Raw genomic sequence first — 112,910 nt, 5'->3', positions numbered from 1 at the left:
GGCGCATACATCGCATCGGCAATCCCGAATTCACCGAACAGGAACGGTCCGCCCGATGCCTCGATGCATGCGCCCCACAGCGCGTCGATGCGCGCGACGTCGGCAAGCGCATCGGGCGTCGCGCCGCGCCCCGGCATCGACGCGCGCACGTTCATCCCCATCTGCGTGCGCAGCGCGGCGAAGCCCGAGTGCATCTCGGCCGAGATGCAGCGCGCATGCACGCGATCGAGCGGATCGGCCGGCCACATCGGGAACTGCGGATAGCGCTCGGCGAGCGTCTCGGCGATCGCGAGCGAATCCCAGATCGCGACGCCGTGGTCGTCGATCAGGCACGGCACCTTGCCGGTCGGCGAATACTCGCGGATGCGCGCGGCCGTGTCGTCGCGGCGCAGCTCGATGGCGATCTCGTCGAACGGGATGCCGAAATGCGCGAGCAGCAGCCACGGCCGCATCGACCACGACGAGTAATTCTTGTCTCCAATGATGAGTTTCATGGCGAGGTTCCGAAAAGCGCGAAAGTGAATGACGGAAGCGACGGCCCGCGACGCCTAGCGGCGCGAGCGGAACCAGTCGAAGCGGGAGCGCCGCGCGGCATGGCCGAGATACGCGGGCGCGATGCTCTCGAGACTCGCGGGCGCGATCCCGAGTTCGGGCGCGAGCGGCCCGGACAGCACGTTCGGCACCGACATCGACGCGAGATTGTCGCGCGTGATCACCGGCTCGCCGGGCAGGCATTCGAACACGCTCGCCTGCAGCCGCGCGAGCGCGTCGGGCAGGCGCACGATGCGTGCCTGACGGCCGACCAGCGTGCCGCAATAGCGCACCAGTTGCTCGAGCGTGTAGACGGTGGGGCCGCCGAGTTCGTAGGTCTTGCCGTGCGCGGCCGCGAGATCGAGCGTGTTGACGAACGCGCGCACGACGTCGCCGACGAACACCGGCTGGAAGCGCGCGTCGGGCATCGCGAGCGGCAGCACCGGCAGCGTGCGCTGCAGGTTCGCGAACGTGTTCAGGAACGCGTCGCCGGGGCCGAACACGACCGACGGGCGGAAGATCGTCAGCGCGAGCGAATCGGTCGCCGCGACCGCATGCAGCGCGGCCTCGCCGTCGCCCTTCGAGCGCTGGTACATGCTCGGGCCGTGCGAATCGGCGCCGAGCGCGCTCATGTGCAGCACGCGCCGCACGCCGACTTCGACGCACGCGGCGGCCAGCGCGGCCGGCAGCGCGACGTGCGCGCGCTCGAACCCGGGCCCGTACGGCGTGCCGCGGCCGCCGTGCAGCACGCCGACGAGGTTGACGGCCGCATGCGCGCCGGCAACGAACCGCGCCAGCGTGCGCGTATCGAGATCGTCGAGCTCGACGATCTCGACCGGCAGCATCTGCAGGTGGCGTGCATGCTCGCGCCGCCGCGTGCCGATCCGTACCTGCTTGCCGGCGTCGATCAGCGCATTGACGAGCCGGCTGCCGATGAAGCCGGTGCCACCCAACAGCGCGACGGTCTGACGATCCATGATGGTGACCTCAAAAGCACACTGCCGCGTCTCGCGCGGCAGTGTGAAGATGGCGGATCAGGGCGAGATCATGCCTAGGCGTTTCTTCAACGACTGCGGTTTGCCCTCGAAGAGCGCCGCGTAGTAGACGGTATTCGACAGCACGTTCTTCACGTAGTCGCGCGTCTCGTTGAATGGAATCGTCTCCGCGAAGATCGCGCCTTCGACCGGCTGCGTCAACACCTGGCGCCACTGGCGCGGCCGGCCCGGGCCCGCGTTGTAGCCGGCCGTCGCCAGCACCGGCGAGCTGTCGAAGTTGTTGTAGATGTCCGACAGGTACCAGGTGCCGAGCTGGATGTTCGTATCGATGTCATGCATCTGCGCACGCGTGATCGTGCCCATCCCGAGCTTCTTCGCGACGATCTGCGCGGTGGCCGGCATCAGCTGCATCAGCCCGCCCGCGCCGACCGACGAACGCGCGTTCGTGATGAAGCGCGATTCCTGGCGGATCAGCCCGTACGCCCATTCGACGTCGAGGCCGGTCGACTGCGCGTAGCGCTCGACGATGTCTCGGTACGGCGACGGGTAGCGCAGCGTGAAATCGTGCTCGGCCTTCGTGCGGTCGGCCGTGTTGACCGTGCGGTCGAGCAGGTCGATGCGCTTGCCGTATTCGGCGGCCGCGAGCAGCTGGCGATCAGTCATCCCGCGCAGCGGCCAGTTCCATTCGCGGTTGCCTTCGAGGCGCAGGTTCAGCCCATAGAAGCGTTGCGCGAGCGCGAAGCCCGGGATCTTGCTCATCGCGTCGACGTCGGCGTCGCTCACCTTCGTGCGCGGCGGGATCGACGTGCGCTGGCCGAGCTCCTCGCCGGCGAGCTGTCCGTAGAAGTTGAACTGGCCCGCGACCTGCTCGAATTCCTGGTTCGCCTGCAGCGTGTCGCCGCTCTGCTTGAGCGCGCGTGCATGCCAGTAGATCCACGCCGGATCGCTGCGCAGCGACGGCGGCATCTGTTCGATCGACCAGCGCACCATCGGCCAGTTGCCGACGAGCAACGCGGCGCGCGTGCGCCATTCGTAACCCGGGTTCGACAGCGGCGCGTTCGCGGATTTCGCATACCAGACCGATGCGAGCGCCGAGCGCTTGATCGCCCCCTGGTAGCCGATCGCACCCCATGCGATCGCCTGCTCCTGCTTCGTCAGCGAGCCGGCGATCGACGTCAGCATTCCCGCCGCGGCGTCCGGATCGTTGCGCGCCATGCGGCCGAGCGCGATCAGCGCGAGCTGGTGCGATGCCGCGTCGGGGCCGACGCCGCGCGCGAGGTACAGCGGCGGCGCGCTGGTTGCCTGGTCGAAGCCGACCGGCCGCGGGCCGAGCGCGTCGACGATCTTCCCGCCGAGTGTCGTGTAGTTCTGCTCGTACGCGAGGCGTGCCTGCAGCCACACGTCGTCGCTCGTGAACTGCTGGTTGACGGTGAGCGCCGTAATCAGGTCGACACAGGCGTCGCCGTAGTATTTCGGCTCGACGAGCAGCGCGCGCGCCGCCTCGGCGACGTTCTCGCCGCGCGCCGCGCGCGATTCGAGCGCGTAGCACTTGACCTGCGTGTCGTCGTCGAGCACGAAGCGCTTGTACTGGTCGTCGAAGCTGCGCCAGTCGTGGCGCGCGCCGAGCACGAGCAGGTAGTCGTTGCGCAGGCGGTCGGCGATTGCCTGGCCGTCGTAGCGCTGCAGGAACGACTGCACGGGGGCGTCGGGGGCGTCGACACGTGCGCGGCCCGTCGAATCGAACAGTTGCGGCTTGATCTGGAAATACTCGACGTAGGACGGGACCGGATAGTTCGGAATCATCGCCGCGAGCTGCGCGGCCTTCGCGGCGTCGTTGCGGCGCGCGGCTTCGCGCAGCTGCACGAAGATCTGGTCGTCCCCGGCGAGCGTGTCGTCGTTCGGTGCGGCGCACGCGGCCGTGCCCGCGACGAGCGCGGCGGCCGAAAGCGCGAACGCGACCGCGCGATATACTCGGAAAAGGCTGTTCGACATCGTTTTGAATGGAGCACGAAGTGAGCGAAAGCATAGCATGCAACCCTGTGCCGAACCCGAAGGTTGCACTGCGCAAAGCGCTGTCCGGCGCGCGTCGCGACGCCGCGTCGCAGCCCGCCGCGAATGCCGCGCTCGACGCGCGGCTGCGCCTGTTGCTCGAACGGCTCGCACCGCGCACGGTCGGCTTCTACTGGCCGCTGCCGGGCGAATTCGACGCACGCGATGCGGTGCTCGCGTGGTCCGCGGCAGGCTCAGGTCGCCGCGCCGCGCTGCCGGTGATCGGCGAGAAGCACACGCCGCTCGCGTTCCATGCGTGGGATGCGCACACGCCGATGCGCGAAGGGCATCACCGGATTCCGGAGCCGGCGTCCGGGGTCGTCGTCGTGCCCGATCTGTTGCTGATTCCGTGTGTGGGATTCGATCTGCAGCGCTACCGGCTCGGCTATGGCGGCGGCTATTACGACCGCACGCTCGCGGTATGGCCGGGCGAGACGCTGCCGGTGACGGTCGGCATTGCGTATGAAGCGTGCCGCGTGGATGCGCTGCCGGCCGAAGCGCACGATCTCGCGATGCGCTGGATCGTGACCGACGGCGCGCTTTACCCGGCCGCCGGATGACGGGGCGCGCGACGCGGCGTCTGCGGCATGCCGCGCGTCACCGCGTCGACCGTCCTGTCCGCAATCGTTTACAGCGACGCCGCCGCGCGCGCGGCGGTGTCGTAGAGGCCCGATGCGTGGCGCAGCAGCTGCGCCGCGTCGCCGATCTGCTCGTTGGTGAGGCCGCTGTCCTTCAGCGTCTCGATCAGGCAATGCTCGCGCACCTCCCGATACTTCATGCACAGCTCGCGGCCCGCGTCGGTCGCGAAGAAGAACACTTCCTTGCCGCTCTTCTCGCTTTTCACATAGCCGCGCGCGATCAGTTTTTTCAGCGCATAGGTCGCGACGTGCGTATCCTCGATATTGAGCACGAAGCAGATGTCGGCGAGCTTCTTCTTGCGTTCGCGATGGCTGACGTGATGCAGCAGCGACACCTCGACCGCCGTCATGTCCTTCGCACCCGCGGCCGACATGCAGCGCACCATCCAGCGGTTGAAGGCATTGCCGGCCATGATGAGCCCGTATTCGAGTTCCGACAGCTCCGCGCTCGAATCGGAAACGAGGTGTTCGGATGACACGATCTTGGTCGGGGGACGCTTCATGGAAAGGCGGCGCAAGCAGGATGTCAGGGTGTGCCGAGTGTACGTCAGAAGCCCGGGTATACGGGCTAGGCGAAAACGCTTATTGGTAAGTTATCGATATGTTATTGACAATGTGCGCTAACATTGCCGTCCGAACCGTGCCAGTCCGATGACGCAACCCCGCATTTATCCGCTCGGCGATGCCGCCCTCGTCTGCGAGGTGCCGCCGCCCGCCACGCTCGATTGCCAGCGCCGCGTCTGGGCCGTCGCCGAGATCGCGCGCGCATGGCCCGACGTGATCGACGTCGTGCCGGGCATGAACAACCTGACGATCGTGTTCGACGCGCTCGCCGCGACGGCCGAGTCGCTCACGCCCGCGCTGCGCGACGCATGGGAAACCGCCGGCGTCGAGCATGCGGACGGCCGCGAGATCGAGATCCCGGTCGAATACGGCGGTGCGGCCGGCCCCGACCTGGCGGCCGTCGCCGCGCATACCGGGCTGCCGGCCGACGAAGTCGTCGCGCGACACGCAGCCGGCGAATACGTCGTGTTCTTCGTCGGCTTCCAGCCGGGCTTCGCCTATCTCGGCGGCCTCGATGCGTCGCTGCACACGCCGCGCCGCGCGGCGCCGCGCCTGGAAGTGCCGGCCGGCTCGGTCGGCATCGGCGGTGCGCAGACGGGCATCTACCCGGCCACGTCGCCCGGCGGCTGGCAGCTGATCGGCCGCACGTCGCACGTGCTGTTCGACCCGGTGCGGCCGCAGCCGACGCTGCTGCTGCCCGGCGACCGCGTGCGCTTCACCATTGCCGGAGTCGACCCGACATGAGCCAGAACACCGCACCGGGCACGATCGAGGTGGTCCGCGCCGGCCCGCTGTCGACCGTGCAGGATCTCGGCCGCCGCGGCATGCGCCATCTCGGCGTTGCGCAGGGCGGCGCGCTCGACGGCCTCGCGCTCGAAGTCGGCAACCGGCTGGTCGGCAATCGCCCCGACGCGGCGGCCGTCGAAATCACGATCGGCCCGGCCGCGTTCCGCTTCACGCGCGCGACGCGCATCGCGATCACCGGCACCGAATTCGGCGCGACGCTCGACGGCAAGCCCGTGTATTCGTGGTGGAGCCTGCCGGTCGACGCCGGGCAGACGCTCGTGCTGCCGGCCGCGAAACGCGGGATGCGCGGCTACCTGTGCATCGCGGGCGGCATCGACGTGCTGCCGATGCTCGGCTCGCGCAGCACCGATCTCGCATCGCGCTTCGGCGGCCTCGGCGGCCGCGCGCTGCGCGATGGCGATCGGCTTCCGGTCGGTGTGCCGCCGGCCGGCGCCGGCTGCCTCGCAGCCGATGCGCCCGAATTCGGCGTGAAGGCGCCTGCGTGGTGCGCGTTCGTGCGCGTCGACGAACCGCCGCGCCGCCACCGGCCCGCGCATGCGCCGTGGGCGATGCCCGTGCGCGTGCTGCCGGGCCCCGACTACGCGTCGTTCGCGGCCGATTCGCAGCAGGCGTTCTGGGACGAGGAATGGCTCGTCACCGCGAACAGCAACCGGATGGGCTATCGTCTCGCCGGCGCCGAGCTGGTGCGCGAGCGGCCGGTCGAGCTGCTGTCGCATGCGGTGCTGCCCGGCACGATCCAGGTGCCGCCGAACGGCCAGCCGATCGTGCTGATGCACGACGCGCAGACCACCGGCGGCTATCCGAAGATCGGCACGGTGATCCGCGCGGATCTCTGGAAACTCGCGCAGGCGCGGCTCAACCTGCCGATCCGCTTCGTGCGCACGACACCCGACGCCGCGCGCGCCGCCCTGACCGCGGAACGCGCCTATCTCCGGCAGATCGACGTCGCGATCGAGATGCGCGAGGAAACCCGCCGCCGCGTTCAATCGCGCGCGGCGTGACAATGGCGGAAGCAGGACGAAGGACGCGCCACGCCATCAGTGGACGAGGAACATCATGGAAATCGATCTGAATGCCGATCTCGGCGAAGGATGCGGATCGGACGAGGCGCTGCTCGACCTCGTCACGTCGGCGAACATCGCGTGCGGCTGGCATGCAGGCGGCGCCAATGCGATGCGCGACTGCGTGCGCTGGGCCGTGCAGAAAGGCGTGTCGATCGGCGCGCACCCGAGCTTTCACGACCCGGAGAATTTCGGCCGCAAGGAGATGCAACTGCCGGCCGGCGACATCTACGCCGGCGTGCTGTACCAGCTCGGCGCGCTGTCGGCGATCGCACAGGCCGAGGGCGGCCGCATCGCGCACGTGAAGCCGCACGGCGCGCTGTACAACCAGGCCGCGCGCGACCCGATGATCGCCGACGCGGTGGTCTCCGCGATCCACGACTTCGATCCGTCGCTTGCCGTGTTCGGGCTGGCGAACAGCGTGTTCGTCGCGGCCGCGCGGCATGCGGGGCTCGCCGCGGTGGAGGAAGTGTTCGCCGATCGCGGCTACCGCGCGGACGGCTCGCTCGTGCCGCGCAGTCAGCCCGGCGCGCTGATCGATGACGAGGAAGCGGTGCTCGCGCGCACGCTCGACATGGTGCGCGATCGGCAGGTGCAGTCGGTGAGCGGCGAGTGGGTGCCGCTCAATGCGCAGACCGTCTGCCTGCACGGCGACGGCCCGCATGCGCTCGCGTTCGCGAAGCGGATCCGCGCGGCGCTCGAAGCGGCCGGTATCGATGTCGTCGCCCCGGGCGCGCTGGAGGCCGACGAAGGCGCCTGACCGGCGCGCAAGCCGCGCTGCCGCCAGATGAAAAACCGCCGCACCAAAGAAAAAAGCGCCCTCGTGGCGCTTTTCTGTTGGCGCAATCGCCGCGGACTTCGCCGTCTGTCGATTCGCCCCCCGAAACCGTCTTTCGACGGTGACCGGAAAAATGCTCCGGAATAAAAAAACGTCCGCCGCCACCCGATTGCTGCTTCCCCCGGTCGGACGACGGAACGTCGCTTATCCGCAAGTCTGTCGCATGCATTTGTTGTACCGACGATGTTTGGCCCCGCCGTGCATGCAGACACTACGCGGCCGGCACGACATCACGTGCCGGCTACGCTAACCCCGCGCATTGTTTTCTGCTACCCCGTAGAACTTTTTCTATTCTTTTCATTTTTTCAACTTGTGGGATGAAGAATAGAGATCGGCAGAACCGGATGTCAATCGTTTTAAACGCTATTTTCTGAGGATTCAAGGGTTTTCCTTATCGAATCGAGCGGCGGCACGGGCACCCGCCGGCACCTCGCAGCGCGTGCGTGTCGTCGATCAAGCAGGGGAGGATCGGTGCACGGCGCCCGGCGCGATCAGTTCGCGTCGACCTGATACCCTTGCTGGCGCAACAATTCGAGCACCCCGCGCGGGCCGCCCAGATGCAGCGCGCCGATGGCGACGAATACCGGCCGGTTCGGCGCGGCGATTGCCGTCATCCGTGCAACGAAGCGCCGGTTGCGTTCGTACAGGATCTTGTTGTCGATCGACGCCGACAGCGCCTTCGAACGGGCCAGCCGCTCGCTCTTCGCGACCGCCCACGCCGAGATCGCATCGGCGTCGCCAATTTGCCACAGCCGGTGCAGCGCCTTGATGTCGTCGGCGTTCTGCGCCGGCGTCTGCACCATGTCCTGCGCGAGCATCTCGCGCTGCTCGGCGAGCGTCAGCCCGGTGAACGCACGCATCTGCTCGGCGAGCGTCTCGAGCCCGATCACGCGGCCGCCCTTCTTCTTCAGGAACACGTTCTGCAGTTGCGCCTCGGTGCCGTACTCGGTCTGCAGGCCGGCCGACAGCGAGTCGTAGGTTTCGACGACGAGCGCCGCGAGCCACGGCCGCATCTTGCGGATCTCGGCAAGCGCCGCCGGATTGCCGCGCAGGCGCCCCGCGAGGCGCTGCCACAGCGGATCGGGCAACAGGCGCTGCAGGCACGGGTAGCGGCACACGCCGTACTTCGACACGTCGTCCTGCGATTCGAGCAGATCGTCCGGCGACAGTTCGAGCGCGAGCGTCGGCGACGCCGCGAGCGCCCCGAGGATGCGCGGCCGGAACGGCTGCGCGGGCGGATAGTCGGACGGGTCGCCCGTATGCAGCGTGCCGAGCACGTACAGCGTGACCCTGCCCCTGGTCGCAACGTAGAACGGCATGCGCGCGGGCTGCACGCGCACGGTGCCGCGCGACACCGTGCCGTCCGACACGGCGGGCGCGTGGAAGCCCGGCAGGCTCATGCCGGGCGGCGGGACTTGCGACGGATGGATCGGTGAAGTGGCCGGCGCGCGCCCTTCGGCGCGCGCGGATTCGACGGGAACAGCAACGCTGGCCGCCACGCACGCGCCGGCCAGCGCCGCGCCCGTGACGGTACGCACGCTCCAGCGCCGCGCGTAGCGGTACGCGCGCATCACGCGCGCGCTGCTTGCCCCCGCACGGCGCACGCCGGACGCGCGCGCCGCCAACGCTTCAGGCATTCGCCTCCCCTACCTCCTCGGCCCGATGGCAGGCTACACGCCGGCCGTCCACTTCGCGCAGTTGCGGCTCCTCGACGCGGCAGCGCTCGACCGCGTACGGGCAGCGCTGGTGGAACGCGCAGCCCGACGGCGGATTGAGCGGCGACGGCAGCTCGCCCTGCAGCTTGATCTGCACACGGCGGTCTTCCTCGAAGATCGCCGGCGTCGCCGACATCAGCGCGCGCGTGTACGGATGGCGCGGCCGCGCGTAGATCGTCGCCTTGTCGCCGAGCTCGGCGACGCTGCCGAAGTACATCACCATCACGTCGTCGGCGACGTGCTCGACCACCGACAGGTTGTGCGAGATGAACACGTAGCTCGTCTTGAACTGCTCCTGCAGATCCATGAACAGGTTCAGGATCTGCGCCTGGATCGACACGTCGAGCGCGGACACCGGCTCGTCGGCGACGACGATCCGCGGATCGAGGATCATCGCGCGCGCGATCGCGACCCGCTGGCGCTGGCCGCCCGAGAACATGTGCGGATAGCGCTTCGCGTGCTCGGGCCGCAGGCCGACCGTGCGCATGATCTGCGCGATGCGCGACGCGCGCTCGGCGGCCGTCAGGTTCGCGTTGATCTCGAGCGGCTCGGAAAGCGTCTGCTCGACGGTCTTGCGCGGGTTCAGCGATGCGAACGGGTTCTGGAACACCATCTGCACGCGGCGGCGCAGCTCGGCGACCCGGTGGCGGTCGGCGCCCGCGACGTCCTTGCCGTCGATCGACAGATGGCCGGACGTCGGCGTCTCGATCATTGTCAGCTGCCGCGCGAGCGTCGACTTCCCGCAACCGGATTCGCCGACGACGGCGAGCGTCTTGCCGCGCTTGAGCGAAAACGACACGCCGTTCAGCGCCTTCACCGTGCCCTGGCCGAACATGCCGCGCTTCACCGTGTAGTGTTTCGCGAGCTGGTCGGCGACCAGCACGACGTCGTCATCGTGCGGCGCACGCGTTTCGTGGACTGCATTCATCGTGCGCCTCCCGTCAGGTCGAGGTTGGAAACATTAAGTGGCTTGATGCAGCGCGCACGCATCGCGTCGTTGGCCGGCACCAATGTGTCGAGCGCCGGCCGCGCCTTGCGGCAGTCGTCGACGACGTATTTGCAGCGCGGCGCGAACAGGCACCCGGACGGGCGATCATCGCGGCCCGGCACCATGCCCGGCAATGCGGCAAGGCGACGCGCCCCCTGATTGTGCTCGGGAATCGCCGCGAGCAGCGCTTCGGTGTACGGATGATGCGGCGCACGGAAGATGTCCGGCACGCGGTTGGTCTCGATGACCTCGCCCGCATACATCACCGCGACGCGCTGCGCGACCTCCGACACCACGGCCAGATCGTGCGAGATCAGCACGAGCGCCATCCCGCGCTCCTTCTGCAGCTTCACGAGCAGGTCCATGATCTGCGCCTGGATCGTCACGTCGAGCGCGGTGGTCGGCTCGTCGGCGATCAGCAGCTTCGGGTTGCACGCCACCGCCATCGCGATCATCACGCGCTGGTTCATCCCGCCCGACATCTGGTGCGGGAACGCCGTGATGCGGTTCTTCGCATCGGGAATGCCGACCTGGTCGAGCAGTTCGAGCGCGCGCCGATGCAGCGCGTCGCCGCGCAGGCCCTCGTGCAGCTTCAGCACTTCCTTGATCTGGTAGCCGACCGTGTAGCTCGGATTCAGGCTCGACAGCGCGTCCTGGAACACCATCGCGATGTCCTTGCCGACGATCTTGCGGCGCGCCTTCGGCGACGCCTTCAGCAGGTCCACGCCGTTGAACGTGACTTCATCCGCCGTCACCTTGCCCGGCGCGTCGATCAGGCCCATCAGCGCCATCATCGTCACGCTCTTGCCCGAGCCCGATTCGCCGACGACGCCCACCACCTCGCCCGGCGCGATCGACAGGTTGATCCGGTCGACGGCGGGCAGGCCGTTGAAGTTCACCGCGAGATTGCGGATGGTCAGAAGATCTTGGCTCATGTTCACGCCATCCGTTTCAGTTTGGGATCGAGCGCGTCGCGCAGCCCGTCGCCGAGCAGGTTGATCGCGAGCACCGAAATCAGGATCGACAGGCCCGGCATCGTCACGATCCACCATGCGTTGTCGATGTAGTCGCGCGCGGAGGCCAGCATCGCGCCCCACTCGGCGGTCGGCGGTTGCACGCCGAGGCCGAGGAAGCCGAGCGCGGCCGCGTCGAGAATGGCCGACGAGAAGCCGAGCGTCGCCTGCACGATCAGCGGCGCCGTGCAGTTCGGCAGCACCTGCGAGAACATCAGGCGCAGCGTGCCGGCACCGGCCACGCGCGACGCCGTCACGTACTCCTTCTGCAACTCGCCGAGCGCCGACGCGCGCGTGAGACGCACATAGGCCGGCAGCGCGACGATCGCGATCGCGAACATCGTGTTGGTGAGGCCCGGGCCGATGATCGCGACGACCGCGACCGCGAGCAGCAGGGACGGCAGCGCGAGCAGCACGTCCATGATGCGCATCACGGGCGTGTCGGCCCACTTCTGGAAGAACGCGGCGACGAGCCCGAGCACGATGCCGGGGATCAGCGCGAGCACGACCGACACGAAGCCGATCCAGAACGACATGCGCGCGCCGAACATCAGGCGCGAAAGAATGTCGCGGCCCGCTTCGTCGGTGCCGAGGATGAACTGCCAGTTGCCGCCCGCGAGCCATGCGGGCGGGATCTTCACGTAGTCGCGGTATTGCTCGACCGGGCTGTGCGGGGCGATCAGCGGCGCAAGGAGCGCGACCAGGATCAGCACGAGCACGACGATGCCGGCGCCGACGGCGCCGCGGTTGCGCGAGAAGTTGGCCCAGAACTCGCGCAGCGCGAGCGCACGGCCGCCGGCCGGCGCGGATTCGCTCGGCAGGGTGTTTTGCAGATTGCTCATGGAATTACCTCGTGTGGCGGATGCGCGGATTCAGCACGCCGTACAGCAGGTCGACGACCAGGTTCACGACGATCACGAGCGTCGCGATCAGCAGGATGCCGCCCTGGACGACCGGATAGTCGCGGCGGCCGATCGCATCGATCAGCCACTTGCCGACACCGGGCCACGAGAAGAGCGTCTCGGTCAGCACGGCGCCCGCGAGCAGCGTGCCGATCTGCAGGCCGATCACGGTGACGACCGGGATCAGCGCATTGCGCAGCGCATGCACGACGACCACGCGCGCGGGCGACAGCCCCTTCGCGCGTGCGGTGCGGATGTAGTCCTCGCGCAGCACTTCGAGCATCGACGAGCGCGTCATCCGCGCGATCACCGCAAGCGGGATCGTGCCGAGCACGATCGCGGGCAGGATCAGGTGGCTGACCGCCGACTTGAACGAGCCTTCATCCGGCGCGAGCAGCGCATCGATCAGCATGAAGCCCGTCGGATGCGGGAAGTCGTATTCGACGGCGATGCGCCCCGACACGGGCGTCCAGCCGAGGTACGACGAAAACACCATGATGAGGATCAGCCCCCACCAGAAGATCGGCATCGAGTAGCCGGTGAGCGCGGTGCCCATCACGCCGTGGTCGACGACGGAGCCGCGCCGCAGCGCGGCAATCACGCCGGCCGGCAGCCCGACCGCGAGCGCGAACACGAGTGCGCACAGCGACAGCTCGACGGTCGCCGGGAAGCGCGCGAAGAATTCGCCCGCGACGCTGGTGTTGGTGATGATCGACGTGCCGAGGTCGCCATGCAGCGCCCGGCCGATGTAGTGGATGTACTGCAGGGGCAGCGGCTGGTCGAGCCCGAGGCGTTTCATCGCCTCCGCATGCATCGCGGGATCGACGCCGCGCTCGCCCATCATCACTTCGATGGGGTCGCCCGGTATCAGGTGAATCAGCGCAAACGCCAGGATGGTGATGCCGATGAAGGTCGGGATCACCATCCCCACGCGGCGCAACACGAATGTGAACATGATGCGTCTCGTATTTTCTTGTGGGAAATGTGCGACCGGCGACGGGAAGCTTTTGGCCTCCCGCCGCCGGATGAATTACCGGTCTCGGTCTTCGGGGACAGCTTACGCCGGTCGTATTACTTCACGCCGACACCGTCGAAGCGTGCGTAGCCGAGCGGCTCGATGCGCATGTCGACCACGTTCTTGCGTACCGGCTGGTAGACCGTCGAGTTCGCGATCGGCGAGAACGGCAGCTGCTGCGCGAAGATCTGCTGGGCCTGCGTGTAGATCTTCGTGCGCGCATCCTGGCCCGTCGTCGTGCGGCCCTTCTGGACCAGCTCGTCGAACGGCTTGTAGCACCAGTGCGAGAAGTTGTTGCCCTTGATCGCCTCGCAGCCGAGCAGCGTGCCGAGCCAGTTGTCGGGGTCGCCGTTGTCGCCCGTCCAGCCGATCAGCATCGTGTCCTGCTCGCCCGTGTGTGCGCGCTTGATGTACTCGCCCCACTCGTACGTGACGATCTTCGCCTTCACGCCGATCTTTGCCCAGTCGGCCTGGATCATCTCGGCCATCAGGCGGGCATTCGGGTTGTACGCGCGCTGCACCGGCATCGCCCACAGCGTGATCTCGAAACCGTTCGGATAGCCTGCCTTCGCGAGCAGCGCCTTCGCCTTCGCGGTGTCGTTCGGCGCCATCTTCAGGTTCTTGTCGTACGACCATTGGGTCGGCGGCATCGGCGCGGTCGCGGCCTGGCCAGCGCCCTGGTACACGGACTCGAGGATCGCCTTCTTGTTGATCGCCATGTCGAGTGCCTGACGCACTTCGAGCTTGTCGACCGGCTTGTGCTCGACGTTGTACGCCAGGTAGCCGAGGTTGAAGCCCGGCTGCGACGGCATGTCGATGCCCGAGTCGGCCTTCAGCGTCGCGATGTCGGCCGGACGCGGATAGCTCATCACCTGGCATTCGTTGCGCTTGATCTTCTGCACGCGCACGCCCGGGTCCGGCGTGATCGAGAAGATCAGCTTCGAGATCTTCACCGCGCCCTTCTTCCAGTAATCAGGATTGCCGTCGAAACGGATCGTCGCGTCCTTCGTGTAGCTGCGGAAGATGAACGGGCCCGTGCCGACCGGCTTCTGGTTGATGTCGGCGGCCTTGCCTGCCTTCATCAGCTGATCGCCGTATTCGGCCGACAGGATCGACGCGAATTCCATCGCCATGTTCTGGATGAACGGCGCGTTCGGCTCGGCCAGCGTGAACTTTACGGTGTACGGATCGACCTTCTCGACCTTCGTGATCAGCTTGTCGAGGCCCATGTCGGTGAAGTACGGGAACGACACCGGGTAGGCCTTGCGGAACGCCTGGTTCGGATCGAGCATGCGTTCGAACGAGAACACGACGTCGTCCGCGTTGAATTCACGCGTCGGCTTGAAGAAGTCGGTCGTGTGGAACTTCACGCCATGGCGCAGGTGGAAGGTGTACACCTTGCCGTCGGACGATACGTCCCACTTCTCGGCGAGGCCCGGCTCGACCTTGGTGCCGCCGCGCTCGAATTCGACGAGGCGGTTGTAGACGGTGAATGTGGCGGCGGTGAAATCGACGCCGGTCGTGAATTGCGCGGAATCGAAACCCGCCGGGCTGCCTTCTGAGCAGTAGACGAGCGTTTTGTTCGGGATCTGTGCGAATGCAGAACCCGCGACGCCGAGCGATGCCGCTGCCACGCCTGCAATGGCGGTAACACGCAGGGTGTGCAACAGACGGTTGTATTCCATGTTTCCTCCAGGTCTCCAGATCGGAACCGGTCCCCCCAGGGGCCGGGTACGCGGATATTACTTGAGCTAGCGATTTTGCAACAAGCTGGAGAAAAAACTCTTCTAGACGCATTCACGCGGGTTTTTGCGGATGTCTCGCGCACGCGAAAAGTGCGTCCGCGCGCACGGGCGACGAATTCGTTCATCCCGCGCGTGTTTCCTTCGACAACTAAACAATTCGTTCGCGGACGCGAACGATCGTTGCACCGATTTCGGGGCCGAGGTCCGCATCGTTGCGGATTTCGAAACGATGATCGCGCTGCAGTGCAGCCGTCAGGCCGGCGCGTCGAGATCCGCGCTGCGCGCGGGCACGAACGCGACCGCGACGATCGACAGCGCGAGCCCGGCCATCACATAGTAGGTCGGCGCCAGCGGCGAACCCGTCGCCTTGATCAGCCACGTGACGATGAACTGCCCGAAACCGCCGAACAGCATCACCGCGACGTTGTACGCGATCGACAGCCCCGTCGAGCGCACGTTGGCCGGGAACAGCTCGGCGATCATCGCGCCGAACGGCCCGTAGTAGCCGGCGAGCGTCACCGACAGCACGGCCTGCACCGCGATCAGCCGCCCGATGCTCGGGGCCGCGTCGAGCCACGCGAACAACGGATACATCAGCGCGAGCGTCAGCACGAGCGACCACAGCGACAGCCCCTTGCGGCCGATGCGATCGGACCACGCGCCCGCGACCGGCGACAGCACCATCAACAGCAGGTTGCCGACGATCACCGCATAGAACGATTCCGCGTACGGCAGCTTCAGCTGCTTCACCGCGAAGGTCGGCAGATAGCTGATCAGCACGTAGATCGTCACCGTCAGCGCGATCACCGAGCCGAGCCCGCACAGCACCTCGCGCGGGTGGCGCGTGAACACTTCGCCGAGCGTCGCGCGGCGTGCGCTTTGCTGCGCATGCAGGAAGGCTTCGGAATCCGCGAGATGGCGGCGGATGTAGAAGCCGATCGGGCCGATCACGAGCCCGAGGATGAACGGCACGCGCCAGCCCCAGTTGCGCAGCGCATCGGGCGACAGCCCGCGCGTGACGGCCGCGCCGACGAGCGCGCCGATCAGCAGCGCGGCCGCCTGGCTCGCCATCTGCCAGCTGCCGTAGAAACCGCGCTTCGAGAATGGCGCGGCTTCGATCAAGAGCGCGGTCGCGCTGCCGAATTCGCCGCCTGCCGAGAAACCCTGCAGCAGGCGGCCAAGCACGATCAGGAGCGGGCCGCCGATGCCGATCGCCGCATAGGGCGGTGCGATCGCGAGCAGGAAGATGCCGCCCGTCATCAGCAGGATCACGAGCGACAGCGCGGCCTTGCGGCCCGCGCGGTCGGCGTACAGGCCGAACACGATGCCGCCGATCGGGCGCATGAAGAACGCGACGCCGAACGTCGCGGTGGTCAGCAGCAGCGACGAGTATTCGCTGGAGGTCGGGAAGAACAGCTCGGCGATCACGACCGTCATGAAGCCGAACACCGTGAAGTCGTACCACTCGAGCGCGTTGCCGATCACGGCCGCCACGACCGCGCGCCGGTTCAGCGCACGCTCGGGCCGGATCGTTTTCGTTGAATTCGCAATCGTCGCCATGCGTGCCTCATCCTCGTGAATTCGCCGTGTCGGGCGACGCGGAGCAATGTGCCGCGGCGCGCTGGTTTGCAGCGAGTGTAGAAAGCGACGGAACCGTTTTCAAGCAATAAAAACGCCCGCCATCTTTCGACGGCGGGCGTTTTGCGGTTTTCGCCACATTGCGGCATCGCACGATGCCGCCACGGACGTCAGCCCATCTTCGTGAATGCGCTGCACCAGCCCTTCGCCGACACCTGCTTGCCGGGGAAGGCGCCGCACGGGCCCGAAGCCGAACCCTTCTTGCCCTGGTACAGCATGCAGGCCGCGCAATCCTGGCCCGCCGCGTATTTCGGATACTTCGCCTTGTCGACCTTCGTGGCATCGGCCTTGTAGCCGAGCGCCACCGCGGCCGGATCGGTTTCCGACAGCATCGGCGCATCGGCCAGCGCTTCACGCGAAAGCGCCAGCGCGGACACGGCACCAATGCTCGTAATCAGGAAACTCCGACGGGATGTTTTCATGGGGGACTCGCTCCAACGTTATCGGTTTGAAAGCTGTTCTGGCGACAGCCGTTCGACAGAATAACGCTCAAGCGAATGAATGTGCGCGCCGAAATGCCGGAGATAAGGGATTTCACACGGGAGCTCACACGGAATTCACACGGCTGGTCCGCACGAATGCGGGCCGCGTGCGTCACCCATGCGACGTCATGTCGCCGACGCGCTGCGCGAGCGCGAGCGACGCGGTCAGCCCCGGCGACTCGATGCCGAACAGGTTCACGAGCCCGCGCACGCCGTGCTGCGCCGCGCCCTGCACGATGAAGTCGGCCGGCGGCTCGCCGGGCCCCGCGAGCTTCGGCCGGATCCCCGCATAGGCCGGCTGCAGCGCATCGTCGGGTAGCCCTGGCCAGTATGTGCGGATCGACGCGTAGAACGCCGGTGCGCGCGCCGGATCGACTTCGTAGCGCAACGCATCGACCCACTCGACGTCCGGGCCGAAACGGGCCTGCCCGGCCAGGTCGAGCGTAAGATGCACGCCGAGCCCGGCGCGGTCGGGCATCGGATAGACGAGGTGCGAGAACGGCGCGCGCCCGGACAGGCTGAAGTAGTTGCCGCGCGCGAGATAGAGCGGCGGCACCCAGCGCGGGTCGAGCCCGCGCGTGCGGCGCGCGAGCGCCTGCGCGCCGAGGCCCGCGCTGTTGATCACGCACGCGGCCTCGATTTCGGTCGGCGCGTCGCCGCCGGTACGCACCACGAAGCGGCCGCCGCGCAGCACGTCGATCGATTCGACCGGGGATTTCACCGCGCACATCGCGCCGTCGCGCTCGGCGTCGCCGAGCAGCGCCAGCATCAGCTGGTGGCTGTCCACGATACCTGTGCTCGGCGAGAACAGCGCCTCCGCGCATTCGAGCGCGGGCTCGAGCGTCTGCGCCTCGGCACGCGTGAGCGGCATCAGATCGAGCACGCCGTTTTCCGCCGCGCGCGCGGCGATCGCCTTCAACTGCTTCACCTGCGCGGCGCTCGTCGCGACGAGCAGCTTGCCCACACGCCGGTGCGGCACGTGGCGTGTCTCGCAGAACTCGTACAACAGGTCGCGCCCGTGCACGCACGACAGCGCCTTCAGCGAACCGCGCGGGTAATAGAGCCCCGCATGAATCACCTCGCTGTTGCGCGAGCTCGTGCCCGTGCCGATCGCGTCGGCCGCCTCGAGCACGATGGTTTCGTGCCCGCGCGCGGCCAGTTCCCGCGCAATCGCAAGGCCGACGACACCCGCGCCGATCACCACACAGTCCGTCTGCTCCATGGCGTTTCGCGCCGCTTGCGCATCGAGGGGAGAGAAGGGAATTGTACGTCCCGGTCCGCCCGCTTGCCGAACGTCTCCGTATCGGCCTGCACGCGCCACGCGGCGAGGCGCGCGCGGCCGGCTCAGAATCCGATCGGCCGGCGCTTCGTCGCGCCCTCGTCGGCGCGGATGTCGGACGGCGCGATCACGTCGCGGCCGCCGAGCCGCGCGGCGCCGAACGCATGCAGCAGCGCACGGCGCATCGTGCGCGGCGGCGTCGCGGCCAGCACGTCGAGCGCGTCGTCGTCGAGCGTGTCGGGGAAGCGCCGCCCCCACGCGTGCGACGTGCGGATCTCGTCGTAGATCGTCTGCGCGATACGGCGCGCGCCGGCCGCGTCCGGCGGCGCGATCTCGTACACGTTCATCCGGTTCAGCAGCGGCTCCGGAATCGCCTGCGCATCGTTCGCGGTCGCGACCCAGATCACGTTGCCCGCATTGATCGGCACTTCGGCGAATTCGTCGACGAACGCGCGCGCGGTGTCGTGCTCGAGCAACGCGTACAGCGCGCCGAGCGGATCGTATTGCGCGTCGCTGCCGGCCTTGTCGATCTCGTCGACCGCGATCACCGGGTTCGCATAGCTGCCGTTGACGAGCGCCTCGAACACCTTGCCGGGCTTCGCGTTCTTCCATTGCGACGATGCGCCCGACAGGATCCAGCCGGCCGTCAGCGAACTCATCGGCACGTAGTGATACGCGGTGCCGAGCAGTTGCGCGAGCGCCTTCGCGAAATGCGTCTTGCCGATGCCGGGCGGCCCGAGCAGCAGGATCGGCATCAGTTCGAGCCGGTCGTCCGTCTCGAGGCACAGCGCGACCTGCTTGCGCACGTCGTCGAGCGGCTCGGTGAAATTGGGCAGCGCGCCGCCGAGTTCGTCGAATGACGGCATCCGGTTCGGCTTCACGCAAAAGCGCAGATTGCCGGTCTTGAGCATCCGCTCGTAGGTGGCGCGCAGTGCGTCGCTCGCGCTCTCGTTCAAGTCGTTCAACGCGGTCTCGACCTGCTCGAGGTCGTACACCGTGCTCAAGGACGCTACCGCCAGTTCCTGTTTCACCATCGCCGTCGTCATACCAACCTCGCTACCGCTACCGTCACACGATCATCAGACCCTTACGATTTCAGTGTAGCGATCCCGCACCGGCGTGCAAGCAAGCAGCCGCCCCGGTCTGCTGCTAACACCACGCGCACACTGCAGCGCCGCGCGGTGCGGCGTATGATCGATGATTCACCGGCCGCCGCGCCGGCCATGCCACGGTGCCCGCGCGGCGCCGTGCGCTTCGTTTCGAAGGTATGCCGATGTCCATCCCTGCTGCCGTCCCGCGCGCCGACACCGATGCGATCGACGCCGTCGACTCCGCGCTCAAGTCGCGCCGCGCGATTCGCGCGTTCCTGCCGACGCCCGTGCCGCGCGACACGCTCGAGGCGATCCTCGAAGCCGCGAGCCGCGCGCCGTCGGGCACCAACATCCAGCCGTGGCGCGTGTACGTCGCGACCGGCGCGACCCGCGACGCACTCGCCGCGGCCCTGAGCGCCGCGTACGACGATCCGGCGCGCGACGAGAAATACGTCGCCGAGTACGACTACTATCCGCGCGAATGGGTGTCGCCGTATATCGACCGGCGCCGCAAGGTCGGCTGGGACCTGTATGGTCTGTTGAACATCGGCCGCGACGAAAAAGCCCGCATGCACGCGCAGCATGCGCGCAACTTCCGCTTCTTCGATGCGCCCGTCGCGCTGTTCTTCACGCTCGACCGCGTGATGACGCACGGCGCATGGCTCGACTGCGGAATGTTCCTGCAGGGCGTGATGACGGCCGCGCGCGCACGCGGCCTCGACACCTGCCCGCAGGCCGCGTTCGTGCCGTTCCACCGGATCATCGCCGAGCATCTCGGGATGCCGCCCAATGAGCAGCTCGTCTGCGGGATGTCGCTCGGCCATGCGGACCCGGATGCGATCGAGAACCGTCTCGTCACCGAGCGCGCGAGCGTCGCCGAGTTCGCGCGCTTTTTCGCTTGAAAACGCATGACGCGGACCTACCTTTCGATCAGGACCGGATCGTGCTGCGAACCTGCGGCGATACGTCCTGTCACACCACCGTCCCGATCCATCGGGCGTAAGATGTGCGTCCGTTCCCCGCTACCCCGCGTTTCCGGAGAAGTTTCATGCTGAAACACGGCCTGGCCGTCCTGCTCGCGAGCGCCGCGCTCGCGGCCCATGCGCAGAGCCCCACACCGGCCGTCGTCGCGTGGGAGATCCAGGTGGTGCGCGACGGTCAGACGATCGACACGTTCCAGCAACGCACCACCGTGGGTCAAACCCGTACCGACACCCATCGCTACCCGTCCGCCGTGCCCGTCGGCTGCGGCAATGCCGCGCGCGTCGTGCCGACCGAGCGCTCGCGCTCGGTGACGGTCGCGCCGCTCACCGTCGACGACGCCGCGCACACGGTGTCGCTCGCGCTCGACGTGCAGGAAACCCTCGACGACGAAAACGCGACGCGCAGCGATCCGTGCCTGCCCGCGTCGCCGCGGCAGATCGTCGCGAGCCATCCGGGCCTGTCGGTCGGCGGCGACGCATGGACCGACTGGACGCTCGTCGAGCAGCGCCCGCATCTCGTCTACCGCGTGCGCGCGCACGTCACGAAGGACTGAGCGCCATGTCCGCCGACGCCCTGTCCTTGCCGTTCGCCGAGCCGCACGCCGCGCCCGACGAAATCACCGCGGTCAGCTGGAACCTGCACAAGGGCCGCTCGCCGCTCGGCTTCACCGCATGGAACGCGATGCGCAACTGGATGCAGTCGACGCACGCGGACGTGTATTTCCTGCAGGAGGCGATGGCGCGCCGCATGCCGCGCCCGATGCTCGCCCCCGGCTTCGGCGCGCCGATGGACGACACGGTCGACGACGTGTGGCACTGCCAGGCCACCGAGATCGCGCAGGCGCTCGACTGGCAGATCGCGCTCGGACCGAACGTGTTCAAGCCGTCGTGGCGGCACGGCAACGCGATCCTGTCGCCGCATCCGCTCGACCTCGGCGGCCGCTGGGACATCTCCGCGCACCGCTTCGAGCGGCGCGGGCTGCTGGTTGCGCGCGCGACGCTCGCGGGCGCACGGCCCGTCACGCTGCTGTGCGCGCACCTCGCGCTCACGCGCGCGGCGCGGCTGCGCCAGATGCACTGGATCGCGCACTGGATCGTGCGCAACGCGGGCGACGACCCGCTCGTGCTCGCCGGCGACTTCAACGACTGGCGCAACGATTCGGTCGCGCTGTTCGGCGAGATCGGGCTGTCCGAGGTCGCGACGCTGCTCGGCCAGTCGGGCCGCACGTTCCCCGCGTTCTCCCCGGCGCTCGCGCTCGACAAGATGTTCGTGCGCGGGCTGACGCCGCTCGAATGGCAGGCGCCGTCCGGCGAAACCGCGTGGCTGTCGGACCACCTGCCGTATATCGCGCGGCTGCGCCTCGATCCGCAGTGACGCGGTAGCGCGGCAGCAGGGCTGCGCGCTAGAGTAGCGATTTGCCGGCCCGCCGCCGCGCCCGCCATGAGTATTCGTGCGTCGCGTTCCTGTTCGCGAGCCCGCGTGCGCAGCGCGGCTATCGACGCGCTGTGCGGCACCGCGCTCGTCGGCCTGGGCGCGAAGCTCGCGGCCGATCGCTGAAAGCCGGTTGCAAGATTTCGTTGCGCCAAATCCGCGCAGCCGCGCGGGTCAAGCCCGCATCTGCCCCAAGCAGGGTAAAATAACCAGTTCCTCAATCGTCTGTCATCGAGAAGGCGCGTGTCCGACGCGCCGGCCGGCCGATCCGCGATCGGGCCGACGCACTCGGTTTTTTGCCCGTTTTTGGGCCCGTTACACGCGTCCGCTACGCGCGTCCGTTTTCAAAGCCATGAGCAAATACGACACCGCCACCGTCCAATCCGTCCATCACTGGACCGACACGCTTTTCAGCTTCACCTGCACCCGTGAGCCGAGCCTGCGCTTCAACAACGGCGAATTCACGATGGTCGGCCTCGAGGTCGACGGCAAGCCGCTCGCGCGTGCCTACTCGATCGTCAGCCCGAACTACGAAGAGCACCTCGAATTCTTCAGCATCAAGGTCCAGAACGGCCCGCTGACGTCGCGCCTGCAGCACCTGAAGGTGGGCGACTCGGTGCTGATCGGCAAGAAGCCGACCGGCACGCTCGTCGCCGACAACCTGCTGCCCGGCAAGACGCTGTGGATGCTGTCGACCGGCACGGGCCTCGCCCCATTCATGTCGATCATCCGCGACCCGGACATCTACGAACGCTTCGACAAGGTCATCCTGACGCACACCTGCCGCCTGAAGGGCGAGCTGGCGTACATGGACTACATCAAGCACGACCTGCCGGGCCACGAGTACCTCGGCGACATCATCAAGGAAAAGCTCGTCTACTACCCGACGGTCACGCGCGAGGCGTTCGACAACGAGGGCCGGATCACCGACCTGATCGCGACGGGCAAGCTGTTCACGGACCTCGGCGTGCCGGCGTTCTCGCCGGAAAACGACCGCGTGATGCTGTGCGGCAGCACCGCGATGCTGAAGGACACGACGGACCTGCTGAAGCAGGCCGGCCTGGTCGAAGGCAAGAACAGCGCGCCGGGTCACTACGTGATCGAACGCGCATTCGTGGACTGATCGATCCCCGAATTTGTGCAGCATCAAGAACCGGAGCAATAGCTCCGGTTTTTTTTCGCCCCTACTTGGCGAATTCGTAACAAACCACGATCATTCCATGGCAAATCGTTACATTTTGATACGCACCATCCAGGTGCTTCCGTGTCAGTGTTTTTCCTACAACAGCTTCACTCGGATTATTCACATTTACCCTTAAATGTCCGCCTGGCATGACGTTTTCCAAATTTTTGAGATATTATTCGCCCCGCGCGGTCGCCGATTCGGCGACCATTGGAGGGTCGGACTCAAACGTTACAAGATGTAACTTTTGTTACCTCGGTACGGGGCGATTCTCTGGCGGCTGCCGTCATCGAAACGGCAGCCGATCCAGGCAGCCAGCCGGTGTCCGAACCGCTTTCTGATAGCAGGGAGAGTCATGGTTACGTCGCTCAATGCGCCCACGGGCGCTCACGCCCCGTTCCCGTCGCAGCCGCTCGACTGCGACGCAGCCGCGCCCGCGCCCGTGGCCGAAGCCCTGCCCGAACACGACACGTCCGCCGCCCGGATCGCGGCGCTGTCCCTCCAGCTGATGGTTGCCGACGAGGCGGCCCGCCGCCATCTCGCCGGCGAACTGCATGACGGACTCGGCGCCGAACTCACCGCCGCGCGTTTCGCGCTGGCAAACGTTCAAACGTGGCTGCCGGCCGATGCGCCGGACGGCTGCCTGCGCGCGCTCGAGCTGGCGCAGCAGGCGCTCGACTCCGCCACCGACGCCAACCGCCAGCTGATCGACGAGCGCGACACGCCGGCACTCGACGGCGGCGTCGTCGGCGCCCTGTCGACGTGGGTCGACAGCCACACGGCCCGCACCGGCCTGCGCACGAGCTTCGTCTGCGCGGCCGACGCGCGACTCACGCAACTCGGCGGCGCCGGCGCGCTCGCCATCTTCCGCGTCGCGCAGGAAGCGCTGTCGAACGTCGCGAAGCATGCGCGCGCGACATCCGTCGACGTGCAGATCGACACCGACGACTCGCATATGTCCCTGATCGTCACCGACGATGGGACCGGTCTTGCACGTAGCCGGCGCACCGGCTACGGTCTCGCCGGAATGCGCGCACGCTGCGAGGCGTTCGGCGGCAGCTTCGACGCGAGCGCACCGGAAGCAGGCCGCGGCACGCGCGTCACCGCGCGCTTCGCGTGGGACTCGCTGTTCGCGGAGCCGGCGGCCGCGCGCCGCGCATCGCTTTCGTGAGGCCCTCATGAGCCTGAACATCCTGCTCGTGGACGATCACGCGATCGTCCGGCAAGGGATCCGCCATCTGCTGATCGACCGCGGCATCGCGCGTAACGTGACCGAAGCCGAGACCGGCAGCGATGCGGTGGCCGCCGTCGACCGCCAGGCCTTCGACGTGATCCTGCTCGACATCTCCTTGCCGGACACGAACGGCATCGAGGTGCTCAAGCGCATCAAGCGCAAGCTGCCGGGCGCGCCGGTGCTGATGTTCTCGATGTATCGCGAGGACCAGTACGCGGTGCGCGCGCTGAAGGCCGGCGCGGCAGGCTACCTGTCGAAGACGGTGAATGCCGCGCAGATGATCGGCGCGATCCAGCAGGTCGCGGCCGGCCGCAAGTACGTGAGCCCGGCGATGGCCGAGGCGCTTGCCGAATACGTGTCGTTCGAGAACGAACCGCTGCCGCACGAGAAGCTGTCCGACCGCGAATACCAGACGCTCTGCATGCTGGCGTCGGGCAAGCGCCTCACCGACATCGCGAACACGCTGTCGCTGTCGGTGAAGACGGTCAGCGTGTACCGGTCGCGGCTGCTCGAGAAGATGCGGCTGTCGAACAACGCGGAACTGACGTTCTACGTGATGAGCAACCGGCTCGTCGACATGGCGCCCGCGTCGGGCGCCTGATTCATCGTCCTCGCCGCGCCGGCCGGCTCCGCGCCGGGCCCGGTGCGCCGAACGACGCACACAAGCGCTTGTTTTATCGGACGATTCCCGAGCGCGCCGCTGCGCCGCAGCGGGTCTTCCACGCCAAATCGGCTAAAATTACGGGTTTTCACTCACTCGGCGCCGCCGCGCTCGCGCGCGCTGGAGACTCATCCGCAATGTCCCTCTTCCGCAAGAAAAACGTCGATCGCATGATCGCCGGCGCACACGGCGCCGGGCTCAAGAAAGCGCTCGGCGCAATCGACCTCACCTTCCTCGGCATCGGCGCGATCATCGGCACCGGCATCTTCGTGCTGACCGGCACGGGCGCCGTGCAGGCCGGCCCCGCGCTGATGCTGTCGTTCGTGATCGCCGCGATCGCGTGCGGCCTCGCGGCGCTGTCGTACGCCGAATTCGCGTCGACGATTCCGGTCGCGGGCTCGATCTACACGTACTCGTACGCGACGCTCGGCGAGCTCGTCGCCTGGATCATCGGCTGGGACCTGATGCTCGAATACGGCCTCGCGGCGTCGGCCGTGTCGGTCGGCTGGTCGGGCTACCTGCAGTCGCTGCTGCAGGGCTTCGGGCTCACGCTGCCGACCGTGCTGACGGCCGCGCCCGGCGCGATTCCGGGCGTCGTCACGTGGTTCAACCTGCCGGCGTTCCTCGTGATGGTGGTGATCACGACGCTGCTGTCGATCGGCATCCGCGAGTCGACCCGCATCAACAACATCATGGTGTTCATCAAGGTGTCGGTCGTGCTGCTCGTGATCGCGGTCGGCGTCTTCCACGTCACGCCAGCGAACTGGAAACCGTTCATGCCGCACGGCTGGAACGGCGTGTTCGGCGCGGCGGCCGTGATGTTCTTCGCGTTCATCGGCTTCGACGCGGTGTCGTCGGCGGCCGAGGAAGTGAAGAATCCGAAACGCGACCTGCCGATCGGCATCATCGCGTCGCTCGCGGTGTGCGCGGTGCTGTACGTGACGGTCGCGGCGGTCGCGACCGGCATCGTGCCGTCGGCGCAGTACGCGAACGTGTCGCACCCGATCTCGTATGCGCTGCAGATCGCCGGCGAGAAGTGGGTCGCGGGCTTCATCGATCTCGGCGCGGTGCTCGGCATGCTGACCGTGATCCTCGTGATGAGCTACGGCCAGACGCGCATCATCTTCGCGATGTCGCGCGACGGGCTGCTGCCGGCGGCGCTGTCGCGCGTGCATCCGCGCTACGCGACGCCGTTCCTGACGACCTGGCTCGTCGGCCTGTTCTTCGGGCTGATCGCCGCGCTCGTGCCGCTCAACGTGCTCGCCGAGCTGATCAACATCGGCACGCTCGCCGCGTTCTCGATGGTGTCGATCGCGGTGCTGGTGCTGCGCCGCACGCACCCGGAACTGCCGCGCGCATTCCGCTGCCCGGGCGTGCCGGTGGTGCCGATCCTCGCGGTCGGCGCGTGCCTGTTCCTGATGCTGAACCTGCAACCCGTCACGTGGGCCGCGTTCGGCATCTGGCTCGTCATCGGCCTCGTGATCTACTTCCTGTATTCGCGGCACCACTCGAAGCTCGCGCACGGTCAGCACGACGCGCATTGACCACCGTCGCTGCGCGCGCACGCCGCGCGCAGCGGCACGACGCCACGCCGGGCCGTCACCGGCCCCGTGGGCGCCCCCTCCCCGCCGGAGCCCGCCCGGCCATCGGCGCCCCTAGAGCGTGGCGCACCACACGCACCACACGCGCCGCCGCGCCCCGCCCGCACCCGATCGCTGCCCGATCGTCGCGATTTCTTGCCCGATCGTCCGGATTTGCCTGCACGATTTGCGCGCTGCCAGCACGCGCGCGCCGGGCGGTTCATAATCCGGCCATCGAACGATGGCCCGGCCCGGCGGGCCGTCCGGCAACAGGAACGGAATGATGGAAAGCGTCGATCTCGATGTACTGAAATCCAGCGCGCGCTGGCTCGACGAAGGGCGCCGCGTGCTGCTCGTGACGGTCGTGAAGACGTGGGGTTCGTCACCCCGCCCCGAGGGCGCGATGCTCGCGGTGCGCGAGGACGGCCTCGTGGTCGGCTCCGTGTCAGGCGGCTGCATCGAGGACGACCTGATCGCCCGCGTGCATGCGAGCGGGATCGCGGCCGATGCACGCCCGGAAGCCGTCAAGTACGGCGTGACGGCCGAGGAAGCACACCGCTTCGGGCTGCCCTGCGGCGGCACGATCCAGCTCGTGCTGGAGCCGCTCACGCCCGACAGCGGGATCGCCGCGCTGTGCGCGGAAGTCGAGGCCGGCCGCCTCGTCACGCGCACGATGACGCTCGCGACCGGCCGCGCGTCGCTGTCGCCCGCGCAGGCGACCGACGGGCTCGCGTTCGACGGCGACCGGCTCGTGACGATACACGGGCCGCGCTACCGGATGCTCGTGATCGGCGCGGGGCAGTTGTCGCGCTATCTGTGCCAGATCGCGGTCGGGCTCGATTATCAGGTGACGGTCTGCGATCCGCGCGAGGAGTACACGGATGCGTGGGACGTGACGGGCACGCGCGTCGTACACACGATGCCCGACGACACGGTGCTCGACATGAAACTCGACGCGCGTTCGGCCGTGATCGCGCTCACGCACGACCCGAAGCTCGACGATCTCGCGCTGATGGAGGCACTGAAGACGCCCGCGTTCTACGTGGGCGCGCTCGGCTCGCGGCGCAACAACGCCGCCCGGCGCGAGCGGCTGCTCGAATTCGACCTGAGCGAGGCGGAACTGGCGCGGCTGCACGGGCCGGCCGGCATCTACATCGGCAGCCGCACGCCGCCGGAAATCGCGATCTCGATCCTCGCCGAGATCACGGCCGCGAAGAACAACGTGTCGCTGCCGACGATCCTGCAGGTCGAGGGCGCGAAGGCCGCCCGCGAGATCGCGGCGAACAGCGGCGCGACCTGCGGCCTCTGAAGCTGGTTGCCCCGTGGCGCATGGCCGTGCCGGGCGCCGTCATGCGCCGGCGGACAACCGGCGCACGTCGATGGTCAAGTCAGGCGAGACCCGCGGCGAGCGCCGCGGCGACGGAGCCTGCCACCAGCACGACGCCGACCGTGCGGCGCTTGTTCAACTCCGTCCACAGCAGCACGCCCGTCAGCGACAACAGGATCAGCGAACCGGCGATCGTGTCCATCAGCAACACCCAGCCGAGATTCATGCCGACGCCGCGATGCAGGTTGTTCAGCGTGGTCAGGAACGTATTGCCGGTGCGCTTCACCGATACGTAGCCATTGCCGACCCAATATTCGGCCTGCAGGCTCTGGTGCGGACCGAACAGGCCCATCTGCCAGTGCTCCGGCTGCATCACGCGCTTGTCGCCCCAGGCGACCGGCTGCGCAGGCTCCTTGCGCACGCGGCCCGGCCGGCCGTCGAAGTACAGTTCGTGCTGCAGCCACTTCGTCATCGCGGCCGGCGACTTCGGCGCCGGATCCGGCAACGCGATCTGCATCTGCTCGACCTGCGGTTCGCCGGTCGGGATCTTCAGCGGCGGCGCACGGTGGTTGAGCAGCACGCCCGTCACGCCGAACAGCAGGCCGAGCACCGCGCCCCAGAGCCCGACCCAGCCATGCACCTTGCGCAGCCATTTGATGAAGGTCGCGCGGCGCGAGCGCCGGCGGCGCGTCGCCAGTTCGGCGTCGCTCAGGGTTCGTGCGGCCGGATGCAGCACGGTGACGCCCGCTGGGGGCCTGCCCGCCTGCGGCGGGGCGATCGTTTCGGGCGCGTTCACGCGAGAGTATCCATTCGTTCAAAGCAACGGGCAGCGCACGAAAAACGCGCGCCGCCCGGATAACATGAAAATGAGAATGGATATCATTACACAAATGACGCGCCCGCTCAATCCCACGGCGAACGTCGGCCGACAAGAATATCAGGCGATAACCGACGAAGCGCGCGGATTCCACGCCAATCCAGGTCAATAGAAGGAAATGCCGGCGAAATGATTGTGAAAGACTGTGACAACATCTCGCAAGAAAAACGGGCCGGCGAACGCTCAGCGGCGCAGCGGCGGTAGTGGAAAATGCGGGGCGACGTCGCCCGGCCCGGGCTCGGTCCGATCGAGCGCGTACAGCCATGCCAGCAAATCCGCGACGGCCTGGTAAAGCTGCGGCGGAATCCGGTCGTCGAGATCGACCTGCATCAGCAGCGACACCATCTCCGGCGCGGTATGCACGTACAGCCCGGCATCCCGCGCACGAGCGACGATCATCTCGGCGAGCAGGCCGTACCCCTTCGCAACCACGCGCGGCGCGGTATCGCCCCCCTTCGGATCGTAGACGAGCGCGGTCGCGCGCTTGCGGGACGCCATGCTCATCGCGGCACCTCGTCGTCGGCGCCCGGCGTGCCGCCCGCCGCGCTGCGCGCATACGCGGCGGCTGCCGCCTGCGCGACGAGCGGGTCGAAGCCGTCCGGTTCGTCGCCGACCGCACGGATCGACAGTCCGCCGAGCTGCAGCCCCGATCCCTCGAACCGCTGCCGCAGCGCGGCCTCGTTCCGCGTGAGCCGGTCGGCGCCGGCCGAATTCGCGCGCAGTCGCGCGACGAGTTGCGCGCCATTGAGCACCAGCTCCGCGTCGACCGTGCCGAGCGACGGTAACGTGAGCGTCAGCCGCGTGCGCCATGCGATCCCGCTTCCTGCATCGTCGCCGCCGCGCGACGCGTGGCCGCCCGGATCGTCGGGCTCGATCGTCCAGTCGAGGCGCGCCCCGGGCCACGCCTCGCCCGCCCAGCGGAATTGGTCGGTCGCGAGCGCATCGAGCTGCTGCCGGACGATCGGCACGGCGGCCGGATGCACGGGAGCCGGTGCCTGCGCCTGCGGATCGGCCGACGCGGCGGCCAGTTCGGCGCGCGCGGGCGTCCAGCGCGTGTCGGGGCGGTCGCCGAGCGGGTCGGTCGTCGCGGCCGTGGCCGACGCCGCACCTTGCCGAGTGGCGGCAGCCGCGTTCTGTGCAAGCTCGCGCGGCACCGCACCGCCGGACGCGGGCGTGCCCGGCTGCGTGGCCGTTCGCGCTGTCGTCGGTAGCGGCAGGCGCTGCGCGAGCAGTTCGTCGAGCACGTCGGGTGCGTCCTGCTGCGCGGCATCCGGGGCGGGCTGCACCGGCGCGGTCGTGAGCCGCGCCTGCGGTTCGCGCATCAGCGCGGCGAGCGGGCGCTGGCCGGCCAGCCACTGCGCGAGATGGGATTCGTAAAAGAGGCCGCTTTCGCTCACGGCCTGCGCGAGCGCCGCACGCAGCGCCGCGACGGGCGGCGCGGCCGCCGCATCGCGCGCGGCCGCGACGTCAGACGCAGGCGTTGCAGTGGAAAGCGTGGCGGCGGACGCAGCCGGACCGGCGGCCGGCTGCCCGTCCGGCGGCACGGCCGCCGCCGTGCTCAGCAACACGGCAGGATCGGCCAGCAGCGGCGTGCGCCCGGCGATCACGGGCGTCGCGATGCCGCCCGAGCGCGAGATCGCGTCGAGCACGAGCGCGACCTCGGACAGCGCGGTCTGCGCGGATGCCGGTGGTGCCGCCGGCGGGGCCCCGGTCGAAGACGGCGACGACGCGCCGGCGCCCGGCGTGCCGACCTGCGCGGTCGCGCCGCCGCCAGCGGGCGCCGTCACGGAGCCGGTCAGCAGGCTGTCGAGGCGACTCGCCAGCAGGGCGGCCGCAACGGAGTCGATACCGGTCATGATCGGAGCCTGCTCACCTCAGCCACATCGTTGGGAAGCCGGGCAGGCGGCAACCGCCGCCCCGGCAAACGGGCACTACCCGCGAGCGCGGTAGAGATCGGTCAATACCTGGGTCGAGCGCCGCGCCTCGAACAGCGCGGACAGCCGGGCGACTTCCGGACTCGCGAGATCGCGGATCGCGGCGTCGTCGGCGAGGATGCGGCGGATCAGCCCGAGCTTGCGACCGAGGTCGGCCTGGTCGAGCGCGACGCCCGGATCGGCCTCCTTCAGCCCATCGACGAGACGCAGGAATTCGGCCTGCAACTCCGGCAGCGCGCTCCACTCCGCGCCGCGCGCCGCGGACAGCATGCGGCCCGAAACGGCCGCGAGCGCCTCGTAGCGTGCGAAGTATTCGGCCTTGAGATTCATCGTGCCGCGCCCGCCGCCTGTTGCGCGGCCATGCGTGCGACTTCCGGAGCGATACCCGTCCACGCTTCCTCGAGCGTCGCGAGCAACCCGTCGACCTCGACCAGCATCGCGTCGCTCGCGTGCATGTTGGCTTCCAGCAGGCGCCGGCCGATATACGTGTACAGCGCGTCGAGGCGCCCGGCGATCTGGCCCCCCGCGTCGCGGTTCAGCGATGCCTGCAGGCCGCTCTCGACGATCCCGATCGCCTTGCCGATCGCTTCGCCGCGTGCGGGCACGTTGCCCTGCTGCAGATGCATGCGCGCGAGCGCGATGGCCTGGCGCGCGCCCTGGTACAGCATCGCGATCAGCCGGTGCGGGGAGGCGCCCATCACCCCCGTCTCGACGCCGACACGCGCGTATGCACTGGCTCCAGCGTGTCCTGGGGAAAACATGCGCTTCTCCTTGTGTTGCGTTGGCTATGCGGTGGCCGCCTCCCTGCAATGCATGACGCGGCCTTCTTCCAGAGTTATCGGAAGGGAATTGAAAAGCTTTAGGCGCACGGGCCGCCGGCCGGACCGGCAGGCCGCTCACCGGGCGCGTCGCCGGTCGGCCGCCCGCGGATGTCCATCGCCGGCTGGCCGTCCCGGGTTGCCGGGCCCGTCACACGGACATCTGCATGATGTCGTTGTAGGCGCTCACGAGCTTGTTGCGGACCTGGAGCCCGAACTGGAAACCGATGTTGGCCTTCTGCATGTCGACCATCACGTCGTTCAGCGACACGTTCGCCGCGCCGACCTCGAACGCCTGCGCCTCGCCGAGCGCGTGCTTCTGGTCGCCGCTGATCTTGTCCAGCGACGCCTTCATCGCGCTCGCGAACGTGCCGGCCGTCGCCGCGCCCGAACCGGCGAGCGCCGCCGTCGGGCTCGCGACCCCGCCGCTCGCCTGCGCGGCCATCGCCTGCATCTGTTGCAACACCGAACCGATTCCGCTGACGTTGGCAGCCATGCTGTCCCCAGACATATGAGAGTAGAGACCCGGACGCACCGGGCGCTCCGACGGGCGCCGCACGACGCGCACCATGCCGGATCGCGAAAAAGGATAGCAGCGCGGCGCGCGCCAAAGCCGCGAAAGTACGGGGGAAACCCCGCTCTTTTCAGTCGATCGGAGTCGGGCCCCGGTCCCGATAATCGCATCGTGTCATTGTCCGTCCGCTCGTCCGAGCGGCTCAGTCGTCCCGCTCCGGAGAAATTCCACGCATGGATTCGCAGGCCAACTCGCTGATCAACCCCGACGCCCGCACGGGCCTCGCCAGCCCGGTGCCAGGCGCCACCGCGGCCGCCGCGTTGCCGGGAGCAGGCGGCGCCGGCGCGGACTTCGGGTTCGGCGGCTTCGCGGAACGCATCCCCGGCATCACGCGGATGAAGGGCAACCCGAAACTGCCGTTCGTGATCGCCGTCGCGCTCGCCATCGCCGCGATCACCGCGCTCGTGCTGTGGAGCCGCGCGCCCGACTATCGCGTGCTGTACAGCAACCTGTCGGACCGCGACGGCGGCGCGATCATCACCGCGCTCCAGCAGGCAAACGTTCCCTACAAGTTCGCCGACGCCGGCGGCGCGATCCTCGTGCCGTCGAACCAGGTACACGAAACGCGCCTGAAGCTCGCCGCGATGGGCCTGCCCAAGGGCGGCTCGGTCGGCTTCGAGCTGATGGACAGCCAGAAATTCGGCATCAGCCAGTTCGCCGAGCAGGTGAACTACCAGCGCGCGCTCGAAGGCGAGCTGCAACGCACGATCGAGTCGATCAACGCCGTGAAGACGGCGCGCGTGCATCTGGCGATCCCGAAGCCGTCGGTATTCGTGCGCGACAAGGAAGCGCCGAGCGCATCCGTGTTCGTCGATCTCTACCCGGGCCGCGTGCTCGACGAGGGCCAGGTGCAGGCGGTCACGCGGATGGTGTCGTCCGGCGTGCCCGACATGCCGGCCAAGAACGTGACGATCGTCGACCAGGACGGCAACCTGCTGACGCAGACCGCGTCGGCCACCGGCCTCGACGCGAGCCAGCTCAAGTACGTGCAGCAGGTCGAGCACAACACGCAAAAGCGCATCGACGCGATCCTCGCGCCGATCTTCGGCACCGGCAACGCGCGCTCGCAGGTCAGCGCGGACATCGATTTCTCGAAGCTCGAGCAGACCTCGGAAAGCTACGGCCCGAACGGCGCGCCGCAACAGGCCGCGATCCGCAGCCAGCAGACCAGCAGCGCGACCGAACTCGCGCAGGGCGGCGCATCGGGCGTGCCGGGCGCGCTGTCGAACACGCCGCCGCAGCCGGCCTCCGCGCCGATCGTCGCCGGCAACGGCCAGAACGGGCCGCAGTCGACGCCCGTCAGCGACCGCAAGGACCAGACGACCAACTACGAGCTCGACAAGACAATCCGCCACGTGGAGCAGCCGATGGGCAACGTGAAGCGGTTGTCGGTCGCCGTCGTGGTCAACTACCAGCCGGTCGCCGACGCGAAGGGCCACGTGACGATGCAGCCGCTGCCGCCCGCGAAGCTCGCGCAGATCGAGCAGCTCGTGAAGGACGCGATGGGCTACGACGAGAAGCGCGGCGACTCGGTCAACGTCGTGAACAGCGCGTTCTCGACCGCCACTGACCCGTACGCCGACCTGCCGTGGTGGCGCCAGCCGGACATGATCGCGATGGCGAAGGAAGCCGCGAAGTGGCTCGGCATCGCGGCGGCCGCGGCGGCGCTCTATTTCATGTTCGTGCGCCCGGCGATGCGCCGCGCGTTCCCGCCGCCCGAGCCGGCCGCACCGGCACTCGCGGCGCCGGAGGATCCGGTCGCGCTCGACGGCCTGCCCGCCCTGGAACAGGCGGACGAGCCCGATCCGCTGCTGCTCGGCTTCGAGAACGAAAAGAACCGCTACGAACGCAACCTCGACTACGCGCGCACGATCGCCCGCCAGGATCCGAAGATCGTCGCCACCGTCGTGAAGAACTGGGTGTCCGATGAACGCTGAAGGCCTGACCAAGAGCGCGCTGCTGCTGATGTCGATCGGCGAGGAAGAGGCCGCTGAAGTATTCAAGTTCCTCGCGCCGCGCGAGGTGCAGAAGATCGGCGCCGCGATGGCCGCGCTGAAGAACGTCACGCGCGAGCAGGTCGAGGAGGTGCTGCACGAGTTCGCGAAGGAAGCCGAGCAGCACACCGCGCTGTCGCTCGATTCGAGCGAGTACATCCGCTCGGTGCTGACCAAGGCGCTCGGCGAGGACAAGGCCGGCGTGCTGATCGACCGGATCCTGCAGGGCAGCGACACGAGCGGCATCGAGGGCCTGAAGTGGATGGACTCGGCCGCCGTCGCGGAACTGATCAAGAACGAGCATCCGCAGATCATCGCGACGATCCTCGTGCACCTCGACCGCGACCAGGCGTCCGAGATCGCGTCGTGCTTCACCGAGCGGCTGCGCAACGACGTGCTGCTGCGGATCGCGACGCTCGACGGCATCCAGCCGGCCGCGCTGCGCGAGCTCGACGACGTGCTGACCGGCCTGCTGTCCGGCAGCGACAACCTGAAGCGCAGCCCGATGGGCGGCATCCGCACCGCGGCCGAGATCCTGAACTTCATGACGAGCAATCACGAGGAAGGCGTGCTCGAAAGCGTGCGCCAGTACGACGCCGACCTCGCGCAGAAGATCGTCGACCAGATGTTCGTGTTCGAGAACCTGCTCGACCTCGAGGATCGCGCAATCCAGATGGTGCTGAAGGAAGTCGAGTCGGAAACGCTGATCATCGCGCTCAAGGGCGCGCCGCCCGCGCTGCGCCAGAAATTCCTCGCGAACATGTCGCAACGCGCGGCCGAACTGCTCGCCGAGGATCTCGACGCGCGCGGCCCGGTGCGCGTGTCCGAAGTCGAGACGCAGCAGCGCCGCATCCTGCAGATCGTGCGCAACCTCGCCGAGAGCGGTCAGATCGTGATCGGCGGCAAGGCGGAAGACGCGTATGTCTGATTCCGCGCGCGAGCACGCCGGCACCCTCACCGCGTACCAGCGGTGGGAGATGGCGTCGTTCGATCCGCCGCCGCCCCCGCCGCCGCCCGACGATGCGGCAGCGGCGGCCGCCGCGCTCGCCGAGGAGTTGCAGCGCGTGCGCGACGCCGCGCATGCCGAAGGCCATGCGGCCGGCCACGTCGAAGGCCAGGCACTGGGTTACCAGGCCGGGTTCGATCAGGGGCGCGAACAAGGCTTCGAGGCCGGCCAGGCCGAAGCACGCGAACAGGCCGCGCAGCTTGCGGCGCTGGCCGCGTCGTTTCGCGAGGCCGTGTCGGGCGTCGAGCACGATCTCGCGTCCGAGCTCGCGCAGCTCGCGCTCGACATCGCGCAGCAGGTCGTGCGCCAGCACGTGAAGCACGATCCGGCCGCGCTCGTCGCGGCCGTGCGCGACGTGCTCGCCGCCGAGCCGGCGTTGTCCGGCGCGCCGCATCTCGTGGTGAATCCGGCCGACCTGCCCGTCGTCGAAGCCTATCTGCAGGACGATCTCGATACGCTCGGCTGGAACGTGCGCACCGACGCGTCGATCGAGCGCGGCGGCTGCCGCGCGCACGCCGCGACCGGCGAGGTCGACGCGACGCTGCCGACCCGCTGGCAGCGCGTCGCCGCCGCGATCGGCAAGGTGAGCGCATGGTGACGCCCACGCCCGAATCGGTGCTGCACGACGGGATGACACCGCTCGAGCGCGAGCTCGCACTCGCGTCGTTCGGCCCCGATGCGTCGTTCGACCTCGAAGCATCGCATGGCGCTGCGCACGGCACGCACGCGCCCGCGACGGATACCGCCGGCGATGCGCCGCGCGCGCCGCACAATCCGCACCTCGCGCACTGGCGCACGCACCTGAACGGGCTCGCGGCCCGCAGTCACCGCGCGCTGCCGCTGCGCCCGTGCGGGCGCCTCACGCGCGCCGCGGGCCTCGTGCTCGAGGCGATCGGGCTGCGCCTGTCGGTCGGCGCCGAATGCACGATCGAATTGCCGCCCGGCAGCACGCTGCCGCACGCGGAAGCGGAAGTCGTCGGCTTCGCCGGCGATCGCCTGTTCCTGATGCCGACCACCGACGTCGCAGGCGTCTTGCCGGGTGCGCGTGTGTGGCCACGGGAAAGCGCGCCCGTCGCCGATCCGCTCGCCGGTGCGAAGCGGCTGCCGGTCGGCTGGGAAATGCTCGGGCGCGTGGTCGACGCGTCGGGCCGCCCGCTCGACGGCCTCGGCCCCCTCGCGTCGAAGGTCGACGCACCGCTGTCGGCGCCGTCGATCAACCCGCTCGATCGCGAGCCGATCCATCACGTGCTCGACGTCGGCGTGCGCGCGATCAACGGGCTGCTCACCGTCGGCCGCGGGCAGCGGATGGGCCTGTTCGCGGGTTCCGGCGTCGGCAAGTCGGTGCTGCTCGGCACGATGGCGCGCTACACCAGCGCGGAAGTGATCGTGATCGGGCTGATCGGCGAACGCGGCCGCGAAGTGAAGGAGTTCATCGAACAGATCCTCGGCGAGGACGGGCTCGCGCGCTCGGTCGTCGTCGCAGCGCCGGCCGACGTGTCGCCGCTGCTGCGGATGCAGGGCGCGGCCTACGCGACGTCGCTCGCCGAGTATTTCCGCGACCAGGGCAAGCACGTGCTGCTGCTGATGGATTCGCTGACGCGTTACGCGATGGCGCAGCGCGAGATCGCGCTTGCGATCGGCGAGCCGCCCGCGACCAAGGGCTATCCGCCGTCGGTGTTCGCGAAGCTGCCCGCGCTCGTCGAGCGCACCGGCAACGGGCCCGAAGGCGGCGGCTCGATCACCGCGTTCTACACGGTGCTGACCGAAGGCGACGACCAGCAGGACCCGATCGCCGATTCGGCGCGCGCGATCCTCGACGGCCATATCGTGCTGTCGCGCGCGCTCGCCGAAGCCGGCCACTATCCGGCGATCGACATCGAGGCGTCGATCAGCCGCGCGATGACCGCGCTGATCGACGAAACGCATCTCGACCGCGTGCGGCAGTTCAAGCAGATGCTGTCGCGCTACCAGCGCAATCGCGACCTGATCGCGGTCGGCGCCTATGCGCCCGGCCGCGACGCGCAGCTCGACCGCGCGATCGCGCTCTACCCGCGCATCGAATCGTTCCTGCAGCAGGGCTTTCGCGAATGCGCGCCGTTCGCGTCGAGCCTCGGCGCGCTCGATGCGCTGTTCGACGTACACGGAGGCTGACCCCGATGGCACACGGCTTTCCCCTTCAACTCCTGCTCGACCGCGCGCAGGAAGATCTCGACACGGCCGCGAAGCAGCTCGGCACCGCGCAGCGCGACCGCACCGCGGCCGCCGACCAGCTCGATGCACTGCTGCGCTATCGCGACGAGTATCACGCGCGCTTCGCGCAGTCCGCGCAACACGGGATGCCGGCCGGCAACTGGCGCAACTTCCAGGCGTTCATCGATACGCTCGACGCGGCGATCGTGCAGCAACGCAACGTGCTGGCCGCAGCCGAAGTCCGCATCGACGAGGCGCGCCCCAACTGGCAACAGAAGAAACGCACCGTCGGTTCATACGAAATCCTGCAGGCGCGCGGCGTCGCGCAGGAAGCGCAGCGTACGGCGAAGCGCGAACAGCGCGACGCCGACGAACACGCCGCGAAGATCCTGCGCATGCGGGCCGATGCGGCCCGTTCAGCGTAACCGCTCACCGCTTTCGAACGAGAGAATCGTCATGCCTCCCCTGCCCCTGCTCGGCGTGCTGCTCGACACCGCCGGCACCGCACTCAAGGCGATCCGCGACGCGGGTTCGTCCGCCTCCGCCAAGTCCGCCGGCAACGATGCCGCAAGCAGCCCTGCCGCCATGCCGTTCGCGCAGACGCTGAAGCAAAGCGTCGTCACGCGGCACGACGCGGCAATCGCCGGCAAGCCGGACGTCTCGACGAAACAGGCATCGTCGACATCCGCTGCCGGCACGAAGTCCGCCGACCACGGCGACGACGACCAGTCGACCGAAGACGCCATCGCGACGCTCAACCCGGACGCTGCCGCGCTCGCCGCGGCAGCCGCCGTGCAGGCGCAGCTGCAGACGCGCGCGAACGACGCGGCGCCGGCCGGCGCCGATACCGCTGCCACCGCCGCGCAAACGACGGCCGTGTCCGGCCAGCCCGACGCCACGGCCGTGCTGACGAACCACGCAAGCAAGGATGCGGCCGCCGAGCCTGCCGTGCCGGTGTCGGGTCGCGACACGCTGCAGGCGGCACTTGCGAAGCTGACCGGCGGCGCGGGCGCGATCGCGATGCCCGCGACGGGCACGGCTGCGACAGCGGCAGCACCCGCGGCGGCGACGTCCGCCTCGGCTGCCGCTACGCCGCCGACGCCGAAAGTCCCGACCTTCGACCGCACGCTCGCCGACGCGAAAGGCGCGCTCGCGACGCAGCAGGCGCCCACGCAAGCCACCGCACCGGCGCTGCAGGCCGGCGCAACGGCCCAGCCCGCCGCGCAGCACGCATTCGCGGCCGCCGAGGAAACCGCCAGCCCGGCCGCCGACGCGACGGTCGCTGCCGCCGCAACGGCTGCGGCAGCCGCACAGGCGAACCTCCAGGCATCGCCCGCCGCAAGCTCGATCGCCGCGGCCAACGCACACGTGCTGGCGCCGCACGTCGGCACCGCCGACTGGACCGATGCGCTGAGCCAGAAAGTCGTGTTCCTGTCGAATGCGCACCAGCAGAGCGCCGAGCTGACGCTGAACCCGCCGGACCTCGGCCCGCTGCAGGTCGTGCTGCGCGTCGCGGACAACCACGCGCATGCGCTGTTCGTGTCGCAGCACGCGCAGGTGCGCGACGCGGTGGAAGCCGCGCTGCCGAAACTGCGTGAAGCGATGGAAGCGGGCGGGCTCGGCCTGGGCAGCGCGAGCGTCAGCGATGGCGGCTTCGCGTCGCAGCAGCAGAACCCGCAGCAAAGCTTCGCCGGCGGCCGGCCGTCGCCGCGCGCGCGCGCCGGGTCGTCAGCCGTCGACGCACCGGTCGACGCCGTGCAATCCGCAGCGGCCGGCGCGACCGTGAGCCGCGCGGGCCTCGTCGATACGTTCGCCTGAGCATCGCGTCGGTCGTGTGCCGGTGCGCGCCGCTCAGCGGCCGTGCGCCGCCGCGGCCGCCTCGTTGCGCGGCACGCCGCCGCCCCGGCGTGTCGCGACGATGAAGTCCGCCGCGCGTTCGCCGATCATCACCGACGGCGCATTCGTGTTCCCGCCGATCAGCGTCGGCATCACCGACGCATCCACCACCCGCAGCCCTTCGACGCCCCGCACGCGCAGTTGCGGATCCACGACCGCGCGCGCATCCGAGCCCATCCGGCAGGTGCCGACCGGGTGATAGATCGTGTCGGCATGCTCGACGATCGTCGCGCGCAGCTCGGCTTCGCTCTGGTCCGCCCGGGTGTACAGCTCGCGCCCGCCCTGCGACGCGAGCGGCGCCTGCGACAGGATCCGGCGCATCGCCTGCGCGCCGCGCACGAGCAGATCGAGATCACGCGTATCGCTGAAGAAGCGCGGATCGATCAGCGGTGCGTCGCGCGCATCGCCGCTCGCGAGCGCGACCGTGCCGCGGCTGAACGGGCGCAGCGCGCACACGTGCAGCGAATAGCCGAAGCCCCAGTGCATCTTGCGGTTGTGGTCGTCGACGAGCGCCGTGCAGAAATGCAGCTGCAGGTCCGGACGATCGAGCGACGGGTCGCTCTTGATGAAGCCGCCGGCCTCCGCGACGTTGCTCGTCATCATCCCGGTGCGGCTCGAGAAGTAGCGCACGAGCGCCGGCGTCATCTTCGCGATCCCGCGCAGGCAGACGCCGACCAGCTCCGACGAATTCACGCGCGTGTTGATGATGAAATCGATATGGTCGATCAGGTTCGTGCCGACGTCCGGCGCGTCCTGCACGACGGCGATCCCGTGCCGGCGCAGCTGTTCCGCCGGACCGATCCCCGAGCACATCAGCAGTTGCGGCGAATTGAACGCGCCGGCCGACAGGATCACTTCCGCGCGTGCACCGAGCGTCTCGACGCGTCCGTCGCGCGACACCACGACCCCGACCGCGCGCTTGCCGTCGAAGCCCACGCGCAGCACCGTCGCGTCGGTGATCACGTGCAGGTTCGGCCGCTCGCGGCCGTAGATGTATGCGCGCGCGACGCTGCAGCGCGAGCCGTCGCGATGCGTGACCTGATAGAAGCCGACGCCTTCCTGCGTCGCGCCGTTGAAGTCGTTGTTGAGCGGATAGCCGGCCGCGTGCGCCGCCTGGATGAATCGTTCGGAAAACGGATTGCGAAAGCGCAGGTCGGACACCGTCAGCGGGCCGTCCGCGCCGTGCCACGCATCGGCACCGCGCGCGTTGCCCTCCGCGCGGCGGAAATACGGCAGCACGTCCTGCCAGCCCCAGCCCGTCGCGCCGAGTTGCGCCCATTCATCGTAGTCGCCCGGGTGGCCACGCGTGTAGATCATCGCGTTGATCGCGCTCGAGCCGCCCATTCCGCGCCCGCGCGGCTGATATCCGCGGCGGCCGCCGAGGCCCGGCTGCGGCACCGTCTCGTAACCGTAGTTCGTGCCGAGCTTGAACGGCACGAGCGCCGCGATTCCCACCGGCATGTTGACGAGCAGGTTGCGCTCCGTGTGCGAGCCGGCCTCGATCAACGCGATCGTCGCGTCGGGGCATGCGTCGGCGAGGCGGCTGGCGAGGCTCGAGCCGCCCGACCCTCCGCCTACGATGATGTAGTCGTATTGCATGTCACGTCTCCTTCGTGTCATGAACGGCGCCCGGCGCGGCCGGCTCCCGCTTGTAATGTTCGGGCATTGTAGGAATGGCCGCCGCGCGCGCGGCACGCCGATTCAAGAGCGATTCCTCTAAACGCCCGCGTGAACTAAATTTAAGATGTATCGATTGATGCGACGCGATGCACCGGCCGCCAGAAGCCGCGCCGTCGCGAAACTGGGGAGACGACGATGCAGCGCGACGCTCTGCAGGCCGCGTGCCGACCGGGTTGTCCGGACGCACCGCGCGCGGCCCGCATTTCATTTCAAACGGATGCCCGGACGGTGACGTGCAACACCGTGCGCGCGGCCGGTCGAAATCGAACGACGCCACGTATCGCCGACCGTTTGGACGGCTCGTCGCACGCGCGGCACGACCTGCCGGTGCGCACGTCGCCGCACGCACCGCGCTGCCCTGCTTCGGTGCGCCGGCAAGTACTCGCCGCGCGCCATCGCACACCGGCCGGACATCGCGTCCGGCCGTACGCGCGGACCGCGCAATCCCGTTTTCGGACACGAACACCGTCGCGCGGATGCGACGCTTGCCGCACGCTGCACCCTGTTTTCGACCGTGCATCGCATCCGGCACCCTGCCGGGCGACGCGCGCCATCCTGCCCCGCCCCGCCACGCTCGCCGAGCGGGTACGTGCGGCCTGACTGCTGGCCGACGTGCCACGCCCAACTGGAGGAGACGAAATGAAGAACGATTTGCCCGAACTGGCCCCGCAAGCGCAGCCGTCGGTCGATGCCTTGACGTCGCTGCTGCGCGACCAGCGCGCGGCCTACCTGCGCGCGCCATACCCGGAGTGGGACACCCGCGCGCAGCACCTGCGCGCGCTGCGCACGATGCTGATCGATCACGCGGATGCGCTCGCCGATGCGATCAGCGCCGACTTCGGGCATCGCGCGAAGCAGGAAGTGCTGCTGTCGGAAATCTGGATGGCGAAGGAAGAGATCGACGACGCGCTCAAGCACGGCAAGCGCTGGATGAAGCCGATCCGCAAGCCGATGAACAAGTGGCTACGGCCGGCGCGCGCGAAGGTGCTGCCGCAGCCGCTCGGCGTGGTCGGCATCGTCGTGCCGTGGAACTATCCGGTCCTGCTCGCGGCCGGGCCGCTGATCTGCGCACTCGCCGCCGGCAACCGCGCGATCGTCAAGATGTCCGAACTAACGCCGCGCACGTCGGCGCTATTTGAACAGCTGATCGCGAAGACCTTCTCGCGTGACCATGTCGCGGTCGTGAACGGCGATGCGGAGATCGGCGCCGCGTTCACCGCACTGCCGTTCGATCACCTGCTGTTCACCGGCTCGACGCACGTCGGCCGCCACGTGATGCGCGCCGCGGCCGACAATCTCACCCCCGTCACGCTCGAGCTCGGCGGCAAGTCGCCGGCGATCGTCGGGCCGAATGCGCGCTTCGACGCAGCCGTCGACGCGATCATCGGCGGCAAGACGTTGAACGCGGGCCAGACCTGCATCGCGCCCGACTACGTGCTGCTGCCGCGCGGGATGGAAGCCGCGTTCATCGAGCGCGCACGGGAGCGCTTCGCGAAGCTGTATCCGGACCTGTCGGCCAACGGCGACTACACGACGATCGTGTCGCCGCGCCATTACGCCCGGCTGCAACAGCTCGCGACCGACGCGCAGGCCGCCGGCGCGCAACTGCATCCGCTGTCGGATGCGCCGTCCGACCCCGCGTCGCGCCGCTTCGTGCCGTGCGCGGTCACGCACGTGCCGGCCGCGTCGCAGCTGATGCAGGAGGAAATTTTCGGGCCGCTGCTGCCGCTCGTACCGTACGAGCGGCTCGACGAGGCGATCGCGTACGTGAACGCGCGCCCGCGGCCGCTCGCGCTGTACCTGTTCGACGAGGATGGGGGCACGATCGACCGCGTGATGCGCGAAACGATCTCCGGCGGCGTGACGGTCAACGATGCGTTGCTGCACATCGCGTGCGGCAGTTTGCCGTTCGGCGGTGTCGGCGCGAGCGGGATGGGCGCGTATCACGGCTACGACGGCTTCGTGACGTTCTCGAAGATGAAGCCCGTGCTCACGCAGGCACGCCTGAATACCCGCGGGCTGATCGCACCGCCCTATGGCAAGCGCTTCGCCGCGGTGATCAAGATGATGTTGAAGTTCTGAGCGGCGCGGGCCGCGAGCAACGCGCGCCGGCCCACCCGAAAATGCCGCGCGGCGAGGTTGCCGCGCGCGCCGTCACACGGGCCAGAGCGGCCCTTCCTGCATCGCGCCGATCTGCTCGCGCAGCTCGAGCACGCGTGCTTCCCAGTATCGATGCGTGTTGAACCACGGGAACGCGGCTGGAAACGCCGGATCGTCCCAGCGGCGTGCGAGCCATGCCGCGTAGTGGATCAAGCGCAGCGTGCGCAGCGCTTCGACCAGATGCAGTTCGCGCGGCTCGAATTCGCAGAAGTCCTCATAACCGGCGAGCAGGTCCGCGAGCGCGCGCGACGCGCCTTCGCGATCGCCGGGCAGCAGTAGCCACAGATCCTGGACCGCGGGCGCCATCCGGCTGTCGTCGAAGTCGACGAAATGCGGGCCCGCGTCGGTCCACAGCACGTTGCTCGGATGGCAGTCGCCGTGCGTGCGCAGCAGGCGAATCTCGCCCGCGCGCTCGAATGCGGCCTCGACGCCTTCGAGCGCGAGCGTCACCGCCGTCTCGTAGGCGGGCCTTACGTCGTCGGGAATGAAATCGTGCGCGAGCAGGTAGTCGCGCGGCTCGTAGCCGAACGCGCGGATGTCGAGCACGGGACGCGCGACATACGGCCGCGTCGCGCCGACCGCGTGAATCCGGCCGATGAAGCGGCCGAGCCATTCGAGCGTGTCGCTGCGGTCGAGGTCGGGCGCACGGCCGCCGCGCCGCTCGAAGATCGAGAAGCGGAAGCCGTCGAACGCGTGCAGCGTGCGGCCGTCGACGACGCGCGCGGGCACCGCCGGAATCTCGCGCGCGGCGAGTTCGGCGACGAACGCGTGTTCTTCCAGAATCGCTTCGTCCGACCAGCGCGCGGGCCGGTAGAACTTCGCGACGACGGGCGGGCCGTCCTCGATGCCGACCTGGTAGACGCGGTTTTCGTAGCTGTTGAGGGCGAGCAGGCGCCCGTCGGTGCGCAGCCCGGCCGGCATCAGCACGCTGTCGAGCGCATCGAGCACGCACTCGGGCGTGAGGCCGGCGAACGGCGGGCCGGCGGGAGCTGCGGAGGCGGAAGTGACGTCTTTCATGCCCCGCATTGTGCCGTCAGCCGCGCCGAAACACGAGCGTCCGATACGGCACGCGCGCTCAGTGGATCGCGGCGCCGGCCGGCAGCACGGATTCGCCGGTGTCGATCAGGTCCTCGAGAAAGAACGGCTCGGTGTTGAGTTCCTTCGACTCGCCTGGCACGCCCGCGTACCAGGTCACCATGGCCATGTCGCCCAGAACGCGCTGAACGATGCCGCGCGCGCCCTTCGGCACGGCGATATGGGTAGTGCAGACAATCGACCCGACATGCATGATGGTTCCCCACTCTTGAAACTTGAAACCCGGCTCGCTCGCGAGCCGGCAAATGCACGATCCGCGCCGCCCTCGTCGGGGTGTTGCGCGTAATCCCATTGTTCACGGTTTATCGAAGCGCGAAAAGAAGAAGAAGCAGGCGAAGTGCCGCGAATTCGTCGAATGTCTCCAATCAACCACTGCGCCGCGCGTGCGCTTGCACGGACGGATACCCCCATCATACCCTGTCGAATGTGACCGTCCGCCGAAACCGGCGACACGCGCGGCGCCGGCCTCCCGCCGACGGTGGTTGCGCCCGGCGGCCGCCTTGCGTTACCTTTGACGCTCATTCGCGTTCAAGCGCATTTCGACCCGATGCAACCGCTCACGTCCGCTCTCGCAACATCCCGGCCGCAGTTCGACTCGCGACCGCAGGCGTGCGCGCATCCATCCGTCCTCCCTCCTCCTGTCGCACCGCCGCTCGTCGGCGCCGCGCCGCCCCCGCCGGCGGCACGCGTCGGCTGACCAGCCGGCTTTCGGTTTCCGTTTTCCATTCGCCCGTTTGCGGCCGTTCGTGCGTCATTGCGCACGGCGCGTTGCCACGTGCGCGACTTGGGACGTTTCGATCCGTTCGACAGGTGGATTCACATGATTTCGTTCAAACGCGCGCTCGCCGCGCATGGCGTGACGTCGCTCTTCGTCTTGCTGTGGAGCAGCGGCGCGATCTTCGCTGAACTCGGTCTGCGTCACGCATCCGCGTTCGTCTTTCTCGCCGCGCGATTCGCGCTCGCATCACTCGTGCTGCTCGTGCCGGCCATCATGCGCGGACGCTGGCTGCCGCCGCGCGGCGAGCGGCGCATGGCCGCGCTGACCGGCCTGCTCATGATGGGCGGCTATTCGATCTTCTACCTGCTCGCGCTCGAGCGCGGGATCGCGCCGGGCGTGCTTGCGACGATCCTCGGCGTGCAGCCGATCCTCACGCTGGCGATCATCGAGCGGCGCTGGCAACCGATGCGCGTCGCGGGGCTCGGGCTGTCGCTCGCGGGTCTCGCGCTCATCGTGTGCCGCGGCGTGGGCGGTGCGGGTCTGCCGATCATGGGCGTCGCCTGCGCGCTCACGGCGCTCGTCGCGCTGACCGCCGGCTCGCTGCTGCAAAAGCACGTGCGCGCGGCGCCTGCCGACGTGCTGCCGCTGCAGAACGCGATCGGCCTCGCGCTGTGCGTGGCGATCCTGCCATTCCGGCCGGTCTCGCTCGAGGTCGGCTGGGCGTTCATCGTCCCGCTGCTGTGGCTCGGCATCGTGATCTCGGTGATCGCGCAGTTGCTGTTCTACCGGTTGATGCAACGTGGCGATCTCGTCAACGTGACGAGCCTGTTCTATCTCGTGCCCGTCCTCACCACGCTGATGGACGCGGTCTGGCTCGGCAACCGGCCCGAACCGCTCGCGCTCGCCGGCATGGGCGCGATCGTGGCGGGGCTCGCGCTCGTGTTCCGCACCCCGGCCGTTCGCGCGCGCCCCGATCGCGCGTAGGCGGACGGGCCGCCGCGCCCGCGGGTGCGGCGGCCCGTATCGAACATGTACGACGTTTCAGCGCGAATCGAAAGGGGCGGGAAAGAATGGTGCAAGGCATTCGTCCGACTCGCCGGAAAAATGCAGATTCTCCGGGGTTTTCCGCATACTTTTAATGGTTCGGATAGCGAAAAACGCAGCGAGGTTGCCTATACTCGAACTGACCGCCCCGTTCGCAATCGGGGTCGGCCCAACACGAGAAATGCCCGGCATGGGGCTGGAAGACGCGCGTGCGCCTGTTCCGGCCGGCTATGGAGACACGCATGACCACCTATTTCACGATCGGCGACTTCATCCTGTTGATTCCGATGGCGCTGGCCGGCGCGCTGTTTCTCGGCGCGGTGCCGTGCGCAACCGAATTCCGCCACAACCTGCTGCGCGTGCTCGGCGTCATCCTCGGCGTCGGCGTTGCGGTATTGCTCGTCGAAGGCCTGCCTGCGCTGCTCTAGCGACGCGTTGGCGCGCGCCGGTCACGCCGCGGCATCGCAGCGACGTAGCCGTTTGTGTGCGTGCGCAGCGATACGGCATGCAATGGTTCGCATCCCGTATCGACTATCCTTGATGCCGATCAGATCGCCTGATCGGTGGACGGTTTTTCCCACAGATTGATGCCACCCTCGGTCGCGTAGCGATCGATCTCCGCGAGTTCGTCGGCCGAGAATTCGAGATTCTTCAGCGCGCCGACGTTTTCGCGCACTTGCTCCGGACGGCTTGCGCCGATCAGTGCGGACGTCACGCGGCCATTGCGCAACACCCAGGCGAGCGCCATCTGCGCGAGGCTCTGCCCGCGCCGTTGGGCGATGCCGTCGAGTTTGCGCACGTGCTCGAGGTTGTCCGCGCTCAGGTGATCCTGCTTCAGCGAGCCGCCGCCCGGCTTGTTCACGCGCGCATCGGCCGGCACGCCGTTCAGGTATTTCGACGTCAGCAGCCCCTGCGCGAGCGGCGTGAACGCGATGCTGCCCGTGCCGATGTCGTCGAGCGTGCCGAGCAGATCCTCCTCGACCCAGCGGTTCAGCAGGTTGTACGACGGCTGGTGGATCAGCAGCGGCACCTTGTATTGCGCGAGCAGTTCGGCCATCTCGCGCGTCTTCGCGGCCGAGTACGACGAAATGCCGATGTACAGCGCCTTGCCCTGCTGCACGGCCGATGCGAGCGCGCCGGCGGTTTCCTCGAGCGGCGTGTGCGCGTCGAAGCGGTGCGAATAGAAGATGTCGACGTAGTCGAGCCCCATCCGCTGCAGGCTCTGGTCGAGGCTCGCGAGCACGTACTTGCGCGACCCGCCGCCGCTGCCGTAAGGCCCCGGCCACATGTCCCAGCCGGCCTTCGTCGAGATCAGCAGCTCGTCGCGGTACGGCCGGAAATCTTCCTTCAGCAGCCGGCCGAAGTTGGTTTCGGCGCTGCCGTACGGCGGCCCATAGTTGTTCGCGAGGTCGAAATGATTGATGCCGAGGTCGAACGCGGTGCGCAGGATGTCGCGCTGCGTCGCGATCGGCGTCGAGTCGCCGAAGTTGTGCCACAGGCCGAGCGACAGGGCGGGCAGTTTGAGCCCGGATTTGCCGCAGGTGCGGTATTGCATGTCGGCATAACGTTCGGAAGCTGCTTCGTAGGCCATGAGTCGGTTCCGTGAAGACGTCGGGGATGGGACGCGCGCCGCGCGCGAACATCGCGCGCCGGCGGCGAGGGAAACGTACGACGGTTATGGTATCGAACGTGGGCGAAGCGCGCACGGCAATGGACGCAGCCGCGTGCGTCGCCTACACTGCGGCGTCTCGAATCACCGTTACAGCGAGGTTGGTATGTCCCGGGTCATCTCGGTTGCGCTGCTCGTCGGCGGCGTCGTGCTGCTGTATTTCGGCGGCCAGTCGTTCCATTCGATCAACGACAACGTGTCGCGCTTCTTCACCGGCTCGCCCGCCACGAAGACGATCCTGCTGATCGTCGGCGGCGCCGTCGCATCGCTGATCGGCCTGATCGGCCTCGCGATGCCGGCCAGCAAGCGCTGATCGCGCAGCCGCGCGATGGCGGCCCGCATTGCGGAGCGGGCTGCACGAAATGCAACGGGCGGCCCAGGCCGCCCGTTTGTTCATCCGCCCGCGCGGCCGCAGTGCCCCATCGGACAAGCGGCGCGGCTGCATCGCCGCCCGAACCGCCGCTAGAACTGCACCTCCGGCTTCGCCGCCGAACGCGTGCCCGGCATCGGCCGGTTGCTCACGCCGTGGTACGTATAGACGAGCGAGAACTTCACCTGGTCGGAGCGGTTCTGCCCCGCCGAATGCAGCGTGTTGCAGTGGAAGAACACGACGTCGCCCGTCTGGAGCGACGGGCAGGTTGCCGCGTCGATCATCTTGCGGTTTTCCGGCAGGTCGCTGCGGAAGAACTTCGCGTCGTCGAACGCTTCCGGCCCGAATTCGGCCGTGTGCGAACCCGGCACCAGCCAGAGCGCACCGTTTTCATTCGTTTCCGGCCCGAGCGCGAGCCACACCGACACCATGTCCGCGCGTTCGAACGACCAGTAGCGGAAGTCGCGATGCCAGCCCGTCAGGCTGCCGTACGCGGGGTGCTTCGTCATCATGCAGTTGTGATGCGCGCGTGACAGCACCGGCTGCTCGCCGAAGTACTCGCGCATCCACTCGCCGATTTCGGGTGCGATCGCGCGCGCGGCGAACGCCGGATCGCGCGTGTAGGCGTCCAGCAGCCGCCGCACCGTATGCCCGCCCGGCGCATGCTTCGACTCGGGCGCGCCCGGGTAGCGCAAATCCGCCTCGAACTCGATCGGCTCCGCCGCTTCCTGCAACTGGCGCGCCGCGATCTGCTTGAGCGCCGCGCACTGCGCCTCGTCAACAAGGCCGCGCGCGACGACGAAGCCGCGTTCGCGCAATTCCGCGACTTGCGCGCGGATCGATTCCAACTGCAATGGAGACGACATGGGATGCCAGACGTTTATCGTGTGAATGTGACGATTGTAAATCGGCGCCGGATGCCGCGAACAGCGCCATTGTCGTGCGCAGGGGCATGCCAATCGTCGTTTTGATCTGGCGCAAGGGAACTGTGCGGCGCGGCGCGAGCCTCAGCGACAGGCGGTATGCAGCGACACGCTTGCGGCACAAGGGTTTATCGCGACTTTTGCACGTCACGAATCCCTTGTAGCCTGTCGCGGCCTGTCAATTCTGGCGGGCGCGGCGCGCAACGACTTTCGGTAAGATCCGTTGCGCCATCCGAGGCCGTTCATACCAGTGCGCTTTTCAAGAGCGCCATCCATACAAGCGAAGCATCGTTCACATGCCACTCCGTCTGACTTCCCGTCTCAACCGCACTGCGAAGCGCGTCGCACCGTCCGCTCCCGCCCGTCCGCTGCGCCATCACCGCGCACGCACACAGGCGCTCGCCGAGCAAACGCACGCGCACAGCCGGCTGGACGGCATCCGCGCCTGGTTCCACGCGTTCTTCTCGATGATGAGCGCGCAGGCGTTCGCACGCCGCGCCGGCCTGCGCTCGCTGCTGCAGAAGCCGTCGTCGCTGCGCGCGCTCGCGCTGCGCCGCACGCTGGGCCCGCAGCGCCGCATCAACCGCCCGCGCCGCCTCGCGGCCAGCAACGGCTGGTTCGGGTTCAGCGCACGCTGAAGCCGCGCCGGCGGGCAGTGCTCGCCACGACCGCAGCGATGCCGTCATCCCGCCGGCGATCGACGCGCATAAAAAAACCCCGGCATGCCGGGGTTTTTTGTTTCGGGCGGACGACGCTTATGCGACGCGTGCCGTCGGCTCCACGCCGGCCGCTTCGGCCAGTGCGAGCGCCTTGTCGGTCGCTTCCCACGAGAATTCCGGCTCTTCGCGGCCGAAGTGGCCGTAAGCTGCCGTCTTCTCGTAGATCGGGCGCAGCAGGTCGAGCATCTTGATGATGCCCTTCGGACGCAGGTCGAAATGCTCGCGCACGAGCTTCGTGATCACCGCATCCGACACGCGGCCCGTGCCGAACGTGTTGACCATCACCGAGGTCGGCTCGGCCACGCCGATCGCGTACGACACCTGGATCAGCGCGCGCGAGGCGAGGCCTGCCGCGACGATGTTCTTCGCGACGTAACGGCCGGCATACGCTGCCGAACGGTCGACCTTCGACGGATCCTTGCCCGAGAACGCGCCGCCGCCGTGCGGTGCGGCACCGCCGTAGGTGTCGACGATGATCTTGCGGCCCGTCAGGCCGCAGTCGCCCTGCGGACCGCCGATCACGAACCGGCCGGTCGGGTTCACCAGGAACTTGATGTCGCCCTTGATCAGGTCGGCCGGCAGCGTCGGCTTGATGATTTCCTCGATCACGGCTTCGCGCAGCGCCGGCAGTTCGATGTCCGGTGCATGCTGCGTCGACAGCACGACGGTGTCGATCGAATCGGGCTTGCCGTCGACGTAGCGGATCGTCACCTGCGACTTCGCGTCCGGGCGCAGCCACGGCAGGCGGCCGTCGCGGCGCAGGCTCGCCTGGCGCTCGACGAGACGGTGCGACAGGTGGATCGGCAGCGGCATCAGTTCCGGCGTTTCGTCGCATGCGTAACCGAACATCAGACCCTGGTCGCCCGCGCCTTGATCGAGGTTGTCGTCATGCGCGCGGTCGACGCCTTGCGCGATGTCCGGCGACTGCTTGTCGTACGCGACGAGCACCGCGCAACCCTTGTAGTCGATGCCGTAGTCGGTGTTGTCGTAGCCGATGCGCTTGATGGTGTCGCGCGCGATCTGGATGTAATCGATGTTGGCCGTCGTGGTGATTTCACCGGCCAGAACGACGAGACCCGTGTTGCACAGCGTTTCGGCTGCAACGCGGGAGTATTTGTCCTGCTCGAGGATGGCGTCGAGAATCGCGTCCGAGATTTGGTCCGCGACTTTGTCCGGATGGCCTTCGGAGACGGATTCGGACGTGAAGAGATAATCGTTTGCCACTTTTTCAGGCTCCTGTGTGGTTACGGTTGGTTTCACGTAGCCAGCTTCGTTGGGCCTGAAGCGGCGACGCTTTAGCGGATTACCAGGACCGGGCAGCGCGCTTCGCGCCAGCCGGCTTCGCCCCGCAAGTTGTCAGTTAACTCGGCGAAGCCCGTATTATAGCGGCTTTCGTGAATTGTCACAGAGCGCCACTCGTGCTGCATCGTCCGCTGTCCTACCCCCCTGTTCGCAACGTGCCGGCCAGCCGGCCCCACGGAGATTCCGCATGCTAGGCCGCCTCGGCACGCACCTCGCCATCGGCTTGCTGAAGCTGCTCGCCCTGCTGCCGTACGGCTTGACCGCACGGTTCGGCGACGGCCTCGGCTGGCTGCTGTACCAGATTCCCAGCCGGCGAAAGCGCATCGTACATACCAATCTGAAACTCTGCTTCCCCGACTGGAGCGACGAACGGCGCGAGGAAGTGGCGGGCCAGCACTTCCGCCACGCGATCCGCAGCTACGTCGAGCGCAGCGTCCAGTGGTTCGGCTCCGAGCGCAAGCTCGCGAAGCTGATCCAGGTCGACAGCGCAGTCGACCTCACCGATCCGGATCTGCCCCCGACGCTGTTCCTGGGCCTGCATTTCGTCGGCATCGAAGCCGGCTCGATCTGGCTGAACCGTTCGCTGCAGCGCCGCTGCGGGTCGCTGTACCAGCCGTTCTCGAATGCCGTGCTCGAGGAAGAGGCGAAAAAGGCCCGCGGGCGTTTCGACGCCGAGATGGTCGGCCGCGCGGACAGCGCCCGCGTCGTGCTGCGCTGGCTGCGCGACCGCAAGCCGGTGATGCTCGGCGCCGACATGGACTATGGTCTGCGCAATTCGACGTTCGTCCCCTTCTTCGGCGTGCCGGCGTGCACGCTGACGGCCGTCGGCCGGCTCGCCAAGACGGGCCGCGCGCAGGTCGTGCCGTTCATCGGCGAGGTGCTGCCGAACTACAAGGGCTACCGGCTGAAGGTGTTCAAGCCGTGGGACAACTACCCGACCGGCGACGACGATCTCGACGCGCGGCGGATGAACGAATTCCTCGAGGAGCAGATTCCGCTGATGCCGGAGCAGTATTACTGGGTGCACAAGCGCTTCAAGACGCGCCCGCCCGGCGAGCCGAGCCTCTACTGAGTCGAACCCGCGGGCGCGCGGCACGATGCGCGCCTGCAGCCGTGCCACCTTCGGCGCGCCTTGCGCGCGCCCCTGCCAGAGATCGTGGGCCGATTGCTGCGCGAGCCACGGATCCGCCGTCCCGCCGCTTTCCCCGCCCAGCCACCCGAATGACGCCCCGCCCGCGCAGGACGCCCCTGTCGGCTGCATGTATCATTTGCGGTTGAGATCAGCACGACGAACGACGCCGCACGCCATCGCGGCACGCCGCGTCCGCCGTGCCGACCGCCCTGTTCGCCATGGAATTCCGGACCCAGTGAAACTCTCGTTCACCAAGATGCACGGCGCGGGCAACGACTTCGTCGTGCTCGACAGCTATTCGCGCGCGCTGCCGCCGCTCACCGAGGCGCAGGTGCGCGCGCTCGCCGACCGACACTTCGGCATCGGCGCCGACCAGTTGCTACTCGTCGAGAAACCGACCGTCGACGGCGCGGATTTCAAGTACCGGATCTTCAATTGCGACGGCGGCGAGGTCGAGCACTGCGGCAACGGCGCGCGCTGCTTCGTGAAGTTCGTCAGCGACCGCGGCCTGACCGACAAGCGCAGCGTGCGCGTGCAGGTGATGAAGGGCCTGATCACACTGACGATGCAGGACGATGGCGAAGTCGTCGTCGACATGGGCGCACCCATATTCGCGCCGGCGCAGGTGCCGTTCGACGCCTCGGGGCTTGACGGCCGGACGGAAGGCAACGACACGCTCTGGGCGCTCGACGTCGGCGGCGCGACGCGCTGGATCTCGACGGTGTCGATGGGCAACCCGCACGCGGTGCAGGTCGTCGAAGACGCCGAAGCGTATCCGGTGCTCGAAGAAGGCCCGCTGATCGAGCTTCACGCCCGCTTCCCGCAGCGCGTGAATGCCGGCTTCATGCAGATCGTGTCGCGCAACGAGGTGAAGCTGCGCGTGTACGAGCGCGGCGCGGGCGAGACGCTCGCGTGCGGCACCGGCGCATGCGCGGCGGTGGCGGCCGGCATCCGGCGCGGCCTGCTCGATTCGCCGGTAACCGTGCACACGCACGGCGGCACGCTGACGATCAGCTGGGACGGCGCGCGCGACGAAACCGCCGCGCTGATGATGGCCGGGCCCGCCGCGACCGTGTTCGAAGGCGAGATCGACCTGAACGTCTGACCCTGCAACGTCCTGATAACTGAACGCTCCAGCCACATGAACGATCGCGAAGTCGCTGACTACCTGCTCGCCAATCCCGAATTCTTCGCGCAACACGCGGAACTGCTCGCGACGATCCGTCTCGCGAATCCGCACGGCAAGGCCGCGATCTCGCTGCAGGAGCGGCAGATGGAAATGCTGCGCGACAAGAACAAGCATCTCGAGCGCCGGCTCGCCGAGCTCGTGCGCTACGGCCACGAGAACGACAGCCTGTCCGCGAAGTTCAGCCGCTGGACCGCGCGCGTGATCGCGGAACGCGATCCGTACGCGCTGCCGCGCACGATCGCCGACGGCATCGCCGAGGTGTTCGACGTGCCGCAAACCGCGCTGCGCGTGTGGGACGTCGCCGACACCTACTCGCAGGCCGACTTCGCGCGCCAGGTCGGCGAGGAAGTGCGCCTGTTCACGAACGGGCTGTCGACGCCGTACTGCGGCGCGAACACCGGATTCGAAGCGGCCCAGTGGCTCGCACCCGCGCTCGCGGCGCCGGCCGCGAATGCGGCGGAAGGCGCTGAAGCCGCGCCGGCCGGCGACGGCGCGGCCACGTCGGTCGCGCTGCTCGCGCTGCGCGCGCCGCTCGGCGGCACCGACGCCCCCGCGTTCGGCCTGCTGGTGCTCGGCTCGCCCGATCCGCGCCGCTTCCACGACGGGATGGCGACCGACTTCCTCGCGCAGATCGCGACGCTCGCGAGCGCCGCGCTCACGCGCCTGCTGCCGCACTGATGCCGCGCCCATGACCGACGATCCGATCGCCGCCTACCTGTCGAACCTGAAGCACGTCAGGCAGCTGTCGGAACACACGCTGCGTGCGTATACGCACGAACTCGACGAACTGAAGAAGCTCGCCGCCGGCCGCCCGCTCGAGGCGCTCACGGCTGCCGACATGCGCGGCGCGGTCGCGCGCGCGCATGCGGGCGGGCTGTCCGCGCGCTCGATCTCGCACCGGCTGTCCGCGTGGCGCGCGTTCTACCGCTGGCTCGCGCAGCGCATCGAGATGCCGGCGAACCCCGTCGCCGCGGTGCGTGCGCCGAAGCGCCCGAAAACCCTGCCGAAGGCACTTTCGGTCGACGACGCATCGGCACTGATGGACGCGCCGCTCGCCGGTACGACCGAAGGCATCCGCGATCACGCGATCCTCGAACTCTTCTATTCGTCCGGGCTGCGCCTCGCCGAACTGGTCGGGCTCGACGTCATGTACACGCAGGCGGACGGCTACCGCTCGGCCGGCTGGCTCGATCTCGCCGAGGCCGAAGTCACCGTGCGCGGCAAGGGCAACAAGGAACGCAAGGTGCCGGTCGGCCGCAAGGCGATCGAGGCGCTGAACGCGTGGCTCGCCGTGCGCGGCGAATTCGTGAAGCACGATCCGCATCCGCTGTTCGTGTCCGTGCGCGGCAACCGGATGGCACCCGGCGTCGTGCGCGACCGCGTGAAGCGCGCGGCGCTGGCCGCGGGCATTCCCGCCAACGTCCACCCGCACGTGCTGCGCCATTCGTTCGCAACGCACGTGCTGCAGTCGAGCGGCGACCTGCGCGCGGTGCAGGAACTGCTGGGCCACGCGAGCGTCTCCGCCACGCAGGTCTATACGTCGCTCGACTTCCAGCATCTCGCAAAAATTTACGACAGCGCGCATCCGCGCGCGAAGAAGCGCGACTGACGCGCTTCCCGTGTTACCCGCCGCGCGCGGCGACCGGCCACGGTCGGCTTCGCGCACGGCCCCTTTCGATCTCATCATGCAAACCGTCACCCTCAAGCCGTCCAAGGAAAAATCGCTGCTGCGCCGCCATCCGTGGATCTACGCCAATGCGATCGACCGCGTCGACGGCAAGCCCGCGCCCGGCGCGACCGTGATCGTCCGCGCGCACGACGGCCGCTTCCTCGCGCGCGGCGCGTACAGCCCGCAGTCGCAGATCCGCGTGCGCGTGTGGAGCTTCGACGAGAACGAACCGATCGATCACGCCTTCTTCAAGCGCCGCGTGCAGCGCGCGGTCGCGCACCGCACGACGATGGTGTCGGGCACGGGCGCGGTGCGGCTCGTGTTCGGCGAAGCCGACGGGCTGCCGGGGCTGATCGTCGACTATTACGTCGCGGACACGGCCGAGCCGGGCGCCGCACCGCGCGGCCAGCTCGTGTGCCAGTTCATGGCGGCGGGCGTCGAGGCGTGGAAGGACGCGATCGTCGCGGCACTCAGCGGCGCGACCGGCTGCCCGAACGTGTACGAACGCTCGGACGTGTCGATCCGCGACAAGGAAGGGCTCGAACAGACGACCGGCGTGCTGGCAGGAGATGCGCCGCCCGCGACGCTGATCGCGAACGAAAACGGCGTGCGTTATCACGTCGACGTGCCGAACGGCCACAAGACCGGCTTCTACGTCGACCAGCGCGACAACCGCGCACTCGTCGCGCAGTACGCGGCCGGCCGCGACGTGCTCAACTGCTTCTGCTACACGGGCGGCTTCTCGCTCGCGGCGCTCAAGGGCGGCGCGAACCGTGTCGTGTCGATCGACTCGTCGGGCGACGCGCTCGCGCTCGCGCAGCAGAACGTCGTCGCGAACGGCTTCGATGCCGAGCGCGCGACCTGGCTCGACGCGGACGCGTTCAAGACGCTGCGCCGCCTCGTCGACGAAGGCGAGCGCTTCGACCTGATCGTGCTCGATCCGCCGAAGTTCGCGCCGACCCGCGACAGCGTCGACCGCGCATCACGCGCATACAAGGACATCAACCTGAGCGGCTTCAAGCTGCTGCGTCCGGGCGGCCTGCTGTTCACGTATTCGTGCTCGGGCGCGATCGACATGGACCTGTTCCAGAAGATCGTCGCGGGCGCGGCCGCCGACGCGAAGGTCGACGCGCGGATCCTGAAGCGGCTCGGCGCGGGCGTCGATCACCCGCTGCTCGCCGCGTTCCCGGAAGGCGAATATCTGAAGGGCCTGCTGTTGCAAATCGTCTGATCGCCCCGATCTACGCGCACACCCGCGTCCGCCGGGCCGCCCGGCTGGCGGCCACGCGCTCGAGCCTGTCGTCCGGACGACGGGCGAAGGCTTGACAGGTATGTTTCAATGGATGGTTGTGCGCCCCGGCTTGCGAGTCGACGGCGCGACGCACACATCCTGGTTTTGACCCCGATTCACGAACCACAGGCGACCGACATGGCCACTCCCGTCACCATCCTCACCGGCTTCCTCGGCAGCGGCAAGACGACCCTGCTCAAGCGCATCCTGAACGAACAGCACGGCATGAAGATCGCCGTGATCGAGAACGAGTTCGGCGAAGAAAACATCGACAACGAGATCCTCGTTCAGGACACGAACGAGCAGATCATCCAGATGAGCAACGGCTGCATCTGCTGCACGATCCGCGGCGACCTCGCACGCGCGCTCGGCGATCTGGCCGCGAAGAAGCGCGAAGGCAAACTCGACTTCGACCGCATCGTGATCGAAACGACCGGCCTTGCGAACCCGGGCCCCGTCGCGCAAACCTTCTTCATCGACAGCGAAATCGCCGACGATTTCCTGCTCGACGCGGTCATCACGCTGGTCGACGCCAAGCACGCGAACGCGCAGCTCGACGAACACGAAGTGGTGCAGCGCCAGGTCGGCTTCGCCGATCGCCTGTTCATCACGAAGTCGGACCTGGTCGACGACCAGGCCGTCGCGGCGCTCAAGCACCGCCTGATGCACATGAACCCGAAGGCGACGATCAAGGTCGTGAACTTCGGCGAAGCCGACATCAAGGAAATCTTCGACCTGCGCGGCTTCAACCTGAACGCGAAGCTCGAGATCGACCCGGACTTCCTCGCCGAGGACGACCACGCGCACCATCACCACGATCACGACCATGATCACGATCACGCGCATTGCGACCACGATCACGGTCAATGCGCGCACGATCACGACCACGGCCACCACCACGCGCACCACGACGACAAGATCAAGTCGTTCGTGTACCGCAACGACCGCCCGTTCGACCCGAACAAGCTGGAAGACTTCCTCGGCGGCATCCTGCAGATCTACGGCGAACGGATGCTGCGCTACAAGGGCGTGCTGTACATGAAGGGCGTCGACCGCAAGGTCGTGTTCCAGGGCGTGCACCAGATGATGGGCAGCGACCTCGCCGCGAAGTGGCTGCCGGTCGAGAAGAAGACCAACAAGATGGTGTTCATCGGCGTCGACCTGCCGCAGGACCTGATCACCGACGGCCTCGACGCCTGCCTCGCCTGAGCCTTCTGGCCCGGCGTCGCGCGCCTTCCATGCGGCCGCCTTCCGGGGCGGCCGCGGCGCTTGCGCGGTGCCTTTTCCGGGCAGGGTTTCGCCGTCATCGCTTTTTCGCGATTTGCGCGTTATATTTTCTAGATATTGGCGCAGCCGACGGGGATCGACCCGATACGGCGCCCGCTTGCGATTCAGTTACAATACGTGCCCGCTGGAGTACGGCAATAACAGGCCCGGTTCTTGCTGAACCATTGACCGGGCATCGCAACCGCGCCGGATCGCCCATCCGCCACCCGGCCGCGGCCGATGCGATCTGCCGCGCAGCACACCGGTTCGCCGCGCGCGCAAATCCGCGCCAGGGCTATCCTGGTATTTGAGAACCGGTTTTCCAGAGGCTTTCGGCCCCGCGGCGGCATATCGCAAATGATTGCAAGCGCAGTTGCGGGTAATCCCAAAGTGCAGGCAATATCTCTTGATTTGCCGCACATTGAAGAAGCAAGCAGATGACGAAGAAACTCTTGACCGAAGCCGAAATCCTGAAGATGAGCGACAAGGATTACATGAATGAGGATCAGCTCGCCTTCTTCAAAAATCGGCTCGAACAGTTGCAGGCGGACATCCTCAAGAACGCAGGCCAGACGACCGAGAACCTGCGCGAGACGGTGATCGTGCCCGATCCCGCCGATCGCGCGACGATCGAGGAAGAGCACGCGCTCGAACTGCGCACGCGCGATCGCGAACGCAAGCTCCTCAAGAAGGTTCAACAGTCGCTCGCCCGCATCGATTCCGGCGATTACGGCTGGTGCGAGGAAACCGGCGAGCCGATCGGCATCCCGCGCCTGCTCGCGCGCCCGACGGCCACGCTGTCGCTCGAGGCGCAAGAGCGCCGCGAACTGCGCCAGAAGCTGTTCGGCGACTGATCGAGCGGCGTTCCGCTCCGACACGCTGCTTCCCGAAAGCGCGCGGCCTGCCGCGCGCTTTTTGTTTTTCCGGCACCGGTTTCCGGCCCGCCGGCCGATTTGCCTCCCCCTCTTGATATCCCGGCGCCCGCCCTAAAATGAATCGGACGCGCGCCGGGCCGCTCCCCGGCGCACTGCGATTCAAGCGGCGGCGCCCCGCGCCGCCCGACTCTTCCCCGTTTTTCTCAAGGAACGCAGATGGAGCAATTTCACGGCACGACCATCGTTTCGGTCCGGCGCGGCGACAAGGTCGCGCTTGGCGGCGACGGCCAGGTAACCCTCGGCAACATCGTCATGAAGGGTGGCGCGCGGAAAGTGCGGCGGATCTACAACAACCAGGTACTGGTCGGATTCGCGGGCGGCACCGCCGATGCGTTCTCGCTGCTCGATCGCTTCGAGGCGAAGCTCGAGAAGCACCAGGGCAACCTGACCCGCGCGGCCGTCGAGCTCGCGAAGGACTGGCGCACCGACCGGATGCTGCGCCGCCTCGAGGCGATGCTGATCACGGCCGATGCGACCACCACGCTCGTGATCACCGGCAACGGCGACGTGCTCGACCCGGAAGGCGGCATTTGTGCGATCGGTTCGGGCGGCGCCTATGCGCAAGCTGCGGCCCGCGCGCTCGCGGAGAACACCGAGCTGTCCCCGCGCGAGATCGTCGAGAAATCGCTCGAGATCGCCGGCGACATGTGCATCTACACGAACCACAACCGCATCATCGAAACGATCGAGTAAGGACCGCACCATGAGCACCATGACCCCTGCCGAGATCGTCTCGGAACTCGACAAGCACATCATCGGCCAGAACAAGGCGAAGAAGGCCGTCGCGGTCGCGCTGCGCAACCGCTGGCGCCGCCAGCAGGTCGCCGATCCGCTGCGCACGGAAATCACGCCGAAGAACATCCTGATGATCGGGCCGACGGGTGTCGGCAAGACCGAAATCGCGCGCCGCCTTGCGAAGCTCGCCGACGCGCCGTTCATCAAGATCGAGGCGACCAAGTTCACCGAAGTCGGCTACGTCGGCCGCGACGTCGACAGCATCGTGCGCGACCTGATCGAGATCTCGGTCAAGCAGACGCGCGAATCCGAGATGCGCAAGGTGCGCAGCAAGGCAACCGACCAAGCGGAAGACCGCATCCTCGACATCCTGCTGCCGCAACCGCGCGCGGTGGGCTTCGGCGGCAACGCGGATCACGCGAACGACGACAACAACGCGACGCGCCAGACCTTCCGCAAGCGCCTGCGCGAAGGCCAGCTCGACGACAAGGAAGTCGAACTCGACCTCGAGCAGCCGACGGCCGGCATGGAAATCATGGCGCCGCCGGGGATGGAGGAAATGACCGAGCAGATCCGCTCGATGTTCTCGAACCTCGGCAGCGGCAAGAAGCAGCGCCGCAAGGTGAAGATCAAGGAAGCGCTGAAGCTGCTGACCGACGAGGAAGCGGCGAAGATGCTCAACGACGAGGAAGTGAAGACGAAGGCCGTGCAGAACGTCGAGCAGAACGGCATCGTGTTCCTCGACGAGATCGACAAGATCACGTCGCGCAACAACGAAGGCAGCGGCGGCGAAGTGTCGCGCCAGGGCGTGCAGCGCGACCTGCTGCCACTCGTCGAAGGCACGACAATCAACACGAAGTACGGGATGGTGAAGACCGATCACATCCTGTTCATCGCGAGCGGCGCGTTCCACCTGGCCAAGCCGAGCGACCTGATTCCCGAACTGCAGGGGCGCTTTCCGATCCGCGTCGAACTCGATTCGCTGTCGGTGGAAGACTTCGAGGCGATCCTCGACGCGACCGACGCGAGCCTAGTCAAGCAGTACCAGGCGCTGCTCGCCACCGAAGACGTGCAGCTCGAGTTCGCCGAAGACGGCATCCGCCGCCTCGCCGAGATCGCGTACGCGGTCAACGAGAAGACCGAGAACATCGGTGCGCGCCGGCTGTATACGGTGATCGAGAAGCTGCTCGAGGAGGTGTCGTTCTCGGCCGGCAATCACGCCAGCGAGCGCGTGACGATCGATGCGAAGTACGTCGATCGCGCGCTCGGCGAAGTGTCGCAGGACGAAGACCTGTCGCGCTACGTGCTGTAACGCATGCGGCGTCGAATGCGAAACGGGCGGCCCGGCGGGCCGCCCGTTTTCGTTGGTGCGCCCGGCCGATGCCGCCGCGCCCTTACTGCCGCACCGGCTTCTTCGCGAGCTTGCGTTGCAGCGTGCGGCGGTGCATGTTCAGCGCGCGCGCGGTCGCCGAGATGTTGTTGTTGTTCTCCGCCAGCACGCGCTGGATGTGCTCCCATTCGAGCCGGTCGACCGACAGCACGACCGGATTCTCGAGCGCCTCGTCTGCCTGCACTTCGCTCGCGTTGGTCTGCAGCGCGGCCAGGATCGACTCGATGTTCGCGGGCTTCGCCAGATAGTTGTCAGCGCCTTCCTTCACCGCCTGCACGGCGGTCGCGATGCTCGCGTAGCCGGTCAGCACGAGAATCCGCGCGTCGGGCTGCAGGTCGCACAGCGGCGCGATCAGGCTCAGGCCCGAATCGTCGCCGAGATGCAGGTCGACGGTGATGAACTGGAACTTGCCGCCGGCCGCCAGCCGCAGCGCCGCCTCCTTGTCGTGCGCCTGCTGGACCGCATAGCCGCGGCGCTCGAGGCCGCGCGCGAGCGTGCCCGCGAACACCTCGTTGTCGTCGATCACCAGGAAATTGTTCTCGCTCATGTGGTTTCTCCGTCTACGTGTTGGTTGAGGCGGCCGGCACCGCGATACGCGCCACCGGCAGGCGCAGCACCGCGCGCGTGCCGCGGCCGGGGGTGCCGGCCGGGCGGCCGTCCGGCGTGGCCGCCGCTCGTTCGGTCGCGCGCTGGCCCGACGCACCTGCCGCGTGTCCGTTCGCGCCGCCATGGCTGCGCCCGTTGCCGCCCCCCGCGCGCGGCGTGACATCGGACAGCTCGATCTCGCCGCCGAGACGCACGGCCGCGCTGAACGCGAGGTACAGGCCGACCCCGTGGCCGCCCTGCGTGCTGTCGACCGGCATCGAGCCGAGCGATTCGCGCAGCGCGGCCGGAATGCCGGGGCCGTCGTCGCATACCTCGAATTCGATCTGGTCCGCAGCCCGCTCGTGGTGCGCAAGCTTCGCGGCCAGCGTCACGCGGTGCGGGCTCGCCCGCGCGGCGTTGTCGAGCAGGATCGTCAGGATCTGGCCGGCCGCGACCGTGTCGTCGAGCCCAACGCCCGACGGGCGCGCGCCGAGCAGTTCGAACTGCACGTGCGGATGCCTCAGGCGCCAGTGCTCGACGAACGTGTCGAGCCAGTCGTCCACCGGCTGGCGGCTCGCCGGCGCGCTCGCCCGGCTGCGCAGGCGCGCGAGCGCCGACGTGCAGAGCGTCATCTGTTCTTCCAGCACCTTCAGGTCGGCCTCGTAGCGCGCGAGCCCAGGATCGGCGCGCGCCGCATCGCGCAGCTCCTCCGCAAGCATTGCGATCGTCGACAGCGGCGTACCCATCTCGTGCGCGACGGTGGCGGCCTGCACGCCGAGCGCGACCGCCCGCTCGTCGCGCAGCAGGTGCGCCTGCGCTTCGCCGAGCGCCGCATCGCGCTGGCGCAGCGCGTTCGACATGCGCGCGACGAACCATGCGATCAGCCCGACGCTGACCATGAAGTTCGCCCACATCCCCGTGCGGTAGTAGTCGAACAGATTCGCCGGGTTGTCCATGTTGAGCGGCACCGAATCGAATCCGAGCGCCGCGTAGCACGCGACCGCGAACGCCGCGAGCCAGATCATCAGGTGCCACGGCAGCACGGCCGCCGCGATCGCGAGCGACGGCAGGTATAGCGACACGAACGGGTTGGTCGTGCCGCCCGACAGGAACAGCAGCGCCGACAGCGCGCCGAGGTCGACCCACAGCTGGCCGAGCAGCTCGAAATTGGTCTCGGGCCGCGCGCGCAGCACGCGCACCCAGGTCAGCGCGTTGAAAACGATTTCGAGCGCGATGACCATCAGCATCGCCGGCAACGGCAGATGCACGCCGAAATAGGTCTGCACGACGCCGATCGTCACGAGCTGGCCGATGATCGCGAGATTGCGCAGCCAGAACAGGTGACTGAGGTTGACGCGCCCGGTGGTGGTAATTCGTTGCATCCGGGCAGTTTACCCGTTTAGCGCCCGGCACCTCTATCGGGGGCCGGTTCAGCGCGGACGGACGGCGCACCGGACGAGCCGGCGTCGAGTCGGGTTGCACGGGCCCGCGCCGTCAGCCGGCCTCGCGTGCCATGCGCTGCGCGATCTCGGCGGCGAGGCACTCCGGGCAGAGGCAGCGCGTACCGGCCACCGGCGGCGCGCCGCCGGACAGGGTCGGCATCGACGCGCACCAGCAGTCGAATGGCTGGGTGCGCGCGCCGCAGTCGAAGCCGCGCCCGCAGCGTGGGCAACGCGCGCGGCGCGGCGTCGAACGGGCGTCGGCGGCGGTATCGGTCATGGCGGAAACGCGGAAGCGGGCAGGAACGTCACCCTACGCGACAAGCATAGCGCGGCGGACGGATTTTGCACGTCGGCCGCTCGGCCGATGCATGCCGCCGACGCAGGCCGTCGCGCTGTCCACCCCGCCGCCGCGGGCGCGCCGCGCGGGGTCCGGCACCATGGCCGGCGGGCCGCCGCGCGCGGCGACCGGCCCGCGCGATCGGCCGTCCGGCCAGCCCAAAAACCCGATGCTGCGCTGCGCCACTCCTGTACAATTCGCCCTGTTTCAACCGTTCCCAGCCAGAGCCGCCGCCATGTCCGAGCCCATCGACCTCTCGCAGATCGCCCCCACGCTGAAGGCAGAAATCCTCGCGGAGGCACTGCCGTACATCCGCCGCTACCACGGCAAGACCGTGGTGATCAAATACGGCGGCAACGCGATGACGGAAGAGCGGCTCAAGCAAGGCTTCGCGCGTGACGTGATCCTGCTGAAACTGGTCGGCATCAATCCGGTGATCGTCCACGGCGGCGGCCCACAGATCGATCACGCGCTGAAGAAGATCGGCAAGGCCGGCACCTTCATCCAGGGCATGCGCGTGACCGACGAAGAGACGATGGAAGTCGTCGAATGGGTGCTGGGCGGCGAAGTCCAGCAGGACATCGTGATGCTGATCAACCACTTCGGCGGCCATGCGGTGGGCCTGACGGGCAAGGACGGCGGCCTGATCCACGCACGCAAGCTGCTGATGCCGGACCGCGACAATCCGGGCCAGTACATCGACATCGGCCAGGTCGGCGAAGTCGAGGCGATCAACCCGGCGGTCGTGAAAGCGCTGCAGGACGACGCGTTCATCCCGGTGATCTCGCCGATCGGCTTCGGCGAGGACGGCCTCTCGTACAACATCAACGCGGACCTCGTCGCGGGCAAGCTCGCGACGGTGCTGAACGCCGAGAAGCTGCTGATGATGACCAACATCCCCGGCGTGATGGACAAGGACGGCAACCTGCTGACCGACCTGTCGGCGCGCGAGATCGACGCGCTGTTCGCGGACGGCACGATCTCGGGCGGCATGCTGCCGAAGATCTCGTCGGCGCTCGACGCTGCAAAGAGCGGCGTGAAGTCGGTGCACATCGTCGACGGCCGGATCGAGCACTCGGTGCTGCTGGAAATCCTGACCGAGCAGCCGTTCGGCACGATGATCCGCTCGCATTGAGCGCGCGCCGCAAAACCTCCAGCCCCGACCTGCCGGCGTCGCTGCGACGCCGGCGCATCTCCCGCAGCCGGCCGCGCGCCGGCGCGCCCGTCTGGCTGTTCGATCTCGACAACACGCTCCATCACGCATCGCACGCGATCTTTCCGGAGATCAACCGCGCGATGACGCAGTACATCATCGACACGCTCCACGTCGGGCGTGCCGAAGCCGACCGGCTGCGCACCGGCTACACGCAGCGCTACGGCGCCGCGCTCCTCGGCCTCGCGCGCCATCACCCGATCGATCCGCACGACTTCCTGCGCGTCGTCCACACGTTTTCCGACCTGCCCGCGATGCTGCGCGCCGAGCGCGGCCTCGCGCGCATCGTCGCCGCGCTGCCGGGCCGCAAGTTCGTGCTGACCAACGCGCCCGAGAACTACGCGCGCGCGGTGCTGCGCGAGTTGCGCATCGAGCGCCTGTTCGAGCGCGTGATCGCGATCGAGCACATGCGCGACCGTCGCACATGGCGCGCGAAGCCCGACCACACGATGCTGCGCCGGATTCTGCGCGCCGCGCATGCGCGGCTCGAAGACGCGATCCTCGTCGAAGATACCCGCAGCCACCTGAAGCGCTACAAGCGCCTCGGCATCGGCACGGTGTGGATCACCGGGCACCTGCCGGGCCATCTGCCGAACATCGGCCGCCCGCAATATGTCGACCAGCGCATTCGTTCGTTAAAATCGCTCCGACTGGGCACACGATCGGGGCGACAGAAATGCAGCCGACTTACCCGCAGGACCAAGCCGTAAAGGAAGACCAGGCCACGCCGTCCCGCACGCGCCCGAAGCCGGGCGAGCGTCGCGTGATGATCCTGCAGACGCTCGCCGCGATGCTCGAAGCGCCGAAGCCCGAAAAAATCACGACGGCCGCGCTCGCGGCCCGCCTCGACGTGTCGGAAGCCGCGCTGTACCGGCATTTCACCAGCAAGGCGAAGATGTACGAAGGCCTGATCGAGTTCATCGAGCAGGCACTGTTCGGGCTCGTCAACCAGATCGTCGCGAAGGAGCCGAACGGCGTGCAGCAGGCGCGCACGATCGCGCTGACGATGCTCAATTTCGCGGCGAAGAATCCGGGCATGACGCGCGTGCTGACGGGCGAGGCGCTGGTCGGCGAGGACGAGCGGCTCACCGAGCGCGTGAACCAGCTGCTCGACCGGATCGAGGCGACCGTCAAGCAGTGCCTGCGGGTCGCGCGTACCGAGGCGCAGGCGCCCGATGGCGCCGCGCCGTTCGTGCTGCCGGCCGATTACGATCCCGCCGCGCGCGCGAGCCTGCTCGTCAGCTACGTGATCGGCAAGTGGCACCGGTTCGCGAAAGGCGGCTTCCAGCGGCCGCCCGGCGAGCAGGCCGATGCGCATTTGCGGCTGATCCTGCAGTAGCCGGGCGCAGCCGGCCCGCGAAATCCGCGCTCCGCGGAATTCCGCTATACTCCTTCGACCTGCCACCTTGGTGGCGGGTCGGAAGCGCGCCGATTTGCTGACTCGATTGCGGGCGCGCGAACCGACCAGGGCGTTGATGCGTCTTCGTCCCGGCGGTTCACTACAAATGCGGCTAAAGAGGTCGTCAGCCGCGCACCTTCGCCTCCGCGCATCGCCGACACCGTTTAGCCGCCCAGTCATAAGGCGGAACGAATGGAATCGATCGGCATCGTCGCTCCACAGACCATGCACTTCGCCGAACCGCTGCGCTTGCAAAGCGGCAGCGTGATCGGCAACTATCAGCTCGTCGTCGAGACGTACGGCGAACTCAACGCCGCGCGCTCGAACGCGGTGCTCGTCTGCCACGCGCTCAACGCGTCGCACCACGTCGCCGGCGTCTACGCGGACGATCCGCGCAGCACCGGCTGGTGGGACAACATGGTCGGCCCGGGCAAGCCGCTCGACACCAACCGCTTCTTCGTGATCGGCGTGAACAACCTCGGCTCGTGCTTCGGTTCGACCGGCCCGATGAGCATCGATCCGTCGTCCGGCAAGCCGTATGGCGCACGCTTTCCGGTCGTCACCGTCGAGGACTGGGTGCATGCGCAGGCGCGCGTCGCCGACGCGTTCGGCATCGAGCGCTTTGCCGCCGTGATGGGTGGCAGCCTCGGCGGGATGCAGGCGCTCGCATGGAGCCTGATGTATCCGGACCGCGTCGCCCACTGTATCGACATCGCGTCGACGCCGAAGCTGTCCGCGCAGAACATCGCGTTCAACGAGGTCGCGCGCTCCGCGATCCTGTCCGATCCCGACTTCCACGGCGGCAACTACTACGCGCACGGCGTGAAGCCGAAGCGGGGCCTGCGCGTCGCGCGGATGATCGGCCACATCACATATCTCTCCGACGACGACATGGCCGAGAAATTCGGCCGTGCGCTGCGCCGCGCGGACGGCGCGCTCGACGCGTACAACTTCAGCTTCGACGTCGAATTCGAGGTCGAGTCGTACCTGCGCTACCAGGGCGACAAGTTCGCCGACTACTTCGACGCGAACACCTACCTGCTGATCACGCGCGCGCTCGACTACTTCGACCCGGCCAAGGCGTTCGACGGCAACCTGACGGCCGCGCTCGCGCACACGCAGGCGAAATACCTGATCGCGAGCTTCTCGACCGACTGGCGCTTCGCGCCCGCGCGGTCGCGCGAGATCGTGAAAGCACTGCTCGACAACAAGCGCACGGTCAGCTACGCGGAGATCGACGCGCCGCACGGCCACGACGCGTTCCTGCTCGACGACGCGCGTTATCACAACCTGCTCCGCGCGTATTACGAACGAATCGCCAACGAGGTGGGTGCATGAACCAGCAAGCGCTGAACTCCCTGTCCGCACGCGCGGACTTCCGTGCGATCGCCCGCTGGGTCGAACCGCGCTCGACCGTGCTCGATCTCGGCTGCGGCGACGGCTCGCTGCTGTCGCTGCTGTCCGAGGAACTGGACGTGTCCGGTTACGGGATCGAACTGAATGACGCCGGCGTGCTCGCGAGCACGAAGAACGGGATCAACGTGATCCAGCAGAACCTCGAGGACGGCCTGCGCCTGTTCGAGGATCACAGCTTCGATTTCGCGATCCTGTCGCAAACACTGCAGACGATCCACCAGACGGCCGCGATCCTGCGCGAAACCGCGCGTGTCGGACGCGAATGCATCGTTTCGTTCCCGAACTTCGGCTACTGGGCGCACCGGCTGTCGGTGCTGCGCGGCCGGATGCCGGTGTCGAAGTCGCTGCCTTACCAGTGGCACAACACGCCGAACGTCCGGGTGCTGACGATCAAGGATTTCGAGGCGCTCGCGCCCGAAGTCGGTGTCACGATCCTCGACCGCATCGTGCTGCACGAAGGCCAGCCGATTCGATGGGGAGCCAACTGGCGTGGTAGTCTTGCTGTCTACCGCGTCAAGCGCAGCTGAGCCGGGGAGCCGTTGACGGATGATCCGGCCCGCCCCCGCGTGCGGCCGCCCCTCCTGCGCCGCCCGCGCTGCCTGCGCCGCCGCCGCAATCAGTCAACGCTACCCAGTTTCTGTCCATGTCCAAAAGGCCACACGAGGCGCCCGCACTCACCGCTCACGAGGATCACCCCGGCTGGCGCGCCTATCTGAACACGCACATGCTGATCTGCGTGTTCCTGGGCTTCACGTCCGGTCTGCCGCTCTTCACGCTCGTCTACCTCGTGCAGGCATGGCTGCGCTCCGAGGGCGTGAACCTGAAGGAAATCGGCCTGTTCGCGCTGATCCAGTTCCCGTATACGTGGAAGTTCCTGTGGGCGCCGCTGATGGACCGCTACGTCCCGCGCCTGCCCGGCTGGCGGCCGGGACGCCGGCGCGGCTGGCTGCTGCTCACGCAGGTGCTGGTCGCCGGCGCGATCGCCGCGCTCGGCTTCGTGTCGCCGCGCGACTCGATCTGGACGGTCGCCGCGCTCACCACGCTCGTCGCGTTCTTCGGCGCGAGCGCGGACGTCGTGATCGATGCCTACCGTCGCGAGCTGCTGCGCGACACCGAGCAGGGCCTCGGCAACGCGATACACGTGAACGCGTACAAGCTCGCCGCGCTGATCCCCGGCTCGCTCGCGCTGATCCTGTCCGACCACATGCCGTGGGACGTCGTGTTCGCGATCACCGGCGCATTCATGCTGCCGGGCATCCTGATGACGCTCGTCGTGCGCGAGCCCGAGGTGATCGGCGCGCCGCCGCGCAACCTGCGCGACGCGATCGTGCTGCCGTTCCGCGAATTCATCCAGCGCGACGGCTGGCGCGGCGCGCTGCTCGTCATCGCGTTCATCTTCCTGTTCAAGATCGGCGACACGATGGCCACCACGCTGTCGACGTCGTTCTTCCTCGACATCGGCTTCACGCGCACCGAAATCGGCATCGTCGCGAAAACCACCGCGCTCGTCGCGAGCGTTGCCGGCGGCATCATCGGCGGCATCTGGCTCGTGAAGATCGGCATCGGCCGCGGTCTGTGGATCTTCGGCGCGCTGCAGATGGTGTCGACGCTCGGCTTCGCGTGGCTCGCGCAGGTCGGCCCCGGCTCGCCGGTGCTCGCGGTGCTTTACGACTTCACGGTCGCGGCAAGTCACGCGCTCGCGTCGTTCCTGTCGGTCTTCGGCTTCGAGGTCACGCCGCACCTGAGCCCGATGACGGTCGCGCTCGCACTCGTCTACGCCGCCGAGACGTTCACCACCGGCCTGACGATGGCCGCGTTCGTCGCGTATATCGCGAGCACGACCGATCCGCGCTACACGGCCACGCAGTTCGCGCTGTTCACGAGCCTCGCGTCCGTGCCGCGCACGCTCGCCTCGGCCGCGAGCGGCTTCATCGTCGCGAAGATCGGCTGGTTCGACTACTTCATCGTGTGCACCGCGCTCGCGATCCCCGGCATGCTGCTGCTGTTCAAGATCGCGCCGTGGAACGGCACCGCGCGCAACGGCGAGGCCAGCCGTGCGCAATGATCGACTGCATCGTGCGGCACGCGTCGCCGCCGCGCTGAGCGTCGGCCTCGCGACGCTCGGCACGGCGGGAAGCGTGCATGCGGCCGACACAAGTGCGGCTGCGGCCGGCTCCGCGCCCGCCATCGCGCCGGCTGCGCCGTCCACGCCCGCGGCTCCGGTTGCGCAGTCCGCCGCCGAAGCCGCGCAGCCGACCGGCGCCGCCGTGCCTGCGAATGCCTATACGCCGACGTCGCAGCAGGTGCGCTACGGCAACGCGATCGCGTTCCGCACGCTGATCCCGTCGCCGCTGCTCGAGCAGCTCACCACGAGCGAATACGCGCAGATCGTGCAGGCAGCCGCCGACAGCGACCGTCTGCTGCCCGCCAACCAGCCGCGCGTGAAGCGACTGCGCGCGATCGTCATGAAGCTCGCGCCGTATTCGGTGAAGTGGAACGATCGTGTGAAGAACTGGGCATGGGACGTCAACGCGATCCGCTCGCGCGACATCCGCGTCACGTGCCTGCCGGGCGGCAAGGTGCTCGTGTACGGCGGGATGCTCGATCGCGTCCGCCTGAACGACGACGAGTTCGGTGTGCTGCTCGCGCACGGCATCGCGCATGCGCTGCGCGAACACGCACGCAGCAATTTCAGCACGACGTCGCAAACGTCGCTGCGCGCGGCCTCGCTGCCGCCGCTGTTCGGCGTCGGCGAGCCGCTGCCGCAGGCGCTGAACCTCGGCGCGCGCCTGCAGACGCTGCGCTACGACCCGACCGACGAAACCGAAGCCGACGTGATCGGCGGCGACATTGCCGCCCGCGCGGGCTTCGATCCGCGCGCGGCGATCACGCTGTGGGACAAGCTCGCGGCGGCGACGCGCGCGAACAGGACATCGGGCTTCATCTACATGCACCCGTACAACGCCGCGCGGCGGCAGGATCTGCTGAACCGCCTGCCGGACCTGATGCCGCTGTATGCGAAGGCAGTCGGCAAACGGGTCGACACGCTCCCCGACTACGCGGGCATCAGCGCGCAGCGGCGCAAGATCGTGCGGCGCTGAGCGCCGCATGCGGCGGCTTCCCCGCCGCGCATCGCCGGCGCGCGTCAGCGGCGTATGAGGCCGGGCGCTACGCGCCGACTTCCGACTCGACGGGCCGGCTGCCGCTTTCGCGCATCCAGCGCACGTCGTCTCCCGGGCTGCGGCCGAACAGCCGCTTGAACTCCCGGCTGAACTGCGACGCGCTCGCATAGCCGACCCGCGCCGCGGCGGCACCTGCCCCGAGACCGTCCTGCACCATCATCAACCGCGCCTGGTGCAGGCGCGCGGCCTTCACGTATTGCATCGGTGACGTCGCCGTCACGTGCTTGAACTGCGCGTGAAACACCGCAAGGCTCATCCCGGCCTCGCGCGCGAGCGTCTCGACGTCGAGATCGGCCTTCAGGTCCGCATGGATGCGCCGGAGCGCCTTCGCGATGCGGCCGAAATGATGTTGCTGAACGAGCGCCGCGCGAATCGCGTCGCCCTGCGCGCCCGTCAGCACGCGATACGCGATCTCGCGCATGATCGCCGGCCCGAGCACGCACGTGTCGTGCGGCGACGCGAGCACTTCGAGCAGCCGCACCACCGCGTCGGCGAGCGGCGCATCGAGCGGCGTCGAACAGACGCCGTGCGGCTCGCCGACCGCCGCACCGAGCGTCTCGTCGAGCAGGATCGCGAGCTCGGCGATCACCGCGAGATCGACGCGGATCGAGATCGCGAGAAACGGCTCGTCCATGCTCGCAAAGGTCTCGCATTCGAACGGCAGCGGCACCGACAGCACGAGATACTGCTGCGCGTCGTAGACGAACGAGCGATCGCCGAGATAGCCGAGCTTGCGACCCTGGCACACGACGATGATGCTCGGCTCGTACAGCACCGGCATGCGCGGCACCGGACGGCTCACGCGGATGAAGCGCACGCCGTCGAGCGCCGCCAGCGTATCGCCGTCGTTCGGTGCGAGACGCGAATGCAGCTCGATCATGCGGCGCCGCACACGGTCGCCCGCGTCGTCTGAAAGGGGCTGGAAGCTCATCGGCGTCATCCTGTCCTGCAAGAGAATCAGGCTCGCAATGTAGCACCTTGAAAGCATTTTTACGGCCGTTCGCGCGCAATTCGAGAGGAATAGGCAAATCTTCGAGACCTTCGTGTATTTCGCCGACGCGGCTCGCTCCTTACGATGGGCACCTGTCTCGCCGCGTCGCCACATGACGCGGCGGCAGTCTGATTCGCCGGATGTTTTCCCGGACAAGGAGCCCCTGCATGAGCACAACCTACGCTTACGCGGCGACCGACGCGCAGTCACCGCTCGCCCCGTTCGAATTCCAGCGCCGCGCGCTGCGCGACCTCGACGTCCAGATCGAGGTGCTCTACTGCGGCGTCTGCCACTCGGACCTGCATCAGGCCCGCAACGAATGGCGCAACACGATCTACCCGGTCGTGCCGGGCCATGAAATCGTCGGCCGCGTGACCGCGACCGGCCCGCAGGTGTCGCGCTTCAAGGTCGGCGAGCTGGTCGGCGTCGGCTGTCTCGTCGATTCGTGCCGCACCTGCCCCAGCTGCGCGGAAGGCCTCGAGCAGTATTGCGAGAACGGCTTCGTCGGCACCTACAACGGCCAGGATCGCGTGACCGGCGATGTCACGTACGGCGGCTATTCGACGCAGCTCGTCGTCGACGAGGCATTCGTGCTGCGCGTGCCCGAGACGCTCGACCCGGCCGGCGCCGCGCCGCTGCTGTGCGCGGGGATCACGACCTATTCGCCGCTGCGCCAGTGGAACGTCGGCCCCGGCAAGAAGGTCGGGATCGTCGGCCTCGGCGGGCTTGGCCACATGGGCGTGAAACTCGCGCGCGCGATGGGCGCGCACGTCGTGCTGTTCACGACATCGCCGTCGAAGATCGAGGACGGCAAGCGCGTCGGCGCGCATGAAGTGGTGATCTCGAAGGACGAGGCGCAGATGAACGCGCACCTGAACAGCTTCGATTTCATCCTGAACACGGTCGCCGCGCAGCACGACCTGAACCCGTTCCTGCACCTGCTGAAGCGCGACGGCACGATGACGCTCGTGGGCGCGCCGGAGCACGACCATCCGTCGCCGCAGGTGTTCAACCTGATCTTCAAGCGCCGCCGCCTCGCGGGCTCGCTGATCGGCGGGATCGCGGAGACGCAGGAAATGCTCGATTTCTGCGCGAAGCATGGCATCACGTCGGATATCGAAACGATTCCGATGCAGCAGATCAACACCGCTTACGAGCGGATGCTGAAGAGCGACGTGAAGTACCGGTTCGTGATCGACATGGCGTCGATCAAGCAGTAAGCCGCGCGCCAAACGAAACGGGCCGCATGTTCGACATGCGGCCCGTTCTGCATCCGGCGACCGGACGGCCCGACGGCTACGCGCGTGGCGGCGCGCCGACGATCACTTCTTGTAGTCGTAATCCACCGTCAGCGGCGCGTGATCGCTGAACTTGATGTCCTTGAAGATCGACGTGCTTTTCGCGGTACCGGCCACGCCGGGCGTCGCGATCTGGTAGTCGATCCGCCACCCGACGTTCTTCGCATACGCCTGGCCGCGGTTGCTCCACCACGTGTACTGCTCGGGGCGCTGGTCGAGCGTGCGGAACACGTCGACATAGCCGACATCGTCGAACAGCTTCGTGAGCCACTCGCGCTCTTCCGGCAGGCAGCCCGAGTTCTTCTGGTTGCTCTTCCAGTTCTTGATGTCGATTTCCTTATGGACGATGTTCACGTCGCCGCACAGGATCACCTCGCGCTTCTTCTTCAGCTCGGCGAGGTGCGGCATGAATTCGTCCATGAAGCGGTACTTCGCCTGCTGGCGCTCTTCGCCGCTCGAGCCGGACGGCACGTACACCGACACGACCGACAGCTTGCCGTAGCGCGCCTCGACGTAGCGCCCCTCGGAATCGAATTCGCTGCTGCCGAAGCCGATGATCACGTCATCGGGCTCGTGGCGGCTGTACACGCCCGCGCCGCTGTAGCCCTTCTTCTCGGCGTGGTGGAAGTAGCTCCTGAAGCCGTGCGGCTCGACGAATTCGGCCGGCAGGTCGTCGGCCGATACCTTGATTTCCTGCACGCACACGCAATCGGCGTTCTGTTCGCCGAGCCATTCGAAGAAGCCCTTCTTCGCGGCGGAGCGGATGCCGTTCAGGTTGGCGGTAATCACTCGCATCATGTCGGGTTCCGTTGTTCAGTTCAGTTCGATGTTGTTACAGGATCGCAGGCTAGCGGATCTTCACGCCTTCGAGCTCGGGCTTCGGCAGCGGGAATTCCAGCTTCATGTCGGTCATCGTGCGCAGCAGCAGCTCGGCGATCATCACGTTGCGGTGCGTCTTCGAGTCCGCCGGGATCACGTACCACGGCGCATGCTCGGCCGACGTCGCGGCGAGCGTGTCGCGGTACGCGGACTGATATGCGTCCCAGCGCTTGCGCGCGTCGAGATCGGAGATGTCGAACTTCCAGTGCTTGGTCGGATCGTCGATACGCGCCTGCAGCCGCGCGCGCTGTTCGTCCTTCGAGATGTGCAGGAAGCACTTGATGATGGTCGTGCCGTTCTCGACCAGCATCGTCTCGAAATCGCGGATCTGCCGGTAGCGGCGCTCGCACTCCTTGCTGTCGATCGCGTCGAGCACGCGCGGCACGAGCACGTCTTCATAGTGGCTGCGGTTGAAGATCGCGAGCTCGCCCGCGGCCGGCACCTGCGCATGCACGCGCCACAGGAAGTCGTGCGCGGCTTCGATCGGCGTCGGCGCCTTGAACGACACGACGCGCAGGCCGAGCGGATCGACCTCGCGGAACACGGCGCGCACGGTGCCGTCCTTGCCGCTGGTATCCATCCCCTGCAGCACGAGCAGCACGCGCTTCTTCTGCTGCGTGTGCAGACGTTCCTGCTGCACGTCGAGCTCGATCGACACGGCCGACAGCCGTTCGCGGTCGGCATCCTTCGACCCCGACGAGAACGGCTTCGCAGCCGGGTCGAACGCATCGAGCGTGAATGCGGCGGCTTCCTTCTCGCGCGTGCTGTACGGCACGCGGAAATCGTCGAGCGACGGTTGTTTCGCCATTCGTTCCTCCGTTGGACGGTGCAAGGCACACGCGCACACGATAACGCATGCACCAAAACGACGGGCCGCCCCGAACAGGTTCGGCGGCGGCCCGTCGTCAGGCGCGGTTCAGGCGCGCGGCCATGCTCAGCCGAGCTTCTTCTTCAGCAACTCGTTGACCTGCTGCGGATTGGCCTTGCCCTTGGTCGCCTTCATCGCCTGGCCGATCAGCGCGTTGAACGCCTTTTCCTTGCCCGCGCGGAATTCCTCGACCGACTTCGCGTTCGCCGCGAGCACCTCGTCGATGATCGCCTCCAGCGCGCCGGTGTCGGAGATCTGCTTCAGCCCCTTCGCATCGATGATGCGGTCGGCCGCGCCGTCGTCGGTCGCCTTCTCGTCCCAGATCGTCGAGAAGATTTCCTTCGCGATCTTGTTCGAGATCGTGCCGTCGGCGATGCGCTGCAGCACGAGCGCGAGCTGGGCCGCCGATACCGGAATCGCGTCGATCTCGATGCCGTCGCGGTTCAGCTGCGACGATACGTCGCCCATCAGCCAGTTCGCGGCGATCTTCGCGTTCGCCGCGCCGGCCTTTGCGACCACGGCCTCGAAATACGCGGCCATCGCCTTGCTCGACGTCAGCACGCCCGCGTCGTACGCGGACACGCCGTACTGCTCGACGAAGCGCTGCTGCATCGCGGCCGGCAGCTCGGGCATCCCGGACTGCACGCGTTCGATCCAGTCCTGGCCGATCACGAGCGGCATCAGGTCGGGATCGGGGAAGTAGCGGTAGTCGTGCGCGTCTTCCTTGCTGCGCATCGAACGCGTCTCGCGCTTGTCCGGATCGTAGAGGCGCGTTTCCTGCACGACTTCGCCGCCGTCCTCGATCAGCTCGATCTGGCGGCGCACTTCGTAGTTGATCGCTTCCTCGAGGAACCGGAACGAGTTCAGGTTCTTGATCTCGGCGCGCGTGCCGAACTTCTCCTGGCCGACCGGCCGCACCGACACGTTCGCGTCGCAGCGGAACGAGCCTTCCTGCATGTTGCCGTCGCAGATGCCGAGCCACACGACGAGCGCGTGCAGCGCCTTCGCATAGGCCACGGCCTCGGCCGCGCTACGCATTTCCGGCTCGGTGACGATCTCGAGCAGCGGCGTGCCCGCGCGGTTCAGGTCGATCCCCGTCATACCGGCGAAGTCTTCGTGCAGCGACTTGCCCGCGTCTTCCTCGAGGTGCGCGCGGGTCAGGTTGACCGTCTTCTCGTACGCTTCCTTGCCGGCCTTTTCGTTGGCGGGCACCTGGATCGTGATCGAGCCGCCCTGCACGACCGGAATCTCGTACTGGCTGATCTGATAGCCCTTCGGCAGATCGGGGTAGAAATAATTCTTGCGCGCGAAGATGCTGCGCGGCGCGATGGTCGAGCCGATCGCGAGGCCGAAGCGGATCGCGCGTTCGACCGCGCCGCGGTTCAGCACCGGCAGCACGCCCGGCAGCGCCAGGTCGACCGGGCAGGCCTGCGTGTTCGGCTCGGCGCCGAACTGCGTCGACGCGCCGGAGAAAATCTTCGAGACGGTCGACAGTTGCGCGTGCGTCTCGAGACCGATGACGACTTCCCATTGAGTCATATGCTTACACCCCCGCCGGAACTTGCTTGTGCCAGTCGGTCGCGCGCTGGAACGCGTCGGCGACCTGCAGCATCCGGGCTTCGTTGAAATAGTTGCCGATGATCTGCAGACCGACCGGGCGCTTCGCGTTCGCGCCGGCGCCGAAGCCGCACGGCACGCTCATGCCGGGCAGGCCTGCGAGGCTCACCGACAGCGTGTAGATATCCGCGAGATACATCTGCACCGGATCGTCGCCCTTCGCGCCGAGATCCCATGCGACCGTCGGCGACGCCGGGCCCATGATCACGTCGCAGGACTTGAACGCCTCCTGGAAATCGTTCGCGATGATGCGGCGGATCTTCTGCGCCTGCAGGTAGTACGCGTCGTAGTAGCCGTGCGACAGCACGTAGGTGCCGACCAGGATCCGGCGCTTCACCTCGGGGCCGAAGCCTTCGGCGCGCGACTTCTTGTACATGTCGAGCAGGTCGCCGTACTGCGCGGCGCGGTGGCCGAAGCGCACGCCGTCGAAACGCGACAGGTTCGACGACGCCTCGGCCGGCGCGATCACGTAATACACGGGGATCGACAGTTCCGTCTTCGGCAGCGACACCGGCACGAGTGTTGCGCCGAGCGCCTCGTATTGCTTGAGCGCCGCGTCGATCGACGCGCGCACGTCGTCGGCGAGGCCGTCGCCGAAGTATTCCTTCGGCAGGCCGATGCGCAGGCCCGCGAGCGGCTTGCCCGCATCGTTGCCCGGCGCCCACGGCTGGCCGAGGTGGCGCGTGAAGTCTTCATCGTCGCGCTCGAGGCTCGTCGAGTCGCGCTCGTCGAAGCCGGCCATCGCGTTCAGCAGCAGCGCGCAGTCGGACGCGCTCTGCGCCATCGGGCCGCCCTGGTCGAGCGACGACGCGAACGCGATCATCCCGTAGCGCGACACGCGGCCGTAGGTCGGCTTGATGCCCGTCACGCCCGCGAACGACGCGGGCTGGCGGATCGAGCCGCCGGTGTCGGTGCCGGTCGCGGCCGGCGCGAGGCGCGCGGCGACGGCGGCCGAGCTGCCGCCCGAGCTGCCGCCCGGCACGGCGTTCGTGTCCCACGGGTTCTTCACCGCGCCGAACGCCGAATTCTCGTTGGACGAGCCCATCGCGAACTCGTCCATGTTGGTCTTGCCGAGCGTGACCATGCCGGCCGCCTGCAGGCGGGCGACGACGGTCGCGTCGAACGGGCTTTCGTAGTTCGCGAGCATCTTCGAGCCGGCGGTCGAGCGCCAGCCACGCGTGACGAACACGTCCTTGTGCGCGATCGGCAGGCCGGTCAGCGCGCCGCCCGCGCCGCGCGCGAGTTCGGCGTCGGCGGCCTTCGCCTGCGCGAGGGTGAGGTCGGCGTCGACATGGACGAACGCGTTCAGGTCGCGTGCCGCGTCGATCCGTTTCAGGTAGAGCTGCGCGAGCTCGACGGCCGAGCATTCCTTGGCGGCGAGCGCGGCGCGCAGTTCGGTCAGGCTTTTTGCGTGCATTGAGTGGTTTTCCTGGGAATTCTGGGTGGCGCGCGGCGCGAAGGCGGCGCGCTTGTCATCGAATGCTTACTCGATCACCTTCGGCACGAGATAGAGGCCGTCCTGGACGGCCGGCGCCGGACGCTGGTTGTCGTCGCGATTGACGACTTCCGTCACGGCGTCGTCGCGCAGGCGCTGCGCGACTTCCTGGATCTGTTCGATCGGGTGGGCGAGCGGCGCGATGCCGGCGGTGTCGACCGCCTGCATCTGCTCGACGAGGCCGAAGAATTCATTGAGCTGGCCGAGCGTATGCTCGGCGTCGGCGTCGGCCATTTCGAGTCGCGCCAGGTGCGCGATGCGTTTCACATCGGTCAGGGTCAGGGCCATGCGATCACCGGAAAAACAAGGCTGCGCAGCGCATGAAAACCGCGCTGCGGCGGGGGGTTGGAGGGTGCGATCCCACCCTCAAAAATCAGGGCCGAAGCGGCAAAAATACCGTCCGTTTCGATTCAAATACCGAGAAATTATAAGGTATCATTACGCGTTCGACCCAAACCCGGCAGCCTTTTCCCGCACCGTTTCGCCCCGCTTCGGCAAGCCGTGCGTGCTTCGTGCGATCCCCGGTAGCCATCACTCGCAGCTTCGTGCGCCGCGGCGGCCGCTTCCGCCACGCTTCCCGAGGCTGTTATTTTTTCCGCTGCCGCCCTCAGCGTTCGCTATGCAGGGCCGGCCCAGAGCGAAACAGGATTCTGAATGTTCGGTTTTTTGCGCAGCTACTTCTCCAACGATCTGGCGATCGACCTCGGCACCGCAAACACCCTGATCTACATGCGCGGCAAGGGCATCGTGCTCGATGAGCCGTCCGTCGTGTCGATTCGCCAGGAAGGCGGCCCCAACGGCAAGAAGACGATCCAGGCGGTCGGCAAGGAAGCCAAGCAGATGCTCGGCAAGGTGCCGGGCAACATCGAGGCGATCCGCCCGATGAAGGACGGCGTGATCGCCGACTTCACCGTCACCGAGCAGATGATCAAGCAGTTCATCAAGACGGCGCACGAGTCGCGCATGTTCTCGCCGTCGCCGCGCATCATCATCTGCGTGCCGTGCGGCTCGACCCAGGTCGAGCGTCGCGCGATCAAGGAAGCCGCGCACGGCGCCGGCGCGTCGCAGGTCTACCTGATCGAGGAGCCGATGGCGGCTGCGATCGGCGCGGGCCTGCCGGTGTCGGAAGCCACGGGCTCGATGGTCGTCGACATCGGCGGCGGCACGACGGAAGTCGGCGTGATCTCGCTTGGCGGCATCGTGTACAAGGGCTCGGTGCGCGTCGGCGGCGACAAGTTCGACGAGGCGATCGTCAACTACATCCGCCGCAACTACGGGATGCTGATCGGCGAGCAGACGGCCGAGGCGATCAAGAAGGAAATCGGCTCCGCGTTCCCGGGCTCCGAAGTCAAGGAAATGGAAGTGAAGGGCCGCAACCTGTCGGAAGGCATTCCGCGCAGCTTCACGATCTCCAGCAACGAAATCCTCGAAGCACTGACCGATCCGCTGAACCAGATCGTGTCGTCGGTGAAGATCGCGCTCGAGCAGACGCCGCCGGAACTCGGCGCCGACATCGCCGAGCGCGGGATGATGCTCACGGGCGGCGGTGCGCTGCTGCGCGACCTCGATCGCCTGCTCGCGGAAGAAACCGGCCTGCCGGTGCTCGTCGCCGAAGATCCGCTCACCTGCGTCGTACGCGGTTCGGGCATGGCGCTCGAGCGCATGGACAAGCTGGGCAGCATCTTCTCGTACGAGTGATCGCCTAAGCAGTCCCGTTTGATATGACGCACCCGCGGCGTGGCCGGATCGCTCGTTCAGAACGAACCGCCACGCCGTTTGCGCGTCTGAGCATTATTTAACCGATCCCACGCGCCCGGCGCCGACCATGGAATACAGTCCGCCGCCCCTCTTCAAGCAAGGTCCGCCCGCGCTCGCGCGGCTCATCTTCTTCGTCGCCCTCGCCATCGCGCTCCTCGTGTCGGACGCGCGCTTCAGCACGCTCGAAATCGTCCGCGGCGTGCTGGGCACCGTGCTGTACCCGCTGCAGCGCGCGGCGCTCGTGCCGCGTGACTTGTTCATGGGCGCGGCCGACATCGCCGTCACGGGTGCATCGCTGCGCCACGAGAACGACGCGCTGCGCAAGCGCAACCTGCAGCTGTCCACGCAGGCCAACCAGGCCGCGGTGCTCACGCAGGAAAACATGCACCTGCGCGCGGTGCTCGAGCTACGCCAGCACATCGCGACGCAATCGACGCCCGTCGAAATCCAGTACGACACCAGCGACCCGTTCACGCAGAAGATCGTGATCGGGCAAGGTTCGCAGCAAGGCATCCAGAACGGCGCACCGGTCGTCAGCGAGGACGGCGTGATCGGTCAGATCACGCGCGTGTTCCCGCTGCAGGCCGAAGTCACGCTGATCACCGACCGCGATCTCGCGATACCCGTGCAGGTGCTGCGCACCGGCCTGCGCAGCGTGATCTACGGGACGCCGAAGGGCGATTCGCTCGACCTGCGCTTCGTGCCGACGAGCTCGGACCTCGTCGCCGGCGACGAACTCGTCACGAGCGGCCTCGACGGCGTGTACCCGCCGGGCCTGCCGGTCGCGAAGGTCGTGCGCGTCGACAAGCTCGCCGATACCGCATTCGCGCGCGTGACCTGCGCGCCGGTCGCCGCCGTGCGCGGCGCGCGCCAGATGCTCGTGCTGCACTACCAGAACGACGTCCCGCCGCGCCCGGTCGAGCCCGACCCGGCCGCCGAGAAGAACGCGAAGGGCAAGAAGGGCGCCAAGGCCGCCGCGAAGGGCGAGAAGGCAGAAAAGGCCGACGCGAACGCGAAGGCGGCCGCCGCGGCCGCGCCCGGCGCGCAACCCGCGCCGTCGTCACCCGTCGCTTCGGCCAAGCCCGCCGTCGCGCCCGCGAAGCCCGCGGCCGGGCAACCAGGAGCCCAGCGATGAACCGCCCGCAATACATCCTGCAGCCGGTCAACCCGTATTTCATCGTCTTCAGTCTCGCCGCCGCGTTCCTGCTGAACCTGATGCCGTGGGGCCGCCTGCCGGGCGTGCCCGACTTCGTCGCGCTCGTGCTGCTGTTCTGGAACATCCACCAGCCGCGCAAGGTCGGGATGGGTGTCGCGTTCGCGCTCGGCATCCTGATGGACGTGCATGACGCGGGGCTGCTCGGCGAGCACGCGCTTGCCTATACGCTGCTGTCGTACGGCGCGATCACGATCCACCGCCGCGTGCTGTGGATGCCGATCGGAGTGCAGGTGCTGTACGTCACGCCGCTGCTCGTCGTCGCGCAACTGGTGCCATTCGTGATCCGCCTCGTGATGGGCGCCGCGTTTCCCGGCTGGCGCTATCTGGTGGACGGCTTCGTCGAGGCCGCGCTGTGGCCGATCGCGAGCCACCTGCTGCTGATGCCGCAACGCCGCCCGGTCGACCCGGACGATACGCGCCCCATCTGAGCCGGACCGACCTTGAATACCTGCCGCCCCCACGCCCGCGCGCCGCGCTCCGGGGCGGCTCCTCGCCCGCGCGTGGTCGCCGCGCACGGGCCAGATCGATCGTAACCGCATGACCGAATTCAACGACACCCAACAGCAGCTCTCGAAGTTCCGCCTGCGCGTCGCGGCGGCGGGCGTGTTCGTGTTCGTCTGCTTCGGGCTGCTCGCGAGCCGCTTCTTCTACCTGCAGTTGATGCAGCACGGCAAATACGCGCTGCAGGCCGAGGAAAACCGCATCTCGGTCGCGCCGATCGTGCCGAACCGCGGGATCATCACCGATCGCAACGGCGTGGTCCTCGCGAAAAACTATTCGGCGTACACGCTCGAGATCACGCCGTCGAAGCTCGACGACACGCTCGACAACACGATCGACAAGCTGTCCGCGATCATCCCGATCGACGCGCGCGACCGCCGCCGCTTCAAGAAGCTGCAGGAAGACTCGAAGAACTTCGAGAGCCTGCCGATCCGCACGCGCCTCACGGACGCCGAAGTCGCGCGCTTCACGGCGCAGCGCTTCCGCTTCCCCGGCGTCGACGTGCGCGCGCGGCTATTCCGCCAATATCCGCTCGGCACGACCGCCGCGCACGTGATCGGCTACATCGGCCGGATCTCGAAGCGCGACCAGGATCGCATCGACGCGATAAGCGACGACAACGACAGCGACCAGGAACACTACGATCCGCGTCGCGACGCGAACAACTACAAGGGCACCGACTACATCGGCAAGATCGGCGTCGAGCAGAGCTACGAAACCGAGCTGCATGGCCTCACGGGCTTCGAGGAAGTCGAGGTGACGGCCGGCGGCCGGCCCGTGCGCACGCTGTCGCGCACGCAGGCGACGCCCGGCAACAACCTCGTGCTGTCGCTCGACATCGGGCTGCAGCAGGTCGCCGAGCAGGCGTTTGCCGGCAAGCGCGGCGCGCTCGTCGCGATCGAGCCGAAGTCGGGCGACGTGCTCGCGTTCGTGTCGTCGCCGAGCTTCGACCCGAATTCGTTCGTCGACGGCATCGACCAGCAGACCTGGGACGAGCTGAACAACTCCACCGACAAGCCGCTCCTGAACCGCCCGCTGCACGGCACCTACCCGCCCGGCTCGACGTACAAGCCGTTCATGGCGCTGGCCGGCCTGACGCTCGGCAAGCGCTCGCCGGGCTGGGGCTTCCAGGATCCCGGCTACTTCACGTTCGGTGGTCACACGTTCCGCAACGACGTGCGCTCGGGCCAGGGCTGGGTCGACATGAACAAGGCGATCATGGTGTCGAACGACACCTACTTCTACATGCTCGCGCGCGACCTCGGCGTGAACGCGATCGCGAACTTCATGAAGCCGTTCGGTTTCGGCCAGATCACCGGCATCGACATCCAGGGCGAGGCGCGCGGGATCCTGCCGTCGACCGACTGGAAGAAAAAGGCGTTCAAGAAGGCCGCGCAGCAGAAGTGGTTCGACGGCGAGACGATCAGCCTCGGGATCGGCCAGGGCTACAACTCGTTCACGATCCTGCAGCTCGCGCACGCCACCGCGACGCTCGCGAACAACGGCGTCGTGATGAAGCCCCACCTCGTGAAGGAGGTCGAGGATCCGATCACGCGCGGGCGCCATCTGACCGTGCCGAAGGAAAGCGAAACGATTCCGCTCAAGCAGGCCGACATCGACGTGGTGAAGCGCGGGATGGAGAACGTGATCGAGAACCCGTCCGGCACCGCGTACAAGGTGTTCCGCGGCGCGCCGTACCTCGCTGCCGGCAAGACCGGCACCGCGCAGGTGTTCTCGCTGCAGGGCTCGAACTACAAGGGCCACCTGCTCGCCGAGCACTTGCGCGACCACGCGCTGTTCATCGCGTACGCGCCGGTCGACCATCCGCAGATCGCCATCGCGCTGATCGTCGAGAACGGCGGTTGGGGCGCGCAGGCCGCCGGCCCGATCGCGCGCCGCGTGCTCGATTTCTACCTCGTCGATCGCCAGAAACCGGAGAATGAGGCGGCCGCCGTCGCCGCCGCTGCGTCGGCGACCGAGCCGATCAACGCACCGGTGATCGGCGATGCCTCGAAGACCGTGTCCGTCGCGGCCGGCTTCAAGGCGCTTCCCCAGCCCGTCGTGCCGGTCGCGGCCAGCGCGGCGGATGCGGCATCGGCCGCGTCGGCGCCCGATGCATCGGGCGCGGCCGGGGCAAGCGCGGCGCAGCCCGCCGTCGCGAGCGCAGCAGCGCCGATGGCCGCGAGCCTGCCGCCGATCCGGCGCCCGCACCGGCCTCGCCGGCCCGCCAGCGACGCGCAGCCGCTCGCCACCGCGCCGCGCGACGACAACTCCCGTGCCCCGGCCGCCGCGAAAGCGGCGAACGCCGGCACCGCTCATTAACGGAGAAAGGCATGCAATTCGACAAGCGCGCCTGGCTCGACAAGATCAAGCAGATGTTCGCGGGCTTCGACCGCCCGCTCGCCCTCATCGTGTTCCTGCTGCTGTGCGTCGGCATCGTCACGCTGTACAGCGCGTCGATCGACATGCCGGGCCGCGTCGAGGACCAATTGCGCAACATCCTGCTGACGTTCGTGCTGATGTGGGTGATCGCCAACATTCCGCCGACGACCCTGATGCGCTTCGCGGTCCCGCTGTATTCGTTCGGGGTCGCGCTGCTGGTCGCGGTCGCGCTGTTCGGGATGACCAAGAAGGGCGCGAAGCGCTGGCTGAACGTCGGCGTCGTGATCCAGCCGTCGGAAATCCTCAAGATCGCGACACCGCTGATGCTCGCGTGGTATTACCAGCGCCGCGAAGGCGGGCTGCGCTGGTACGACTTCGTCGCCGCGTTCGGGATCCTGATGGTGCCGGTCGGGTTGATCGCCAAGCAGCCCGATCTCGGCACGGGCCTGCTCGTGTTCGCGGCCGGCTTCTTCGTGATCTACCTCGCCGGCCTGTCGTTCAAGCTGATCGTGCCGGTGCTCGTCGCGGGCGTGATCGCGGTCGGCTCGATCGCCGTGTTCGAAGAGCGCATCTGCCAGCCCGAAGTGCAGTGGCCGCTGATGCACGACTACCAGAAGCACCGTGTGTGCACGCTGCTCGACCCGACCTCCGACCCGCTCGGCAAGGGCTTCCACACGATCCAGGCCGTGATCGCGATCGGCTCGGGCGGTGTGCTCGGCAAGGGCTACCTGAAGGGCACGCAGGCCCACCTCGAATTCATTCCGGAGAAACACACCGACTTCATCTTCGCGGTGTTCTCGGAGGAATGGGGGCTCGTCGGCGGCCTCGTGCTGCTGACGCTCTACATGGCGCTGATCGCGCGCGGGCTCTACATCGCCGCGCAGGGCGCGACGCTGTTCGGCCGTCTGCTCGCGGGCTCGCTCACGCTCGCGTTCTTCGTCTATGCGTTCGTCAACATCGGGATGGTGAGTGGCGTGCTGCCCGTCGTCGGCGTGCCGTTGCCGTTCATGAGCTACGGCGGCACCGCGCTCACGACGCTCGGCATCGCGATCGGGATGATCATGAGCGTCGGGCGACAGCGGCGGCTGATGAAGAGCTGACGCCGCGCACGACACGCAGTCGCCAGCGGAGCAGTCGCGGCAATGAAAAACGGCGCCTCGTGCGCCGTTTTTCATCGGGCAGGTCGAATGCAGTGCGTGCCGCCCGCTCACTACGGCGTCGCGCGCGGGTTCCCGTGGTCCGCGCCGGCGCCCGAGGCCGGCTCCTGCGTCTTCAGGCGCGCGCTCAGCTCCTTGAATTTCAGCCCGGCCGTCTCGTCGCCCTGCGCGGCCGCGGCCGCGTAATACGCGCGCGCGATGTTCAGGTTCTGCGTGACGCCGTCGCCGCCGCGCTCGTAGAACGACGCGGTCACGTACTGCGCGGTCGGCTCGCCCGCGTCGGCTGCCTGCTTGTACCACGCGAACGCCTGCCGGTTGTCGCGCTGGGTGCCGCGCCCGTCGAGGAACTGGTTCGCGAGCGACAGCTCGGCCTGCACGTGCCCCTGCTTCGCCGCGCGCAGGAACCAGCGGTGCGCTTCGGCCGGATTGCGCGCGACAAACTCGCCGTCGTCGAACATCCGCCCGTACACGTACTGCGCATGCGACATATTCGCGTCGGCCGCCCGCTTCAGCCAGCGCAGCCCTTCGTCGACGTTCGCGGTCACGCCAACGCCGGTGAGCAGCATCATCGCGTAGTTGAACTGCGCGAGCCGGTCGCCGCGTTCGGCCGCGTCGTGGAACTGCACCAGCGCCGCGCGATAGTCGCCGGCGTTGTAGTCGGCCACCGCCGATTGCGTCTCGCGCGCCGGGTCCGGCTTCGCATGCGGCGCATTCTGCGCGACCGCCGCGACGCACACGGCCCACAGCCCGAGCATCGTGCCGATGCGCCCGCGTACGACGGCCGTACGCCGCGCGCGTCCGGACTCCGCGCCGTCGCTGCCGTTCATGACCGCACCTCCTGCAGCGCCTGGCGCGTCGCACGCAGCAGCCAGCTCACGTCGGCCGACAGCGTGATCATCCGGTAGCCGGCCTCGCGATACTGGCGCGCGGTTGCCGTATCGTTCGCGAAGATGCCGACCGCGACGCCGGCCTGCCTGCCGGCCGCGAGCACGCGCGCCATCGCGGTTTCGACGTCCGGGTGGCGGCTGTCGCCGAGATGCCCGAGGCTCGCCGCCAGATCGGCCGGGCCGACGAACAGGCAGTCGACGCCCGGCGTCGCGGCGATCCGCTCGACTTCATCGATGCCCCGCGCCGATTCGATCTGCACGATCACCGCGACCTGCGCATTCGCCGTCTGCAGGTAATCGCGGCGCATGCCGAACGCCGCCGCACGCACCATGCCGGCCACGCCGCGCAGCCCGTCGGGGGAATCCGGCGACGGGAAGCGCGTGAGACGCACGGCGTGCGCGGCCTCGTCGGGCGTCTCGATGCACGGGAACATCAGCGTGCGCGCGCCGGCGTCGAGCGCGCGCTTCACGAGCCACGGCTCGCGCCCCGGCACGCGCACCACGGGCTCGCTCGGCAGGTGCGCCGCCGCCAGCGCGCGCAGTTGCGACGCGACGTCGCGGCTGTCGTTCGGCGCGTGCTCCATGTCGATGCAGAGCCAGTCGTAGCCGGCGTGCGCAAGCGCTTCCGCGACCGAATCGCTGCCGAGCGACAGCCACAGGCCGTACAGCGGCTCGTCGCCGTCGTGCAGACGTTGTTTGAGGGAATTGGTGAGCGTGCTCATCGATACGGCCTCCTGGACGGAACGGCAATCGAACGGGACAAGCAACAAGCAAAGCGGGCGTAACACGCCGGGCCGCCATGCACGGCGGCGCCGGACCGGGGCCCTGAACGTTGGTCGGACGTAGGCGGCCGATCTGACAGCGCGGGTCGCGCGGATGCGTTTTCCGGTGCCACGCAACGATCATAGCGCGGCGTTACACGGAATGTGGGAACAGGTGGAAAGCGGCGCCGGACGAGGCCGCACGGCACGGTGGCAGGCAGCCCGCACCGGTTGGCGAGGCTGCCGGAAGGGCAATATCAGCGGCCGGGCTGGCGCTCGACGTCGGCCCAGCAGTTCGGCGTTTCGTACAGACGCACACGTTCCAGGCGCAGGTTCACGCCGTAGTGCGCGTCGTACACGTTCGCGAGGATGTCGAATGCGATCGCCGCGAGGTTCTCGACGGTCGGGATGCGGTCGAGCACGACGGTCTTGTGGTCGGCCATCTGCTCGAGGAACGAGCGCACGACTTCGTCGCGCGCGTAGACCAGGAACGCGTGATCCCACTTGTTGACGAGGTGCTCGACCGCGAGCGCCTTCACGTCGGCGAAATCCATCACCATGCCGCGGTCGGGCGCCCCCTCGGTATCGACGAGATCGCCGCGCAGCGTGACTTCGAGCACGTAGCGATGGCCGTGCAGGTTCCGGCACTGGCTGCGGTGATCGGGAATGCGGTGGCCCGCGTCGAATTCGAGTTTTCGGGTAATCAGCACGATGTCAAAAGCCGTGGCTCAGGGAATGTTCAGATATTTGTGGGTCTGCATCGACAGCCGCCACTGCGGATGCCGCTTGCACCAGTCGATCGCGAGCTTCGTATTGAGATCGCGCGACGGGCCGTCCATCGGCTGCACGAGAAAATACTCGAAATCGAGCTTCGCGTAGTCGGCCAGCCGCTGGTTGTCCTGCGGGATCACGACCTTCAGTTCGTTGCCCTTCGTGACGACGAGCGGCGCGTCGGCCTTCGGGCTCACGCAGATCCAGTCGATCGTCTCGAGCACCGGCAGCGAGCCATTGGTCTCGATCGCGATCTCGAAGCCTGCTGCATGCAGCGCGTCGACGAGCGGCTGGTCGAGCTGCAGCATCGGCTCGCCGCCCGTGCAGACGACGAAGCGATGCGCTTCGCCGTCCGGCCACAGGCCGGCGATCGTCGCGACGAGCGCTTCGGCGTCCTTGAACTTGCCGCCGTTCTCGCCATCGGTGCCGACGAAGTCCGTATCGCAGAAACGGCACACGGCGTCCGCACGATCCTCTTCACGGCCCGACCACAGATTGCAGCCGGCGAACCGGCAGAACACGGCCGGACGGCCCGCGTTCGCGCCCTCGCCCTGCAACGTGTAGAAAATTTCCTTGACCGCGTAAGTCATCGTGCTTCGTCCGGCTTGCGCCGCTCGTTGTCGATCAGAATCCGTTATTCATCCAGCGCCGCCGACGCACCCGCGTCACAGCGGCGCTTCGGTCACCCGCTCGCCCTTCAGGTAGGCCTCGTAGCCACGCTTGCGCAGCTTGCAGGCGGGGCATTCGCCGCAGCCGAAGCCCCAGTCGTGCAGTTCCGCGCGCTCGCCCACGTAGCACGTGTGCGTCTCGACGCGGATCAGTTCGACGAGTGCCTCCCCGCCGAGTTGCTCGGCGAGTTGCCAAGTCTGCGCCTTGTCCAGCCACATCAGCGGGGTCTCGAGCACGACGCGCGTGTCCATGCCGAGGTTCAGCGCGACCTGCAGCGCCTTCATCGTGTCGTCGCGGCAGTCCGGGTAGCCCGAGAAATCGGTCTCGCACATTCCGCCGACCAGCACGCGCAGACCGCGGCGATAGGCGATCGCGGCCGCGATCGTCATGAACAGCAGGTTGCGGCCCGGCACGAACGTGTTCGGCAAGCCGTTCGCCGAGGTCTCGATCTCGATCGTGCGCGTCATCGCGGTATCGCTGATCGCGCCGAGCACCGACAGATCGATCATGTGATCGTCGCCGAGGCGGTCCGACCACGCCGGAAACTTGCGCTTCAGCGCTTCGCGCACGCCTTCGCGACACTCGAGTTCGACGCGATGACGCTGGCCGTAATCGAAGCCGAGCGTCTCGACCGTCTGGTAGCGTTCCAGGGCCCAGGCCACGCACGTGGCGGAATCCTGCCCGCCGGAAAACAACACGAGCGCGCCGTCTTTAGCGTCTGTCCGAATCACCGTGATACTCCGTGAATGTGTAGGCTCGCGTCGCACTGCGCCCCGAGGCCGGCTGCCGCCGGGCGGCCCGACGCGGCCGGCCTGCGCCGGCCCGACCAGTATAGGCAGCGCGGTCGGCCGCGAATGCGGCAGCGCGCTTATACCGCTCATCGCGCGGCATCGTTGCCGCGCACCGCGGCAGGCGCGCCACGGGCGACCGGCCATGCGCATGAAGCGATGCGCTAAGTCATTGAGCGGGCACGGATTTTATCATGCCCCGGCAAATGCTGCCGGGCACGCTGCCCACGACACGCAATACCCACCACAAACGAAAAACCCCAAGAACCTTCCGATTCTTGGGGTTTTAAATGCTGGTGGCCTGGGACGGAATCGAACCATCGACACGCGGATTTTCAATCCGCTGCTCTACCAACTGAGCTACCGGGCCAACGAAGAATGAAAGTATATCGAGCTATTCGTTCCTGAGCAAGTGTTTTCGCGAAATATTTTATGCGGCGCCTTCGGTCGGTTTCTTGCCGAGCTCGACGCCGAGTTGCTTGAGCTTGCGATAGAGGTGCGTGCGCTCGAGGCCCGTCTTTTCCGCGACGCGCGTCATGCTGCCGTTCTCGCGTGCGAGGTGATATTCGAAGTACGCGCGCTCGAATGCGTCGCGCGCTTCGCGCAACGGGATGTCGAACGGAATCGCGGCCGTCTGGCCCGCGAGGCCGAGCGCCGTGGCCATGTCGTCGCCGAGCGTCGGCAGCGCGGCCGCGGATGCGACTGCCGCCTGCCCCGATGCTTGCCCGACACCGGCTTTCGCGGCCGCGCTGACGGACACCGGCGCCGCGCCGCGCGCGAGACCGTGCTCGACGGACTTCAGCAGCTTCTGCAGCGCGATCGGCTTCTCGAGGAAATCGAGTGCGCCGATCTTCGTCGCCTCGACGGCCGTGTCGATCGTCGCGTGCCCGGACATCATAATCACGGGCATCGTCAACAGGCCCTGCGCCGCCCATTCCTTGAGCAGCGTGACGCCGTCGGTATCGGGCATCCAGATATCGAGCAGCACGAGATCGGGCGCCTGATTCAGGCGGTACTCCCGCGCGGCCTGCGCGTTCTCCGCCGCCTCGACGACATGTCCTTCATCGCTGAGGATCTCCGAGAGCAATTCCCGGATGCCCATTTCATCATCTACCACCAGGATGGTTGCCATTTACGCTGCCTTTGTCTGCATACTTGCTTTTGTCTTGGCGGGAGCCGTCCCGCCCTGCGCGCCGGATTCGGCGCCTGGCGTATCGCTCGCCATCTGCAGGAACAGGATCGACACCTGCGCACCCTCGACGGTCTCGCCGTGCATGCGATTGCGCAGATCGATCCGCGCGCCGTGCTCGTCGACGATTTTCTTGACCGTGGCCAGCCCGAGCCCCGTGCCCTTCGCCTTCGTCGTCACGTAAGGCTCGAACGCACGGGTCAGGATGCGTGCCGGAAAACCGGGCCCGTTGTCGGACACGGTAAGACGGACCGCGACGCGCGTTTTGCCCTCGGCGTCGGGGTCGCCATATTCTACTGTCTTGGTTTCGATCAACACACGCGGATGCGCGACTTCCGCGACCGAGTCCTGCGCGTTCTGCAGCAGGTTGTGAATCACCTGGCGCAGTTGCGTCGCGTCGCCGCGAATCACCGGCAGCGACGGCGCGAGTTCGGCGACGATCGCGCTCTTGCCTTCGCCGACACCATACAGCCCGAGCACCTCGCTCGCCAGTTCGTTCAGCTGCAGGTTCGCGAGCACCGCCGGCGGCGTGCGCGCATATTCGCGGAAATCGTCGACCATCCGCTTCATCGCGGCCACCTGGTTGACGATCATCGTCGCGCCGCGCTTGAGCACGTCCGCATCGGGCGGTGCGAGCTTGTCGGACAGCTTCATCTGCAACCGCTCGGCCGACAGCTGGATCGGCGTCAGCGGGTTCTTGATCTCGTGCGCGAGCCGCCGCGCGACCTCGCCCCATGCGACCGAGCGCTGCGCGGAAATCACGTCGGAGATGTCGTCGAAGACGACGACGTAGCCGGACGTCTGTGGATCGTCGGCCTCGCCCTCGACCGTCGATACGAGGCGTGTGCCGCGCACGAGCAAGGTCAGCGGATCGGCTTCGCCCGGCACCTCGATCGCGAACTGCTGCTGCCAGTGACCGCGATCGCCGCTGCCGCCGTCCGAAGCCGCTTCGCGATCGGCGAATGCCTTGCGCACCATCGCGCCGAATTCCGCGACGACGCCGATCCGGTCGAGCGCCGTGCCGATCATCGCGCCGAACGGCTGCCGGAAGATCCGCTCGGCGCCGCGGTTGGCCGTCGTCAGCCGGAACTGGCGATCGAGCACGAACACGCCGGCCGTCAGGTTCGCGAGGATGCTCTCGAGATACGTCTTCGAATGCTCGAGCGCGATACGGTTCTTCTCGACCGCCTGCCGCGCCTCGGACAACTGGCGCGTCATCGCGTTGAACGACTGCGTGAGGAAGCCGAGCTCGTCGCGCGACTTGATCTCGCGCTTCGGCGTGTAGTCGCCTTCGGTGATCTCCTTCGTGCCCTGCGCGAGCAGGAACAGCGGCCGCGCGAGCTGCTGGCCGAGCGCGAGCGCGAGCATCATCGCAATGAAGGTCGCGAGGAACAGCGCGAGCGTCAGCGTGCCGATGTACATCTTGCGCAGCCCGGTGCGGCCGAGCGCTTTTTCCTGGTACTCGCGATACGCGCGCTGCACCGCGTCGGCGTTGTGCGCGAGCGTGGGCGGCACCGGCTGGGTGAGCTGCAGGAATCGCTCCGCCGGTTGCAGCAGCGACGTCGTCGCATCAGGTATCGGCCGCACGACGCGCAGCCGCAGCGCGCCCTTCGCGCCGTGCGTGCGCGGGTCGCCGTCGACCTCGCCCTCGATCGCCGCGTACGCGCCGTGTTCGCGCGCCTGGCTCAGCATCAGCGGAGTCGGCAGGTCGTCCGGAATCAGCGCGGCGAAATTGCCCGATGCCTGCGCGACGATGTGCAGGTCGGGCGCCGCGCCGGAGCCGCCGCGGCTCGGCTCGACGATCGTCGCATCCTGCACGCCGAACTGGTCGCGCAGGCGCAAGAGCGTGAGTGTCGTGCCGTTCGTGTTCGCATCGACGCTCGCGAGCTGGTCCGACATCAGCCGCGCCTTCGTCTGCAGGTCGGACAGCGACGCGTCGAGCATCCCGCGGCCGAGGTTCAGGCCGGCGGTCAGCGCGGTCTCGACGTTCACGTCAAACCACGACTCGATACTGCGCGACACGAACTGGTACGACACGATGTAGATGATCCCGCCCGGCACCACGCCGACGAGCGCGAAGAACACCGCGAGCTTCGCGAGCAGCCGCGTGCCGAACTTGCCCTTCCTCAGGCGCACGACGATCATCCCGATCAGCCCGAGCACCACCAGCAGGAACACGAGCGCGACGATGATGTTCATCGCGTACAGCCACGAGTAGTAGCGGTCGAAGAATTCGGTGTTCGCGCTCGCGGCCGCGAGCAGCACGAGCAGCAGCAGCGCCGTGAGCGCGACGGTCGAGACGATCACACGAACGAGGAGGCTCTTCCCGCTGGCCGCGCGGCGCACTTTATTTAGCACGTTCGGTCACCGTGAAAGTGAAGCGCTTCCAGTCCGACCCGAGCGTCCAGTCGCGGTTGTTCACCGCGTCGACCTGGAACGGCTTCGGCATCAGCGCCGTATCGAGTTGCATCCGCACCGAGGCGGTGTAGGTTTCGCCGGCACGCACCTGGTTGCGGTCGATCACGTGCCACGACGTGATGTGCCGGACGACCGCGAGCGCGTCCTTCAGCGACGGGAAGCCGAGTTGCAGCCCGCCCGTCGACACGCGGTATTCGCGCGTGAGCGGCTGGAACGACAGGCGGATCGTCTGCGACACCGACACCGGCTGCTCGTCGAACCAGTACCAGCGCGCGCGGCCCAGTTCGAAATCGGTCGTGAAGTAAAGCGGGATGCCCTTGTTGACGGCATCCTCGAGGTTCGGATTCAGCTCGAAATCGAAGCGGGCATCGAGGCTCCAGCCGCTTCCGTCAGCCTGCAGCGATGCGCGCTGCACGGCGATCGACTCGGCACGCGCCGGCCGAACGACAGTCAGGCACAGCGCCAACGCGACCAGCAGGACGGCCGCGAGCCGAAGTGGAAAAAGGTGTTTGATCGTCACCGTTTCTGAAACCGCGCGTAGAAAAATCCGTCGTGATCGGTGTTCTGGTCGAGTGCGCCGGCCGCCCCGCCGTGCACGCCGCCCGGCAGCAGTTGGCCGGGCGCGTCCAATCGTACCGCATCTTCACAGGCCGCTTCAAACCAGCGAGCCTGCAACTCACCTTCCTCAGGGAAGATCGAACAGGTCACGTAGAGCAGTTCGCCGCCCGGCTTCACGAGCGGCCACAACGCTGTCAGGATGCGGCGCTGCTCCGCGACGAGCGCGGCAATATCGGCTTCGCGGCGCAGCCAGCGAATGTCGGGATGACGACGCACGATGCCGGACGCCGAGCATGGCACGTCGGCCAGGATGCGGTCGAACGGACGGCCGTCGTACCACGCGTCCGGCGCGCCCGCGTCGCCCACGCGCACGTCCGCCGCGAGAGACAGGCGCGCGAGGTTCTCGCCGATGCGCGCCGCGCGGGTCGCGTCGCTTTCGAGTGCGACGACTTCGGCGTCGGCCAGCTCGAGGATATGCCCGGTCTTGCCGCCCGGTGCCGCGCACGCGTCGAGCACGCGCATGCCGTCGCGCGCACCGAGCCATTCGGCCGCAAGCTGAGCACCGGCATCCTGCACCGACACGACGCCGTCGGCAAAGCCCGGAATGCGGTCAACCGGCAGCGCCGACGCGAGCCGCACCGCATGGCGGCCGATCCCGGTCGCCTCGATTCCGCTCGCGCGCAGCGTATCGAGATACGCATCGACGGTTGCGCGGCGCGCGTTCACGCGCAGCGTCAGCGGACCCTGGCGCTCGCCGGCCGCAAGAATCGTCTGCCAGGCTTCCGGCCACGCACGCTTCACCGCATCGACCCACCAAGTGCGGTAATTCCAGCGTGCGACGGGATCGTTCTGCATCGCCGCGACGAGCGCGTCGCGCTCACGCTGGAAACGCCGCAGCACGGCGTTGACCAGCCCCTTCGCGAACGCAAATTCGCGCCGTGCGCCGATCACTGTGACGGCCTGGTCGACGATGGTGAATGCCGGATACGCGGCCGCGTCCTCCGGATCGAGCAGCAGCGCAAGCGCACCGGCGAGCACCGCATGCACATGTGCGGGCGGCGCCTTGCTGACCAGCCGGCCGATCAGCCAATCCGCACTGCCGAGACGACGCATCGTCCGGTACGCGACGTCCTGCGTCGCGCCGCGCGCCAGCGCCTGCGCGCCGGCCGGCATCTGCGCGAACACCGCGGCCAGTGCCGCCGGCAGCGCGGTGCCGCGCCGCACCGCATCGACGGCCTGCGCGGCCGCGTCGAGCGCGAAGCCCAGCGAATCGGGCGCGAGATGCAGCGCGGGCAGGCGCGCGGCGCGGCCGGAGGAAGACTGAGCGGAGGAGCGGGTTCGTGTCATCGGAGCAAAATCGGCAAACGGGTGCCGCGAGCGGCGGGAACCCAGCGGCCGCGTGGCCGCCGCGATTCCAAACCGCGCATTGTAGCGCGCGATCATGCGGCCCCTTTACGGGGCGCACAAATGAAACACCCCGCAGCGCGGGGCATGCGGGGTGATGTGTCGAGCGCGACGCGACTTAGTCGAAGCGGCCGGTGCGCGCCATCTCCATCAGGCGCGCGATGCGCTCCTCGGTCGCCGGGTGCGTGGAGAACAGATTCTGCAGACCGCCGCCGTGAAGCGGGTTCATGATCATCATCTGCGCGGTGGCCGGATGCGCTTCGGCCGCCTGGAACGGGATGCCGGCCGCATAGCGATGGATCTTGTCGAGCGCGGTGGCGAGCGACTGCGGATCTCCCGAGATCTGCGCGCCGCCGCGGTCGGCCTCGAACTCGCGCGCTCGCGAGATCGCCATCTGGATCAGCGCACCGGCGATCGGTGCGAGCAACGCGACTGCGATCCCCGCGATCGGGTTGGCCGGACGGCCGTTTTCGTCGCGACCGCCGAAGAACATCGCGAAGTTGGCCAGCGCCGAAATCGCGCCTGCCATCGTCGCGGTGATCGTCGAAATCAGGATGTCGCGATGCTTCACGTGCGCGAGCTCATGCGCCATCACGCCGCGCATCTCGCGCTCGGACAGCACACGCAGGATGCCCGTCGTCGCGGCGACCGCCGCGTGCTCGGGGTTGCGGCCCGTGGCGAACGCGTTCGGCGCGTCCTCATTGATCAGGTAGACGCGCGGCATCGGCAGGTTCGCACGCGTGGCGAGCTCGCGCACCATCCGGTAGAACTGCGGCGCCGTGTTCTCGTCGACCTCCTGCGCGTTGTACATGCGCAGCACCATCTTGTCGGAGAACCAGTACGAGAAGAAATTCATGCCGAGCGCGAACAGCAGCGCGATCGTCATGCCGCGCGAGCCGCCGATCATGCCGCCGATCACGATGAACAGGGCCGTGATCGCGGCCATCAGCATCGCCGTTTTGACCCAATTGAACATACCCACTCCTTATCCGTCAGGGGACCCGCCGCACATTACGATGCACGGCGGAAAATTGTAAGCGATTTGTTAGATAAGGTCTTGCCGGAAAAATTCAATTTCAGCGTTGCGTCGCCGCGAGCCGCAGCCCGAGGCCGACGAAGGCGCTGCCCACCGTGCGGTCAAGCCACTTCCTGACGCCCGGCTTGCCGGAAAAGCGCTGCGTGACGCTGCCCGCGACCCACGCGACGATGCAGCTCCAGACCGTGCTCATCACGAGAAACACCGAACCGAGAGCCAGGAACGCCAGCGCCTTGTGCGGGCTGTCGGCCGACACGAACTGCGGGAAGAACGACACGAAGAACAGCACGACCTTCGGGTTCAGCACGTTGGTCCAGAAACCCTGCATGAACAGCTGGCGCAGCGGCTTCGCGGCCGTGGCCCGCGCCGCCTCGGCGCCTGCCGGCGCGGCGGCCTGCTTCGCGAGGATCATGCGCGCGCCGAGGTAGATCAGGTAAGCGGCACCGACCAGCTTGATCACCATGAACGCGGCGGCCGACGCCGCGAGCAGCGCGGTCAGGCCGAACGCGCACGCAAGCGCGTGCACGCAGCAGCCGGCGGAGATGCCGAGCGCGGACATCAGCCCCGCGCCACGGCCCTGCGCGACGCTGCGGCCGACGATGTACGCCGTATCGGGGCCGGGCGTGACGTTCAGCAGGAAAACCGCGAGCACGAAGAAGCCGAAATGGGTGATGCCAAGCATGAAAACCTCGAAATCGGAAAGCGCAGGGAAATTCTACGCGCGCCTGCCGCGCCGTGCGACTCGGCCATCCGGCCAATTGCGCGCGACCGGCATGTCGGGTCGAATGACGCTCACAGCCCGTCGGGCAACGCGAAGCGCTGGCCCGCGGCGAGCGGCGAGCCGGCCAGGAATTCGCGCGCGGGCAGCCGCTTGCCGCCCGGCTTCTGCAGTTGCGTGACGCGCAGCGCGCCGCCACCGCATGCGACGACCACGCCTTCCGGCGAAGCCTCGACGATCGTGCCGGGCGCCGCGTCGACAATCGCGCCGCGCGCCGCCACGGGCTCGGCCGCCCACAGCTTGATTGCCGCGCCGTCGAGCATCGCGACGCCGCCCGGGAACGGGTCGAACGCGCGCACCTGGCGCGCGAGCACGTCGGCCGGCTTGCGCCAGTCGAGCGCCGCTTCGTGCTTGCCGATCTTTTCCGCGTAAGTCACGCCGTCGGCCGGTTGCGGAGTGGCGGGCAGCGCGCCGTCGCGCTCGAGCCGCACCAGGGCGTCGACGATCAGGCGCGCGCCGTCGGCGGCCAGCCGGTCGTGAAGGGTCGCGGTCGTATCGCCGGCCGCGATCGCGACGCGCGCTTCGTCGATCATCGCGCCGGTGTCGAGGCCGGCGTCCATCTGCATCAGCGTGACGCCCGTCTCGGCGTCACCGGCCTCGATCGCGCGATGGATCGGCGCGGCGCCGCGCCAGCGCGGCAGCAGTGACGCGTGGATGTTGATGCAGCCGGCGCGCGGAATGTCGAGCACTTCCTGCGGCAGCAGCAGGCCGTATGCGGCGACCACCATCACGTCGTGCGGTGTCGTGCGCAGCAGCTCGATCGCGTCGGCCGCCTCCGTCGGGTACTTGCCCGCGCGGCGCAGCGACGTCGGCTGCGCGACGGACATTCCGTGCTCGACGGCATAGCGCTTCACGGCGCTCGCCTGCAGTTTCATCCCGCGCCCGGCGGGGCGGTCGGGCTGGGTGAGCACGAGCGGCACCGGAAAACCGGCCTCGTGGATCGCGGCGAGTGCGGCCGCGGCGAATTCCGGCGTGCCGGCAAAAATCACGCGCAACGTATGGGTCATGAAAGCGTTCGGGATCGGTCTGGGCAAACGCGCGTCACATCGCGCGTTCGAGTTTCTTCATCTTCGTCTTGATACGGGTCTGCTTCAGCGGCGACAGGTATTCGACGAACACGCGACCCATCAGGTGATCCATCTCGTGCTGCACGCACACGGCGAGAAGGCCCTCGCAGTCGAGCTCGAAGGTCTCGCCCTGCTCGTTGAGCGCACGCACACGCACGTGGTCGGGACGCTCGACTTCGTCGTAGATCCCGGGTACCGACAGGCAACCCTCCTCGTAGATCTGTTTCACGTCGCTCGACCAGATGATCTCGGGATTGATGAACGCGCGCAGCTCGTTCTTCTCCTCGGAGACGTCGATCACGATCACGCGCTCGTGCACGTCGACCTGCGTCGCCGCCAGGCCGATGCCCGGCGCGGCGTACATGGTTTCGGCCATGTCGGCGACGAGCTTGCGGATCCGGTCGTCGACCTTGTCGACGGGCTTGGCGACCTTGTGCAGCCGCTTGTCGGGGTAATGAAGAATGTTCAGCAAAGCCATGGTGTTCGGTATTCGGTGGAGCGGCGCGCCGCATCGGCCATCCGGCCGGCTGGCGCCGCCGCCGGGATGCAATGAAGATGAGGCGGACGCGCGGCATGTCAACGCCGCGGGTCTGCCTCCTGCAATTGGCCGGACGCTCGCGCGCGCGGCCCTGTCGAGTATTTCGGATGATGAAAATTTTATCATGGCGCCACGCGGTTCGCTGGCCGCCGCATTCGAGGGGAACCTCATGTCGCCGCAAGCGCTGACGACCTCCGCGTTGCGTGCGTGGCTGCAGCTCTCACATGCGCCGGGACTCTCGCCCGCCGTGCTGCGCGCGCTGCTCGATGCATTCGGCTCGCCGACGGCGCTGCTGCGCGCGTCCGACCAGGCCATCGGTGCGGCGAGCAGCGCTGCCACCGCGCGGGCAGTGCGCACCAGCGAGCGGAACGACCTCGATGCGCGCACCGGCGCCACACTGGCATGGCTCGATACACCGGGCAACGCGATCGTCACGCTCAACGATCCCGTCTATCCGCCGCGGCTGCGCGACCTGCATGATCCGCCACCGCTGCTATATGTAAAGGGCAGGCTGGACTTGCTGCACGGACGCGGGCTCGCCGTGGTCGGAAGCCGCCATGCAACGCCGCAGGGGCTCGCAGACGCCACGCGCTTCTCGCATGCGCTGTCCGATGCGGGCCTCGTGATCGTCTCCGGTCTCGCGCTCGGCATCGACGGCGCCGCACATCGCGGCGGGCTCGACGGCCGCGCCGGCACGGTCGCGGTGATCGCGACGGGTGCCGATCTCGTCTATCCGGCTCGGCACCGCACCCTTGCGCACGAGATTGCCGCACGTGGCGCGATCGTTTCCGAATGGCCGCTCGGCACACCCGCGCGGGCGTCACATTTCCCGCAGCGCAACCGGCTGATCGCTGCGCTCGCGCTCGGCGCGCTCGTCGTCGAAGCCGCGCCGCGCTCCGGCTCGCTGATCACCGCGCGGCTCGCGAACGAGCTGGGCCGCGACGTGTTCGCGATGCCTGGCTCGATCCACGCGCCGCTCGCGCAGGGCTGCCACGCGCTGATCCGCGACGGCGCGAAGCTCACCGCGACGCCGCTCGACGTGCTTGAGGAATACGGGTTGGGCGAACCGGCTGCTCACGCCGGCCGCGCGGCGAATTCGCGTTCGCGCCCCGATAACGGAGGAACAACCGACACCCCCGGGCAGTGCGCGGGCGAGCACATCGGGAAAGCGGGTTCCGCCATTCCGGCCGCTGCGCCCGCCGAGATCGACGGCACGCGAACCGACAACCCGGCCGAACAATCCGTGCTCGCCGCACTGGGATACGGCCCCGTTACTTACGAGTGGCTCGCCGAGCACACCGGCTTGCCCGACGACGCGCTGCACCGCTCGCTACTCGGGCTCGAACTGGCCGGCCGCGTTGCGAGCATGCCCGGCGGACGCTTCGCGCGGCTTGACGCAACGCCCACCCCGCCCGCGTCCGGCGTGCTACAGTCCCCCGCATAGAGGCGGCCGTGCCGCCGACGCTACTCAAGGAATTCCATGCCCGCGCTGAATCTCGACACCGATGCCGATCGGATCGCCGAGCGCCTCGCCGATCCCGACACGCTGCTGGTCGCCTGCCTGTGCGCCGAATGGTGCGGCACCTGCCGCGAGTACCGAACGGCCTTCGACCAGCTCGCCGACGCCCATCCCGAGGCCTGCTTCGCGTGGATCGACGTCGAAACCCATGCCGACCGGCTCGACGATCTCGACGTCGAGAATTTCCCGACGATCCTGATCGAGGACGCGAACACCGCGCGCTTCTTCGGCACGGTGCTGCCGCACGCGGCGATCGTCGAACGGATGCTGTCCGACCTGAGCGCCGTGCCCGGCGCGCCGCACGCACCGAAATTGCGCAATATCCTGAATGTCGAGGCGTAAGCCGCACGCCAGCCCGGCAGCTTTTCGCGCCGTCGCGCGTGCCGCCACGCCGGGCGCTTGCCGCCATTGCGGCCCCCCACTATGATGAGCCGCTTTTTGCACGCCGCGCCGCCGTCGCCACGGCGTGTGCTATAAAGCCGTCGTAAAAGGGACCCACGCCGGCGAACCCGGTCTACCAACACACATCTGTCATGTCCAAAGCACTGATCATTGCGGAAAAGCCTTCTGTCGCGAACGACATCGCGCGCGCTTTGGGCGGCTTTACAAAGCATGACGAGTACTTCGAGAGCGACGAATTCGTCCTGTCGTCCGCGGTCGGCCACCTGCTGGAAATCGCCGCCCCGGAAGAGTACGAGGTCAAGCGGGGGAAATGGAGCTTCGCTCATCTGCCCGTCATCCCCCCGCATTTCGACCTGAACCCGATCGCAAAAAGCGAGTCGCGCCTGAAAGTCCTGACCAAGCTCATGAAGCGCAAGGACGTCGACCGCCTGATCAACGCATGTGACGCGGGGCGCGAGGGCGAGCTGATTTTCCGCCTGATCGTGCAGCACGCGAAGGCGAAGCAGCCGGTCCAGCGCCTTTGGCTGCAGTCGATGACGCCGCAGGCGATCCGCGACGGTTTCGCGCATCTGCGCAGCGACACGGACATGCAGCCGCTCGCCGACGCCGCACGCTGCCGCTCGGAAGCCGACTGGCTCGTCGGGATCAACGGCACGCGGGCGATGACCGCGTTCAACAGCAAGGGCGGCGGCTTCTTCTTGACGACCGTCGGCCGCGTTCAGACGCCAACGTTGTCGATCGTCGTCGAACGTGAAGAGAAAATCCGCCGTTTCGTCCCGCGCGACTACTGGGAAGTGAAGGCCGAGTTCGCGTGCGCGGGCGGCTTCTACGAAGGCAAGTGGTTCGACCCGAAATTCAAGCGCGACGAATTCGATCCGGAAAGGCGCGACTCCCGCCTGTGGAGCCTGCCGGCCGCCGAAACGATCGTCGCCGCGTGCCGCGACCATGTCGGCACGGTGTCCGAGGAATCGAAGCCGTCGACGCAACTGTCGCCGCTGCTGTTCGACCTGACGAGCCTGCAGCGCGAGGCGAACAGCCGCTTCGGCTTCTCCGCGAAGAACACGCTCGGTCTCGCGCAGGCGCTGTATGAAAAGCACAAGGTGCTGACGTACCCGCGTACCGACGCGCGCGCGCTGCCGGAAGACTACATCTCGACGGTGCAGTCCACGCTCGAGATGCTCAAGGAGAGCCACAACTATCTGCCGCACGCGAAGCAGGTGCTCGACAAGGGCTGGGTGAAGCCGAACAAGCGGATCTTCGACAACTCGAAGATCAGCGACCACTTTGCAATCATCCCGACGCTGCAGGCGCCGAAGTCGCTGTCCGAGCCAGAGCAGAAGCTGTACGACATGGTCGTGAAGCGCTTCCTCGCGGTGTTCTTCCCGGCGGCCGAATTCCGCGTCACGACGCGGATCACCGAAGTCGCCGGTCATCACTTCAAGACCGAAGGCAAGGTGCTCGTCGAGCCGGGCTGGCTGCAGGTGTACGGCCGCGACGCCGAAGGCGCGGACGCGAACCTCGTGCCGGTGCAGAAGGACGAGAAGGTGAAGACGGACGAGATCGCCGCCGTCGCGCTCGTGACGAAGCCGCCCGCACGCTACTCGGAAGCGACGCTGCTGTCGGCGATGGAAGGCGCGGGCAAGCTCGTCGAGGACGACGAGCTGCGCGAGGCGATGGCCGCGAAGGGCCTCGGCACGCCGGCGACGCGCGCGGCGATCATCGAAGGCCTGCTCGGCGAGAAATATCTCGTGCGCGAAGGCCGCGAACTGATCCCGACCGCGAAGGCATTCCAGCTGATGACGCTGCTGCGCGGGCTCGGCGTGAAGGAACTGACCGCGCCCGAGCTCACCGGCGAATGGGAATACAAGCTGTCGCAGATGGAGCGCGGCAACCTCGGGCGTGACGCGTTCATGCAGGAAATCGCCCGCATGACGCAGCAGATCGTCAAGCGCGCGAAGGAATACGATTCCGACACGATCCCGGGCGATTACGCGACGCTCGAGACACCCTGCCCGAACTGCGGCGGCCAGGTGAAGGAAAACTACCGCCGCTTCGCGTGCACGAAGTGCGAGTTCTCGATCTCGAAGATTCCGGGTAGCCGACAGTTCGAGATCGCGGAAGTCGAGGAATTGCTGCAGCAGAAGACCATCGGTCCGCTGTCCGGCTTCCGCAGCAAGATGGGCCGCCCGTTCTCGGCGATCCTCAAGCTCTCGTTCGACGACGAGACGAAGAACTACAAGCTTGAGTTCGACTTTGGCCAGGACCAGGGCGGCGAGGAAGGTGAGGCGCCAGACTTCTCCGCGCAGGAACCGGTCGGCGCGTGCCCGAAGTGCAAGGGCCGCGTGTTCGAGCACGGGATGAGCTATGTGTGCGAGCACTCGGTCGCGAATCCGAAGACCTGCGACTTCCGTTCGGGCAAGGTGATCCTGCAGCAGGAAATCACGCGCGAGCAGATGGCGAAGCTGCTGGCCGACGGCCGCACGGATCTGCTGCCGAACTTCAAGTCGTCGCGCACGGGCCGCAACTTCAAGGCCTTCCTCGTGAAGCAGCCGGACGGCAAGATCGGTTTCGAGTTCGAGAAGAAGGAGCCGAAGGCTGCCGCCGCGAAGAAGACGGCAAAATCGGCGACGAAGGACGCCGAAACCGTGACGGAAGGCGCCGAAGAGAAACCGGCACCGGCTCGCAAGACCGCCGCCCGCAAGACGACGGCGCGCAAGACGGGCTCGTAATGCTCCGGCTGCCGGGGGTCTCCCCCCCGGCGCGTCGCGCGCCGGTCGAACGACCATGAAAGCGGCAATAAAAAAACGCGGATCGATCGCTCGATCCGCGTTTTTTTTTGATGCCGGCCGTCTCTGTGCGCGGCCGCCGCGACGTTACAGCGGCGACGGCACCGCGACCCGCGCGCGCGGCGAACGCGCGAGGCGCGGCTGCAGGTTCGGGTCGGTCGATTCGGGTGGCTCGGCACGCATCTCGACGCCGATCGGCGCAGGCGCAGCACCCTGTGCCGCCCACTGTTCGCCCATCGTCGCGTCGGTCGCGTGGCTGAAATACTCGACGAGGTGGTCGATGAACGTCCGCACCTTCGCAGGCAGATGGCGCCGGCTCGGATAGGCGATGTTGATCTCGACCTGCGGCAGCCGGAAATCCGGCAGCAGCCGCACCAGCGCACCGCGCGCGATGTCGCTGCCGATCAGGTAGCTCGGCAGGATCGCGACACCCATCCCGAGCAGCGCGAACTGGCGCAGCATCGCAGTGTTGTTCGCGACGATCACGTTGGTCGGACGCACGCGCACTTCGCCGTCCGGCCCCGTGAACACGCGCTCGTCGCCCCAGTATTCGGTCGGCAAGCTCAGCGCCGGGTGCTCGGCGAGGTGTTCCGGGTGGGTCGGCACGCCGTGCTTTTCCAGGTAGCTCGGCGTCGCACACACGGTCATGCAGCCCGTGGTCAGCCGCCGCGTGACGATGCTCGCACTGCGCATCTGACGCGTGACGACGATCCCGACGTCGAAACCTTCCTCGACGAGATCGACCTGGCGGTCGACCAGCGTCAGATCCGGCACCACCTTCGGAAATTTCTCGGTGTACGACTGCAGGACGGGGGCAAGGTTGTGCAGGCCGAACACGACCGGCGCGACGATGCGCAACGTGCCGACCGGCTCGTGATTGCGCGCGACGACCATCTGTTCGACATCCTCGAGCTCATCGAGAATCTGGCGCGCCCGCTCCAGGTAGACCTGGCCCGACTCCGTCAGCGAAAGGCTGCGCGTGGTGCGGTTCAGCAGGCGCGTGCCGAGCCGGCCTTCCAGATCGGCGACGTGACGCGTCGCGACCGCGTTGGAGATATCCATTGCACTCGCGGCCCGCGCGAAACTGCCGAGATCCGCAACCTTGACGAACACGCGCATCGACTGCAAATGATCCATAAACGACTCCTGCCGCTGTTACAACTTCAAAAAGTTGAAGCATATGCGTAATTCTCCTACGACAGCGGAAATGATGCAGAGTTGCTCAACAAGGCCCGCGTTGACGATAAAAATAGTCAAAAATCCTCACTCATCGCGAATGGATGATCCAATTATTCTGATTGAAGCAACAATTGGGTGAACCTCATCCGGTAAGCGGCCGAATCAGGAAGGACGTGTCTGATGCGACACAACATCGCACCCCGTCGCACCCGACGGGAGCGACGCCGGGTCAGGCCAGAGCCGATTGCGGCGGAGCGTAACAACCTGTTAAAAAGACACCAAGACGTCCGCCGACGTAGCATCATGTCGGCCCCGGCCGGGCGGGACGGGTGCGCGACGTGCGCCGCCGCCACTGCCGCTTTCAACGCGCGACTCCCGCTGATCATGAAAATTGCCATCCTCGACGACTACCAGGACGCCGTCCGCAAGCTGAACTGCTTCGAGATGCTTGCCGAGCACGACGTGAAGGTCTTCAACAACACGGTTCGCGGCCTGGGGCAACTCGCGAGCCGCCTGGCGGAAGTCGAGGCGCTCGTGCTGATTCGCGAGCGCACGCCGATTTCGTCGCAATTGCTCGCCAAGCTGCCGAACCTGCGCATGATCAGCCAGACCGGCCGTATCTCGAGCCACATCGACCTCGAAGCATGTACCGACCGCGGCATCGCGGTGCTCGAAGGCACGGGTTCACCGGTCGCGCCCGCCGAACTGACCTGGGCGCTCGTGATGGCCGCCCAGCGCCGCATTCCGCAATACGTCGCGAACCTGAAACAGGGTGCCTGGCAGCAATCGGGCCTGAAGACGTCGGCGCTGCCGCCGAACTTCGGTCTCGGCCAGGTGCTGCGCGGCCAGACGCTCGGCATCTGGGGCTACGGCAAGATCGGCCGGCTGGTCGCCGGCTACGGCAAGGCGTTCGGGATGAACGTGCTGATCTGGGGCCGCGAGCATTCGCTCGAGGCCGCGCGCGCCGACGGCTACACGGCCGCCGAGAGCCGCGAAGCGCTGTTCGAGCAGAGCGACGTGCTGTCGCTGCACCTGCGCATGCACGACGACACGCGCGGGATCGTCAAGCAGGAAGACCTGATGCGGATGAAGCCGACGTCGCTGCTCGTCAACACGAGCCGCGCTGAGCTGCTCGAGGAAAACGCGCTCGTCAACGCGCTGTCGCACAACCGTCCGGGGATGGTCGCGATCGACGTGTTCGAGAGCGAGCCGATCCTGCAGGGCTACAGCCTGCTGCGGATGGAAAACGTGATCTGCACGCCGCACATCGGCTACGTCGAGCGCGAAAGCTACGAGCTCTACTTCAGCGCGGCGTTCCGCAACATCCTCGCGTTCGACCAGGGCGACATGTCGAGCGTCGTCAACCCGGAAGCACTGACGCCGCGCCGCGTGCGCTGACCGGCGCGGGCCGCGCTCGCCGCGCGGCCCCGTTTCTCCGTTCCCGCCTTCAGGCGGCCACGCGGCCGCCCGTCATCGCGTCGACGCGCGTGAGGAAATGCTCGCCGTCGCGCCGTCCGAGGTCGTACGCATGCCGCATCTGCGACGGACTCGTGTAATCCCAGCTCGAAATCGGCACCTTGCTCGACGGCTGTACATAGAGCCGCCTCTGGTCGCCGTGCGCGACCGTGAACATCTGCGGGCGCGGATACAGCCGCGTGACGAGTACCAGCACGTCACCCGGCGATGCGTCGAGCGCGTCGACCGGCACGTTGTCGACCATCCCCCCGTCGAGTACGGGCCGCCCGCCGCGGCGCAGCACCGGCGTGAACGGCGGCGTGCACGACGACTGCAGGATCAGGTCGGCGAGTTCGTCGACGCTTGCGCATGCCTGCGCGCGCACGAATTCGGGCCGGAAGCCGAGCGTGCGCCCGAGCGTCGGGTGCAGCGTCTTGCGCACGTATTTCTCGATGTTGTACGCGACGAGGCCGGCGGCGACCGCACTGCGCGCGCCGAGCCAGCGCGGCACGTGCGACACGCCGATGCGGATCTCCGGCGCCGCGGCGAGCTTCGCGAACGGCTCGCCGTAGATGTCGAGCAATGCCTGACGGTAGATCCGGTAATGCGGAAACACCGGCTCGCGCCCGAACAGGTTGCCCCAGTACGCGTTCTTGCGGTTGTGGCGCAGCGCCCCCTCGTAATAGCGCATCACCCACGCGGCATCGCGCGTATACAGCATGCAGGCGGTCGCCGCGCCGGCCGAGATGCCGGCGATCACGCGCGGGCGCAAGCCGAGCGCCGGCTGGGCAACGTCCCAGAAGCCGGCCTGCCACCAGCAGCGATTGCCGCCGCCCGCGAAAACGATCTGGTCGAACATCGCGCCGCTCAGCTGACGAGCGCGTAGGTCGACGTTGCGTGAACGGCCATCTTGCCGTCCTCGTCGAACAACTCGACTTCGCCGAACACCAGGTTGCGGCCCATCCGCAGCACGCGCGCGGTGACGAGCACGTCGCCCTTGCGCACCGGACGCATGAAATTCGTGTTCAGCGAGACGGTGGTCATCGGCCGGAATTCGCCGAGCGCGGCCGAGATCGCGACCACCATCGCGGTGTCAGCCGCGGCCGTGAACACCTGCCCGCAGATGATGCCGCCCGAATGACGGAATTCGCCGGAAAACGGCAGGCGCATCGTGACGCTGTCGTCGCCGATCGATACGGGGACCAGACCGAGCGAGCGGACCCACGGGGCCAGCAGGCGATCCAGCAATTCGCGGACTGCGTTTTCGTCCATCTTCGAATGTCCAGAAAACGTTGCGCGACCGCCGCGCAACGGGTGTGGACGTCATCATACCGGGAGCGCGCCAACTGCGATCGCTCGTGAGCGCGCGAGGAGCCGCCGGGGCCGTGACGAAGTATTTTCAGGAAATTTGCAGAAAGCGCTTGCCAAGTCCGAAATACCCATGCATAATCTTTCTTCTGTTGGGGGCGTTAGCTCAGTTGGTAGAGCAGCGGACTCTTAATCCGTAGGTCGAGTGTTCGAGTCACTCACGCCCCACCAGGAATTTCAAGGACTTACCTCGCATGCGCGGGTAAGTCCTTTTTCATTTCCGGCATCGTGTAGGCGCCATGTAGGCATTTCGGATCCACGTCGATCGATGTCCACCAACATGCGATGCGGCCCATCACCAGTTTGCGCCACCTGCGACAGGTGCTCAGCGCGTCCAAAGCGGGAGGACGGAGAGATCAAACTGCCTGATTGAACGCTCAGCCACTGAACTACGCTTCGCGCCTCGGCACAAGCGTGGTCCATGCTGACAATCACTCGAAGCCAACGCTCAAGAGGTACAGTTCTGGACTGGTTTCTCGGGCCTTGCGCCACTGGTGCTCACTGCCAACTTCTACCCGCCGCCCTTGCTCCACCGCCACATCCGCAACTCGCTTCGCTGAACTTGTCAGAAAGATTGGAACAAGTGCGATGCTCTCCACACAAAAGCGAAAAACCAGGGCCCGCAAAAGGCTACTGGGGGTAGTGAGGGAGCAGCGCCGCCTGGCCAAGACGTCCGGATTGCACGCCGGCGCCGTGACGCTCACCTTCAGCAACGACGCATCCTTCTGTGCCCAGCACATCAGTGAATTCCTTGCACGGTTGCGCCAGGTACTCAAGCGCCGTGGCCATGCACTGCCCTACGCCTGGCTGCTCGAGCGCGGAGGTCGACTTCACTACCACCCGATGCCGTGGCTACCACGCGACTTTTCCCTGGACAAAGAGAAGCTCATGGAATGGTGGCCTTGGGGCGCCACGTGGACCGCCTGCGGCAAGCAGCTGCACCGGGGTGGCGCATTCGACTGCGCTTCATTAAATCTTCTCCGATACATATTATTATCATGATTAAATTTTTCGCGCGTCGGGATAGCGCCGCCCGCAATAACTCCACCCGCGCCGAAAAATCAAAATGAAACTTCTTGTAACGCGCCCTATTCTTAAAGCTAACAAAACAAATTGGAGGCCACCCGCTTAAAGACAATTCAACACCCACTTTTGTCGACACCTCATCAGGCAAGACCCAACACCCGTTTGCGACCCGCTCAATTCAGGCCGGCAGCGCGCGATGGTTATTTTTTGAAATTTAAATAATCCAACAATACTTTCGGCCAACTTGTTGCGTCACTACCGCTCGGCATATCATCATAAGTAGTTTAAGATATTATTATTACAAAACTAGACCAATTATTCGGATGATTAAAGCGCGAGTTTTGGCTTAAAGAATTTAATGACAAAAGCCATATCGACGACGATTCACCGTCAAGGAGAGCCTATGGAAAAACCTTCTTATGAAATATGGAAGTGCTGAATCCAGGCTTGCTTAAGTGGTGTGGGCAAGCGTGACTTTAATGTTTCACTTTCTGTGTGCGAGGCTCATATGAAACGAATAACAATAGCGACGGCTCTTGCCGTTGCCGCGGCCACGGCTTTGGCCGCGACGGCAGGGGCGCACTTCATGAGTGCGACCGAGAGTGTTGCCGACAGTGGCGCGCTTGTTGTCGCCTTCGATGAAGCCGGTCTCGGAAACCAGAACGTAAATTACACGCTGACCGCGCAGGCCACCGCCGTGTATGCATGCTTCAATGGCGGCGGCAACCATCCTGCGGCCAGCAACAAGGTGGGCCCATCGGCCCTCAGCGCATCTCTCAGTAACGTACAGCCCAAGAATGGTCGGGTCATAGCCAGCATCACGGTCGGGCCGCCGGCGAACACGACGCTCTCTTGCCCATCTGGGCAAACCCTCGCGCTGGCGTGCGTGAGTTACACCGACGTTACACTGACAGATACGACAAATCAGGTCGATGCCGATGGCGTGCTATCCGGAACGACCAGCCGGACATTTGTGAGCGGCAAGGGAATCAGTTGTAGTTGATGCAACCCCGTTCCGCAAAACAAGAAGGCTGAAATGAGCCACGCCCCTCGCGAGCATGGCGACAGAATACGGTGCCCCTTCTTCTGCAACCCTGGCCGAAAAGTTCAGGTCAGGGTTTTCCGCCTTCAACCGGCTGCCAAGAGAGACATGTGCCCCTCCTGGCCTTGGCGTTATATTCCGGCGGTAGCTCGGTCGGCTGCGTGTAGAAGAATAGTCCATCCGGACTGCAGCTTTGATGCCGCGGGCATCAATTTCGGGATGTTCCATTTCCCGCACCACGAACAAGCACTCGTGGCCGCGCTTCTCGTCCCACGGCACGACGGCAGGATTGCCTTTACGGTCAGTGCGAGCCGCGATAAGTCCATCGCATTGGACAAAACGGCACGCTATAACACACGGCGTTCGCTTGCGTTCGCCTGTGCTACATCAAGCGCAGCCGTTCCCCGTGGGATACCTTTTGCACGAAGTACAAATGCGGAAGGCCGCCCACGTAACCCCGCCGACGAGCCTCCTCGAACAGTCGCTTCGATTGTTCGCGAACGCCGTGAAACCCGGGCTGGTTGGCGAGACGCTGCAGCAGCACCCCCAGGGAATTGGCGTGGTGCCTGTTGCTGAATTCGGCAATGAGCGCGTAGTGTTCCGCCATCTCGCTCGCCGGACGACGCCAGGTCCACGCTGTCCGGCCGCGGTCCGGTCGCCGCACGAGTTCGTATCCCAGCCACGCCATACGCGGTTTGTCTGCGATGCCGTGCACTTGCTCACCGTCCATGCCCTCTCCGCCGGTTGCGAGCATCAGCCACTCAACCTGCTCGTACCCTTCTGGCCAGTACATCACCAGCAGCGCGTTCGCCAAGCCATGCTTCCGCTTGGTAACGCGTTGCGCGGGTGTGCAGCCAATTCCGTAGCGAAGATGAAATTTCTTGGCCAGCGCTTCGGCCTTGCTCGCGTTCACGCTGCCTCGCGTGTATCGGCAGTAGCCCTTCGGAATCACACCGCGATACGCCGGGGTCTCGCTCGCCCAGCGAATAAACGCGCGCAATAGGCGATACGATAGTGCGGTCATCGTCGGACGTTCGCGGGTTTGCTCTTCAAGCCACCCCGCGATGCGCTCGCCGGTCAGGTCGGACAGTTTCAATGGGAGCAGCACCGCGAGCGGTCCTGGCGTCGTTACACCGGTGCCGCGCTATCTCGGCTTGCCACCCGCGTCGGCATGCTGCACATGGTCCCTGAAAGTTCGTTCGCTCCACCGGGCTTTGCGAGCCTGAGTCGACGCCCCATGCGTCACCAAAGGTCGTCGCTTGGCGGCGTGCTTCCTCTTTGCGTGCCTCATGGGCCGCACGCTGCTCAGCCTTGATCTCGCGCGGGTCCTTCCCGTCATCTACCAGCGTTTTCAGTCGGGCCGCCTCAGTGCGTGCCTTACCCAACTCCCATGCGCGCGCGTCGCCGATCGTCACGCGGACCGTCTTGCCAAAAAGACGCGATTCGAAAATATAGGCACGGGCACCTGCTGCCGTCACCCGCAGTCCCAGCCCGGTGGTCTTCGCATCCCAAAAAATGCTCTGCTGTCTGCCTGGTTCGCACTCGTAGCCGCTTACCCGCGTTGCCGTGAAGTTCTCTTTCTGCATCGCTCGCCTCGAATAAGGGGCCACTGTCATGTAGGCGCCATGTAGGCAAATTCTGCAATAATCGATCAACGCCAGTCAATTTGACCCCATTTCAATATAGGCGATAACTGATCGATGAAAGCCGCGCCCACATTGGATTTGAGGCATGTAAGGGAACGTCGGTCAACGCCGATTAATCCCGATGCTAATACCAACTTGCACGGACTCTTAATCCGTAGGTCGAGTGTTCGAGTCACTCACGCCCCACCAGGAATTTCAAAGGCCGGTCAGCGCAAGCTGACCGGCCTTTTTCCATTCCGGCGACCGATTCAGGCCCTCGCCCGACTCCCCAGCATCACGGCATGCAATTACATACATGCCTCGCCCGTGCACTTTCCGCTAGAATCGTCCGACAAAATATCACACGACCGGGACGGCGATCGCCATATCGCCCCCGGCACTGAGAGAGCATGGGACGTCAGACATGGAATCATGTGAGCGAGACGCGACCATTCGGAGGGCACGGTCACGCCGACAGCCGCGCGCACGTCGAGTCGCGCCATCCCCCCGATCGCATCCGGCCCCGTCGCACGACGCGCACCGCGGATCCGGCCATGCCACGTAAGGACGCGCTCGTCGCACTCGCGCTCGGCGTTGCGCTGCTCGTGGTCGCAGCGATGCTCGCCGTCACCGCGAGCCGTGCGGTGGGTGATCTGGTCCGTACGCCGGGCACGGTCGTGCGCATCGTGCAGGACAGCGACGCGATGCGCGGATACCGTCCGATCGTCGCCTATCTCGCGAACGACGGCCACCGCCGTGAAGTCGCCGGCAATACTGCATCGGTGGTCCCGGCGTACGACATCGGCGAAAGCGTCGACGTCCTGGTCGATCCTGCCCATCCGAACCGTCCCGCGCTGATCGACGATTTCACGCAGCGCTGGTTTCCCGTCGCGGTGCCGGCACTGCTCGCGGTCGCGTCGCTTGCGGTCGGCTGCCTGCTGTATGGGAGCGAGCGCCGCAGCCGGCGAGACGACGCGCTTGCCGCACCGGCCGCCGGCAAGACGGCCCGGCGCCGCTGGAACATCGCGATCGTGCTGGTACCGATCGCGATCGGCACCGGCTTCCTGGCCGGCGCCGGTGCTGCCGGGCTGCGCCAGTGGCAGATCGCCCGCCATTACGCGCACTCGACCGGCCACGTCGTCGAGATCACCGAATCGGCACAATCGTCCCGCACACGCACGTCGCTCTATTCGGCGACCATCGCGTTCACGACGGACAGCGGCCGCCCGGTCACGTTCGCGCAAGGCTCGGCTTCATCGCGCCCCGGGCTGTACGAAGGCGAGGTGGTCAACGTGCTGTACGACCCCGTCATACCCGAGCGCGCGGTCATCGACCGGTTCTGGGACCGGTGGGGACTCACGGCGATCCTGTTCGCGATCGGCGCACCGTTCCTCGCCACCGGATTGTTCGTCATCGGTGCGCTGTGGCCCGATCATCGGCCGCACGAACTCGCTGAATGATGAACGCGGAGGAGACGGGCCGTCGACGCCGCGGCCCTGGCCTCACCGCTCCCTGAACGCCTCCACCTTCGCGCGATTCCCGCAGGTGCGCATGTTGCACCAGCGTCGCCCGACGCCGCGGCCGTGGTCGACGAAGAACCACGTACAGCGGCCGCACTGCCGCACGCGCGCGAAGTCGTCGCCACGTAGCAGATGCTCGAACCCGAGCGCGGCCGCGTCGACCCAGCGCGACGCGGCACGCGCATCGGGCCGCCACGCGAAGCGGCCATCGACCGCGTCAAACGAGCTGCGCCCGATCGCATCGCGGATCGCCTCCGCGAGCCGGCCTGCCGCTCGCGCGCCGGCGCTGCCGCCGCCACCGCTCGTCAGGTGCGCGAACGCCACGTACGCATCCTCGCGAAAACCATGCAGCGCGGCGAGTTCGTCCGCGCCGTCCTGCCGGGGATGACGCAGAAACCGTGTCAGGTCGGCCCCAGCCAGCAACCCCGATTTCCCCGCCCATGCGCGCACGGCCGCCCAGTCGACGAGTTTGTCCTCGTCGCGTGTCTTGCCCGTGTCGGCCACCGTGTTCAGGAAATCGAGCGCCGGATGGCCGCCGACGAAATCGGCCGCGCTCCATACGTGCGCCTGTCGCCCAGGCTCGTGTCGAGTAACCATTTATTTCCACCTATCGGTTTCATATCCGGATGAACAGGCGTAACCTGTTATCAACCTAAACAGGTTATCACGGAGGCGCCGATGCTCGATCTCGCCAATCACTTCGTTTTCGACGGTCACCGGATCGCATGGGGCACGCTCGGTGAAGGGCCGCCGCTCGTGCTCGTGCACGGAACGCCGTTTTCGTCGCAGGTGTGGCGCCGGATCGCGCCATGGCTCGCGCGACGCCATCGCGTGTTCTTCTACGACCTGCTCGGCTACGGCCAGTCGGACATGCCCGACGCGGACGTATCGCTCGGCCGGCAGAACGTGCTGTTCGGCGCACTGCTCGACGAATGGAATATTTCGCGCCCGCGCGTGCTCGCCCACGACTACGGCGGTGCAACCGTGCTGCGCGCGCACTTCCTCGACGGCATCGCGTATTCGGACCTGACGCTCGTGAACCCGGTTGCGATCGCGCCGCAAGGCTCGCCGTTCGTGCGGCATGTCGCGCAGCACGAAGCCGCGTTCACAGGGCTGCCCGCGTATGCGCACCACGCGCTCGTGTCGGCCTATATCGGCAATGCCGTCGCGCGACCGTTGAGCGACGACGTGCTGTCGATCTATCGCTCGCCATGGCTCACGCCGGCCGGCCAGCCGGCGTTCTATCGGCAGATCGCGCAGATGCGCCAGCGTTACATCGAGGAAGCCGAGGCACGCTATGCGCCGCCGGACTTTCCGGTGCGCATCGTGTGGGGCGAGGACGACGTGTGGATTCCGCTCGAACAGGGGCAGGCCCTCGCCGATCGCATCGCGGGCGGCAGGCTGATCCGCGTGCCCTGTGCAGGCCACCTCGTTCAGGAAGATGCACCGGAAGCGATCGTCGCCGCCGTGCTCGACGGACGCCGACAGGATTGATCGCCCCCGCAGCCGCGTGGCGTGGCGTGGCGCGTCAGAAGGCCGGTACGCCACGCGCGAGCGTCGCGACGAATTTCGCGGTGCTGGAGTCGCCCGGTCGCCCGAACAAGTCGCGCGATGCGCCAGCCTCGACGACACGGCCATCCGCGAGAAACACCGCATCGTGCGCACGTATCGCCGGCACTGCGAGCAGGTTCACGCAGCGCGGCAACGTGCGCTTGCATCCTACCGACGCGCGCAAGCCCGGCAAAAACGCAAATCGGCTAACGATGTGTGCCGATCGAACAACGCCCGCACTGGCCGCGAAGCCGGTGCGGGCGCGGGCACATTGCGTGCCGCTTACCACGGCAGCGAATAGGTCTTCGTGTTCGTGAAGCTCTTCATCGCCTCCTGCACGCCTTCCTTGTAGCCAAGCCCCGAATCCTTCACGCCGCCGAACGGCGTCAGTTCGAGCCGGTAGCCCGGCACCTCGCGCACGTTCACGCTGCCGACTTCCAGCTCGGTGATGAAGCGCGTGATGTTGTCGAAGCGGTTCGTGCAGACCGACGACGACAGCGCATAGTCGGT

At 67.4% G+C, this 112,910-nt stretch carries 106 protein-coding genes, 3 tRNA genes and 3 pseudogenes (1 of these 112 running past the window's edge); 56 read left to right on the top strand and 56 right to left on the bottom strand.

Features of this window, described 5'->3' with window-relative positions:
* The 3 genes in view from DIE08_RS18895 to DIE08_RS18885 are tightly spaced (at most 57 nt apart) and all read right to left on the bottom strand, a layout consistent with a single transcriptional unit that may run on beyond the window.
* Positions 1–494: the 5' portion of a glutathione S-transferase family protein gene (locus tag DIE08_RS18895; protein ID WP_059607377.1), read on the bottom strand. It extends 154 nt beyond the left edge of the window; only the first 494 of its 648 coding nucleotides appear in the window; the start codon lies at positions 492–494; the stop codon falls past the left edge of the window.
* 54 nt (positions 495–548) lie between these two features.
* Positions 549–1,508 (bottom strand): complex I NDUFA9 subunit family protein, encoded by a 960-nt coding sequence (locus tag DIE08_RS18890; protein ID WP_124626955.1) that lies wholly within the window; start codon positions 1,506–1,508, stop codon positions 549–551.
* A gap of 57 nt (positions 1,509–1,565) precedes the next feature.
* Positions 1,566–3,518: a lytic transglycosylase domain-containing protein gene (locus DIE08_RS18885; RefSeq protein WP_124902957.1), complete on the bottom strand. Its 1,953-nt coding sequence runs from the start codon at positions 3,516–3,518 to the stop codon at positions 1,566–1,568.
* 8 nt (positions 3,519–3,526) lie between these two features.
* On the opposite strand from DIE08_RS18885, the gene DIE08_RS18880 reads away from it, so the two are divergent.
* A complete protein-coding gene (locus tag DIE08_RS18880) occupies positions 3,527–4,135 on the top strand; it encodes a 5-formyltetrahydrofolate cyclo-ligase (protein WP_059607382.1) in 609 nt (202 codons plus the stop codon).
* Between the two features lie 68 nt (positions 4,136–4,203).
* Here DIE08_RS18880 and DIE08_RS18875 read toward each other — a convergent pair whose 3' ends face one another.
* Positions 4,204–4,716, bottom strand: a complete 513-nt coding sequence (locus tag DIE08_RS18875) for a winged helix DNA-binding protein (protein ID WP_059607383.1) — start codon at positions 4,714–4,716, stop codon at positions 4,204–4,206.
* 148 nt (positions 4,717–4,864) lie between these two features.
* Between DIE08_RS18875 and pxpB the strand changes: the two genes are divergently transcribed.
* The 3 genes from pxpB to pxpA are packed head-to-tail and all read left to right on the top strand — an operon-like array spanning position 4,865 to position 7,405.
* Positions 4,865–5,521, top strand: a complete 657-nt coding sequence (pxpB, locus tag DIE08_RS18870; protein WP_124902948.1) for a 5-oxoprolinase subunit PxpB — start codon at positions 4,865–4,867, stop codon at positions 5,519–5,521.
* Positions 5,518–6,585 (top strand): biotin-dependent carboxyltransferase family protein, encoded by a 1,068-nt coding sequence (locus DIE08_RS18865; protein WP_059607386.1) that lies wholly within the window; start codon positions 5,518–5,520, stop codon positions 6,583–6,585. The genes pxpB and DIE08_RS18865 overlap by 4 nt, the downstream gene beginning before the upstream one ends.
* A gap of 55 nt (positions 6,586–6,640) precedes the next feature.
* On the top strand, positions 6,641–7,405 hold the full coding sequence (gene pxpA, locus DIE08_RS18860) for a 5-oxoprolinase subunit PxpA (protein ID WP_124626961.1): 765 nt from the start codon (positions 6,641–6,643) through the stop codon (positions 7,403–7,405).
* 569 nt (positions 7,406–7,974) lie between these two features.
* Here pxpA and DIE08_RS18855 read toward each other — a convergent pair.
* From DIE08_RS18855 to DIE08_RS18810, 10 genes are all read right to left on the bottom strand, one after another.
* The gene (locus tag DIE08_RS18855) at positions 7,975–9,120 is read right to left on the bottom strand and encodes a TraB/GumN family protein (protein WP_124902946.1); all 1,146 of its coding nucleotides are present in this window, start codon (positions 9,118–9,120) and stop codon (positions 7,975–7,977) included.
* Complete coding sequence (locus DIE08_RS18850; RefSeq protein WP_124626963.1) at positions 9,113–10,126, bottom strand: peptide ABC transporter ATP-binding protein; 1,014 nt, start codon at positions 10,124–10,126, stop codon at positions 9,113–9,115. Before DIE08_RS18850 ends, DIE08_RS18855 begins: the two co-directional genes overlap by 8 nt.
* Positions 10,123–11,121, bottom strand: a complete 999-nt coding sequence (locus DIE08_RS18845) for an ABC transporter ATP-binding protein (protein ID WP_059607392.1) — start codon at positions 11,119–11,121, stop codon at positions 10,123–10,125. The genes DIE08_RS18850 and DIE08_RS18845 overlap by 4 nt, the downstream gene beginning before the upstream one ends.
* A gap of 2 nt (positions 11,122–11,123) precedes the next feature.
* Positions 11,124–12,041: an ABC transporter permease subunit gene (locus DIE08_RS18840; RefSeq protein ID WP_059607393.1), complete on the bottom strand. Its 918-nt coding sequence runs from the start codon at positions 12,039–12,041 to the stop codon at positions 11,124–11,126.
* A gap of 4 nt (positions 12,042–12,045) precedes the next feature.
* Positions 12,046–13,056, bottom strand: coding sequence for an ABC transporter permease subunit (locus tag DIE08_RS18835; protein WP_063550640.1), 1,011 nt, complete (start codon positions 13,054–13,056; stop codon positions 12,046–12,048).
* A gap of 116 nt (positions 13,057–13,172) precedes the next feature.
* Complete coding sequence (locus tag DIE08_RS18830; protein ID WP_124902944.1) at positions 13,173–14,801, bottom strand: ABC transporter substrate-binding protein; 1,629 nt, start codon at positions 14,799–14,801, stop codon at positions 13,173–13,175.
* A gap of 312 nt (positions 14,802–15,113) precedes the next feature.
* Positions 15,114–16,421, bottom strand: coding sequence for an MFS transporter (locus tag DIE08_RS18825; RefSeq protein WP_124902942.1), 1,308 nt, complete (start codon positions 16,419–16,421; stop codon positions 15,114–15,116).
* Positions 16,422–16,609: 188 nt separating this feature from the next.
* Entirely contained in the window at positions 16,610–16,921 is a 312-nt protein-coding gene (locus DIE08_RS18820; protein ID WP_059508331.1) for a high-potential iron-sulfur protein, read from the bottom strand.
* Between the two features lie 172 nt (positions 16,922–17,093).
* On the bottom strand, positions 17,094–18,203 hold the full coding sequence (locus DIE08_RS18815; protein ID WP_124902940.1) for an NAD(P)/FAD-dependent oxidoreductase: 1,110 nt from the start codon (positions 18,201–18,203) through the stop codon (positions 17,094–17,096).
* A 122-nt stretch (positions 18,204–18,325) separates the two neighbouring features.
* Positions 18,326–19,306 carry an AAA family ATPase gene (locus DIE08_RS18810; RefSeq protein ID WP_059607402.1) on the bottom strand — a complete coding sequence of 327 codons (981 nt, stop codon included), beginning with the start codon at positions 19,304–19,306 and terminating at the stop codon, positions 18,326–18,328.
* A gap of 227 nt (positions 19,307–19,533) precedes the next feature.
* On the opposite strand from DIE08_RS18810, the gene DIE08_RS18805 reads away from it, so the two are divergent.
* The 9 genes and pseudogenes from DIE08_RS18805 (at position 19,534) to DIE08_RS18765 (ending at position 27,733) form a co-directional block, all read left to right on the top strand.
* Entirely contained in the window at positions 19,534–20,253 is a 720-nt protein-coding gene (locus tag DIE08_RS18805; protein ID WP_124902938.1) for a nitroreductase, read from the top strand.
* Between the two features lie 146 nt (positions 20,254–20,399).
* Positions 20,400–20,888 carry a hypothetical protein gene (locus tag DIE08_RS18800; RefSeq protein ID WP_124626973.1) on the top strand — a complete coding sequence of 163 codons (489 nt, stop codon included), beginning with the start codon at positions 20,400–20,402 and terminating at the stop codon, positions 20,886–20,888.
* Positions 20,889–20,893: 5 nt separating this feature from the next.
* Positions 20,894–21,709 (top strand): endonuclease/exonuclease/phosphatase family protein, encoded by an 816-nt coding sequence (locus tag DIE08_RS18795; RefSeq protein WP_059607406.1) that lies wholly within the window; start codon positions 20,894–20,896, stop codon positions 21,707–21,709.
* A 71-nt stretch (positions 21,710–21,780) separates the two neighbouring features.
* Positions 21,781–21,892, top strand: a pseudogene (locus DIE08_RS18790) (LysE family translocator); the annotation flags it as partial.
* 226 nt (positions 21,893–22,118) lie between these two features.
* Positions 22,119–22,889, top strand: coding sequence for a ferredoxin--NADP reductase (locus DIE08_RS18785; RefSeq protein WP_059535031.1), 771 nt, complete (start codon positions 22,119–22,121; stop codon positions 22,887–22,889).
* Positions 22,890–23,304: 415 nt separating this feature from the next.
* Positions 23,305–24,120: a quorum system sensor histidine kinase RqpS gene (gene rqpS / locus DIE08_RS18780; RefSeq protein ID WP_124902936.1), complete on the top strand. Its 816-nt coding sequence runs from the start codon at positions 23,305–23,307 to the stop codon at positions 24,118–24,120.
* Positions 24,121–24,127: 7 nt separating this feature from the next.
* On the top strand, positions 24,128–24,784 hold the full coding sequence (gene rqpR / locus DIE08_RS18775) for a response regulator transcription factor RqpR (RefSeq protein ID WP_059607410.1): 657 nt from the start codon (positions 24,128–24,130) through the stop codon (positions 24,782–24,784).
* A gap of 197 nt (positions 24,785–24,981) precedes the next feature.
* On the top strand, positions 24,982–26,388 hold the full coding sequence (locus tag DIE08_RS18770) for an amino acid permease (protein ID WP_124902934.1): 1,407 nt from the start codon (positions 24,982–24,984) through the stop codon (positions 26,386–26,388).
* Between the two features lie 319 nt (positions 26,389–26,707).
* The gene (locus DIE08_RS18765) at positions 26,708–27,733 is read left to right on the top strand and encodes an XdhC family protein (protein WP_059607548.1); all 1,026 of its coding nucleotides are present in this window, start codon (positions 26,708–26,710) and stop codon (positions 27,731–27,733) included.
* 79 nt (positions 27,734–27,812) lie between these two features.
* On the opposite strand, the gene DIE08_RS18760 is transcribed toward DIE08_RS18765, so the two are convergent.
* From DIE08_RS18760 to fliE, 6 genes are all read right to left on the bottom strand, one after another.
* Entirely contained in the window at positions 27,813–28,547 is a 735-nt protein-coding gene (locus tag DIE08_RS18760; protein ID WP_124902932.1) for a PepSY-associated TM helix domain-containing protein, read from the bottom strand.
* A 264-nt stretch (positions 28,548–28,811) separates the two neighbouring features.
* Positions 28,812–29,132, bottom strand: coding sequence for an EscU/YscU/HrcU family type III secretion system export apparatus switch protein (locus tag DIE08_RS18755; RefSeq protein ID WP_124626981.1), 321 nt, complete (start codon positions 29,130–29,132; stop codon positions 28,812–28,814).
* Positions 29,129–30,484, bottom strand: coding sequence for a flagellar hook-length control protein FliK (locus DIE08_RS18750; protein ID WP_124902930.1), 1,356 nt, complete (start codon positions 30,482–30,484; stop codon positions 29,129–29,131). The genes DIE08_RS18755 and DIE08_RS18750 overlap by 4 nt, the downstream gene beginning before the upstream one ends.
* A 75-nt stretch (positions 30,485–30,559) precedes the next feature.
* A complete protein-coding gene (locus DIE08_RS18745) occupies positions 30,560–30,892 on the bottom strand; it encodes a flagellar protein FliT (protein WP_059607422.1) in 333 nt (110 codons plus the stop codon).
* A complete protein-coding gene (gene fliS, locus DIE08_RS18740; RefSeq protein ID WP_059535013.1) occupies positions 30,889–31,323 on the bottom strand; it encodes a flagellar export chaperone FliS in 435 nt (144 codons plus the stop codon). Before fliS ends, DIE08_RS18745 begins: the two co-directional genes overlap by 4 nt.
* 208 nt (positions 31,324–31,531) lie before the next feature.
* Complete coding sequence (gene fliE / locus DIE08_RS18735; RefSeq protein WP_059448462.1) at positions 31,532–31,876, bottom strand: flagellar hook-basal body complex protein FliE; 345 nt, start codon at positions 31,874–31,876, stop codon at positions 31,532–31,534.
* A gap of 251 nt (positions 31,877–32,127) precedes the next feature.
* On the opposite strand from fliE, the gene fliF reads away from it, so the two are divergent.
* Genes fliF through DIE08_RS18700 form a run of 6 tightly spaced genes read left to right on the top strand, consistent with a single transcriptional unit; the run spans position 32,128 to position 38,962 of the window.
* Positions 32,128–33,891 carry a flagellar basal-body MS-ring/collar protein FliF gene (fliF, locus tag DIE08_RS18725; protein ID WP_124626985.1) on the top strand — a complete coding sequence of 588 codons (1,764 nt, stop codon included), beginning with the start codon at positions 32,128–32,130 and terminating at the stop codon, positions 33,889–33,891.
* Positions 33,881–34,876, top strand: coding sequence for a flagellar motor switch protein FliG (gene fliG / locus DIE08_RS18720; protein WP_124626987.1), 996 nt, complete (start codon positions 33,881–33,883; stop codon positions 34,874–34,876). The genes fliF and fliG overlap by 11 nt, the downstream gene beginning before the upstream one ends.
* A complete protein-coding gene (gene fliH / locus DIE08_RS18715) occupies positions 34,869–35,552 on the top strand; it encodes a flagellar assembly protein FliH (RefSeq protein ID WP_059607427.1) in 684 nt (227 codons plus the stop codon). The genes fliG and fliH overlap by 8 nt, the downstream gene beginning before the upstream one ends.
* Positions 35,546–37,105, top strand: coding sequence for a flagellar protein export ATPase FliI (fliI, locus tag DIE08_RS18710; protein WP_124902928.1), 1,560 nt, complete (start codon positions 35,546–35,548; stop codon positions 37,103–37,105). The genes fliH and fliI overlap by 7 nt, the downstream gene beginning before the upstream one ends.
* A 5-nt stretch (positions 37,106–37,110) precedes the next feature.
* The gene (gene fliJ / locus DIE08_RS18705; protein WP_059607431.1) at positions 37,111–37,569 is read left to right on the top strand and encodes a flagellar export protein FliJ; all 459 of its coding nucleotides are present in this window, start codon (positions 37,111–37,113) and stop codon (positions 37,567–37,569) included.
* Between the two features lie 31 nt (positions 37,570–37,600).
* The gene (locus DIE08_RS18700; RefSeq protein ID WP_124902926.1) at positions 37,601–38,962 is read left to right on the top strand and encodes a flagellar hook-length control protein FliK; all 1,362 of its coding nucleotides are present in this window, start codon (positions 37,601–37,603) and stop codon (positions 38,960–38,962) included.
* Between the two features lie 33 nt (positions 38,963–38,995).
* Here DIE08_RS18700 and DIE08_RS18695 read toward each other — a convergent pair whose 3' ends face one another.
* On the bottom strand, positions 38,996–40,639 hold the full coding sequence (locus DIE08_RS18695) for a GMC family oxidoreductase (protein WP_124626995.1): 1,644 nt from the start codon (positions 40,637–40,639) through the stop codon (positions 38,996–38,998).
* Positions 40,640–41,359: 720 nt separating this feature from the next.
* On the opposite strand from DIE08_RS18695, the gene DIE08_RS18685 reads away from it, so the two are divergent.
* Complete coding sequence (locus DIE08_RS18685) at positions 41,360–42,802, top strand: coniferyl aldehyde dehydrogenase (RefSeq protein ID WP_124626997.1); 1,443 nt, start codon at positions 41,360–41,362, stop codon at positions 42,800–42,802.
* A 72-nt stretch (positions 42,803–42,874) separates the two neighbouring features.
* On the opposite strand, the gene DIE08_RS18680 is transcribed toward DIE08_RS18685, so the two are convergent.
* Both DIE08_RS18680 and DIE08_RS18675 read right to left on the bottom strand, forming a co-directional pair.
* Positions 42,875–43,897, bottom strand: a complete 1,023-nt coding sequence (locus DIE08_RS18680; protein ID WP_124626999.1) for a serine/threonine protein kinase — start codon at positions 43,895–43,897, stop codon at positions 42,875–42,877.
* A 58-nt stretch (positions 43,898–43,955) separates the two neighbouring features.
* Positions 43,956–44,168, bottom strand: coding sequence for a hypothetical protein (locus DIE08_RS18675; RefSeq protein WP_011886311.1), 213 nt, complete (start codon positions 44,166–44,168; stop codon positions 43,956–43,958).
* Between the two features lie 627 nt (positions 44,169–44,795).
* Here DIE08_RS18675 and DIE08_RS18665 point away from each other — a divergent pair.
* On the top strand, positions 44,796–45,677 hold the full coding sequence (locus DIE08_RS18665; RefSeq protein WP_124902924.1) for a DMT family transporter: 882 nt from the start codon (positions 44,796–44,798) through the stop codon (positions 45,675–45,677).
* Between the two features lie 302 nt (positions 45,678–45,979).
* A complete protein-coding gene (locus tag DIE08_RS18660; RefSeq protein ID WP_014895742.1) occupies positions 45,980–46,165 on the top strand; it encodes a hypothetical protein in 186 nt (61 codons plus the stop codon).
* Positions 46,166–46,284: 119 nt separating this feature from the next.
* Here DIE08_RS18660 and mgrA read toward each other — a convergent pair whose 3' ends face one another.
* Positions 46,285–47,328, bottom strand: a complete 1,044-nt coding sequence (gene mgrA / locus DIE08_RS18655; RefSeq protein WP_059607446.1) for an L-glyceraldehyde 3-phosphate reductase — start codon at positions 47,326–47,328, stop codon at positions 46,285–46,287.
* A gap of 184 nt (positions 47,329–47,512) precedes the next feature.
* Here mgrA and DIE08_RS18650 point away from each other — a divergent pair, with 184 nt between their 5' ends.
* Complete coding sequence (locus DIE08_RS18650) at positions 47,513–47,719, top strand: DUF3185 family protein (RefSeq protein ID WP_124902922.1); 207 nt, start codon at positions 47,513–47,515, stop codon at positions 47,717–47,719.
* Between the two features lie 149 nt (positions 47,720–47,868).
* On the opposite strand, the gene DIE08_RS18645 is transcribed toward DIE08_RS18650, so the two are convergent.
* Entirely contained in the window at positions 47,869–48,642 is a 774-nt protein-coding gene (locus tag DIE08_RS18645; RefSeq protein WP_059678995.1) for a phytanoyl-CoA dioxygenase family protein, read from the bottom strand.
* Positions 48,643–48,995: 353 nt separating this feature from the next.
* Between DIE08_RS18645 and DIE08_RS18640 the strand changes: the two genes are divergently transcribed.
* On the top strand, positions 48,996–49,337 hold the full coding sequence (locus DIE08_RS18640; protein WP_124902920.1) for a hypothetical protein: 342 nt from the start codon (positions 48,996–48,998) through the stop codon (positions 49,335–49,337).
* 117 nt (positions 49,338–49,454) lie between these two features.
* Here the strand turns inward: DIE08_RS18640 and metK are convergent, their stop codons facing one another.
* Positions 49,455–50,642, bottom strand: a complete 1,188-nt coding sequence (gene metK / locus DIE08_RS18635; protein WP_059607451.1) for a methionine adenosyltransferase — start codon at positions 50,640–50,642, stop codon at positions 49,455–49,457.
* A gap of 265 nt (positions 50,643–50,907) precedes the next feature.
* Between metK and lpxL the strand changes: the two genes are divergently transcribed.
* From lpxL to hslU, 9 genes are all read left to right on the top strand, one after another.
* On the top strand, positions 50,908–51,792 hold the full coding sequence (gene lpxL, locus DIE08_RS18630) for a lauroyl acyltransferase LpxL (RefSeq protein ID WP_059468610.1): 885 nt from the start codon (positions 50,908–50,910) through the stop codon (positions 51,790–51,792).
* 295 nt (positions 51,793–52,087) lie between these two features.
* Positions 52,088–52,957: a diaminopimelate epimerase gene (dapF, locus tag DIE08_RS18625; RefSeq protein WP_124902918.1), complete on the top strand. Its 870-nt coding sequence runs from the start codon at positions 52,088–52,090 to the stop codon at positions 52,955–52,957.
* Positions 52,958–52,993: 36 nt separating this feature from the next.
* Complete coding sequence (locus tag DIE08_RS18620) at positions 52,994–53,719, top strand: DUF484 family protein (RefSeq protein WP_059607457.1); 726 nt, start codon at positions 52,994–52,996, stop codon at positions 53,717–53,719.
* A gap of 10 nt (positions 53,720–53,729) precedes the next feature.
* Complete coding sequence (xerC, locus tag DIE08_RS18615; RefSeq protein ID WP_059607459.1) at positions 53,730–54,650, top strand: tyrosine recombinase XerC; 921 nt, start codon at positions 53,730–53,732, stop codon at positions 54,648–54,650.
* 76 nt (positions 54,651–54,726) lie between these two features.
* The gene (locus DIE08_RS18610) at positions 54,727–55,941 is read left to right on the top strand and encodes a class I SAM-dependent rRNA methyltransferase (protein ID WP_059607461.1); all 1,215 of its coding nucleotides are present in this window, start codon (positions 54,727–54,729) and stop codon (positions 55,939–55,941) included.
* Between the two features lie 198 nt (positions 55,942–56,139).
* Positions 56,140–57,210, top strand: a complete 1,071-nt coding sequence (locus DIE08_RS18605; RefSeq protein ID WP_059607463.1) for a GTP-binding protein — start codon at positions 56,140–56,142, stop codon at positions 57,208–57,210.
* Positions 57,211–57,704: 494 nt separating this feature from the next.
* Complete coding sequence (gene dksA, locus DIE08_RS18595) at positions 57,705–58,121, top strand: RNA polymerase-binding protein DksA (RefSeq protein WP_006477498.1); 417 nt, start codon at positions 57,705–57,707, stop codon at positions 58,119–58,121.
* A gap of 237 nt (positions 58,122–58,358) precedes the next feature.
* Positions 58,359–58,895, top strand: a complete 537-nt coding sequence (gene hslV, locus DIE08_RS18590) for an ATP-dependent protease subunit HslV (RefSeq protein WP_006760749.1) — start codon at positions 58,359–58,361, stop codon at positions 58,893–58,895.
* A 10-nt stretch (positions 58,896–58,905) separates the two neighbouring features.
* On the top strand, positions 58,906–60,249 hold the full coding sequence (hslU, locus tag DIE08_RS18585; RefSeq protein WP_124902916.1) for an ATP-dependent protease ATPase subunit HslU: 1,344 nt from the start codon (positions 58,906–58,908) through the stop codon (positions 60,247–60,249).
* Positions 60,250–60,331: 82 nt separating this feature from the next.
* Here hslU and DIE08_RS18580 read toward each other — a convergent pair whose 3' ends face one another.
* The 3 genes from DIE08_RS18580 to DIE08_RS18570 form a co-directional block, all read right to left on the bottom strand.
* On the bottom strand, positions 60,332–60,874 hold the full coding sequence (locus tag DIE08_RS18580; RefSeq protein ID WP_044847841.1) for a response regulator transcription factor: 543 nt from the start codon (positions 60,872–60,874) through the stop codon (positions 60,332–60,334).
* Between the two features lie 13 nt (positions 60,875–60,887).
* The gene (locus tag DIE08_RS18575; protein WP_124627015.1) at positions 60,888–62,294 is read right to left on the bottom strand and encodes an ATP-binding protein; all 1,407 of its coding nucleotides are present in this window, start codon (positions 62,292–62,294) and stop codon (positions 60,888–60,890) included.
* 112 nt (positions 62,295–62,406) lie between these two features.
* Entirely contained in the window at positions 62,407–62,631 is a 225-nt protein-coding gene (locus tag DIE08_RS18570; protein ID WP_124902914.1) for a cysteine-rich CWC family protein, read from the bottom strand.
* Positions 62,632–62,926: 295 nt separating this feature from the next.
* Between DIE08_RS18570 and argB the strand changes: the two genes are divergently transcribed.
* The 7 genes from argB (at position 62,927) to DIE08_RS18530 (ending at position 69,820) form a co-directional block, all read left to right on the top strand.
* Positions 62,927–63,826, top strand: a complete 900-nt coding sequence (argB, locus tag DIE08_RS18560; RefSeq protein ID WP_059534964.1) for an acetylglutamate kinase — start codon at positions 62,927–62,929, stop codon at positions 63,824–63,826.
* The gene (locus DIE08_RS18555) at positions 63,823–64,614 is read left to right on the top strand and encodes a pyrimidine 5'-nucleotidase (protein ID WP_059607470.1); all 792 of its coding nucleotides are present in this window, start codon (positions 63,823–63,825) and stop codon (positions 64,612–64,614) included. The genes argB and DIE08_RS18555 overlap by 4 nt, the downstream gene beginning before the upstream one ends.
* Positions 64,581–65,243 (top strand): nucleoid occlusion factor SlmA, encoded by a 663-nt coding sequence (gene slmA / locus DIE08_RS18550; RefSeq protein WP_124627020.1) that lies wholly within the window; start codon positions 64,581–64,583, stop codon positions 65,241–65,243. Before DIE08_RS18555 ends, slmA begins: the two co-directional genes overlap by 34 nt.
* A 252-nt stretch (positions 65,244–65,495) precedes the next feature.
* Positions 65,496–66,641 carry a homoserine O-acetyltransferase gene (locus tag DIE08_RS18545; protein WP_124902912.1) on the top strand — a complete coding sequence of 382 codons (1,146 nt, stop codon included), beginning with the start codon at positions 65,496–65,498 and terminating at the stop codon, positions 66,639–66,641.
* Positions 66,638–67,246, top strand: a complete 609-nt coding sequence (gene metW, locus DIE08_RS18540; RefSeq protein WP_124627025.1) for a methionine biosynthesis protein MetW — start codon at positions 66,638–66,640, stop codon at positions 67,244–67,246. The genes DIE08_RS18545 and metW overlap by 4 nt, the downstream gene beginning before the upstream one ends.
* 116 nt (positions 67,247–67,362) lie before the next feature.
* The gene (locus DIE08_RS18535) at positions 67,363–68,784 is read left to right on the top strand and encodes an AmpG family muropeptide MFS transporter (protein WP_124902910.1); all 1,422 of its coding nucleotides are present in this window, start codon (positions 67,363–67,365) and stop codon (positions 68,782–68,784) included.
* Entirely contained in the window at positions 68,774–69,820 is a 1,047-nt protein-coding gene (locus DIE08_RS18530) for a M48 family metallopeptidase (protein ID WP_124902908.1), read from the top strand. Before DIE08_RS18535 ends, DIE08_RS18530 begins: the two co-directional genes overlap by 11 nt.
* 67 nt (positions 69,821–69,887) lie before the next feature.
* On the opposite strand, the gene DIE08_RS18525 is transcribed toward DIE08_RS18530, so the two are convergent.
* A complete protein-coding gene (locus DIE08_RS18525; protein ID WP_124902906.1) occupies positions 69,888–70,832 on the bottom strand; it encodes an AraC family transcriptional regulator in 945 nt (314 codons plus the stop codon).
* Between the two features lie 227 nt (positions 70,833–71,059).
* On the opposite strand from DIE08_RS18525, the gene DIE08_RS18520 reads away from it, so the two are divergent.
* A complete protein-coding gene (locus DIE08_RS18520; protein ID WP_059607484.1) occupies positions 71,060–72,112 on the top strand; it encodes an NAD(P)-dependent alcohol dehydrogenase in 1,053 nt (350 codons plus the stop codon).
* Between the two features lie 102 nt (positions 72,113–72,214).
* On the opposite strand, the gene DIE08_RS18515 is transcribed toward DIE08_RS18520, so the two are convergent.
* The 5 genes from DIE08_RS18515 to gatC form a co-directional block, all read right to left on the bottom strand.
* On the bottom strand, positions 72,215–72,988 hold the full coding sequence (locus DIE08_RS18515; protein ID WP_059607486.1) for an exodeoxyribonuclease III: 774 nt from the start codon (positions 72,986–72,988) through the stop codon (positions 72,215–72,217).
* A 49-nt stretch (positions 72,989–73,037) separates the two neighbouring features.
* Positions 73,038–73,877 carry a polyphosphate kinase 2 family protein gene (locus DIE08_RS18510; protein WP_124902904.1) on the bottom strand — a complete coding sequence of 280 codons (840 nt, stop codon included), beginning with the start codon at positions 73,875–73,877 and terminating at the stop codon, positions 73,038–73,040.
* 126 nt (positions 73,878–74,003) lie between these two features.
* Positions 74,004–75,476: an Asp-tRNA(Asn)/Glu-tRNA(Gln) amidotransferase subunit GatB gene (gene gatB / locus DIE08_RS18505; protein WP_059678975.1), complete on the bottom strand. Its 1,473-nt coding sequence runs from the start codon at positions 75,474–75,476 to the stop codon at positions 74,004–74,006.
* Between the two features lie 4 nt (positions 75,477–75,480).
* Positions 75,481–76,971: an Asp-tRNA(Asn)/Glu-tRNA(Gln) amidotransferase subunit GatA gene (gatA, locus tag DIE08_RS18500; RefSeq protein ID WP_124902902.1), complete on the bottom strand. Its 1,491-nt coding sequence runs from the start codon at positions 76,969–76,971 to the stop codon at positions 75,481–75,483.
* 66 nt (positions 76,972–77,037) lie between these two features.
* A complete protein-coding gene (gatC, locus tag DIE08_RS18495) occupies positions 77,038–77,337 on the bottom strand; it encodes an Asp-tRNA(Asn)/Glu-tRNA(Gln) amidotransferase subunit GatC (RefSeq protein WP_006407213.1) in 300 nt (99 codons plus the stop codon).
* Between the two features lie 366 nt (positions 77,338–77,703).
* Here gatC and DIE08_RS18490 point away from each other — a divergent pair, with 366 nt between their 5' ends.
* From DIE08_RS18490 to rodA, 5 genes are all read left to right on the top strand, one after another.
* Positions 77,704–78,747 carry a rod shape-determining protein gene (locus DIE08_RS18490; protein ID WP_004189550.1) on the top strand — a complete coding sequence of 348 codons (1,044 nt, stop codon included), beginning with the start codon at positions 77,704–77,706 and terminating at the stop codon, positions 78,745–78,747.
* A gap of 127 nt (positions 78,748–78,874) precedes the next feature.
* Complete coding sequence (gene mreC, locus DIE08_RS18485) at positions 78,875–79,942, top strand: rod shape-determining protein MreC (RefSeq protein ID WP_124902900.1); 1,068 nt, start codon at positions 78,875–78,877, stop codon at positions 79,940–79,942.
* Positions 79,939–80,451 (top strand): rod shape-determining protein MreD, encoded by a 513-nt coding sequence (gene mreD / locus DIE08_RS18480; RefSeq protein ID WP_009687274.1) that lies wholly within the window; start codon positions 79,939–79,941, stop codon positions 80,449–80,451. The genes mreC and mreD overlap by 4 nt, the downstream gene beginning before the upstream one ends.
* A 109-nt stretch (positions 80,452–80,560) precedes the next feature.
* Positions 80,561–82,846, top strand: a complete 2,286-nt coding sequence (gene mrdA, locus DIE08_RS18475) for a penicillin-binding protein 2 (protein WP_124902898.1) — start codon at positions 80,561–80,563, stop codon at positions 82,844–82,846.
* A gap of 11 nt (positions 82,847–82,857) precedes the next feature.
* A complete protein-coding gene (gene rodA, locus DIE08_RS18470) occupies positions 82,858–84,006 on the top strand; it encodes a rod shape-determining protein RodA (RefSeq protein ID WP_059448422.1) in 1,149 nt (382 codons plus the stop codon).
* Positions 84,007–84,116: 110 nt separating this feature from the next.
* On the opposite strand, the gene DIE08_RS18465 is transcribed toward rodA, so the two are convergent.
* The 14 genes from DIE08_RS18465 to def all read right to left on the bottom strand — a co-directional run bounded on the left by DIE08_RS18465 (position 84,117) and on the right by def (position 96,867).
* Positions 84,117–84,890 carry a tetratricopeptide repeat protein gene (locus DIE08_RS18465; RefSeq protein ID WP_124902896.1) on the bottom strand — a complete coding sequence of 258 codons (774 nt, stop codon included), beginning with the start codon at positions 84,888–84,890 and terminating at the stop codon, positions 84,117–84,119.
* Positions 84,887–85,672: an HpcH/HpaI aldolase/citrate lyase family protein gene (locus DIE08_RS18460; RefSeq protein WP_124902894.1), complete on the bottom strand. Its 786-nt coding sequence runs from the start codon at positions 85,670–85,672 to the stop codon at positions 84,887–84,889. The genes DIE08_RS18465 and DIE08_RS18460 overlap by 4 nt, the downstream gene beginning before the upstream one ends.
* Positions 85,673–85,968: 296 nt before the next feature.
* On the bottom strand, positions 85,969–86,421 hold the full coding sequence (gene queD / locus DIE08_RS18455) for a 6-carboxytetrahydropterin synthase QueD (RefSeq protein ID WP_044847357.1): 453 nt from the start codon (positions 86,419–86,421) through the stop codon (positions 85,969–85,971).
* An 18-nt stretch (positions 86,422–86,439) separates the two neighbouring features.
* Entirely contained in the window at positions 86,440–87,072 is a 633-nt protein-coding gene (gene queE, locus DIE08_RS18450; protein ID WP_059468636.1) for a 7-carboxy-7-deazaguanine synthase, read from the bottom strand.
* A gap of 75 nt (positions 87,073–87,147) precedes the next feature.
* A complete protein-coding gene (queC, locus tag DIE08_RS18445; protein WP_059607503.1) occupies positions 87,148–87,882 on the bottom strand; it encodes a 7-cyano-7-deazaguanine synthase QueC in 735 nt (244 codons plus the stop codon).
* 351 nt (positions 87,883–88,233) lie between these two features.
* A tRNA-Phe gene (locus DIE08_RS18440) sits at positions 88,234–88,309 on the bottom strand.
* Positions 88,310–88,369: 60 nt separating this feature from the next.
* Positions 88,370–89,071: a response regulator transcription factor EsaR gene (esaR, locus tag DIE08_RS18435; RefSeq protein ID WP_124902892.1), complete on the bottom strand. Its 702-nt coding sequence runs from the start codon at positions 89,069–89,071 to the stop codon at positions 88,370–88,372.
* Positions 89,072–91,486, bottom strand: a complete 2,415-nt coding sequence (esaS, locus tag DIE08_RS18430; RefSeq protein ID WP_124627048.1) for a sensor histidine kinase EsaS — start codon at positions 91,484–91,486, stop codon at positions 89,072–89,074.
* Positions 91,476–92,066: a DUF4390 domain-containing protein gene (locus tag DIE08_RS18425; RefSeq protein ID WP_059607510.1), complete on the bottom strand. Its 591-nt coding sequence runs from the start codon at positions 92,064–92,066 to the stop codon at positions 91,476–91,478. The genes esaS and DIE08_RS18425 overlap by 11 nt, the downstream gene beginning before the upstream one ends.
* A complete protein-coding gene (gene rsmB / locus DIE08_RS18420; protein WP_124902890.1) occupies positions 92,063–93,451 on the bottom strand; it encodes a 16S rRNA (cytosine(967)-C(5))-methyltransferase RsmB in 1,389 nt (462 codons plus the stop codon). The genes DIE08_RS18425 and rsmB overlap by 4 nt, the downstream gene beginning before the upstream one ends.
* A gap of 175 nt (positions 93,452–93,626) precedes the next feature.
* On the bottom strand, positions 93,627–94,484 hold the full coding sequence (gene htpX, locus DIE08_RS18415) for a zinc metalloprotease HtpX (protein ID WP_006485774.1): 858 nt from the start codon (positions 94,482–94,484) through the stop codon (positions 93,627–93,629).
* A 100-nt stretch (positions 94,485–94,584) separates the two neighbouring features.
* Positions 94,585–95,226, bottom strand: a complete 642-nt coding sequence (locus DIE08_RS18410) for a LysE family translocator (protein ID WP_059607512.1) — start codon at positions 95,224–95,226, stop codon at positions 94,585–94,587.
* A 110-nt stretch (positions 95,227–95,336) separates the two neighbouring features.
* Positions 95,337–96,329 carry a methionyl-tRNA formyltransferase gene (fmt, locus tag DIE08_RS18405; RefSeq protein ID WP_124902888.1) on the bottom strand — a complete coding sequence of 331 codons (993 nt, stop codon included), beginning with the start codon at positions 96,327–96,329 and terminating at the stop codon, positions 95,337–95,339.
* Between the two features lie 34 nt (positions 96,330–96,363).
* On the bottom strand, positions 96,364–96,867 hold the full coding sequence (gene def, locus DIE08_RS18400) for a peptide deformylase (RefSeq protein WP_059607517.1): 504 nt from the start codon (positions 96,865–96,867) through the stop codon (positions 96,364–96,366).
* Between the two features lie 229 nt (positions 96,868–97,096).
* Here def and dprA point away from each other — a divergent pair, with 229 nt between their 5' ends.
* From dprA to DIE08_RS18385, 3 genes are all read left to right on the top strand, one after another.
* Positions 97,097–98,371, top strand: a complete 1,275-nt coding sequence (gene dprA / locus DIE08_RS18395; RefSeq protein ID WP_124902886.1) for a DNA-processing protein DprA — start codon at positions 97,097–97,099, stop codon at positions 98,369–98,371.
* A gap of 36 nt (positions 98,372–98,407) precedes the next feature.
* On the top strand, positions 98,408–98,788 hold the full coding sequence (locus DIE08_RS18390) for a thioredoxin family protein (protein WP_124627056.1): 381 nt from the start codon (positions 98,408–98,410) through the stop codon (positions 98,786–98,788).
* A 191-nt stretch (positions 98,789–98,979) separates the two neighbouring features.
* On the top strand, positions 98,980–101,577 hold the full coding sequence (locus tag DIE08_RS18385; RefSeq protein ID WP_124902884.1) for a DNA topoisomerase III: 2,598 nt from the start codon (positions 98,980–98,982) through the stop codon (positions 101,575–101,577).
* Between the two features lie 144 nt (positions 101,578–101,721).
* On the opposite strand, the gene DIE08_RS18380 is transcribed toward DIE08_RS18385, so the two are convergent.
* Complete coding sequence (locus DIE08_RS18380; RefSeq protein WP_124902882.1) at positions 101,722–102,771, bottom strand: LysR family transcriptional regulator; 1,050 nt, start codon at positions 102,769–102,771, stop codon at positions 101,722–101,724.
* A 426-nt stretch (positions 102,772–103,197) separates the two neighbouring features.
* Here DIE08_RS18380 and DIE08_RS18375 point away from each other — a divergent pair, with 426 nt between their 5' ends.
* On the top strand, positions 103,198–104,211 hold the full coding sequence (locus DIE08_RS18375) for a D-2-hydroxyacid dehydrogenase family protein (RefSeq protein WP_059678959.1): 1,014 nt from the start codon (positions 103,198–103,200) through the stop codon (positions 104,209–104,211).
* 49 nt (positions 104,212–104,260) lie between these two features.
* Here DIE08_RS18375 and DIE08_RS18370 read toward each other — a convergent pair whose 3' ends face one another.
* Together DIE08_RS18370 and DIE08_RS18365 are read right to left on the bottom strand one after the other, a co-directional pair.
* On the bottom strand, positions 104,261–105,127 hold the full coding sequence (locus DIE08_RS18370) for a patatin-like phospholipase family protein (RefSeq protein WP_124902880.1): 867 nt from the start codon (positions 105,125–105,127) through the stop codon (positions 104,261–104,263).
* Positions 105,128–105,135: 8 nt separating this feature from the next.
* A complete protein-coding gene (locus DIE08_RS18365; protein ID WP_011886440.1) occupies positions 105,136–105,540 on the bottom strand; it encodes a PaaI family thioesterase in 405 nt (134 codons plus the stop codon).
* 191 nt (positions 105,541–105,731) lie between these two features.
* Here DIE08_RS18365 and DIE08_RS18360 point away from each other — a divergent pair.
* The 3 genes from DIE08_RS18360 to DIE08_RS18350 all read left to right on the top strand — a co-directional run bounded on the left by DIE08_RS18360 (position 105,732) and on the right by DIE08_RS18350 (position 107,665).
* A tRNA-Lys gene (locus DIE08_RS18360) sits at positions 105,732–105,807 on the top strand.
* A gap of 417 nt (positions 105,808–106,224) precedes the next feature.
* Entirely contained in the window at positions 106,225–106,638 is a 414-nt protein-coding gene (locus DIE08_RS18355) for a hypothetical protein (RefSeq protein WP_124902878.1), read from the top strand.
* Positions 106,639–107,248: 610 nt separating this feature from the next.
* Positions 107,249–107,665, top strand: a complete 417-nt coding sequence (locus DIE08_RS18350; RefSeq protein ID WP_124627064.1) for a hypothetical protein — start codon at positions 107,249–107,251, stop codon at positions 107,663–107,665.
* A gap of 982 nt (positions 107,666–108,647) precedes the next feature.
* Here DIE08_RS18350 and DIE08_RS36250 read toward each other — a convergent pair.
* Positions 108,648–109,290 (bottom strand): annotated as a pseudogene (locus tag DIE08_RS36250) (Arm DNA-binding domain-containing protein); the annotation flags it as partial.
* A 151-nt stretch (positions 109,291–109,441) separates the two neighbouring features.
* Here DIE08_RS36250 and DIE08_RS35700 point away from each other — a divergent pair.
* Positions 109,442–109,539, top strand: a tRNA-Ser gene (locus tag DIE08_RS35700).
* 200 nt (positions 109,540–109,739) lie between these two features.
* A complete protein-coding gene (locus DIE08_RS18340; protein ID WP_124902876.1) occupies positions 109,740–110,789 on the top strand; it encodes a DUF3592 domain-containing protein in 1,050 nt (349 codons plus the stop codon).
* Positions 110,790–110,831: 42 nt separating this feature from the next.
* Here DIE08_RS18340 and DIE08_RS18335 read toward each other — a convergent pair whose 3' ends face one another.
* Positions 110,832–111,446: a CGNR zinc finger domain-containing protein gene (locus tag DIE08_RS18335; protein WP_124902874.1), complete on the bottom strand. Its 615-nt coding sequence runs from the start codon at positions 111,444–111,446 to the stop codon at positions 110,832–110,834.
* Between the two features lie 81 nt (positions 111,447–111,527).
* Between DIE08_RS18335 and DIE08_RS18330 the strand changes: the two genes are divergently transcribed.
* The gene (locus tag DIE08_RS18330; protein WP_124902872.1) at positions 111,528–112,343 is read left to right on the top strand and encodes an alpha/beta fold hydrolase; all 816 of its coding nucleotides are present in this window, start codon (positions 111,528–111,530) and stop codon (positions 112,341–112,343) included.
* Between the two features lie 34 nt (positions 112,344–112,377).
* Here the strand turns inward: DIE08_RS18330 and DIE08_RS18325 are convergent.
* Positions 112,378–112,521: pseudogene (locus DIE08_RS18325) on the bottom strand (amino acid ABC transporter ATP-binding protein); the annotation flags it as partial.
* 161 nt (positions 112,522–112,682) lie between these two features.
* Positions 112,683–112,910: aldehyde dehydrogenase family protein (locus DIE08_RS18320; protein WP_124902870.1), on the bottom strand; the 228-nt coding region annotated here is incomplete at its 5' end.

Source organism: Burkholderia sp. Bp9004, from assembly GCF_003858025.1.
In the GTDB taxonomy this organism is placed as follows: Bacteria; Pseudomonadota; Gammaproteobacteria; order Burkholderiales; family Burkholderiaceae; genus Burkholderia; species Burkholderia diffusa.
The sequence above is the reverse complement of the archived record's forward strand: the minus strand, read 5'-3'. Positions and strand labels throughout refer to the sequence as shown.

Coding starts and splice junctions, on each gene's coding strand:
- DIE08_RS18890 (WP_124626955.1), bottom strand. CDS start 1,508: ATGGATCGTCAGACCGTCGCGCTGTTGGGTGGCACCGGCTTCATCGGC.
- DIE08_RS18885 (WP_124902957.1), bottom strand. CDS start 3,518: ATGTCGAACAGCCTTTTCCGAGTATATCGCGCGGTCGCGTTCGCGCTT.
- DIE08_RS18880 (WP_059607382.1), top strand. CDS start 3,527: ATGGAGCACGAAGTGAGCGAAAGCATAGCATGCAACCCTGTGCCGAAC.
- DIE08_RS18875 (WP_059607383.1), bottom strand. CDS start 4,716: ATGAAGCGTCCCCCGACCAAGATCGTGTCATCCGAACACCTCGTTTCC.
- pxpB (WP_124902948.1), top strand. CDS start 4,865: ATGACGCAACCCCGCATTTATCCGCTCGGCGATGCCGCCCTCGTCTGC.
- DIE08_RS18865 (WP_059607386.1), top strand. CDS start 5,518: ATGAGCCAGAACACCGCACCGGGCACGATCGAGGTGGTCCGCGCCGGC.
- pxpA (WP_124626961.1), top strand. CDS start 6,641: ATGGAAATCGATCTGAATGCCGATCTCGGCGAAGGATGCGGATCGGAC.
- DIE08_RS18855 (WP_124902946.1), bottom strand. CDS start 9,120: ATGCCTGAAGCGTTGGCGGCGCGCGCGTCCGGCGTGCGCCGTGCGGGG.
- DIE08_RS18850 (WP_124626963.1), bottom strand. CDS start 10,126: ATGAATGCAGTCCACGAAACGCGTGCGCCGCACGATGACGACGTCGTG.
- DIE08_RS18845 (WP_059607392.1), bottom strand. CDS start 11,121: ATGAGCCAAGATCTTCTGACCATCCGCAATCTCGCGGTGAACTTCAAC.
- DIE08_RS18840 (WP_059607393.1), bottom strand. CDS start 12,041: ATGAGCAATCTGCAAAACACCCTGCCGAGCGAATCCGCGCCGGCCGGC.
- DIE08_RS18835 (WP_063550640.1), bottom strand. CDS start 13,056: ATGTTCACATTCGTGTTGCGCCGCGTGGGGATGGTGATCCCGACCTTC.
- DIE08_RS18830 (WP_124902944.1), bottom strand. CDS start 14,801: ATGGAATACAACCGTCTGTTGCACACCCTGCGTGTTACCGCCATTGCA.
- DIE08_RS18825 (WP_124902942.1), bottom strand. CDS start 16,421: ATGGCGACGATTGCGAATTCAACGAAAACGATCCGGCCCGAGCGTGCG.
- DIE08_RS18820 (WP_059508331.1), bottom strand. CDS start 16,921: ATGAAAACATCCCGTCGGAGTTTCCTGATTACGAGCATTGGTGCCGTG.
- DIE08_RS18815 (WP_124902940.1), bottom strand. CDS start 18,203: ATGGAGCAGACGGACTGTGTGGTGATCGGCGCGGGTGTCGTCGGCCTT.
- DIE08_RS18810 (WP_059607402.1), bottom strand. CDS start 19,306: ATGACGACGGCGATGGTGAAACAGGAACTGGCGGTAGCGTCCTTGAGC.
- DIE08_RS18805 (WP_124902938.1), top strand. CDS start 19,534: ATGTCCATCCCTGCTGCCGTCCCGCGCGCCGACACCGATGCGATCGAC.
- DIE08_RS18800 (WP_124626973.1), top strand. CDS start 20,400: ATGCTGAAACACGGCCTGGCCGTCCTGCTCGCGAGCGCCGCGCTCGCG.
- DIE08_RS18795 (WP_059607406.1), top strand. CDS start 20,894: ATGTCCGCCGACGCCCTGTCCTTGCCGTTCGCCGAGCCGCACGCCGCG.
- DIE08_RS18785 (WP_059535031.1), top strand. CDS start 22,119: ATGAGCAAATACGACACCGCCACCGTCCAATCCGTCCATCACTGGACC.
- rqpS (WP_124902936.1), top strand. CDS start 23,305: ATGGTTACGTCGCTCAATGCGCCCACGGGCGCTCACGCCCCGTTCCCG.
- rqpR (WP_059607410.1), top strand. CDS start 24,128: ATGAGCCTGAACATCCTGCTCGTGGACGATCACGCGATCGTCCGGCAA.
- DIE08_RS18770 (WP_124902934.1), top strand. CDS start 24,982: ATGTCCCTCTTCCGCAAGAAAAACGTCGATCGCATGATCGCCGGCGCA.
- DIE08_RS18765 (WP_059607548.1), top strand. CDS start 26,708: ATGGAAAGCGTCGATCTCGATGTACTGAAATCCAGCGCGCGCTGGCTC.
- DIE08_RS18755 (WP_124626981.1), bottom strand. CDS start 29,132: ATGAGCATGGCGTCCCGCAAGCGCGCGACCGCGCTCGTCTACGATCCG.
- DIE08_RS18750 (WP_124902930.1), bottom strand. CDS start 30,484: ATGACCGGTATCGACTCCGTTGCGGCCGCCCTGCTGGCGAGTCGCCTC.
- DIE08_RS18745 (WP_059607422.1), bottom strand. CDS start 30,892: ATGAATCTCAAGGCCGAATACTTCGCACGCTACGAGGCGCTCGCGGCC.
- fliS (WP_059535013.1), bottom strand. CDS start 31,323: ATGTTTTCCCCAGGACACGCTGGAGCCAGTGCATACGCGCGTGTCGGC.
- fliE (WP_059448462.1), bottom strand. CDS start 31,876: ATGGCTGCCAACGTCAGCGGAATCGGTTCGGTGTTGCAACAGATGCAG.
- fliF (WP_124626985.1), top strand. CDS start 32,128: ATGGATTCGCAGGCCAACTCGCTGATCAACCCCGACGCCCGCACGGGC.
- fliG (WP_124626987.1), top strand. CDS start 33,881: ATGAACGCTGAAGGCCTGACCAAGAGCGCGCTGCTGCTGATGTCGATC.
- fliH (WP_059607427.1), top strand. CDS start 34,869: ATGTCTGATTCCGCGCGCGAGCACGCCGGCACCCTCACCGCGTACCAG.
- fliI (WP_124902928.1), top strand. CDS start 35,546: ATGGTGACGCCCACGCCCGAATCGGTGCTGCACGACGGGATGACACCG.
- fliJ (WP_059607431.1), top strand. CDS start 37,111: ATGGCACACGGCTTTCCCCTTCAACTCCTGCTCGACCGCGCGCAGGAA.
- DIE08_RS18700 (WP_124902926.1), top strand. CDS start 37,601: ATGCCTCCCCTGCCCCTGCTCGGCGTGCTGCTCGACACCGCCGGCACC.
- DIE08_RS18695 (WP_124626995.1), bottom strand. CDS start 40,639: ATGCAATACGACTACATCATCGTAGGCGGAGGGTCGGGCGGCTCGAGC.
- DIE08_RS18685 (WP_124626997.1), top strand. CDS start 41,360: ATGAAGAACGATTTGCCCGAACTGGCCCCGCAAGCGCAGCCGTCGGTC.
- DIE08_RS18680 (WP_124626999.1), bottom strand. CDS start 43,897: ATGAAAGACGTCACTTCCGCCTCCGCAGCTCCCGCCGGCCCGCCGTTC.
- DIE08_RS18675 (WP_011886311.1), bottom strand. CDS start 44,168: ATGCATGTCGGGTCGATTGTCTGCACTACCCATATCGCCGTGCCGAAG.
- DIE08_RS18665 (WP_124902924.1), top strand. CDS start 44,796: ATGATTTCGTTCAAACGCGCGCTCGCCGCGCATGGCGTGACGTCGCTC.
- DIE08_RS18660 (WP_014895742.1), top strand. CDS start 45,980: ATGACCACCTATTTCACGATCGGCGACTTCATCCTGTTGATTCCGATG.
- mgrA (WP_059607446.1), bottom strand. CDS start 47,328: ATGGCCTACGAAGCAGCTTCCGAACGTTATGCCGACATGCAATACCGC.
- DIE08_RS18650 (WP_124902922.1), top strand. CDS start 47,513: ATGTCCCGGGTCATCTCGGTTGCGCTGCTCGTCGGCGGCGTCGTGCTG.
- DIE08_RS18645 (WP_059678995.1), bottom strand. CDS start 48,642: ATGTCGTCTCCATTGCAGTTGGAATCGATCCGCGCGCAAGTCGCGGAA.
- DIE08_RS18640 (WP_124902920.1), top strand. CDS start 48,996: ATGCCACTCCGTCTGACTTCCCGTCTCAACCGCACTGCGAAGCGCGTC.
- lpxL (WP_059468610.1), top strand. CDS start 50,908: ATGCTAGGCCGCCTCGGCACGCACCTCGCCATCGGCTTGCTGAAGCTG.
- DIE08_RS18620 (WP_059607457.1), top strand. CDS start 52,994: ATGAACGATCGCGAAGTCGCTGACTACCTGCTCGCCAATCCCGAATTC.
- xerC (WP_059607459.1), top strand. CDS start 53,730: ATGACCGACGATCCGATCGCCGCCTACCTGTCGAACCTGAAGCACGTC.
- DIE08_RS18610 (WP_059607461.1), top strand. CDS start 54,727: ATGCAAACCGTCACCCTCAAGCCGTCCAAGGAAAAATCGCTGCTGCGC.
- DIE08_RS18605 (WP_059607463.1), top strand. CDS start 56,140: ATGGCCACTCCCGTCACCATCCTCACCGGCTTCCTCGGCAGCGGCAAG.
- dksA (WP_006477498.1), top strand. CDS start 57,705: ATGACGAAGAAACTCTTGACCGAAGCCGAAATCCTGAAGATGAGCGAC.
- hslV (WP_006760749.1), top strand. CDS start 58,359: ATGGAGCAATTTCACGGCACGACCATCGTTTCGGTCCGGCGCGGCGAC.
- hslU (WP_124902916.1), top strand. CDS start 58,906: ATGAGCACCATGACCCCTGCCGAGATCGTCTCGGAACTCGACAAGCAC.
- DIE08_RS18580 (WP_044847841.1), bottom strand. CDS start 60,874: ATGAGCGAGAACAATTTCCTGGTGATCGACGACAACGAGGTGTTCGCG.
- DIE08_RS18575 (WP_124627015.1), bottom strand. CDS start 62,294: ATGCAACGAATTACCACCACCGGGCGCGTCAACCTCAGTCACCTGTTC.
- DIE08_RS18570 (WP_124902914.1), bottom strand. CDS start 62,631: ATGACCGATACCGCCGCCGACGCCCGTTCGACGCCGCGCCGCGCGCGT.
- argB (WP_059534964.1), top strand. CDS start 62,927: ATGTCCGAGCCCATCGACCTCTCGCAGATCGCCCCCACGCTGAAGGCA.
- slmA (WP_124627020.1), top strand. CDS start 64,581: ATGCAGCCGACTTACCCGCAGGACCAAGCCGTAAAGGAAGACCAGGCC.
- DIE08_RS18545 (WP_124902912.1), top strand. CDS start 65,496: ATGGAATCGATCGGCATCGTCGCTCCACAGACCATGCACTTCGCCGAA.
- metW (WP_124627025.1), top strand. CDS start 66,638: ATGAACCAGCAAGCGCTGAACTCCCTGTCCGCACGCGCGGACTTCCGT.
- DIE08_RS18535 (WP_124902910.1), top strand. CDS start 67,363: ATGTCCAAAAGGCCACACGAGGCGCCCGCACTCACCGCTCACGAGGAT.
- DIE08_RS18525 (WP_124902906.1), bottom strand. CDS start 70,832: ATGAGCTTCCAGCCCCTTTCAGACGACGCGGGCGACCGTGTGCGGCGC.
- DIE08_RS18520 (WP_059607484.1), top strand. CDS start 71,060: ATGAGCACAACCTACGCTTACGCGGCGACCGACGCGCAGTCACCGCTC.
- DIE08_RS18515 (WP_059607486.1), bottom strand. CDS start 72,988: ATGATGCGAGTGATTACCGCCAACCTGAACGGCATCCGCTCCGCCGCG.
- DIE08_RS18510 (WP_124902904.1), bottom strand. CDS start 73,877: ATGGCGAAACAACCGTCGCTCGACGATTTCCGCGTGCCGTACAGCACG.
- gatB (WP_059678975.1), bottom strand. CDS start 75,476: ATGACTCAATGGGAAGTCGTCATCGGTCTCGAGACGCACGCGCAACTG.
- gatA (WP_124902902.1), bottom strand. CDS start 76,971: ATGCACGCAAAAAGCCTGACCGAACTGCGCGCCGCGCTCGCCGCCAAG.
- gatC (WP_006407213.1), bottom strand. CDS start 77,337: ATGGCCCTGACCCTGACCGATGTGAAACGCATCGCGCACCTGGCGCGA.
- DIE08_RS18490 (WP_004189550.1), top strand. CDS start 77,704: ATGTTCGGTTTTTTGCGCAGCTACTTCTCCAACGATCTGGCGATCGAC.
- mreC (WP_124902900.1), top strand. CDS start 78,875: ATGGAATACAGTCCGCCGCCCCTCTTCAAGCAAGGTCCGCCCGCGCTC.
- mreD (WP_009687274.1), top strand. CDS start 79,939: ATGAACCGCCCGCAATACATCCTGCAGCCGGTCAACCCGTATTTCATC.
- mrdA (WP_124902898.1), top strand. CDS start 80,561: ATGACCGAATTCAACGACACCCAACAGCAGCTCTCGAAGTTCCGCCTG.
- rodA (WP_059448422.1), top strand. CDS start 82,858: ATGCAATTCGACAAGCGCGCCTGGCTCGACAAGATCAAGCAGATGTTC.
- DIE08_RS18465 (WP_124902896.1), bottom strand. CDS start 84,890: ATGAACGGCAGCGACGGCGCGGAGTCCGGACGCGCGCGGCGTACGGCC.
- DIE08_RS18460 (WP_124902894.1), bottom strand. CDS start 85,672: ATGAGCACGCTCACCAATTCCCTCAAACAACGTCTGCACGACGGCGAC.
- queE (WP_059468636.1), bottom strand. CDS start 87,072: ATGACTTACGCGGTCAAGGAAATTTTCTACACGTTGCAGGGCGAGGGC.
- esaR (WP_124902892.1), bottom strand. CDS start 89,071: ATGGCAACCATCCTGGTGGTAGATGATGAAATGGGCATCCGGGAATTG.
- rsmB (WP_124902890.1), bottom strand. CDS start 93,451: ATGACACGAACCCGCTCCTCCGCTCAGTCTTCCTCCGGCCGCGCCGCG.
- htpX (WP_006485774.1), bottom strand. CDS start 94,484: ATGTTCAATTGGGTCAAAACGGCGATGCTGATGGCCGCGATCACGGCC.
- DIE08_RS18410 (WP_059607512.1), bottom strand. CDS start 95,226: ATGCTTGGCATCACCCATTTCGGCTTCTTCGTGCTCGCGGTTTTCCTG.
- fmt (WP_124902888.1), bottom strand. CDS start 96,329: ATGACCCATACGTTGCGCGTGATTTTTGCCGGCACGCCGGAATTCGCC.
- def (WP_059607517.1), bottom strand. CDS start 96,867: ATGGCTTTGCTGAACATTCTTCATTACCCCGACAAGCGGCTGCACAAG.
- dprA (WP_124902886.1), top strand. CDS start 97,097: ATGTCGCCGCAAGCGCTGACGACCTCCGCGTTGCGTGCGTGGCTGCAG.
- DIE08_RS18390 (WP_124627056.1), top strand. CDS start 98,408: ATGCCCGCGCTGAATCTCGACACCGATGCCGATCGGATCGCCGAGCGC.
- DIE08_RS18385 (WP_124902884.1), top strand. CDS start 98,980: ATGTCCAAAGCACTGATCATTGCGGAAAAGCCTTCTGTCGCGAACGAC.
- DIE08_RS18380 (WP_124902882.1), bottom strand. CDS start 102,771: ATGGATCATTTGCAGTCGATGCGCGTGTTCGTCAAGGTTGCGGATCTC.
- DIE08_RS18375 (WP_059678959.1), top strand. CDS start 103,198: ATGAAAATTGCCATCCTCGACGACTACCAGGACGCCGTCCGCAAGCTG.
- DIE08_RS18370 (WP_124902880.1), bottom strand. CDS start 105,127: ATGTTCGACCAGATCGTTTTCGCGGGCGGCGGCAATCGCTGCTGGTGG.
- DIE08_RS18365 (WP_011886440.1), bottom strand. CDS start 105,540: ATGGACGAAAACGCAGTCCGCGAATTGCTGGATCGCCTGCTGGCCCCG.
- DIE08_RS18355 (WP_124902878.1), top strand. CDS start 106,225: ATGCTCTCCACACAAAAGCGAAAAACCAGGGCCCGCAAAAGGCTACTG.
- DIE08_RS18350 (WP_124627064.1), top strand. CDS start 107,249: ATGAGTGCGACCGAGAGTGTTGCCGACAGTGGCGCGCTTGTTGTCGCC.
- DIE08_RS18340 (WP_124902876.1), top strand. CDS start 109,740: ATGGGACGTCAGACATGGAATCATGTGAGCGAGACGCGACCATTCGGA.
- DIE08_RS18335 (WP_124902874.1), bottom strand. CDS start 111,446: ATGGTTACTCGACACGAGCCTGGGCGACAGGCGCACGTATGGAGCGCG.
- DIE08_RS18330 (WP_124902872.1), top strand. CDS start 111,528: ATGCTCGATCTCGCCAATCACTTCGTTTTCGACGGTCACCGGATCGCA.